Annotated in this window: 96 protein-coding genes, 1 tRNA gene and 1 pseudogene; 11 read left to right on the forward strand and 87 right to left on the reverse strand. The window is 69.6% G+C overall.

Going from position 1 to position 100444, the window contains the following annotated elements:
- Together Q392_RS32830 and Q392_RS14010 are read right to left on the reverse strand one after the other, a co-directional pair.
- Positions 1–125 (reverse strand): annotated as a pseudogene (locus Q392_RS32830) (IS256 family transposase); the annotation flags it as partial.
- Positions 126–298: 173 nt separating this feature from the next.
- Positions 299–1663 carry a cyclic peptide export ABC transporter gene (locus tag Q392_RS14010; protein WP_051953464.1) on the reverse strand — a complete coding sequence of 455 codons (1365 nt, stop codon included), beginning with the start codon at positions 1661–1663 and terminating at the stop codon, positions 299–301.
- A gap of 288 nt (positions 1664–1951) precedes the next feature.
- Here Q392_RS14010 and Q392_RS14015 point away from each other — a divergent pair, with 288 nt between their 5' ends.
- Positions 1952–3064 (forward strand): lipocalin-like domain-containing protein, encoded by a 1113-nt coding sequence (locus Q392_RS14015; protein ID WP_051953466.1) that lies wholly within the window; start codon positions 1952–1954, stop codon positions 3062–3064.
- A 20-nt stretch (positions 3065–3084) separates the two neighbouring features.
- Here the strand turns inward: Q392_RS14015 and Q392_RS14020 are convergent, their stop codons facing one another.
- The 11 genes from Q392_RS14020 to Q392_RS14065 form a co-directional block, all read right to left on the reverse strand.
- Positions 3085–4083, reverse strand: a complete 999-nt coding sequence (locus tag Q392_RS14020; RefSeq protein WP_038208630.1) for a branched-chain amino acid ABC transporter permease — start codon at positions 4081–4083, stop codon at positions 3085–3087.
- Between the two features lie 16 nt (positions 4084–4099).
- Complete coding sequence (locus tag Q392_RS14025) at positions 4100–4975, reverse strand: branched-chain amino acid ABC transporter permease (protein ID WP_038208633.1); 876 nt, start codon at positions 4973–4975, stop codon at positions 4100–4102.
- Positions 4976–5032: 57 nt separating this feature from the next.
- On the reverse strand, positions 5033–6229 hold the full coding sequence (locus tag Q392_RS14030) for an ABC transporter substrate-binding protein (protein ID WP_038208636.1): 1197 nt from the start codon (positions 6227–6229) through the stop codon (positions 5033–5035).
- Between the two features lie 40 nt (positions 6230–6269).
- On the reverse strand, positions 6270–7466 hold the full coding sequence (locus Q392_RS14035) for an ABC transporter substrate-binding protein (RefSeq protein WP_038208639.1): 1197 nt from the start codon (positions 7464–7466) through the stop codon (positions 6270–6272).
- A 76-nt stretch (positions 7467–7542) separates the two neighbouring features.
- The gene (locus Q392_RS14040; protein ID WP_038208642.1) at positions 7543–8253 is read right to left on the reverse strand and encodes an ABC transporter ATP-binding protein; all 711 of its coding nucleotides are present in this window, start codon (positions 8251–8253) and stop codon (positions 7543–7545) included.
- Position 8254: 1 nt separating this feature from the next.
- On the reverse strand, positions 8255–9025 hold the full coding sequence (locus Q392_RS14045; protein WP_038208645.1) for an ABC transporter ATP-binding protein: 771 nt from the start codon (positions 9023–9025) through the stop codon (positions 8255–8257).
- A complete protein-coding gene (locus Q392_RS32835) occupies positions 9022–9243 on the reverse strand; it encodes a hypothetical protein (protein ID WP_157008001.1) in 222 nt (73 codons plus the stop codon). Before Q392_RS32835 ends, Q392_RS14045 begins: the two co-directional genes overlap by 4 nt.
- A 17-nt stretch (positions 9244–9260) precedes the next feature.
- Entirely contained in the window at positions 9261–10823 is a 1563-nt protein-coding gene (locus Q392_RS14050) for a DHA2 family efflux MFS transporter permease subunit (protein WP_038208647.1), read from the reverse strand.
- A gap of 13 nt (positions 10824–10836) precedes the next feature.
- Positions 10837–12159, reverse strand: a complete 1323-nt coding sequence (locus Q392_RS14055; RefSeq protein ID WP_051953486.1) for an HlyD/EmrA/EmrK family protein — start codon at positions 12157–12159, stop codon at positions 10837–10839.
- 38 nt (positions 12160–12197) lie between these two features.
- Positions 12198–13640, reverse strand: a complete 1443-nt coding sequence (locus tag Q392_RS14060) for an efflux transporter outer membrane subunit (RefSeq protein ID WP_038208649.1) — start codon at positions 13638–13640, stop codon at positions 12198–12200.
- A 98-nt stretch (positions 13641–13738) separates the two neighbouring features.
- Positions 13739–14266 carry a MarR family winged helix-turn-helix transcriptional regulator gene (locus Q392_RS14065; protein ID WP_038208661.1) on the reverse strand — a complete coding sequence of 176 codons (528 nt, stop codon included), beginning with the start codon at positions 14264–14266 and terminating at the stop codon, positions 13739–13741.
- Between the two features lie 80 nt (positions 14267–14346).
- On the opposite strand from Q392_RS14065, the gene Q392_RS14070 reads away from it, so the two are divergent.
- Complete coding sequence (locus Q392_RS14070; protein WP_038208664.1) at positions 14347–16122, forward strand: ABC transporter transmembrane domain-containing protein; 1776 nt, start codon at positions 14347–14349, stop codon at positions 16120–16122.
- Positions 16123–16143: 21 nt separating this feature from the next.
- On the opposite strand, the gene Q392_RS14075 is transcribed toward Q392_RS14070, so the two are convergent.
- From Q392_RS14075 to Q392_RS14195, 25 genes are all read right to left on the reverse strand, one after another.
- Positions 16144–16590, reverse strand: a complete 447-nt coding sequence (locus Q392_RS14075) for a DUF1178 family protein (protein WP_038208666.1) — start codon at positions 16588–16590, stop codon at positions 16144–16146.
- Positions 16587–17192 (reverse strand): NUDIX domain-containing protein, encoded by a 606-nt coding sequence (locus Q392_RS14080; RefSeq protein WP_038208668.1) that lies wholly within the window; start codon positions 17190–17192, stop codon positions 16587–16589. Before Q392_RS14080 ends, Q392_RS14075 begins: the two co-directional genes overlap by 4 nt.
- A gap of 4 nt (positions 17193–17196) precedes the next feature.
- Complete coding sequence (locus Q392_RS14085) at positions 17197–17511, reverse strand: DUF2818 family protein (RefSeq protein ID WP_038208850.1); 315 nt, start codon at positions 17509–17511, stop codon at positions 17197–17199.
- Positions 17512–17551: 40 nt separating this feature from the next.
- Complete coding sequence (nuoN, locus tag Q392_RS14090; RefSeq protein ID WP_038208671.1) at positions 17552–19039, reverse strand: NADH-quinone oxidoreductase subunit NuoN; 1488 nt, start codon at positions 19037–19039, stop codon at positions 17552–17554.
- A gap of 31 nt (positions 19040–19070) precedes the next feature.
- Positions 19071–20546, reverse strand: coding sequence for an NADH-quinone oxidoreductase subunit M (locus Q392_RS14095; RefSeq protein WP_038208674.1), 1476 nt, complete (start codon positions 20544–20546; stop codon positions 19071–19073).
- A 25-nt stretch (positions 20547–20571) separates the two neighbouring features.
- Positions 20572–22608, reverse strand: coding sequence for an NADH-quinone oxidoreductase subunit L (gene nuoL / locus Q392_RS14100; protein WP_038208677.1), 2037 nt, complete (start codon positions 22606–22608; stop codon positions 20572–20574).
- Between the two features lie 10 nt (positions 22609–22618).
- Positions 22619–22927 (reverse strand): NADH-quinone oxidoreductase subunit NuoK, encoded by a 309-nt coding sequence (nuoK, locus tag Q392_RS14105; protein WP_038208680.1) that lies wholly within the window; start codon positions 22925–22927, stop codon positions 22619–22621.
- Complete coding sequence (locus tag Q392_RS14110) at positions 22924–23577, reverse strand: NADH-quinone oxidoreductase subunit J (RefSeq protein ID WP_038208683.1); 654 nt, start codon at positions 23575–23577, stop codon at positions 22924–22926. Before Q392_RS14110 ends, nuoK begins: the two co-directional genes overlap by 4 nt.
- A 32-nt stretch (positions 23578–23609) precedes the next feature.
- Positions 23610–24122 carry an NADH-quinone oxidoreductase subunit NuoI gene (gene nuoI, locus Q392_RS14115; RefSeq protein WP_038208686.1) on the reverse strand — a complete coding sequence of 171 codons (513 nt, stop codon included), beginning with the start codon at positions 24120–24122 and terminating at the stop codon, positions 23610–23612.
- 14 nt (positions 24123–24136) lie between these two features.
- Complete coding sequence (gene nuoH / locus Q392_RS14120; protein WP_038208688.1) at positions 24137–25213, reverse strand: NADH-quinone oxidoreductase subunit NuoH; 1077 nt, start codon at positions 25211–25213, stop codon at positions 24137–24139.
- Positions 25210–27378, reverse strand: coding sequence for an NADH-quinone oxidoreductase subunit NuoG (gene nuoG, locus Q392_RS14125; protein ID WP_038208691.1), 2169 nt, complete (start codon positions 27376–27378; stop codon positions 25210–25212). The genes nuoH and nuoG overlap by 4 nt, the downstream gene beginning before the upstream one ends.
- A gap of 12 nt (positions 27379–27390) precedes the next feature.
- On the reverse strand, positions 27391–28734 hold the full coding sequence (nuoF, locus tag Q392_RS14130) for an NADH-quinone oxidoreductase subunit NuoF (RefSeq protein ID WP_038208694.1): 1344 nt from the start codon (positions 28732–28734) through the stop codon (positions 27391–27393).
- Positions 28734–29279: an NADH-quinone oxidoreductase subunit NuoE gene (gene nuoE / locus Q392_RS14135; protein ID WP_051953468.1), complete on the reverse strand. Its 546-nt coding sequence runs from the start codon at positions 29277–29279 to the stop codon at positions 28734–28736. The genes nuoF and nuoE overlap by 1 nt, the downstream gene beginning before the upstream one ends.
- On the reverse strand, positions 29276–30529 hold the full coding sequence (locus tag Q392_RS14140; protein WP_038208697.1) for an NADH-quinone oxidoreductase subunit D: 1254 nt from the start codon (positions 30527–30529) through the stop codon (positions 29276–29278). Before Q392_RS14140 ends, nuoE begins: the two co-directional genes overlap by 4 nt.
- Positions 30530–30558: 29 nt before the next feature.
- On the reverse strand, positions 30559–31167 hold the full coding sequence (locus Q392_RS14145) for an NADH-quinone oxidoreductase subunit C (RefSeq protein ID WP_038208700.1): 609 nt from the start codon (positions 31165–31167) through the stop codon (positions 30559–30561).
- A 23-nt stretch (positions 31168–31190) separates the two neighbouring features.
- Positions 31191–31673, reverse strand: a complete 483-nt coding sequence (locus Q392_RS14150) for a NuoB/complex I 20 kDa subunit family protein (RefSeq protein WP_038208703.1) — start codon at positions 31671–31673, stop codon at positions 31191–31193.
- Positions 31674–31709: 36 nt separating this feature from the next.
- Entirely contained in the window at positions 31710–32069 is a 360-nt protein-coding gene (locus tag Q392_RS14155) for an NADH-quinone oxidoreductase subunit A (RefSeq protein ID WP_038208706.1), read from the reverse strand.
- A gap of 62 nt (positions 32070–32131) precedes the next feature.
- A tRNA-Leu gene (locus Q392_RS14160) sits at positions 32132–32216 on the reverse strand.
- Between the two features lie 136 nt (positions 32217–32352).
- Positions 32353–32745: a preprotein translocase subunit SecG gene (gene secG / locus Q392_RS14165; protein ID WP_038208709.1), complete on the reverse strand. Its 393-nt coding sequence runs from the start codon at positions 32743–32745 to the stop codon at positions 32353–32355.
- 29 nt (positions 32746–32774) lie between these two features.
- Entirely contained in the window at positions 32775–33530 is a 756-nt protein-coding gene (tpiA, locus tag Q392_RS14170; RefSeq protein ID WP_038208711.1) for a triose-phosphate isomerase, read from the reverse strand.
- A gap of 14 nt (positions 33531–33544) precedes the next feature.
- A complete protein-coding gene (locus tag Q392_RS14175) occupies positions 33545–34531 on the reverse strand; it encodes an NAD(P)H-quinone oxidoreductase (RefSeq protein ID WP_038208714.1) in 987 nt (328 codons plus the stop codon).
- 60 nt (positions 34532–34591) lie between these two features.
- A complete protein-coding gene (gene pnp / locus Q392_RS14180) occupies positions 34592–36925 on the reverse strand; it encodes a polyribonucleotide nucleotidyltransferase (RefSeq protein WP_038208717.1) in 2334 nt (777 codons plus the stop codon).
- 195 nt (positions 36926–37120) lie between these two features.
- A complete protein-coding gene (gene rpsO, locus Q392_RS14185) occupies positions 37121–37387 on the reverse strand; it encodes a 30S ribosomal protein S15 (protein ID WP_038208720.1) in 267 nt (88 codons plus the stop codon).
- A 90-nt stretch (positions 37388–37477) separates the two neighbouring features.
- Positions 37478–38644, reverse strand: a complete 1167-nt coding sequence (locus tag Q392_RS14190) for a pyridoxal phosphate-dependent aminotransferase (protein ID WP_038208723.1) — start codon at positions 38642–38644, stop codon at positions 37478–37480.
- A gap of 29 nt (positions 38645–38673) precedes the next feature.
- Positions 38674–39969 carry a branched-chain amino acid ABC transporter substrate-binding protein gene (locus tag Q392_RS14195; protein ID WP_038208726.1) on the reverse strand — a complete coding sequence of 432 codons (1296 nt, stop codon included), beginning with the start codon at positions 39967–39969 and terminating at the stop codon, positions 38674–38676.
- A 120-nt stretch (positions 39970–40089) separates the two neighbouring features.
- On the opposite strand from Q392_RS14195, the gene Q392_RS14200 reads away from it, so the two are divergent.
- Positions 40090–40467, forward strand: a complete 378-nt coding sequence (locus Q392_RS14200) for an Hsp20/alpha crystallin family protein (protein WP_038208728.1) — start codon at positions 40090–40092, stop codon at positions 40465–40467.
- 300 nt (positions 40468–40767) lie between these two features.
- A complete protein-coding gene (locus Q392_RS14205) occupies positions 40768–41454 on the forward strand; it encodes an alpha/beta hydrolase-fold protein (RefSeq protein WP_245610717.1) in 687 nt (228 codons plus the stop codon).
- On the opposite strand, the gene tsaD is transcribed toward Q392_RS14205, so the two are convergent.
- From tsaD to Q392_RS14410, 41 genes are all read right to left on the reverse strand, one after another.
- A complete protein-coding gene (tsaD, locus tag Q392_RS14210; RefSeq protein WP_038208740.1) occupies positions 41414–42451 on the reverse strand; it encodes a tRNA (adenosine(37)-N6)-threonylcarbamoyltransferase complex transferase subunit TsaD in 1038 nt (345 codons plus the stop codon). The two genes, Q392_RS14205 and tsaD, sit on opposite strands and share 41 nt — an antisense overlap.
- 47 nt (positions 42452–42498) lie before the next feature.
- Complete coding sequence (locus Q392_RS14215; RefSeq protein ID WP_051953488.1) at positions 42499–43386, reverse strand: glycosyltransferase family 2 protein; 888 nt, start codon at positions 43384–43386, stop codon at positions 42499–42501.
- 101 nt (positions 43387–43487) lie between these two features.
- Positions 43488–44666 carry a glycosyltransferase family 4 protein gene (locus Q392_RS14220; RefSeq protein ID WP_084217058.1) on the reverse strand — a complete coding sequence of 393 codons (1179 nt, stop codon included), beginning with the start codon at positions 44664–44666 and terminating at the stop codon, positions 43488–43490.
- Between the two features lie 52 nt (positions 44667–44718).
- Positions 44719–46251 carry an oligosaccharide flippase family protein gene (locus tag Q392_RS14225; protein WP_051953469.1) on the reverse strand — a complete coding sequence of 511 codons (1533 nt, stop codon included), beginning with the start codon at positions 46249–46251 and terminating at the stop codon, positions 44719–44721.
- Positions 46241–47689: a hypothetical protein gene (locus Q392_RS14230; RefSeq protein ID WP_038208744.1), complete on the reverse strand. Its 1449-nt coding sequence runs from the start codon at positions 47687–47689 to the stop codon at positions 46241–46243. The genes Q392_RS14225 and Q392_RS14230 overlap by 11 nt, the downstream gene beginning before the upstream one ends.
- A complete protein-coding gene (locus Q392_RS14235) occupies positions 47680–48894 on the reverse strand; it encodes a glycosyltransferase (protein WP_051953471.1) in 1215 nt (404 codons plus the stop codon). The genes Q392_RS14230 and Q392_RS14235 overlap by 10 nt, the downstream gene beginning before the upstream one ends.
- Positions 48884–50305: an undecaprenyl-phosphate glucose phosphotransferase gene (locus Q392_RS14240; RefSeq protein ID WP_084217059.1), complete on the reverse strand. Its 1422-nt coding sequence runs from the start codon at positions 50303–50305 to the stop codon at positions 48884–48886. Before Q392_RS14240 ends, Q392_RS14235 begins: the two co-directional genes overlap by 11 nt.
- Before the next feature lie 294 nt (positions 50306–50599).
- Positions 50600–51379: an imidazole glycerol phosphate synthase subunit HisF gene (gene hisF, locus Q392_RS14245; protein ID WP_038208747.1), complete on the reverse strand. Its 780-nt coding sequence runs from the start codon at positions 51377–51379 to the stop codon at positions 50600–50602.
- A gap of 31 nt (positions 51380–51410) precedes the next feature.
- Positions 51411–52238: a D-hexose-6-phosphate mutarotase gene (locus Q392_RS14250; RefSeq protein WP_038208750.1), complete on the reverse strand. Its 828-nt coding sequence runs from the start codon at positions 52236–52238 to the stop codon at positions 51411–51413.
- A gap of 94 nt (positions 52239–52332) precedes the next feature.
- The gene (hisA, locus tag Q392_RS14255; RefSeq protein WP_038208752.1) at positions 52333–53076 is read right to left on the reverse strand and encodes a 1-(5-phosphoribosyl)-5-[(5-phosphoribosylamino)methylideneamino]imidazole-4-carboxamide isomerase; all 744 of its coding nucleotides are present in this window, start codon (positions 53074–53076) and stop codon (positions 52333–52335) included.
- Positions 53077–53205: 129 nt separating this feature from the next.
- The gene (gene hisH, locus Q392_RS14260; RefSeq protein WP_038208755.1) at positions 53206–53853 is read right to left on the reverse strand and encodes an imidazole glycerol phosphate synthase subunit HisH; all 648 of its coding nucleotides are present in this window, start codon (positions 53851–53853) and stop codon (positions 53206–53208) included.
- Positions 53854–53887: 34 nt separating this feature from the next.
- The gene (gene hisB / locus Q392_RS14265; protein ID WP_038208757.1) at positions 53888–54529 is read right to left on the reverse strand and encodes an imidazoleglycerol-phosphate dehydratase HisB; all 642 of its coding nucleotides are present in this window, start codon (positions 54527–54529) and stop codon (positions 53888–53890) included.
- Positions 54526–55638 carry a histidinol-phosphate transaminase gene (hisC, locus tag Q392_RS14270; protein ID WP_051953475.1) on the reverse strand — a complete coding sequence of 371 codons (1113 nt, stop codon included), beginning with the start codon at positions 55636–55638 and terminating at the stop codon, positions 54526–54528. The genes hisB and hisC overlap by 4 nt, the downstream gene beginning before the upstream one ends.
- Before the next feature lie 12 nt (positions 55639–55650).
- Positions 55651–56007, reverse strand: coding sequence for a hypothetical protein (locus Q392_RS14275; RefSeq protein ID WP_038208760.1), 357 nt, complete (start codon positions 56005–56007; stop codon positions 55651–55653).
- Entirely contained in the window at positions 56004–56840 is an 837-nt protein-coding gene (locus tag Q392_RS14280; RefSeq protein WP_038208874.1) for a hypothetical protein, read from the reverse strand. Before Q392_RS14280 ends, Q392_RS14275 begins: the two co-directional genes overlap by 4 nt.
- 51 nt (positions 56841–56891) lie before the next feature.
- On the reverse strand, positions 56892–58283 hold the full coding sequence (hisD, locus tag Q392_RS14285) for a histidinol dehydrogenase (RefSeq protein ID WP_038208762.1): 1392 nt from the start codon (positions 58281–58283) through the stop codon (positions 56892–56894).
- A gap of 4 nt (positions 58284–58287) precedes the next feature.
- The gene (gene hisG, locus Q392_RS14290; protein WP_038208765.1) at positions 58288–58929 is read right to left on the reverse strand and encodes an ATP phosphoribosyltransferase; all 642 of its coding nucleotides are present in this window, start codon (positions 58927–58929) and stop codon (positions 58288–58290) included.
- Positions 58926–60203: a UDP-N-acetylglucosamine 1-carboxyvinyltransferase gene (gene murA, locus Q392_RS14295; protein WP_038208768.1), complete on the reverse strand. Its 1278-nt coding sequence runs from the start codon at positions 60201–60203 to the stop codon at positions 58926–58928. The genes hisG and murA overlap by 4 nt, the downstream gene beginning before the upstream one ends.
- A gap of 50 nt (positions 60204–60253) precedes the next feature.
- Positions 60254–60496 (reverse strand): BolA family protein, encoded by a 243-nt coding sequence (locus Q392_RS14300; RefSeq protein WP_038208771.1) that lies wholly within the window; start codon positions 60494–60496, stop codon positions 60254–60256.
- Between the two features lie 120 nt (positions 60497–60616).
- Positions 60617–61402 (reverse strand): ABC transporter permease, encoded by a 786-nt coding sequence (locus tag Q392_RS14305; protein WP_051953477.1) that lies wholly within the window; start codon positions 61400–61402, stop codon positions 60617–60619.
- A complete protein-coding gene (locus Q392_RS14310; protein WP_038208774.1) occupies positions 61399–62331 on the reverse strand; it encodes an ABC transporter ATP-binding protein in 933 nt (310 codons plus the stop codon). Before Q392_RS14310 ends, Q392_RS14305 begins: the two co-directional genes overlap by 4 nt.
- A 62-nt stretch (positions 62332–62393) precedes the next feature.
- The gene (locus tag Q392_RS14315) at positions 62394–62666 is read right to left on the reverse strand and encodes an STAS domain-containing protein (protein ID WP_038208880.1); all 273 of its coding nucleotides are present in this window, start codon (positions 62664–62666) and stop codon (positions 62394–62396) included.
- Positions 62667–62694: 28 nt separating this feature from the next.
- Positions 62695–63348 carry an MlaC/ttg2D family ABC transporter substrate-binding protein gene (locus Q392_RS14320; RefSeq protein ID WP_038208883.1) on the reverse strand — a complete coding sequence of 218 codons (654 nt, stop codon included), beginning with the start codon at positions 63346–63348 and terminating at the stop codon, positions 62695–62697.
- A 123-nt stretch (positions 63349–63471) separates the two neighbouring features.
- Positions 63472–64212: an MlaA family lipoprotein gene (locus Q392_RS14325; protein ID WP_038208777.1), complete on the reverse strand. Its 741-nt coding sequence runs from the start codon at positions 64210–64212 to the stop codon at positions 63472–63474.
- Complete coding sequence (mlaD, locus tag Q392_RS14330) at positions 64209–64697, reverse strand: outer membrane lipid asymmetry maintenance protein MlaD (protein ID WP_038208780.1); 489 nt, start codon at positions 64695–64697, stop codon at positions 64209–64211. The genes Q392_RS14325 and mlaD overlap by 4 nt, the downstream gene beginning before the upstream one ends.
- 187 nt (positions 64698–64884) lie before the next feature.
- The gene (gene mlaE, locus Q392_RS14335) at positions 64885–65664 is read right to left on the reverse strand and encodes a lipid asymmetry maintenance ABC transporter permease subunit MlaE (RefSeq protein ID WP_038208781.1); all 780 of its coding nucleotides are present in this window, start codon (positions 65662–65664) and stop codon (positions 64885–64887) included.
- Positions 65661–66467, reverse strand: coding sequence for an ABC transporter ATP-binding protein (locus Q392_RS14340; RefSeq protein ID WP_038208782.1), 807 nt, complete (start codon positions 66465–66467; stop codon positions 65661–65663). The genes mlaE and Q392_RS14340 overlap by 4 nt, the downstream gene beginning before the upstream one ends.
- Positions 66468–66604: 137 nt before the next feature.
- The gene (locus Q392_RS14345) at positions 66605–68083 is read right to left on the reverse strand and encodes a glutamate synthase subunit beta (RefSeq protein ID WP_038208783.1); all 1479 of its coding nucleotides are present in this window, start codon (positions 68081–68083) and stop codon (positions 66605–66607) included.
- Between the two features lie 26 nt (positions 68084–68109).
- The gene (locus Q392_RS14350; protein ID WP_038208784.1) at positions 68110–72855 is read right to left on the reverse strand and encodes a glutamate synthase-related protein; all 4746 of its coding nucleotides are present in this window, start codon (positions 72853–72855) and stop codon (positions 68110–68112) included.
- Between the two features lie 181 nt (positions 72856–73036).
- Positions 73037–73741 carry a transposase gene (locus Q392_RS14355; RefSeq protein WP_038208786.1) on the reverse strand — a complete coding sequence of 235 codons (705 nt, stop codon included), beginning with the start codon at positions 73739–73741 and terminating at the stop codon, positions 73037–73039.
- Between the two features lie 20 nt (positions 73742–73761).
- Complete coding sequence (locus tag Q392_RS14360; RefSeq protein WP_038208788.1) at positions 73762–74634, reverse strand: class I SAM-dependent methyltransferase; 873 nt, start codon at positions 74632–74634, stop codon at positions 73762–73764.
- The gene (locus Q392_RS14365) at positions 74631–75197 is read right to left on the reverse strand and encodes a DUF1415 domain-containing protein (protein ID WP_038208791.1); all 567 of its coding nucleotides are present in this window, start codon (positions 75195–75197) and stop codon (positions 74631–74633) included. The genes Q392_RS14360 and Q392_RS14365 overlap by 4 nt, the downstream gene beginning before the upstream one ends.
- On the reverse strand, positions 75194–76450 hold the full coding sequence (locus Q392_RS14370; protein WP_051953478.1) for an MFS transporter: 1257 nt from the start codon (positions 76448–76450) through the stop codon (positions 75194–75196). The genes Q392_RS14365 and Q392_RS14370 overlap by 4 nt, the downstream gene beginning before the upstream one ends.
- Complete coding sequence (locus Q392_RS14375) at positions 76438–77565, reverse strand: deoxyguanosinetriphosphate triphosphohydrolase (RefSeq protein WP_038208794.1); 1128 nt, start codon at positions 77563–77565, stop codon at positions 76438–76440. Before Q392_RS14375 ends, Q392_RS14370 begins: the two co-directional genes overlap by 13 nt.
- A 37-nt stretch (positions 77566–77602) precedes the next feature.
- Positions 77603–78706 (reverse strand): 3-dehydroquinate synthase, encoded by a 1104-nt coding sequence (aroB, locus tag Q392_RS14380; protein ID WP_038208797.1) that lies wholly within the window; start codon positions 78704–78706, stop codon positions 77603–77605.
- A gap of 58 nt (positions 78707–78764) precedes the next feature.
- On the reverse strand, positions 78765–79337 hold the full coding sequence (locus tag Q392_RS14385; RefSeq protein WP_051953480.1) for a shikimate kinase: 573 nt from the start codon (positions 79335–79337) through the stop codon (positions 78765–78767).
- A gap of 23 nt (positions 79338–79360) precedes the next feature.
- Positions 79361–81508, reverse strand: a complete 2148-nt coding sequence (locus Q392_RS14390; protein WP_038208800.1) for a type IV pilus secretin PilQ — start codon at positions 81506–81508, stop codon at positions 79361–79363.
- Positions 81505–82044 carry a pilus assembly protein PilP gene (locus Q392_RS14395; RefSeq protein WP_038208803.1) on the reverse strand — a complete coding sequence of 180 codons (540 nt, stop codon included), beginning with the start codon at positions 82042–82044 and terminating at the stop codon, positions 81505–81507. Before Q392_RS14395 ends, Q392_RS14390 begins: the two co-directional genes overlap by 4 nt.
- Positions 82041–82727: a type IV pilus inner membrane component PilO gene (locus tag Q392_RS14400; protein ID WP_038208806.1), complete on the reverse strand. Its 687-nt coding sequence runs from the start codon at positions 82725–82727 to the stop codon at positions 82041–82043. Before Q392_RS14400 ends, Q392_RS14395 begins: the two co-directional genes overlap by 4 nt.
- 5 nt (positions 82728–82732) lie before the next feature.
- A complete protein-coding gene (locus tag Q392_RS14405; RefSeq protein WP_038208808.1) occupies positions 82733–83353 on the reverse strand; it encodes a PilN domain-containing protein in 621 nt (206 codons plus the stop codon).
- Complete coding sequence (locus Q392_RS14410; RefSeq protein ID WP_038208810.1) at positions 83350–84429, reverse strand: pilus assembly protein PilM; 1080 nt, start codon at positions 84427–84429, stop codon at positions 83350–83352. Before Q392_RS14410 ends, Q392_RS14405 begins: the two co-directional genes overlap by 4 nt.
- A gap of 250 nt (positions 84430–84679) precedes the next feature.
- Between Q392_RS14410 and Q392_RS14415 the strand changes: the two genes are divergently transcribed.
- Positions 84680–87103, forward strand: coding sequence for a penicillin-binding protein 1A (locus Q392_RS14415; protein ID WP_051953482.1), 2424 nt, complete (start codon positions 84680–84682; stop codon positions 87101–87103).
- Positions 87104–87109: 6 nt separating this feature from the next.
- Here Q392_RS14415 and cyaY read toward each other — a convergent pair whose 3' ends face one another.
- Positions 87110–87442 carry an iron donor protein CyaY gene (cyaY, locus tag Q392_RS14420; protein WP_038208813.1) on the reverse strand — a complete coding sequence of 111 codons (333 nt, stop codon included), beginning with the start codon at positions 87440–87442 and terminating at the stop codon, positions 87110–87112.
- Here cyaY and lptM point away from each other — a divergent pair.
- Both lptM and lysA read left to right on the forward strand, forming a co-directional pair.
- On the forward strand, positions 87423–87743 hold the full coding sequence (lptM, locus tag Q392_RS14425; RefSeq protein WP_342665605.1) for an LPS translocon maturation chaperone LptM: 321 nt from the start codon (positions 87423–87425) through the stop codon (positions 87741–87743). The genes cyaY and lptM overlap by 20 nt on opposite strands.
- The gene (gene lysA / locus Q392_RS14430) at positions 87740–89026 is read left to right on the forward strand and encodes a diaminopimelate decarboxylase (protein WP_038208816.1); all 1287 of its coding nucleotides are present in this window, start codon (positions 87740–87742) and stop codon (positions 89024–89026) included. The genes lptM and lysA overlap by 4 nt, the downstream gene beginning before the upstream one ends.
- On the opposite strand, the gene Q392_RS14435 is transcribed toward lysA, so the two are convergent.
- The 5 genes from Q392_RS14435 to Q392_RS14455 all read right to left on the reverse strand — a co-directional run bounded on the left by Q392_RS14435 (position 89023) and on the right by Q392_RS14455 (position 95163).
- Positions 89023–89664 (reverse strand): protein-methionine-sulfoxide reductase heme-binding subunit MsrQ, encoded by a 642-nt coding sequence (locus tag Q392_RS14435; RefSeq protein WP_038208818.1) that lies wholly within the window; start codon positions 89662–89664, stop codon positions 89023–89025. The two genes, lysA and Q392_RS14435, sit on opposite strands and share 4 nt — an antisense overlap.
- 13 nt (positions 89665–89677) lie before the next feature.
- On the reverse strand, positions 89678–90664 hold the full coding sequence (gene msrP, locus Q392_RS14440; RefSeq protein WP_038208821.1) for a protein-methionine-sulfoxide reductase catalytic subunit MsrP: 987 nt from the start codon (positions 90662–90664) through the stop codon (positions 89678–89680).
- 89 nt (positions 90665–90753) lie between these two features.
- A complete protein-coding gene (ccsB, locus tag Q392_RS14445) occupies positions 90754–92160 on the reverse strand; it encodes a c-type cytochrome biogenesis protein CcsB (RefSeq protein WP_038208824.1) in 1407 nt (468 codons plus the stop codon).
- A complete protein-coding gene (locus Q392_RS14450; protein ID WP_038208826.1) occupies positions 92157–94307 on the reverse strand; it encodes a cytochrome c biogenesis protein ResB in 2151 nt (716 codons plus the stop codon). Before Q392_RS14450 ends, ccsB begins: the two co-directional genes overlap by 4 nt.
- A 184-nt stretch (positions 94308–94491) precedes the next feature.
- Positions 94492–95163: a c-type cytochrome gene (locus tag Q392_RS14455; protein ID WP_038208829.1), complete on the reverse strand. Its 672-nt coding sequence runs from the start codon at positions 95161–95163 to the stop codon at positions 94492–94494.
- Between the two features lie 98 nt (positions 95164–95261).
- On the opposite strand from Q392_RS14455, the gene yihA reads away from it, so the two are divergent.
- Together yihA and Q392_RS14465 are read left to right on the forward strand one after the other, a co-directional pair.
- Positions 95262–95978: a ribosome biogenesis GTP-binding protein YihA/YsxC gene (gene yihA, locus Q392_RS14460; protein WP_038208897.1), complete on the forward strand. Its 717-nt coding sequence runs from the start codon at positions 95262–95264 to the stop codon at positions 95976–95978.
- A gap of 38 nt (positions 95979–96016) precedes the next feature.
- On the forward strand, positions 96017–96937 hold the full coding sequence (locus Q392_RS14465; protein WP_038208832.1) for an alpha/beta fold hydrolase: 921 nt from the start codon (positions 96017–96019) through the stop codon (positions 96935–96937).
- Here Q392_RS14465 and Q392_RS14470 read toward each other — a convergent pair.
- Both Q392_RS14470 and Q392_RS14475 read right to left on the reverse strand, forming a co-directional pair.
- Positions 96931–97806, reverse strand: coding sequence for an LpxL/LpxP family acyltransferase (locus Q392_RS14470; RefSeq protein WP_038208834.1), 876 nt, complete (start codon positions 97804–97806; stop codon positions 96931–96933). The two genes, Q392_RS14465 and Q392_RS14470, sit on opposite strands and share 7 nt — an antisense overlap.
- Positions 97803–98684: a lysophospholipid acyltransferase family protein gene (locus Q392_RS14475; protein WP_038208837.1), complete on the reverse strand. Its 882-nt coding sequence runs from the start codon at positions 98682–98684 to the stop codon at positions 97803–97805. Before Q392_RS14475 ends, Q392_RS14470 begins: the two co-directional genes overlap by 4 nt.
- 210 nt (positions 98685–98894) lie before the next feature.
- On the opposite strand from Q392_RS14475, the gene metK reads away from it, so the two are divergent.
- Positions 98895–100076, forward strand: coding sequence for a methionine adenosyltransferase (metK, locus tag Q392_RS14480; protein WP_038208840.1), 1182 nt, complete (start codon positions 98895–98897; stop codon positions 100074–100076).
- 17 nt (positions 100077–100093) lie between these two features.
- On the forward strand, positions 100094–100309 hold the full coding sequence (locus tag Q392_RS14485) for a hypothetical protein (RefSeq protein ID WP_038208843.1): 216 nt from the start codon (positions 100094–100096) through the stop codon (positions 100307–100309).
- Positions 100310–100444 lie beyond the last annotated feature (135 nt).

Consider the following 100444-nt stretch of genomic DNA (forward strand, 5'->3'; position numbering starts at 1 on the left):
CCGCAGCGGCCCTCGACATCCAGTTCCATCAGGCGCTGGGCCATGAACTGCACCATCTGGCGCAGCACGTCGATGTCGGCTCCCTTCTCGGCAAGCTCGGTCAATGCCATAGTGGCGTTGGTCATCGTGATTTCCTTCGAGGACAGGTTTGGTGGGTCGCACCTCAAACCTTATCCGGACCTCACGATGGCCACCCCGAACAGGAGCGCCGCCGCTGGGCGGCAAGCCGCTTCGGGCTACGCCCTACGCGCCTTGCCGCCCAGCGAGTGAAAGAAGACTTACACCACTTCCTGGGACATCAACCGGCCTCGCGGCCGCACGGCAGGCCGTCCGCGCCGTCGCCCATCAGCTCCTCAAACAGGTAGAAGTCGGCGAACACGGTGCCGAAGAGCTGCCGGTATTCGTCGCGCGTGGCATCGGTCACCACCTGGCCGTCGAGCAGCACCTGGCCGCGCTGCGGCGCATACAGCCCGAGCAGCAGCTTCACCAGCGTGGTCTTGCCCGAGCCGTTCTCGCCCACGATGAAGACGATGCTGCCCTTCTCGATGCGCAGGCTCAGCGGCCCCACCTCGAAGCAGGAGGACGGCGGCGGCCCCGCGCGCCCACCGCCCTCGCCGTCATCCGCGACCTCCTCGTAGCCATAGCCGATGCCGCGCAGCTCGATGCAGTCGTGCAGCTCTGCGCGCGGCGCCGGGCCGCCGGCCGGCGCAACCAGCGGGATCGGCTCGACCGTGGAGAAGCGCGTGGACAGGTCGGCGATGCGCTCCAGCGCCACCCAGGCGCGGCCCATCGCGGGCAGGATGCTCGCGATCTGGTCGAGCGGCCCCTTCAGGTACAGCAGCACCAGCACGAAGCTCCCGAGCACCGCCGGCTCGGGCAGGCGCTGCATCGCCCAGGCCATCACCAGCGAGATCAGCAGGAAGTACAGCGCCGAGCCGAAGGCGTTGGCGGCCACGAAGGCATTGGTGGCGCGGATGTTGACGCGGCTGATCTCCTCGATCGTGCCCTTCACGTCGTTCTCGTACACGTACTGGCGCCGCCGCCGGTGCAGGCGCAGCTCCTTGGCGCCCTCGCCCAGGCTGCGGTAGGCCTTGTGCAGACGCTCCTCGGCCTGGCGCGCCTTCTGGAAGCCCGACAGCCCGCGCCGCTGCGCCAGGCGCTGGACGAGGACGCCGCAGGCCAGCGCCAGCAGCAAGAGGCCGAACATCGGCAGCGACAGCCAGGCCAGGTAGAGCAGGCAGCCGCCGGCCACCGCGCAGGCGATCGCCAGGGCGGCCAGCGCGAACACCGTGCTGCTGATGGTGTCGATGTCGTGCGTGAGCACGGGGATCAGCCGGTGCACGCGGTAGCGCTCCAGCGCGTCGATCGGCGCCGCCAGGATCTTGCGCGCCAGCGCCTGCCGGATCTGCGCCACCACCCCCTGCCCGACCCAGTTGGTGAGCAGCAGCGACACGGCGCGGCCCACCAGCGTCAGCACGCTCAACCCCAGCACCGCCAGCAGCAGGCCACCGGCGATGTGCTCGGGCTCGCGGATCACCTCGGTCAGGCGGGCCAGCAGCGCCACCGTCGCCACCCCGGCCAGGGTGCCGGCCAGCGCCGAGAGCAGCAGCCAGCCGCCGTAGGGCCGCAGCAGTGCGCCCAGTTCCCACAGCGTGGCGGACACGGCGGCGCGTGGAGGGGAAGGATGGACCTTCCGGCGGGAGGAGGAGGAGGAAGAAGCCGGGGAGGCGTTGTCCGCTGCCACGCGATGTCCAGTCTGTGAAGTGTCCAATGGGTCGATGACGCGTCCGCTGGAAAGGCTGGTAGGTGGCGGCGGCTGGATACGTGCGGCTGCCAACGGCATGTCAGATATTGTCAAAAATTATTACATGATGATCGCCCTTTGGGAATGGCTGTCCACATCCTTCCAGCCGTCGAGCCGGAACAGGGCGGAATCGGGGATCATTTCGCCATGTGTTCGACGCATGGCCTTGTCACCTCCGACCGCCCGCTGCCCGGCCGCCGCCGGGTGCTCGGCCTGCTGGCGGCGCTGGCCGGCGGCGCCTGGCGGCCGGCCAGCGCCCTGCCGCCGCGCACGCTGGCCTTCCCGCACGACCACGGCAGCCACCCGGACCTGCGCACCGAATGGTGGTACGTCACCGGCCATGCGCAGGCCGCTCAGGGCGGCCGGCGCTTCGGCTTCCAGATCACCTTCTTCCGCTCGCGCGTCGATGCGGCACAGGGCCTGCGCTCGGCCTTCGCGGCGCGGCAGCTGGTGTTCGCGCATGCGGCGGTGACCGACCTGCAGGGCCGGCGCCTGCTGCACGACCAGCGCATCGCCCGCGCCGGCTTCGGCATCGCGCAGGCCGGCGAGGCCGACACCGACGTGCGGCTGCGCGACTGGTCGCTGGTGCGCAATGCCGCCGACGGCAGCTACCGCGCCGAGGCGCCCGGCGAAGGCTTCGCGCTGTCGCTGCGCTTCGCGCCCACCCAGCCCGTGCTGCTGCAGGGCGATGCGGGGCTCTCGCGCAAGGGCCCGGAGGCCGCGCAGGCCAGCCACTACTACAGCCAGCCGCAGCTCGAGGCAGCGGGCCGCATCGTGATCGAGGGCCAGGGCCGCTTCGAGGTGCGCGGCTGCGCCTGGCTGGACCACGAGTGGAGCGAAGCCCTGATGCACCCCGAGGCCGTGGGCTGGGACTGGATCGGCATGAACCTGGACAACGGCGCGGCGCTCACCGCTTTCCGCCTGCGCCGCGCCGCCGGCAGCGCGCTGTGGGCCGGCGGCTCATGGCGCGCTGCGGGCGAGGCGACGCGCACCTTCTCCGCGGAAGAGGTGCGCTTCGAGCCGATGCGCACCTGGACCAGCCCGCGCTCCTCGGCGCGCTACCCGGTGCAGTGGACGGTCGACACGCCCGCCGGCCGCTTCGCCGTGCAGGCGCTGCTGGACGACCAGGAACTGGACAGCCGCGGCTCGACCGGCGCCATCTACTGGGAAGGGCTGAGCGATCTGCTCGATGCGCAGGGCCGCCGCGTCGGCAGCGGCTACCTGGAGATGACGGGCTACGCCGCGCGCCTCAGGCTCTGAAGGCGGGCACGCCACGAGGATCAGTGGCCGCCGCCCGCCTGAGCGCGCTTGCCGCCGCGCCCGAGCAGCGCGATGGCCTCGCCCATGATGCCGCGGCGGAAGGCCAGCACGCACACCACGAAGATCAGCCCGGTGACGATGGTGACCGACTCGCCCAGGGTGTTGAACCACTCCACCCGCGTGATGCTGGCCAGCAGGTGGCCCAGCTCGCCGATCTTGTTCTCCAGCGCCACCACCACCGCCGCGCCCACCAGCGGGCCCGACAGCGTGCCCAGCCCGCCCAGCAGCGTCATCAGGATCACCGAGCCGGAGGAGGACCAGTGCACGTCGGTGAGCGTGGCGAAGCCCAGCACCAGCGTCTTGAGCGAGCCGGCCAGCCCCGACAGCGCCGCCGAGATGACGAAGGCCAGCAGCTTGAAGCGCCCCACGTCGTAGCCCAGCGAAACGGCGCGCGGCTCGTTCTCCTTGATGCCCTTGAGCACCTGCCCGAAGGGCGAGTGGATGGTGCGCACGATCAGCAGGAAGGCCGCCGCCACGATCACCAGCGCCACGTAGTACATGGTCAGGTCGTCCTTCAGGTCCAGCACGCCGAACAGCTTGCCGCGCGGCACCGCCTGCAGGCCGTCCTCGCCGCCGGTGAAGGGCGCCTGCAGCGCGATGAAGAACACCATCTGCGCCAGCGCCAGCGTGATCATGGCGAAGTAGATGCCCTGGCGCCGGATGGCCAGCACGCCGAACAGCCAGCCCAGCAGCGCGCCGGTGGCGGTGCCCAGGACGAGGCCGATCTCGGGCGTGACGCCCCAGACCTTCATCGCATGCCCGGCCACGTAGGCCGAGCCGCCCAGGAAGGCCGCATGGCCGAAGGACAGCAGCCCGGTGTAGCCCAGCAGCAGGTTGAAGGCGGCGGCGAACAGGGCGAAGCACATCAGCTTCATCATGAACACCGGGTAGGCGCCGACGAAGGGGGCGGCCAGCAGCGCCGCGAACAGCAGGCCGTAGCCGATGAAGGACTTGTTCATGGTGGCGGTCCCGCTCTCACTTTTCCTTGCCGAACAGGCCCGCGGGCCGGATCAGCAGCACGATCACCATGATCACGAACACCACGGTGGAAGACGCCTCGGGGTAGAACACCTTGGTCAGCCCCTCGATCACGCCCAGGCCCAGGCCGGTGAGGATGGCGCCCATGATGGAGCCCATGCCGCCGATCACGACCACGGCGAACACCACGATGATCAGGTTCTGCCCCATCAGCGGCGAGACCTGGATCACCGGCGCGGCCAGCACGCCGGCGAAGGCCGCCAGCGCCACGCCGAAGCCGTAGGTCAGCGTGATCATCAGCGGCACGTTCACGCCGAAGGCCTCCACCAGGCGCGGGTTCTCGGTGCCGGCGCGCAGGTAGGCGCCGATGCGCGTCTTCTCGATCAGGAACCAGGTGACGAAGCACACCACCAGCGAGGCCAACACCACCCAGGCGCGGTACTTGGGCAGGATCATGAAGCCGAGGTTGAAGGCGCCCGAGAGCGCGTCGGGCGTGTCGTAGGCCAGGCCCGAGACGCCGTAGGCGGAGCGGAAGATGCCCTCGATCAGCAGCGTCAGGCCCAACGTCAGCAGCAGTCCGTACAGGTGGTCCAGCTTGTAGATCCAGCGCAGCAGCAGCCGCTCGATCAGGATGCCGAACGCGCCCACCACCACCGGCGCCACCAGCAGCATCACCCAGTAGTTGACGCCCAGGTAGTTCATCGCCATCCACGTGAGCACGGCGCCCATCATGAACAGGGCACCGTGCGCGAAGTTGATGACGTTCAGCAGTCCGAAGATCACCGCCAGCCCCAGGCTGAGCATCGCGTAGAAGGAGCCGTTGACCAGCCCAAGGAGGAGCTGGCTCAGCAGGGCGGGGAGCGAGACGGACATGGATCGGCTGGGCGGCGGACGTTGGGTTGCTCGGTCAGGGCAGCGGCGAGGCGTCGCTCACTTCCACAGGGCGCACTTGGACTCGGCCTTGGTGGTGAACACCTGGTCGCCGGGCAGCTTGGCCACCACCTTGTAGTAGTCCCAGGGCTGCTTGGACTCGGCGGGCGACTTCACCTGCATCAGGTACATGTCGTGCACCATGCGTCCGTCGGCGCGGATGAAGCCCTTGGCGTAGAAGTCGTCGATCTTCATGCTCTTGAGCTGCGCCATCACCTTGTCGGCGTCGGTGGTCTTGGCCGCCTCCACCGCCTTCAGGTAGGTCATGGTGGCCGAGTAGTCGGCCGCCTGCAGGTCGGTGGGCATGCGCTGGGTCTTGTCGAAGAACTTCTTGCCGAAGGCGCGCGTCTTGTCGTCGAGGTTCCAGTCCCAGCTGGTGGTCAGCAGCAGGCCCTCGGTGTTCTTCAGGCCCAGGCTGTGGATGTCCGACACGAAGACCAGCAGCCCGGCGAGCTTCATGGTCTTGTTGATGCCGAATTCCTTGGCCGCCTTGATCGCGTTGATGGTGTCGCCGCCCGCATTGGCCAGGCCCAGGATCTGCGCCTTGGAGTTCTGCGCCTGCAGCAGGAAGGAGGAGAAGTCGGACGCGTTCAGCGGGTGCCGGACGCTGCCCACCACGGTGCCGCCCTTGTCCTTGACGACCTTGCTGGTGTCGGCCTCCAGCGCGTGGCCGAAGGCGTAGTCGGCCGTCAGGAAGTACCAGCTCTTGCCGCCCTGGTCGACCACCGCGCCGCCCGTGCCCTTGGCCAGGGCCACGGTGTCGTAGGCGTAGTGCACGGTGTACGGGCTGCACTGCTCGTTGGTCAGCGCCGAGGTGCCGGCGCCGTTGACGATGAAGACGCGCTTCTTCTCCTGCGCCACCTTGGCCATCGCCAGGCCGGTGCTGGAGGTGGTGCCGCCGAAGAGCATCGTCAGGTTCTGCGTGTCGATCCACTCGCGCGCCTTGGAGGCGGCGATGTCCGCCTTGTTCTGGTGGTCGGCGGTGAGCAGTTCGATCGGCATGCCCAGCACCTTGCCGCCGAAGTCGTCGATGGCCATCTGGATGGCCGTGGCGCCCCCCTTGCCCTCGACGTCGGAGTACAGGCTCGACATGTCGGTGATGAAGCCGATGCGGACCTTGTCCTGCGCCTGCGCGGCGCCGGCCGCCAGGGCCAGCCCGCAGGCCAGCGCGATCGGGGTGATCCAGTGCTTTTTCATGGTGTTCTCCGGAACTCTCGGGACAGGGGGTTTCAGGCGCTCACTTCCAGAGCTTGCAGGTGCTCTCTTCCTTGGTCGTGTAGACCTGGTCGCCGGGCACCTTCTTGACGATCTTCAGCAGGTCCCAGGGGCCCTTCGATTCGGACGGCGCCTTCACCTGCGCCAGCAGCATGTCGTGCACCATCCGGCCGTCGGGGCGGATCACGCCCTTGGCATAGAAGTCGTCGATCGGCGTCTTCTTCATGTACGCCATCACCTTGTCGGCGTCGGTGGTCTTGACCGCCTCCACCGCCTTCAGGTACGCCATGGTGGCCGAGTAGTCGGCCGCCTGGATGTCGGTCGGCTTGTTCTTGGTCTTGGCCTCGTAGCGGGCCGCCCATTTGCGCGATGCGTCGTCGCTGTCCCAGTACCAGCTCGTGGTGTGCAGCAGGCCCTGCGTGGCGGCCAGGCCCAGGCTCTTGACGTCGGTGAGGAACACCAGCAGGCCGGCGACCTTCATCGACTTGTCGATGCCGAATTCCTTGGCGGCCTTCATGGAGTTGACGAAGTCGCCGCCCGCATTGGCCAGCCCCAGCACCTGCGCCTTCGAGTTCTGCGCCTGCAGCAGGAAGGAGGAGAAGTCCGATGCGTTCAGCGGCGCCCTGACGCCACCGACCACCGTGCCGCCCTTGGCCTTGACCACCTTGGCGGTGTCGGCCTCCAGGGCGTGGCCGAAGGCGTAGTCCGCGGTCAGGAAGAACCAGCTCTTGCCGCCGGTGTCGACCACCGCGCCGCCGGTGCTCTTGGCCAGCGCGACGGTGTCGTAGGCGTAGTGGATGGTGTAGGGGCTGCACGCGGCGTTGGTCAGCGCCGAGGTGGCCGCGCCGTTGGTGATGAACACGCGCTTCTTCTCTTCCGCGACCTTGGCCGTGGCCAGCGCGACGCCGGAGTTGGTGCCCGCGAAGATCAGCGTGGCGCCGGCCGTGTCGATCCACTCGCGCGCCTTGGCGGCGGCGATGTCGGGCTTGTTCTGGTGGTCGACCGCCAGGATCTCGACCGGCTGCCCCAGCACCTTGCCGCCCATGTCGTCGATGGCCATCTGGATCGCCGCCTGGCCGCCCTTGCCTTCCAGGTCCGCGTACAGGCCGGAGAGATCGCTGATGTAGCCGATCACCACCTTCTCCTGCGCCACGGCGGCGTGACTCGCCAGACCGGCCACGCCCAGCGCGACCGCCATCAGCTTGAGGTTGGATTTCATGGGTTCTCCTTGGGTTGAAACGGACGTGCGAACGAACAGGGTGATGGCAGCGCGAGACACGAACCCCGGCGCCTGCTCACACGCCCAGCAGCTCGTTGAGGACGGGCATCTTGGCCTGCAGCTCGGCCGCGCCGAAGCGCTCCACGATGCGGCCGTGCTCCATCACGTAGAAGCGGTCGGCCAGCGGCGCGGCGAAACGGAAGTTCTGCTCCACCATCACGATCGTGTAGCCCTTGGCCCGCAGCGTGGTGATCATGCGCGCCAGCGCCTGCACGATCACCGGCGCCAGGCCCTCGGAGATCTCGTCCAGCAGCAGCAGGCGCGCGCCGGTGCGCAGGATGCGCGCCACCGCCAGCATCTGCTGCTCGCCGCCCGACAGCCGCGTGCCCTGGCTGGCGCGACGCTCGGCCAGGTTGGGGAACATCGCGTAGATCTCCTGGACCGACATGCCCGGCTCGCTGCCCTTCAGCGGCGGCGGCAGCAGCAGGTTCTCCTCGGCCGACAGGCTGGCGAAGATGCCGCGCTCCTCCGGGCAGTAGCCGATGCCGTAGTGCGCGATCTTGTAGGTGGGCAGGCCGATGGTCTCGTGGCCGTTGACCCGGATGCTGCCCTTGCGCGTGCCGGTCAGCCCCATGATGGCGCGCAGCGTGGTGGTGCGCCCGGCCCCGTTGCGCCCCAGCAGCGTGACCACCTCGCCCGGCTGCACCACCATGTCCACGCCGTGCAGCACGTGCGATTCGCCGTACCAGGCCTGCAGGTCCTTGATTTCCAGTGCCGGACTTGCCATGTCAGTGGGCCCCCTGGAGCTGGCCGTCGGTCGTGCCCATGTAGGCCTCCATCACCTGCGGGTTCTTCGACACCTCGCCGTACGGCCCCTCGGCCAGCACGGCGCCGCGCTGCAGCACGGTGATCACGTCGGCGATGGTGGAGACCACGCTCATGTTGTGCTCCACCATCAGGATGGTGCGCCCGGCCGACACGCGCTTGATCAGCTCGGCCACGCGGTGCACGTCCTCGTGGCCCATGCCCTGGGTGGGCTCGTCCAGCAGCATCAGCTCGGGCTCCATCGCCAGCGTGGTGGCGATCTCCAGCGCGCGCTTGCGGCCGTAGGGCAGGTTCACGGTCAACTCGTCGGCCAGGTCCTGAAGGCCCACCTCGGCCAGCAGCTCGCGGGCGCGGGTGTTCAGCGGCAGCAGGCTCTTCTCGCTCTTCCAGAAGTGGAAGCTCGTGCCCAGCGCGCGCTGCAGGCCCAGACGCACGTTCTCCAGCACCGTCAGGTGCGGGAACACGGCCGAGATCTGGAAGGAGCGGATGATGCCGCGCCGGGCGATCTGCGCCGGGCGCTCGCCGGTGATGTCCACGCCGTTGAAGAGGATGGTGCCGGAGGTCGGCTCCAGGAACTTCGTCAGCAGGTTGAAGCAGGTGGTCTTGCCCGCGCCGTTCGGGCCGATCAGTGCATGGATGGAGCCGCGCCGCACCTTCAGGTCGACCTGGCTGACCGCGGTGAATCCCTTGAATTCCTTCGTGAGTTGGCGCGTCTCGAGAATGATGTCGCTCATTTCGCTCCGGCGCCCGGGTGCTGGCGGGAAAGGTCGGTCATGCGGTCCGCTGGTGTGCGTTGCTGAATGAAGCGCTTCGGGGTGGTGAAGCGAATCCATTCATTGTTGGCACGTCCCCTGGCATTGCGTACTGGGGCAAATGCGGATGCTGCGGTGCAATGCGCCGGCAGGCGGGAAGCACCAAGAAAAAGGCCCGCATCGCGGGCCTGGAAGAACATGCCGTGCAGCCGTGCCGCTAGTGCGCGCCCGCTGCCGCATCGGCGCCCGCGCCGCCGCGCACCGGCCGCGCCAGCCAGATCACCGGCACCAGCAGCAGGAACAGCAGCGCCGAGCCGTAGAACAGGTCGGCGGTGGCGAGCATGAAGGCCTGCTGGTCCACCAGCCGGTTGATCTGCGCGAGCACCTGCTCGGGGCTGAAGCCGGCGCCGGCCAGTACGCCCATGGTGTGGCTGGCCGCATGGCTGCCCTGGTTCACCGCCTCGGCCAGCTGCACGTGGTGCAGCGTCGCGCGATCCTCCCACAGCGTGGTGGCGATGGAGGTGCCCATCGCGCCGGCGGTGATGCGCGCGAAGTTCGACAGGCCCGAGGCCGCGGGGATGCGGTCGGGCGTGAGGCCCGAGAGCGTGATCGTCACCAGCGGGATGAAGAAGAAGGCCATCGCGACGCCCTGGATCAGCGTCGGGATCATGATGGTGGTGAAGTCGGTCTGCGTGTTGAAGCGCGAGCGCATCCACAGGATCAGCGCGAACACCACGAAGGACAGCGTGGCGTAGCGGCGCGGGTCCACCCTGCCGACCGTCAGGCCCACCATGGGCGAGAGCACGATCGCCAGCAGGCCCACCGGCGCCAGCACCATGCCTGCCTGGGTGGCGGTGTAGCCCATGAACTGCTGCAGCCACAGCGGCAGGATCACCACGTTGCCGAAGAACAGGCCGTAGCCCACCGCCGTGGCCAGCGTGCCCGACCAGAAGTTGCGGCGCCTGAACAGCGACAGGTCCACCACCGGATGCTTCTCGGTCAGCTCCCACACCAGGAAGAAGGCGAAGCCGACCACCGCCACCACGGCCAGCGTGATGATCTGCGCCGAGTGGAACCAGTCCAGCTCCTTGCCCTTGTCGAGCATGAGTTGCAGCGAGCCCACCCACAGCACCAGCAGCGCCAGGCCGATGGTGTCGATGGGCACCTTGCGCGTGGGGCTCTCGCGCTTGCGGTAGATGCCCAGCGTGAGGCCGGCGGCCATCAGCCCGACCGGGATGTTGATGTAGAAGATCCAGGGCCAGGAGATGTTGTCGGTGATCCAGCCGCCCAGCAGCGGCCCCATCACCGGCGCGACGAGCGTGGTCATCGACCACATGGCCATCGCCAGCCCAGCCTTGGCGCGCGGGTAGCTCGACAGCAGCAGCGTCTGCGACAGCGGGATCATCGGCCCGGCGACGAAGCCCTGCAGCGCGCGGAAGGCGATCAGCATCGTCATGTTGGGCGCCAGCCCGCACAGCCAGGAGCTGATGACGAACAGGATGATGCTGGCCATGAACAGGCGCACCTGGCCGATGCGCTGCGTCAGGAAGCCGGTGAGCGGCACGGCGATGGCGTTGGCCACGCCGAAGCTGGTGATGACCCAGGTGCCCTGCGTCGGGCTCACGCCCAGGTCGCCGGAGATGGCGGGCAGCGACACGTTCGCGATCGACGAGTCGAGCACGTTCATGAAGGTCGCGGCCGACAGCGCGAGGGTGCCCCACACCCGCGCCGCGCCTTCGAGCGGCGCCGGCGGGACGTAGGGTGTCGATGGACTGGACATGCAGCAGCGCCGTTCAGGCCGCCTTGCCGCCCAGCGCCAGGTGGGCGCCGCCCGGCACCGGCGCCGGGCCGTGCGGCTCGCGCTTCGCGGCCGGCTGCACCTCGCGGCCCAGGTTGGCCTCGATGATGCGGCGCACCTCGGCCTCGGCGCCCTTGTCGAGCGCGCTGTAGACCTGGGTCTGCGCCACGGGCTCGCGGCGCGGCGCCTCGGCCAGCATGCGGCCGCCGCGCTCGCGCACGTCGACCTCGGCGTCCATCGACAGGCCCACGCGCAGCGGGTTGGCCTTGACCTGCTCGGCGTCCAGCGAGATGCGCACCGGCACGCGCTGCACCACCTTGATCCAGTTGCCGGTGGCGTTCTGCGCCGGCAGCAGCGCGAAGGCGGCGCCGGTGCCGATGCCCAGGCCCTCGACCTTGCCGTCGTAGGCGACCTTCTTGCCGTACAGGTCGGCGGTGAGCTTCACCGGCTGGCCGATGCGGATGTTGCGCAGCTGCACTTCCTTGAAGTTCGCGTCGACCCAGACCTGGCCCAGCGGCACCACCGACATCAGCGGCGTGCCGGGGCTCACGCGCTGGCCGAGCTGCACGGTGCGCCGGGCGACGTAGCCGTCCACCGGCGCCGGCATGGCCACGCGCTGGGTGGCGAGGTACGCCTCGCGCAGCCTGGCGGCGGCGGCCTGCACGCTCGGGTGCTCTTCCACGCGGGTGCCGTCGGTCAGCGAACGGTTGCTCGCCAGGCTCTCGCGGGCGGCCACCACGCCGGCCTGCGCCGCGGCCACCGCGCTGCGGGCATTGGCCACCGCGGTCTCGGCGTGGTTCAGCTCTTCCTTCGATACGGCGCCGTTGCCCGAGAGCGCCTTGCGGCGCTGCAGGTCGTCCTGCGCGCGCGCCAGCTCGCTCCTGGCCTTGACCACGTCGGCCTCGCGCAGTTGCACCTGCGCGGCCAGCGAGCCGTTGTTGGCGTAGAGCGTGCGTGCCTGGCGCACGGCCTGGCCCAGCGCCGCCTCGGCCTGCTCCAGCGCCACGCGGGCGTCGGCCGGGTCGAGCTGCACCAGCGGCTGGCCGGCCTTCACGAAGTCGGTGTCGTCGGCGCCGATGGCCATCACGGTGCCGGCGATCTGCGGCGTGATCTGGATGACGTTGCCCTGCACGTAGGCGTTGTCGGTGCCCTCGTAGTGGCTGGCCACCAGCCATTCGTAGGCGGCCCAGCCGGCGCCAGCCAGCACGACGATCGCCGCCAGGGTGCCCAGCGCGCGGCGGCGCTTGCCGTTGCCGGCCGCTTCGGGGACCGATGGGCCGGCCTGCGCGGCCGGGGTGGAGGTGTTGTTCTCGCTCATGGTGTGGTTCTCGCGCGCGATGCGGCGTTTCTGCTGAGTCAATGAGAGGAGGTGGCGGCGGCGGCCGCCTGCCGGTCGCCGGCTTCGCCCTGCCAGCCGCCGCCCAGCGCGCGCGCCAGCGCGACCTGGGTGTCGAGCGCACGCGCGGCCAGGTCGACCGCCTGGCGGCGCTGGGCCAGCACGGCGGTCTCGGCCGCCAGCACGTTCAGGTAGTTGCCCAGGCCGGCGCCGTAGCGCTGCACGGCGATCTCGTAGGCGCCCTCGGCGGCGGTCTGTGCCTGGCGCTGCTGCACCTGCTGGCGGGCGATGGACCGGATGCTGCTGACCTGGTCCGCCACGTCGCGCACCGCGTCGAACACGGCGGCGTTGTAGCTTTCGATCGCGGCATCGCGGTCGGCGGCCTTGGCGCGCAGGTTGGCGCGCAGGCGGCCGCCTTCGAAGATCGGCAGGCTGACGGCCGGGCCCACGCCCCACTGCGCGCTGCCCGACTTGAGCAGGTTGTCCAGCCCCAGCGACTGCAGGCCGACGAAGGCGGTGAGGTTGACGTTGGGGTAGAACTGCTTGCGCGCGTAGTCGACGTCGTGCGTGGCCGCCTCGGCACGCCAGCGCGCGGCCGCGATGTCGGCGCGGCGGCCCAGCAGGTCGGCCGGCAGCACCGGCTGCAGCGGGATCGGCTGCAGCGCCGCCAGCGCCGGCGCCGTCATCGATTCGGCCAGGGCCGGGCGGGCCGCCAGCGCGTCGATGGCGTGCTGCGCGATGGCGATCTGCTCGTCCAGCGCCTCGATCTGCTGGCGCGCCTCGGGCAGGCCGCCCTCGCTCTGGCGCAGCTCCAGCCGCGTGTCCAGGCCGGCCGAGACGCGGTCGCGCACCAGGCGCAGGGTCTCCTCGCGCTGGGCCAGCGTGCGCTCGGCCACGGCGCGCTGCGCCGCCAGCCGGGCCCATTGCAGGTAGCTGCGCGCCACGTTGCTGGCCAGCAGCACCTGCGCGGCCTCGGCGTCGGCCTGCGCGGCGCGGGCGTTGCCCACAGCGGCCTCGATGGCGGCGCGGTTCTTGCCGAAGAAGTCCAGCTCCCAGCTCGCCCCGAGCTGCAGCAGCCCGGTGTTCTGGATCGAACCGCCGAGCGGGTCGGGATAGATGTAGTTCTCGGAGTACAGCGAGCGGCTGACCTGCAGGTCGCCCTTGACCTGCGGCAGCTCGGCCGCGCGCGTGGCGCTCACCGCGGCCCGGGCCTTCTCCAGTCGCGCACGCGCCACCTGCAGGTTGGGGTTGCCCTGCAGCGCCTGCTCGACCAGGCGGTCGAGTTGCGGGTCGCCGAAGGCGCGCCACCACTGCCGATCGACGGCGGCGACGGGTGCCGCGTCGGCGGCCGGCAGGCCGGCCTCGGTGGCGCCGACGGATGGCGCCGGCGCGTCGACGCGGCCCATGTCGGCGCAGCCGGCGAGCGCTGCAACGACGGCGATGGCAGCCACGGAACAGGCCATGCGGGAACATCCGCGGAACTGGCTTTGCCAGGCCGCAGGATGTGCCCCCTTGAGGGGGTTGGCGAAGCGGAACGAAGTCCGCGAAGACTGGGGGTGACTCATGATTTCCGGGCGGCGCAGGCCGTCGTCGCGTTGTCGAGGATGCGGCGCAGGTAGCTCTTGAGCTGCTGCCACTCCTCCTGGCTGAAGCCGGAGAGGAATTCGTTCTGCACCCGGCACAGCACGTGCGGCACGCGCTGCGCGTGGGCAGCGCCCTCCTCGGTCAGTTCGATGTGCACGACCCGGCGGTCGGCGACGGAGCGCACCCGGCGCACCAGCCCCTTGGCCTCCAGCCGGTCGAGCAGGCGCGTCATGGCACCGGTGTCGAGTTCGCACACGCGCGCCAGCTCGGCCACGGTGGTGGCAGGGCCGGTGTGCATGTGCAGTTTGTGCAGCGGGATCCACTGCGGATAGGTCGGCCCGCCGGGCTCCACCAGTTCGGCCTCCACCGACTGGCTGACGGCGGTGATGATGCGCCGCATCATCAGGCCGATGCTCTCGTCGGCGGAGTAGTTGTCGGGCCGGTAGAAGCAGCCGTCGCCGGACGCGCCGGTGGCCGGGGCAGACGGGCAGTCGTCGGAATCCATGGAACGGAATGATATTTGCCATGGCAGTAATTGTCAAGGCTGAGTTTGAGCAGACAGCGGATCGGTAGAATCCGGCCCCTATGTCCCGCCCCACGCCCGCCAAGGGATCGCCGCGCTCGCTGTCCGGGTTGGCGCCCTTTCTCCGGCCCTACCGCCTCCAGATCGCACTGGCGGGCCTGTTCCTGGTGATGGCGGCGGTGACGACGCTGCTGTTCCCCGTGGCGCTGGGCGGCCTGATCGACAACGGCCTGGTGCCGGCCGACCGCGGCCAGCAGATGCTGGCGCTGCGCCACCACTTCTTCGAGCTGTTCGGCGTGGCGGTGGCGCTGGGCCTGTTCTCGGCCGCGCGCTTCTACACGGTGAGCTGGCTGGGCGAGCGCATCACGGCCGACCTGCGCAACGCCGTCTACGGCCACGTGCTGCGCCAGAGCCCGCAGTTCTTCGAGACCACGCAGACCGGCGAGGTCCTCTCGCGCCTGACGGCCGACACCACGCTGGTGCAGACGGTGGTGGGCTCCTCGTTGAGCATGGGGCTGCGCAACGCCGTGATGGGCGTCGGCGCGCTGGTGATGCTGGTGTGGACCAACCCCTACGTGATGGCGCAGGTGCTGCTGATCCTGGTGCTGGTGGTGGTGCCGAGCATGGTGTTCGGCCGCCGGGTGCGCAAGCTCTCGCGCGCCAGCCAGGACCGCGTGGCCGACGCCAGCGCGATCGCCGCCGAGGTGCTCAACGCGATCCCCGTGGTGCAGAGCTACACCGCCGAGTCGCGCGAGTCGGCCCGCTTCTCGGCCTCGACGCAGGACGCCTTCCGCACCGCCGTGCGGCGCACCAAGGCGCGCTCGGTGCTGGTCGCCTTCATCATCATCGCCACCTCGGCGGCGCTGCTGTGGGGCCTGTACGCCGGCACGCAGGCGGTGCTGCGCGGCGACATCACGGCGGGCCACCTGGGCCAGACCGTGGTGTACGTGATCATCCTGGCCAGCGCCTTCGCGGTGCTGGGCGAGGTCTATGGCGACCTGCTGCGCGCCGCCGGTGCCACCGAGCGGCTGATGGAGCTGCTGCATGCTCGCTCGGCCATCGAGTCGCCAGCCGCCCCCGCCGCGCTGCCGGCGCCCGCGGCCGGCAGCGCCGTGGCCTTCGAGGCGGTGCGCTTCCACTACCCCTCGCGCCCGGCCACGCCGGCGCTGGCCGACTTCAGCCTGGCCGTGGCGCCCGGCGAGACGGTGGCCCTGGTGGGCGAGAGCGGCGCCGGCAAGAGCACCGTGTTCCAGCTGCTGCTGCGCTACTACGACCCGCAGGCCGGACGCATCGCGCTGGACGGCGCCGACCTGCCCTCGGTGGCGCTGGCCGATCTGCGCCACCGCATCGCGCTGGTGCCGCAGGAGCCGGTGATCTTCTCGGCCAGCGCGCTGGAGAACATCCGCTACGGCCGCCCCGACGCCAGCGACGAGGAGGTGCGCGCCGCCGCGCGCGCCGCCCATGCGGACGGCTTCCTCGCGGCGCTGCCCGAAGGCTACGACACCTTCCTGGGCGAGCGCGGCGTGCGCCTGTCGGGCGGGCAGCGCCAGCGCATCGCCATCGCGCGCGCCATGCTCAAGAACGCGCCGCTGCTGCTGCTGGACGAGGCCACCAGCGCGCTGGACGCGGAAAGCGAGCGCATGGTGCAGGCAGCGCTGGAATCGGCCATGCAGGGCCGCACGACGCTGGTGATCGCCCACCGCCTGGCGACGGTGCAGCAGGCCGACCGCATCGTCGTGCTGGAGCACGGGCGCATCGTCGAGCAGGGCACGCACGCCGAGCTGGTGGCGCGCGGCGGGGTGTACGCGAAGCTGGCGGCGCTGCAGTTCACGGCATGAGGCCGCGCCGCAGGCCCGGGTTTACTGCAGGGTGTCCTTGAGCGCCGCCGGGATCGGCAGCGGCATGACGGCGATGCCCTCTTCCAGCAGCGCCTCGGTCTGCTCGCGGGTGGCCTGGCCGCGGATGCCGCGCTCCTCGGCCTCGCCGTAGTGCATGCGGCGCGCTTCCTCGGCGAAGCGCTCGCCCACATCCTCGGTCTTGGCCAGCACCTCGCGCACGGCGCGCATCCAGCGGCCTTCCGGCGTGTCGGCCGCGGGGCCTGCCACCACGGGCTGCGTCTCGGCGCTGCTCTCGCGGCCGGCGCCGAGGTTCAGGCGCGGCGCGCTCAGGCCCTTGGCGATGGCGGTGTCGCCGCACATCGGGCATTCGACGAGGCCCTGCCCCAGCTGCTTCTCGAAATCCTGGTCGGAGCCGAACCAGCCTTCGAAAGCATGGCCGTGGGCGCAGCGCAGGTTCAGGACTTTCATGGCCCCCGATTATCGGCAGCCTCCGGCGGCGGCGCCGGCTGCCAGTCCAGCGGCCACACGCCCGAGAGGACGTTCTGCAGCCAGAGCGCGCAGCTCAGCGTCTTGGCGTCGGTCACGCGGCCGTCCCGGCACCAGGCGAGCAGTTCTTCAGGCCGCGCCGCGAAGACGTCGAGGAACTCGCCCTGGTCGAGCTGGCGCGCGCCCGCCTCCAGGCCGCGGGCGAAGTAGACGTGGATGATCTCGGTCGAGTAGGCCACCGCCAGGTGCATGGCGCCGGCGAGCGCCCATTCGCGTGCGCGGTAGCCCGTTTCCTCGATCAGCTCGCGCTGGCCGCAGATCAGCGGGTCCTCGCCCGGATCGAGCTTGCCGGCCGGGAACTCGATCATCACCTGCTCCACCGGGTAGCGGTACTGGCGCTCGAGCACGACGCGCCCATCGTCCAGCAGCGGGACGACCACCACCGCGCCCGGATGGATGACGTACTCGCGCGTGGCGCTGCGGCCGTCCGGCAGGCGTACGGTGTCGCGCCGCGCGTTCAGGAAGCGCCCTTCGAACAGCAATTCGGAGCCGGTGCGTTCTTCCTTGAGGTGCAGGTCGGTCATGAGGTCAGCTCTTGCGGTGCTTGAGAAGGTAGCGCCAGGTGAAGCCGGGAAAGGCCAGCACCAGGAACAGCGCCGCCGTCACCGCATAGAACTCCCAGCCCTGCGGCGCGATCTGCCCGAGCCGCTGCTCGAACAGCAGGCCGACGCCGCCGACCGCGAAGTACAGCAGCACCAGTTCGGCCAGGCGCACGGCGAGGTTCTTGCGCTTCGTGCCGCCCGGCAGCGGCAGTACGGCGAGCAGGCGCTCGTTGACGAAGGGCAGGTTGGCGGCCAGCAGGGCGACCAGCAGCACCAGCCAGACCGAAGCGCTCTGCGACAGGCCGCCCATCAGCGCGGGGGAGGGCAAGTGCAGGCCGGCATCAGCCGGCCAGGGTGGCCACGATGGCCTGGGCGCACAGCGCCATCAAGCCGCCGGGCAGGATGCCCAGCACCAGGATGAGGGCGCCGTTGAGCGTGAGCACGGCGCGCACGTCGCGCGGCGCGGCGACCGTGGTGGCCGTGAGCGGCTCGTCGAAGTACATGACCTTCACCACGCGCAGGTAGTAGAAGGCGCCGATCAGCGAGGTGATCACCGCGAACACCGCCAGGGCGATGTACAGCGCCTGGCCGGTGGCCACCAGCGCCTGCAGCACGACAAGCTTGGCGTAGAAGCCCACCATCGGCGGGATGCCCGCCAGCGAGAACATCGCGATGGCCATCACGGCGGCGTACAGCGGACTGCGCTGGTTCAGGCCGGCCAGGTCGGCGATCTCGTCGCTCTCGAAGCCGCCGCGCGCCAGCAGCAGGATGATGCCGAAGCTCACCAGCGTGGTCATCACGTAGGTCACGATGTAGAACATCGACGCGCTGTAGGCGAACTGGGCGTTGTAGCTGTTGCCGTTGACCACGCCCGCCACCATGCCCAGCAGCATGAAGCCCGTGTGCGCGATGGTCGAATAGGCCAGCATGCGCTTGAGGTTGGTCTGCGCGATGGCGGCCAGGTTGCCCACCAGCAGCGAGGCGATGGCCAGCAGCGCCAGCATCTGCTGCCAGTCGAAGGCCAGCGGCAGCATGCCTTCCACCAGCAGGCGGATGAGGATGGCGAAGGCCGCCAGCTCGGGCGCCGAGCCGATCAGCAGCGTGACCGCGGTGGGTGCGCCGTGGTAGACGTCGGGCAGCCACATGTGGAAGGGCACCGCCCCCAGCTTGAAAGCCAGGCCGGCGACGATGAACACCAGCCCGAAGACCAGCACCTGGTGGTTCACCTGGCGGCTGGCGATGGCCTTGAACACCTCGTTGACGTCCAGCGAGCCGGTGGCGCCGTACATCATCGACAGGCCGTACAGCAGGAAGCCGCTGGCCATGGCGCCGAGCACGAAGTACTTCATCGCCGCCTCGCTGGCCACCGCGTGGTCGCGCCGCAGCGCCACCAGGGCGTAGCTGGAGAGCGTGAGCAGTTCCAGGCCCAGGTAGATCAGCAGGAAGTTGCTGCCCGAGATCATCACGAACATGCCCAGCAGCGCCAGCATGCTCAGGGTGAACAGTTCGCCGCCGCGCAGCATGTCGCGGTCGCCGGCGTAGGGGCGGCCGTAGACCAGCGCCGCCATCAGCACCACCGAGGAGAAGCACTTGAGCCAGTTGCCCATCGGGTCGCTGACCACCATGCCGCCGAAGCCGTAGATCGTCTGGGCATTGACGGCCTGCATGCCGGCGAGCACCGCCACCACGGCCAGCGTCAGCAGCGTGAGCACGTAGGTCGCCGTGCGGCGCGCGCTGACCACCGACAGGTCGGCCAGCGCGATGATGCAGGCCATCACGAGCAGCACGATCTCGGGGTAGATCGCGATCCAGCTGAGTTTGTCAATCATCTTGTTCTCTTCGACGCGCGTTCACGGGCTATCAAGGCAGCTTGGACTGCGCGACGTGCTTGAGCAGGTCGGCCACGGAGGCGTCCATCACGTCGGTGAAGGGCTTGGGATCCAGGCCCATCCACAGCACGGCCAGGGCCAGCAGCGTGAGCATGAGGAATTCGCGGCCGTTGATGTCCGTCAGTTCCTCCACGTGCCTGTTGCCCGGTGCGCCGAGGTACACGCGCTTGTACATCCAGAGGGTGTAGGCGGCGCCCAGGATCAGCGCGACGGCGGCCAGCAGGCCGATCCAGAAGTTGGCCTTGACGGCGGCCAGGATCACCATCCACTCGCCGACGAAGCCGGCGGTGGCCGGCAGGCCGCAGTTGGCCATGGCGAACAGCAGCGCGAAGGCCGCGAACTTGGGCATGGTGTTGACCACGCCGCCGTAGTCGGCGATCTGGCGCGAGTGCACGCGGTCGTACAGCACGCCGATGCACAGGAACATGGCGCCCGAGACGAAGCCGTGCGCGATCATCTGCACGATGCCGCCGGCCACGCCCAGGTCGTTGAAGATGAAGAAGCCCAGCGTGACGAAGCCCATGTGCGCCACCGACGAGTAGGCCACCAGCTTCTTCATGTCCTTCTGCACGATCGCCACCAGGCCCACGTAGATCACCGCGATCAGCGACAGCGCGATCATCAGCCAGGCCCATTCGCGCGAGGCGTCGGGCACGATGGGCAGCGAGAAGCGCAGGAAGCCGTAGGCGCCGAGCTTCAGCATGATGGCCGCCAGCACCGCCGAACCGCCGGTGGGCGCCTCCACGTGCACGTCCGGCAGCCAGGTGTGGACCGGCCACATCGGCACCTTCACCGCGAAGGCGGCGAAGAAGGCGAAGAACAGCAGCGTCTGCGCCGTGCCCGCCAGCGGCAGCCTGTGCCAGGCGGCGATGTCGAAGCTGCCGCCCGCGGCGTTGTACAGGTAGATGAACGCCACCAGCATCAGCAGCGAGCCGAGCAGCGTGTACAGGAAGAACTTGAAGGCCGCGTAGATCTTGTTGGGGCCGCCCCAGATGCCGATGATCAGGTACATCGGGATCAGCGTGGCCTCGAAGAACACGTAGAACAGCATGCCGTCGAGCGCGCAGAACACGCCGATCATCAGGCCCGAGAGGATCAGGAACGCGCCCATGTACTGGTTCACGCGCTCGGTGATCACCTCCCAGGCCGAGATCACGACGATCACGGTGATGAAGGCCGTCAGCAGCACGAACCACATCGACAGCCCGTCCACGCCCAGGTGGTAGTGGACGTTGAAGCGCTCGATCCAGGGGCTCTTCTCGACGAACTGCATGGCCGAGGTGCCGTTGTCGAAGCGCGTCCAGACCGGCAGCGTCACCAGGAAGCTGACGATCGAACCCGCGAGGGCGATCCAGCGCACGCCCCGTGCCCACGCGTCGCGGCCGAAGGCCAGCAGCACCACGCCCACGGCGATCGGCAGCCAGATGGCAAGGCTCAGCAAACCCATTTTTCTTGTTCTCCAGCGGCGCCGTTCAACGCTTGAACCAGACGAAGTACGTCATCAGGATGAAGATGCCCAGCAGCATCGCGAGGGCGTAGTGGTAGATGTAGCCGGACTGGAACCAGCGGATCACGCCGGCCAGCCGCCCCACCACCTTCCACGAGCCGTTGACCACGGCGCCGTCGATCAGCGCCTGGTCGCCGCCCTTCCACAGGCCGGTGCCCAGCGCGCGCGCGCCGCGGGCCAGCACGTTCTCGTTGAACCAGTCCATGTAGTACTTGTTCTCGAGCAGGCGGTACACCGGGCCGAAGGCGCGCTTGATCGCGGCCGGCAGCGCCGGGTTGACCATGTACATGTACCAGGACAGCACCACGCCGGCCAGCGCCAGGTACAGCGGCAGCGTGTGGATGGAATGCAGTGCCATCGCCACGGGGCCGTGGATCATCTCGCGCAGTTCCCCCATGGCGGGGTGGCGCGCCAGGTCGACGACGATGGAGTCCTTGAAGAAGTCGCCGAACAGCATCGGCATCAGCGTGAAGAAGCCGATGATCACCGACGGGATCATGAGCAGCACCAGCGGCAGCGTCACGACCCAGGGCGACTCGTGCGGCTTGTGGTCGCCCTGGCCATGATGGCCGTGGTCGTCGTGCGCGTGGTGGTCGTCGTGGTGCGCCTCCGGGTTCTGGTCGTAGCGCTCCTGGCCGTGGAAGACCAGGAAGTACAGCCGGAACGAATAGAAGGCCGTGACGAACACGCCCGCCAGCACCGCGAAGGAGGCGAAGCCGGCCGCCGGCAGGTGGCTGGCGTGCACCGCCTCGATGATCGCGTCCTTCGAGTAGAAGCCCGAGAAGAAGGGCGTGCCGATCAGCGCCAGAGAGGCCAGCAGGAAGGTGATCCAGGTGATGGGCATGTACTTGCGCACGTTGCCCATCCAGCGGATGTCCTGGTTGTGGTGCATGCCGATGATCACCGAGCCCGCGCCCAGGAACAGCAGCGCCTTGAAGAAGGCGTGCGTCATCAGGTGGAACACCGCCACCGAGTAGGCCGAGGCGCCCAGCGCGACCGTCATGTAGCCCAGCTGCGAGAGCGTCGAATAGGCCACCACGCGCTTGATGTCGTTCTGGATGATGCCCAGGAAGCCCATGAACAGCGCCGTGATCGCGCCGATGACGAGGATGAAATTCAGCGCCGTGTCCGACAGCTCGAACAGGGGCGACATGCGGCTGACCATGAAGATGCCGGCCGTCACCATCGTCGCCGCGTGGATCAGCGCGGAGATCGGCGTCGGGCCTTCCATCGAGTCGGGCAGCCACACGTGCAGCGGGAACTGCGCGCTCTTGCCCATGGCGCCGATGAAGAGGCAAATGCAGATGACGGTGATCAGCAGCCAGTCGGTGCCCGGGAAGCCGATGGCGCCGAGTTCGTCCGCCTTGGCGAAGACCTCGCCGTAGTTCAGCGTGCCGGCGTAGGCGGCGATCAGGCCGATGCCGAGGATGAAGCCGAAGTCGCCGACCCGGTTGACCAGGAAGGCCTTCATGTTGGCGAAGATGGCCGTCGGCCTGTTGTACCAGAAGCCGATCAGCAGGTAGGACACCAGGCCCACCGCCTCCCAGCCGAAGAACAGCTGCAGCAGGTTGTTGCTCATGACCAGCATGAGCATCGAGAAGGTGAAGAGGGAGATGTACGCGAAGAAGCGGTTGTAGCCCTCGTCCTCCTCCATGTAGCCGATGGTGTAGATGTGCACCATCAGCGACACGAAGGTCACGACGCACATCATCATGGCGGTGAGGCCGTCGATCAGGAAGCCGACTTCCATCTTCAGGCCGCCGACGACCATCCATTCGTAGATCGTCTCGTTGAAGCGCGCGCCGTCGAGGGCGACGCTCCTGAGCGTCATCGCCGAGATCACGAAGGCGATGAACACGCCCAGGATGGTCAGCGAGTGCGAGGCCCTGCGGCCCAGCAGGTTGCCGCCGAGCTTGGTGCCGAAGATGCCGGCCAGCACCGAGCCCGCCAGGGGGGCGAGCGGCACGGCCAGCAGGGTGGATGCGGACAGGGTGGTACTCATGATCGGGCGCTCACCCCTTCAGTTCGTCGAGCTGCTCGACGTCGATGCTGGACTTGTTGCGGAACAGCAGCACGAGCAGCGCCAGGCCGATCGCCGACTCGGCCGCGGCCACGGTGAGGATGAAGAACACGAAGATCTGGCCGTGCATGTCGCCCAGGTAGTGCGAGAAGGCGACGAAGTTCATGTTGACCGCCAGCAGCATCAGCTCGATGCACATCAGCAGCACGATCAGGTTCTTGCGGTTGAGGAAGATGCCGATCACCGCCAGCGCGAACAGGATCGCGCCGAGCGACAGGTAGTGGCCGAGGGTGAGGGTCATGCTTTCTTCTCCGCTTCGGCCGGCTGCTCCGGCGCGGGCGGCGGCGCCGCACGGGTGACGTCCACCTTGACCACCGCCAGGCGGTCCTCGGCGCGCACGCGCACCTGGTCCTTGACGTCGATGAACTTGCTGTCCTTGCGGCGGCGCAGGGTCAGGGCGATGGCGGCGATCATCGCCACCACCAGGATCACGGCCGCCACCTGCACCGGATAGACGTATTCGCTGTAGAGCAGCAGGCCCAGCGCCTTGCTGTTCGAGCCGCCCGCCGCCGCGGCCTGCAGGGCCGGATCGGGCACGATGCCCTGGCCGCGGAAGCCGCCCATCAGCACCCAGGCCATCTCCAGCGCGATCACCGTGCCGACCAGCGCCGCCATCGGGAAGTGCCTCCAGAAGCCCTGGCGCAGGCTGTCGACGTTGAGGTCCAGCATCATCACCACGAACAGGAACAGCACCATCACCGCGCCCAGGTACACCAGCACCAGCACGATGGCGAGGAACTCGGCCTTGAGCAGCAGCCACACGGCCGCCGCCTGCGAGAAAGCCAGCATGAGATAGAGCACGGCGTGCACGGGGTTGCGTGCCGTGACGACCCGGAAGGCCGCGAACAGCAGCACCGCCGAGAAGAGGTAGAAGAAGCCGGTCTGGGCCATGGGATGTTCTTGTCGTGTGCGGGGCCGGCGGATCAGCGATAGGGGGCGTCGGCCGCCTTGCTGGCCGCGATCTCTTTCTCGTAGCGGTCGCCCACCGCGAGCAGCATGTCCTTGGTGAAGTACAGGTCGCCGCGCTTCTCGCCGTGGTATTCGAGGATGTGGGTCTCGACGATCGAGTCGACCGGACAGCTTTCCTCGCAGAAGCCGCAGAAGATGCACTTGGTCAGGTCGATGTCGTAGCGCGTGGTGCGGCGCGAGCCGTCGTCGCGCACGGCCGACTCGATGGTGATGGCCACGGCCGGGCACACCGCCTCGCACAGCTTGCAGGCGATGCAGCGCTCTTCGCCGTTCTCGTAGCGGCGCAGCGCGTGCAGGCCGCGGAAGCGCGGCGACAGCGGCGTCTTCTCTTCCGGGAACTGCACGGTGACCTTGCGGCGCAATGCATAGCGGCCGGTGAGCGCCATGCCCTTGAAGAGCTCCACCAGCATGAAGCTCTTGAAGAAGTCCTTGATCGAAAAGCCGGCGGGGGCAGCCACTGCTGTCATGACGGTTTTCTCCCTTATTTCCAGATGTTCCAGGGCGTCTGCATCCAGCCCCCGACCACCAGCAGCCACACCAGGGTGACCGGGATGAAGATCTTCCAGCCCAGACGCATGATCTGGTCGTAGCGGAAGCGCGGGAAGGTGCCGCGGATCCAGATGAAGAGCGACACCACGAAGCAGGTCTTCAGGCCCAGCCAGATCCAGCCGGGGATGAAGTCCAGGAAGCCCACCGGCGGCAGCCAGCCGCCCAGGAACATGAGCGCGGCCAGGATGGACACCAGCCACATGCTGGCGTACTCGGCCAGGAAGAAGATGGCGAAGCCCATGCCCGAGTACTCGACCATGTGGCCGGCCACGATCTCGGCCTCGCCCTCCACCACGTCGAAGGGGTGGCGGTTGGTCTCGGCCACGCCGGAGATCAGGTAGACCAGGAAGATGGGCAGGAGCGGCAGCCAGTTCCACGAGAGGAAGTCCAGCCCCATGTTCGCGCCCATGCCCCTGCCCTGCGCGGCGACCACCTCGCCCAGCTGCAGGCTGCCCGAGACCATGATGACGACCACGAAGCAGAAGCCCATGGCGATCTCGTAGCTGACCATCTGCGCCGAGGCGCGCAGCGCGCCCAGGAAGGCGTACTTCGAGTTGGAGGCCCAGCCGGCGATGATCACGCCGTACACCTCGATCGAGGTGATCGCCATGATCAGCAGCAGGCCGGCGTTGACGTTGGCGATGACCGCCTCCGGCCCGAAGGGGATGGCGACCCAGGCGGCCAGCGCCGGCATGATGGCCATGATGGGCCCGAGCCGGAACAGCCCCTTGTTGGCGGCGGTGGGGTTGATCAGCTCCTTGGTCAGCAGCTTCAGCGCATCGGCGATGGGCTGCAGCAGGCCGAAGGGGCCGACCCGGTTGGGGCCGTGGCGCACCTGGATCCAGCCGAGGAACTTGCGCTCCCACAGCGTCAGGTAGGCCACTGCGCCCAGCAGGGGCAGCAGCACCGCGACGATCTTGATGAGGGACCAGACCACCGGCCAGCCGGCGCCGGTCCACCAGGCGGCGTCGCTCAGCCCGAGGCCGGCGTTGTACAGCGCGTCGATCATGCCGACACCTCCTCGGCCACGGCGTCGCGCGCCTGGCGGGCGTCGGCCGTCAGTTGCAGCGACGGCGCACGGCGCACCAGGCCGTCGAGCTGGTAGATCGAGGCCACCGCGGGCGCCGCCGTGCCGGCAGCCGCCGGCGGGGTCGACAGGTCCACGCCTTCCACGGCGTTGCTCAGGCGCTCGGCCGGCAGGTGGGTGGCGTCGGCGGGCAGCGCGCCGCGCACCCGGGCCAGCACGTCCTGCGCCGTCTCGTCGTCGAAGCCGCCCAGGCCCAGCATGTTGCCGAGCACGCGCAGCACCTTCCAGGCGGGGCGCGCCTCGCCGCGCGGGCGCACGACGGCATGGAAGCTCTGAATGCGGCCCTCGGCGTTGACGAAGGTGCCGGGCGTCTCGCTGAACGGTGCGATGGGCAGCAGCACGTCGCTGAACTCCAGGTTCGCCTTGAAGGCGTTGAGCGAGACGACCATCTGGGCTTTGCCCAGCGCATCGGCGGCAGCGCGGCCGGCGGCGGAATCGAACACCGGCTCGGTGCCCAGCAGCAGCACGGCCTGCAGGCCGCCGGCGAGCATCTGGCCGGCGTTCAGGCCGCCCTCGCGCGGCTCGGCGCCGACCCACTGCGCGCCCACGGTGTTGGCGGCCTCGGTGAGGTAGCCGACGCTGGCACCGGTCTGTTCGCCGATCCATTGCGCCCAGGCCAGCAGTTGCGGCGCGCGGGCATGGTGCGCGGCGGCGTTGCCCAGCAGCACGGCCTTGCGTTCGCCGCCCAGCAGCGACTTCGCCATGGCGCGGGCGCCGTCGGTGGCTTCACGGGCCTGCGGCGCCGCGATGCCTTTCTCCGCGGCGATGGCCGACGCCAGCACGGCCAGTTCGTCTTCCCAGGCCTCGAAGCCGGCCGTGCGCACATGCGCCAGCGGCATGGCCCAGGCTTCGGGCGAGTGCAGCTCGCGGCCGGACACGACGGCGCTCACCTGCGCGCCCTTGCGCACCGACTGGCGGATGCGCTGCGCGAACAGGGGATGGTCCTTGCGCAGGTTGGAGCCGATCACCAGCATGCGCTGCAGGTCCGACAGCGAGGCGATGGAGGTGCCCAGCCAGCGCACGCCCGGGGCGGCGCCGAACTCGGCACGGCGCAGCCGGTGGTCGATGTTCTCGCTGCCCAGGCCGCGCACCAGGGCGCCGGCCAGGGCCAGTTCCTCCAGCGTGCTGTGCGGGCTGACCAGCGCCCCGATGGACGAGGCGCCGTGCTCGGCCTGGATCTGCTTGAAGCCGCTGGCCACGTACTCCAGCGCGGTCTGCCAGTCCACGGCCTGCCACTGGCCGCCCTGCTTGATCATCGGCTGCGTCAGGCGCTCGTCGCCGTTCAGCGCCTCGTACGAGAAGCGGTCGCGGTCGGCGATCCAGCACTCGTTGACGTCCTCGTTCTCCAGCGGAACGACGCGCATCACCTGGTTGCTCTTGACCTGGACGATCAGGTTGGCACCGGCCGAGTCGTGCGGGCTGACCGACTTGCGGCGCGACAGCTCCCAGGTGCGGGCGCTGTAGCGGAAGGGCTTGCTGGTGAGCGCGCCGACCGGGCAGATGTCGATCATGTTGCCCGACAGCTCCGAGTCGACGGTGTCGCCCACCACGGTGGTGATCTCGGAGTGCTCGCCCCGGTTGACCATGCCCAGCTCCATGATGCCGGCCACTTCCTGGCCGAAGCGCACGCAGCGGGTGCAGTGGATGCAGCGGCTCATCTCCTCCATGGAGATCAGAGGCCCGACGTCCTTGTGGAAGACGACGCGCTTTTCTTCCTCGTAGCGCGAGGCGGAGGCGCCGTAGCCGACGGCCAGGTCCTGCAGCTGGCACTCGCCGCCCTGGTCGCAGATGGGGCAGTCCAGCGGGTGGTTGATCAGCAGGAACTCCATCACCGACTTCTGCGCCTTGACGGCCTTGTCGGAATGGGTGCGCACGATCATGCCCTGCGTGACGGGCGTGGCGCAGGCCGGCATCGGCTTGGGCGCCTTCTCCACGTCCACCAGGCACATGCGGCAGTTGGCGGCGATGGAGAGCTTCTTGTGATAGCAGAAGTGCGGGATGTAGGTGCCTGCCTTGTCGGCCGCATGCATGACCATGCTGCCTTCGGCGACTTCGACCTTCTTGCCGTCGATCTCGATTTCAACCATGTCTCGTCCCGATCAGGCCTTGGCCGCCGCGCCGGTGGCGCTTTGCGCCGGGATCAGCGCCTCGAACTCGTGGCGGAAGTGCTTGATCATGGCGCGCACCGGCATGGCCGCCGCGTCGCCCAGCGCGCAGATGGTGCGCCCCATGATGTTGTTGGCCACCGAATCCAGCAGCTCCATGTCGCTGGGCCGGCCCTGGCCCGCGTGGATGCGGTCCACCAGGCGCCACAGCCAGCCCGTGCCCTCGCGGCAGGGGGTGCACTGGCCACAGGACTCGTGCATGTAGAAGTACGACAGCCGCTTGAGCGACTCGACCATGCTGCGCGAGTCGTCCATCACGATGACGGCGCCCGAGCCCAGCATCGAGCCGGCCTTGGCGATGGCGTCGTAGTCCATCGTGCACTCCATCATGATGGCCGCCGGCAGCACCGGCGCGGACGAGCCGCCCGGGATCACCGCCTTGAGCTGGCGCCCCTTGCGCACGCCGCCCGCCAGCTCCAGCAGCTTGGAAAAAGGCGTGCCGAGCGGGATCTCGTAGTTGCCCGGCTGCTCCACGTCGCCGCTGACCGAGAAGATCTTGGTGCCGCCGTTGTTCGGCTTGCCGCACTCCAGGTAGGCCTGGCCGCCGTTGCGGATGATCCAGGGCACCGCCGCGAAGGTCTCGGTGTTGTTGATGGTGGTCGGCTTGCCGTACAGGCCGAAGCTGGCCGGGAACGGCGGCTTGAAGCGCGGCTGGCCCTTCTTGCCTTCCAGCGACTCGAGCAGCGCGGTTTCCTCGCCGCAGATGTAGGCACCGAAGCCATGGTGCGCATGCAGCTGGAAGCTGTAGCCGCTGCCCAGGATGTTGTCGCCCAGGTAGCCCGCCACCCTCGCCTCTTCCAGGGCCGCCTCGAAGCGCTCGTACACCTCGAAGATCTCGCCGTGGATGTAGTTGTAGCCGACGCTGATGCCCATGGCGAACGCCGCGATCGCCATGCCCTCGATGACGATGTGCGGGTTGTACATGAGGATGTCGCGGTCCTTGCAGGTGCCCGGCTCGCCCTCGTCGGAGTTGCACACCAGGTACTTCTGGCCCGGGAACTGGCGCGGCATGAAGCTCCACTTCAGGCCGGTGGGGAAGCCCGCGCCGCCGCGGCCGCGCAGGCCGGAGGCCTTGACCTCGGCGATCACCTGGTCGGGCGTCAGTCCCTCGGTGAGGATCTTGCGCAGCGCCTGGTAGCCGCCGCGCGCCTCGTAGTCCTTGATCGACCAGTTGGTGCCGTCCAGCCCGGCATAGATCTGGGGCGTGACGTGGCGGCCGTGGAAGCAGGTCTGCACGCCGGTGGCGGCAAACTGCGAGAGGACTTGGTCGGGGGTCATCAGCGCTTCTCCCCTTCCGCGCCGGCGGCGCGCAGGCCATCCACCAGCTGGTCGAGCTTCTCGTCGCTCATGAAGCTGCACATGGTGCGGTCGTTGACCAGCATCACCGGCGAATCGGCACAGGCGCCCAGGCACTCGCTCTGCTGCAGCGTGAACAGGCCGTCGGGCGTGGTCTCGCCCATCTTGATGCCCAGCTTCTTCTCCAGGTGCACCAGGGCGCGCACGCCGTCGCGCAGCTGGCACGGCAGGTTGGTGCAGACGTTGAGCTTGTACCTGCCCACCGGCTGCTGGTTGTACATGTTGTAGAAGGTCGTCACCTCGCGCACGGCGATGTGCGGCATGCCCAGGAAGGCCGCCACGGCGGCCTCGTTCTCGTCGCTGATCCAGCCATGCACCTGCTGCACGATGGCCAGGCAGGCCATCACGGCCGACTGGCGGCCGGCGTCGTTGTCGGGGTACTTGGCGGTCTCGCGCGCGAAGCGGTCGAGCACCTCCTGCGGCAGCGCCGCGGGCGCCACCGGCGGGGTGTTGAGGGAGTCGCTCATCGGTCGATCTCTCCGAAAACGATGTCCAGCGTGCCGATGATGGCGACGGTGTCGGCCAGCATGTGGCCGCGCGCCATCTCGTCGAGCGCGGCCAGGTGCACGAAGCCCGGCGGACGGATCTTCAGGCGGTAGGGCTTGTTGGCGCCGTCGCTCACCAGGTAGATGCCGAACTCGCCCTTCGGGTGCTCGACGGCGGCATACGCCTCGCCCTCGGGCACGCGGAAGCCCTCGGTGAAGAGCTTGAAGTGGTGGATCAGCTCTTCCATGTTGGCCTTCATGGCCTCGCGCCTCGGTGCCGCGACCTTGTGGTTGTCGGTGATCACCGGGCCGGGGTTGGCCTTGAGCCACTTCACGCACTGCTGGATGATGCGGTTGGACTGCGCCATCTCCTCCATGCGCACCAGGTAGCGGTCGTAGCAGTCGCCCGTCTTGCCCACCGGGATGTCGAAGTCGACCTGGTCGTAGACGTCGTAGGGCTGCTTCTTGCGCAGGTCCCAGGCGATGCCGGAGCCGCGCAGCATGGGACCGGTGAGGCCCAGGTTGAGCGCGCGCTCGGGCGTCATCACGCCGATGCCCACCGTGCGCTGCTTCCAGATGCGGTTGTCGGTCAGGAGCGTGTGGTATTCGCCCAGGTAGACCTCGAAGCGCTTCGTGAAGTCCTCCAGGAAGTCCAGCAGCGAACCCTGGCGGTTCTCGTTCATGCGAGCGAGCGCCTTGGCGTTCTTGATCTTGCTGTGCTTGTACTGCGGCATGCTGTCCGGCAGGTCGCGGTAGACGCCGCCCGGACGGAAGTAGGCCGCGTGCATGCGCGCGCCCGAGACGGCCTCGTAGGCGTCGAACAGGTCCTCGCGCTCGCGGAAGGCGTAGATCAGGATGGTCGAGCTGCCGCAGTCGTTGCCGTGCGAGCCCAGCCACATCAGGTGGTTCAGCAGCCGCGTGATCTCCGCGAACATGACGCGGATGTACTGCGCGCGGATCGGCACTTCCAGGCCCAGCAGCTTCTCGATGGCCAGGCAGTACGCATGCTCGTTGCACATCATCGACACGTAGTCGAGACGGTCCATGTACGGCAGCGACTGGATGAAGGTCTTGTGCTCGGCCAGCTTCTCGGTGGCGCGGTGCAGCAGGCCGATGTGCGGGTCGGCGCGCTGCACGACCTCGCCGTCGAGTTCGAGCACCAGGCGCAGCACGCCATGCGCGGCCGGGTGCTGGGGCCCGAAGTTGAGCGTGTAGTTCTTGATTTCAGCCATGTTCGGTCACGAAGGTCGCGCGGCGCGCCTCAGTGCAGGCCTCCGTAGTTGTCCTCGCGGATCACGCGCGGCGTGACCTCGCGCGGCTCGATGGTCACCGGCTGGTAGATCACCCGCTGCAGCGATTCGTCGTAGCGCATCTCGACGTGGCCCGAGAGCGGGAAATCCTTGCGGAACGGATGGCCGATGAAGCCGTAGTCGGTCAGGATGCGGCGCAGGTCGGGGTGCCCCTCGAACACGATGCCGTACAGGTCGAAGGCCTCGCGCTCGAACCAGTTGGCCCCGGCCCACAGGTCGTTGACCGAGGCCAGCACCGGCAGGTCGTCGTCGGGGCAGAACACGCGCACGCGCAGGCGCTGATTGAGGCTCACCGACAGCAGGTGCGAGACGGCCGCGAAGCGCGGGCCTTCCCACACCTCGTCGCGCCAGCTGTGGTAGTCCATGCCGCACAGGTCGATCAGCTGCTCGAACCTGCAGGTGGGCTCGTCGCGCAGGATGCGCATGGCCTCGAGGTAGTGGGCGTGGTGCAGCACCACGGTCACCTCGCCCAGCGCGATGTCGATGGACTTGATCTTGTCGCCCAGGGCCGCCACGACGGCATCCTGGATGGCTTGCGGTTCGACGGCAAACGATGTCATGGATGTTCTTCCGAAGCGCCCGCTCAGGCCCGCGCGATGCTGTGGGTGCGGCGCACCTTCTGCTGCAGCTGGATGATCCCGTAGATCAGCGCCTCGGCCGTGGGCGGGCAGCCGGGCACGTACACATCCACCGGCACGATGCGGTCGCAGCCGCGCACGACGGAGTAGCTGTAGTGGTAGTAGCCGCCGCCGTTGGCGCAGGAGCCCATCGAGAGCACCCAGCGCGGCTCGGCCATCTGGTCGTAGACCTTGCGAAGCGCCGGCGCCATCTTGTTGCACAGCGTGCCGGCCACGATCATCAGATCGGACTGGCGCGGGCTGGCGCGGAACACCTCGGCGCCGAAGCGGCCGATGTCGTAGCGCGCCGCGGCGGCGTGCATCATCTCGACCGCGCAACAGGCGAGGCCGAACGTCATGGGCCACAGCGAGCCCGTCTTCGCCCAGTTCACCACCGCGTCGTAGGACGTGGTGATGAAGCCTTCCTTGAACACACCTTCAATGGCCATGGCCACACCTTCCTGTCGGTTTGAGCCCGAGCAACGTCATTCCCAGTCCAGGGCGCCCTTCTTCCACTCGTAGGCAAAGCCGACCACCAGGATGGCCAGGAACACCACGGCGGCCCAGAAGCCCAGCGGCCCCACGTCCTTGAAGGCCACGGCCCACGGGAAGAGGAAGGCGATTTCCAGGTCGAAGAGGATGAAGAGGATGGCCACCAGGTAGTAGCGGACATCGAACTGCATGCGGGCGTTCTCGAAGGCCTCGAAACCGCACTCGTAGGGGGAGTTCTTGGCCGCGTCGGGCCGGTTGGGGCCCAGGATGAAGCCCAGGACCTGGGGCAGGATCCCTATCGCGATACCGACCAGGATGAACAGCAGGACGGGCAGGTAGGAATCGAGGTTCATCGGGAGCTTTGACCGCTTGCAGCCGCGGCAAGGCGCCAGGCGGGCCTCCCTCGGCTGCAGATTGGTGCCGTCGGCGAGACTCGAACTCGCACAGCTTTCGCCACTACCCCCTCAAGATAGCGTGTCTACCAATTCCACCACGACGGCTAATTACGCGCTGCCTGGATGGCATGAGGAACTTCTCGTGAAGAAGTTGTTGGCTTTCCAGGCAGCCTTGTAGTTTACCCTGAAATCCGATGTGAATCAGGGTATGGAGTGCGCCGGCATGCACGCCGGCGACGCTTCACTTGCCCGGGATCTGCGCCGGGTTCGACGCCGGGGCCTCGGGCGCCGGCGTGGCGGGCGTGCCCGAGGGGATCTGCGAGGCCGGTGCCGGGGCGGCCGGCGCAGGCGCCGTGACCGGCGCGCGCTCCAGCAGGCTGTCGCCGCCGGTCGGGCGGCCGTGGCTGAGGTAGGCCAGCAGCAGCGTGCACACGAAGAACACGACGGCCAGCGCCGCGGTGGTGCGCGAGAGGAAGTTCGCGCTGCCGCTGGCGCCGAACAGGCTGCCGGCGCTGCCGCTGCCGAAGGCGGCGCCCATGTCGGCGCCCTTGCCGTGCTGGATGAGGATGAGGCCGACCATCGCGATCGCGGACAGCATCTGGACGGCCACCAGAATGTTCAGCATGACGTTCATTCGTTCAACTCCTAGAGCGGGGCGCGCCTTCAGGCGGCCGCCGCGATGATCTGCAGGAAATCCGGCGCCTTCAGCGAGGCGCCGCCGATCAGGCCGCCGTCCACGTCGGGCTGGGCGAGCAGGCTCGCCGCATTGGCCGCGTTCATGCTGCCGCCGTACAGGATGCGGATGCGCGCCGCGCCGTCGCCCGCGGCGTGGTGCAGTTGCGCGCGCAGCACGGCGTGCACCGCCTGGGCTTCCTCGGGGGTGGCGGTCTTGCCGGTGCCGATGGCCCACACCGGCTCGTAGGCGACCACGATCTCGGTGATGCAGTGGCCGTTGGCGTGGATGACGGCCGCGAGCTGGCGGCGCACCACCTCCGCGGTGTGGCCCGCCTCGCGCTCGGCCAGCGTCTCGCCCACGCACACGATGGGCGTGATGCCGGCGCCCAGCGCCGCGCCGGCCTTGGCCGCGACGGCGTCGTCGGACTCGCCGTGGTACTGGCGCCGCTCGGAATGGCCAACGATCGCGTAGCGCACGCCGAAGTCCTTGAGCATCGCCGCCGACTGCTCGCCGGTGTAGGCGCCCTGCGCATGCGCCGAGACGTCCTGCGCGCCGAGCGCGATCGGCGAGCCCGCCACCAGCGACTGCACCTGCGCCAGGTAGGGCGACGGCACGCACACGGCCACGTCGCAGCCGGACTGGCCCACGCCGGCGCGCAGCGCCTGCACCAGCGCCTCGTTCGCCGCGAGGCTGCCGTTCATCTTCCAGTTGCCGGCAATGAGTTTCTTCTTGGGAGAGGTCATCTCGGGTCTGTCCGTCACCAGGTCAGCACGATCTTGCCGATGTGCTGGTTGGATTCCATGAGCCGGTGCGCGTCGGCCGCCTGCGCGGCCGGCAGCGTCGAATGGATCACCGGCCGCACCGTGCCGGCCGCCAGCAGCGGCCACACGTGCTCGCGCAGCGAGCGGGCGATGCCGCCCTTGAAGGCGATGGGGCGCGGACGCAGCGTCGAGCCGGTGATCGCGAGGCGCCGGCGCAGCACCAGGCCCGCGTTGAACTCGGCGCGCGTGCCGCCCTGCACCGCGATGATGACCAGCCGGCCGTCCTCGGCCAGGCACTCGACCTCGCGCTTGACGTAGTCGCCGGCCACCATGTCCAGGATCACGTCCACGCCGCGCCCTTCGGTGCGGCGCCTGGCCTCCTCGGCGAAGTCGGCCGTGCGGTAGTTGACCGCATGGTCGGCGCCCAGCTTCAGGCAGGCGGCACATTTCTCTTCGCTGCCGGCGGTGGCGATCACGGTCGCGCCGAAGGCCTTGCCCAGCTGGATGGCGGTGACGCCGATGCCGCTGGTGCCACCCTGCACGAGCAGGACCTCGCCGCGCTGCAGGCGGCCCCGGTCGAAGACGTTGCTCCAGACGGTGAAGAAGGTCTCGGGCAGCGAGGCGGCCTCGACGTCGCTCAGGCCCTGCGGCACCGGCAGGCATTGCGCCACCGGCGCCACGCACAGCTCGGCGTAGCCGCCGCCGGCCACCAGCGCGCAGACGCGGTCGCCCACGCGCAGGCCCGCCTCGGCCAGGGCCTGCTCGTCGCCTGCGACGATCTCGCCCGCCACCTCCAGGCCCGGCAGGTCGGAGGCGCCGGGCGGCACCGGGTAGTTGCCGGTACGCTGCAGCACGTCGGGCCGGTTGACTCCGCTGGCACGCACGCGGATGAGCAGTTCGCCCGCGCCGGGCGCCGGATCGGGACGCTCGGCCAGGCGCAGCACCTCCGGCGCACCATAGGAAGCGATTTCAATGGCTTTCATGGTCTTTTCCGCCTGATGGATGGCCGCCCGCGTCCCGCCGGGACGCGGAGCCGGCCGGGTTCAACCCTGCTGCTCGCCGCCGGCCTCGCCAGCCTGCTGCTGTTGCTGCTGCGCGTCGGCATCCGCCGGCTGCGGCTCCGCCACACGCGGCTGGCGCTCCTCGCGCGGCGGGCGATCGCCACGATCGCCACGGTCGCCGCGGTCACCACGCTCGCCCCGTTCGCGGCGCTCGCCGCGGCCTTCGCGGTCCTCGCGCGGCGGGCGGTCGCCGTACTCGGGCATGCCGGCCGGGCGCTCGGCCAGCGCCTTCATCGACAGCTTGACGCGGCCCTTGTCGTCGGTCTCGAGCACCTTGACCTTCACGATCTGGCCTTCCGACAGGTAGTCGGTGACCTTCTCGACGCGCTCGTGGGCGATCTGGCTGATGTGCAGCAGGCCGTCCTTGCCGGGCAGCAGGTTGATCAGAGCGCCGAAGTCCAGGATCTTGGTGACCGGGCCTTCGTAGACCTTGCCCACCTCCACCTCGGCAGTGATCTCCTCGATGCGGCGTTTGGCCTCGTCGGCCTTGGCGCTGTCGTTCGAGGCGATGGTGATGGTGCCGTCTTCCTCGATGTTGATCTGCGTGCCGGTCTCCTCGGTCAGCGCGCGGATGGTGGCGCCGCCCTTGCCGATCACGTCGCGGATCTTCTCGGGGTTGATCTTCATGGTGAAGAGCTTGGGAGCGAAGCTGGAGATCTCGGTCTTCGCCTCGCCCATCGCCTCCTGCATCTTGCCCAGGATGTGCATGCGCGCTTCCTTGGCCTGTGCCAGGGCGACCTGCATGATCTCCTTGGTGATGCCCTGGATCTTGATGTCCATCTGCAGGGCGGTGATGCCGTTGGTGGTGCCGGCCACCTTGAAGTCCATGTCGCCCAGGTGGTCCTCGTCACCCAGGATGTCGGTCAGCACGGCGAACTTGTTGCCGTCCTTGATCAGGCCCATGGCGATGCCGGCCACGTGCGCCTTCATCGGCACGCCGGCGTCCATCAGCGACAGGCAGCCGCCGCACACGGAGGCCATCGACGAGGAGCCGTTGGACTCGGTGATCTCGCTGACCACGCGGATGGTGTAGGGGAACTCGTCCTTGCTCGGCAGGCAGGCCACCAGGGCGCGCTTGGCCAGGCGGCCGTGGCCGACCTCGCGGCGCTTGGTCGAGCCCATGCGGCCGACTTCGCCGGTGGCGAAGGGAGGCATGTTGTAGTGGAACAGGAAGCGGTCCTCGAACTCGCCGGCCAGCGCGTCGATGCGCTGCGCGTCGCGCTCGGTGCCCAGGGTCGTGACCACCAGCGCCTGCGTCTCGCCGCGGGTGAACAGCGCCGAGCCGTGGGTGCGCGGCAGCACCGAGGTGCGGATCTCGATCGGGCGCACGGTGCGGGTGTCGCGGCCGTCGATGCGCGGCTCGCCGTCCAGGATCTGGCTGCGCACGATGCGCGCCTCGGCCTCGAACAGCAGGTCGCCCAGCTTGGCCTGGTCGACCTCGACGCCCTGGGCCGCCAGTTCCTGCGCCACGGCGGCGCCGGCCTCGCGCAGGGCCTGGGTGCGGGCCTGCTTGCTGCGGATCTGGTAGGCGGCGCGCAGCTTGGGTTCGGCGACGGCGTTCACCTTGGCGATGAAGTCCTCGTCCTTGGCGGCGGGCACCCAGGTGCCGTTCTCGGTCCACAGCGGCTTGCCGGCATCGCGGGTCAGCTCATGGATGGCCTCGATGGCGATCCTGCCCTGCTCGTGGCCGAAGACCACGGCGCCGAGCATCACTTCCTCGGGCAGCTGCAGCGCCTCGGACTCGACCATCAGCACGGCGGCCTCGGTACCGGCGACGACCAGGTCCATCTGCGACTCGGCACGGGCGGAGCGGGCCGGGTTCAGCACGTACTCGCCGTTGATGTAGCCCACGCGGGCGGCGCCGATGGGGCCGTTGAACGGGATGCCCGAGATCGACAGCGCGGCGCTGACGGCGATCATGGCGGCGATGTCGGCGTCGACTTCCGGATTCAGCGAGACGGTGTGGATGACCACGTGCACCTCGTTGAGGAAGCCTTCCGGGAACAGCGGGCGGATCGGGCGGTCGATCAGGCGCGCGGTCAGCGTCTCCAGCTCGCTCGGCTTGGCCTCGCGCTTGAAGAAGCTGCCGGGGATCTTGCCGGCGGCGTAGGTCTTCTCGATGTAGTCCACCGTCAGCGGGAAGAAGTCCTGGCCGGGCTTGGCCGACTTGGACGCAACCACCGTGGCCAGCACCACGGTGCCCTCGATGTCCACCAGCACGGCGCCGGTGGCCTGGCGGGCGATCTCGCCGGTTTCCATGACGACGGTCCTGCCGCCCCACTGGAAGGTCTTGGTGACTTTGTTGAAGAGGCTCATGTTTGCTCCTTGATGAATAGCAGGCCGCGCAGGGCCCGCGGGCGTTGGAGCGCAATCCGGAACACGATGCCATTCCAGCGGAGCCCGTCACGGGCGCCCTTGGAATGACACAGCTTCGATCCGTCTCGCGGGCTCCGAAGTGAAAAACGCCTGAGCTAGCAGGCTAACTCAGGCGTTCTTGCAATGGAATTCGGCTTACTTGCGCAGGCCCAGCTTGGCGATCAGCGCCGTGTAGCGGTCGGCGTCCTTGGCCTTCAGGTAGTCCAGCAGCTTGCGGCGGCGGCTCACCATGCGCAGCAGGCCGCGGCGGCCGTGGTGGTCCTTGGCGTGCGTCTTGAAGTGCGGGGTGAGTTCGTTGATGCGGGCGGTCAGGATGGCGACCTGGACTTCCGGGCTGCCGGTGTCGTTGGCCGCGCGGGCGTTGTCCTTGACGATTTCCGCCTTCTTGTCGGATGCGATCATGTGAAATTTCCCGTTCCAAAGATGTTTGACTTGCGGCGCGCGCTGGAACTGAACGCGCCGTGCGTGTCTGCGAAAAGCAGAGCCCGGGGATTATATGCCGGGTTGCCCGTCCAGCCAGTGGCGCAGCCGCCGCACGCCTTCTGCCAGCCGCCGGGGCTCCTTCGAGGCGAAGCACCAGCGCAACCAGCCCTGCGCCTCCGGCGCGAAGGCGTTGCCGGGCGCCAGGCCCAGGCCGGCTTCGGTCACCAGGCGCTTGGCGACGTCGAGCGAATCGGGAAAACCGTCCAGCTGGAAGAAGGCGTACATGCCGCCGCGCGGCGGCTGCACGCGCACGCCGGGCACCTCGGCCAGCAGGGGCAGCAGGGTGTCGCGGCAGGCCTTCAGGTGGGCGACGACCCGGGGCGTGATCTCGGACGCGTGCGCCAGGGCCGCCAGCCCGGCGCGCTGGGTGAACACGCTGGTGCAGGAGGTGTTGAACTCGATCAGCTTGCCCATGGCGTCGACGCAGTGCGGTGGCAGCACCAGCCAGCCCAGCCGCCAGCCGGTCATCAGGAAGCTCTTGGAGAAGCTGTGCGCGACCACCAGCCGGTCCTGCGGCGTGGCGATGTCGAGGAAGCTCGGCGCGCAGGCCTTCGGCGTCGGCTCGAAGTACAGGCGCTCGTACACCTCGTCGGCCAGGATCCAGGTGCCGGTGGCGCGGCAGTGGTCGAGGATGGCCTGCTGTTCCTCGCGCGCGAGCGTCCAGCCGGTCGGGTTGTTGGGCGCGTTGAGGATCAGCAGGCGCGTGCGCTGCGTCACCGCGGCGCGCAGCGCGTCCAAGTCGAGCGACCAGGCGCCCTGCTCCGCCCGCAGCGGCACGGTGCGCACCGCGGCGCCCAGGATGGCCGGCTGCGCCGTGAGGTTGGGCCACACGGGCGTGACGGCCACCACCTCGTCGCCCGCATCCACCAGCAGTTGCACCGCCAGCATCAGCGCGCTGACGCCGCCGGAGGTGACGGCGATGCGCTCGGCGCCGACCTGCGGGTGCAGCCCCGAAAGGTAGTCCGCGATGGCCTCGCGCAACTCGGGCAGGCCCAGGTTGTGGGCGTAGAAGGTCTCGCCGCGCTCGATGGATTCCACGGCGGCGCGGCGGATCGGCTCGGGCGTGACCTCGTCGCTCTCGCCGAACCAGAAGGCCAGCACGTCATCGCGGCCGAGGCCGGCGTTGGCGACTTCGCGGATCCTGGAGGCTTCGAGCTGTTCGACGGCGTGGCGCATGGGTGGAAGAAAAAAGATGTGATGAATCGTCAGCCCGGCCGCACCATGCGGCAGGTGGTGGGCATCTGCGCCTGTTCCGCTGCGATCTCCTTCACGACGCGGAAGCCGTAGCCCGAGCCCTCGACGTCGAAGGCCACGCCCGGCGCGCCCTGGCGTTCCATCATGCCCACCACCAGCGGCTGCTGGAACTGGTGGTCTTCCGCGCGCATCCAGCCGCTGCGGCCGGCCAGGCTCACGCGGGCATGCTCCATCGCGGCAGCCACCGGCCGCGCCTCGGCCGCACCGGCGCGCTCCAGCGACTGGGCCAGCGCCTCGATCATCAACTGCATGCGCATGTGCACGTAGTCCTCCGCCGGGCTGGGGAAGCGCTGGCGGAAGGCGCGGTAGAAGGCCGCCGACTCGGGCGTTTGCACGTTGGGCAGCCAGTCGGCCACCGCGATCACCTTGCCGACGCCGGCATCGCCCAGCGCGGCGGGCGCGCCCAGGGCGTTGCCGTAGAAGGTGTAGAACTTGCCGTCGAAGCCGACCTCGCGCGCCGCCTTGACCAGCAGCGTCAGGTCGTTGCCCCAGTTGCCGGTGACCACCGCCTGCGCGCCGCTGGCCTTGATCTTCACCGCGTAGGGCGCGAAGTCCTTCACCCGGCCGAGCGGGTGCAGTTCCTCGCCGACGATCTGCACGTCGGGCCGCAGGCGGGCGATCTCCTTGCGGCTTTCACGCAGCACGGCCTGGCCGAAGCTGTAGTCCTGCCCGATCAGGTAGGCGCGCTGCACGCCGCGGTCGTCCTTGAGCACGTCCATCAGCGCCGCCACGCGCATGTCGGCATGGGCGTCGAAGCGGAAGTGCCAGAAGCTGCAGCGCTCGTTGGTGAGCATCGGATCCACCGCCGAGTAGTTGAGGAACAGCACCTGGCGGCGCGCATCGCGCTCGTTGTGCTTGTCCACGCCGTCGAGTAGCGCCGCTGCGGTGGCCGACGAGTTGCCCTGCAGCACCGCCAGCACGCCGTCGTCGATGGCCGAGCGCAGCGCCGACAGCGCCTCCTCGTTCTGGCCCTTGCTGTCGTAGCGGGTGAGCAGCAGCGGCCGGGCGCCGCCGGCCATCGGAACGCCGCCGCGCTGATTGACGCGCTCCACCGCCCACAGCAGGTTGCGGTGGACGGCTTCGCCGGTGTTGGCGAAGGGGCCGCTCAGGCTCTCGACCAGGGCGATGCGGATGGGGTTGCCGTTCGGGCGGGACTGCGCGTGGGAGCCCAGGGCGAACGTCGACGCGCCTAGCGCCGCAGCGCCGTTTTTCAAGAGGGAACGGCGCGAAATAAAGCGGAGGTTCATTGCCTTGAAAGGCTGCGCCGCGCGCCCAGATGGGTGCCATGCGGCGCTCGCTGGATGAAGGGCCGCGCAGTGTAAGGGACGCACCGATCCTGTCCCGCCCATCGCAAGGAGATCCGCATCATGTTCTTCGCCCCCGCTCTTCGCAGCCGTTCCTTCGTGTCCGCCCCGCGTACCTTCGACCGCGGCTTCGAGCGCTTCGTCAACGATGCCTTCGCCGGCTACCACCGTTCGCTGGACGTCCAGCAGGACGACACCCACTGGACGCTGCGGCTCGACCTGCCCGGCATCGGCCGCGAAGACCTGAACGTCTCGGTGGAAGGCGCCGTGGTGCGCATCGAGACGCGCGCCGAGGCCGCGCGCCAGTTCAAGGCCGCCTACGAACTGCCGCAGGACATCGATGCCTCGGCCACCGAAGCCCGCCTGGAAAACGGCGTGCTGACCCTGCGCCTGGGCAAGCTCGCGCCGGCCAGCAAGGCCGTGACGGTTTCGGTCCGGTAAAGCTCGCGCGCCGGCGCGTCTCCGGCCTCTTCCCTCCTCGTCCCGCCCGGGCTGCAAGGCCTCGGCGGGACAACTTTTTTCTTCAGATTCCGTAACACGCTGTTTCCTGCACTTCTGTTTCCTGAACACAAAATCCGTGTGAAATATTTACGCCTTTGGATGCGGTTAACGCTCCAGAGAAGCACGTACGGTGTTCGGAAGCGGTGTTTCCGGGCGCCCCGAGCAAAAGCAATCGTCCTAGTCGGGAAACACATGGAAACACACCTGAAAACCACCCGGAGCGACGGAACGCGCTCCGATGTGCTGCTGATCTTTCTGCCGGGCGCCTTCCTCGCGCCGGATGAGTTCGAGCGCGAAGGCTTCATCAGCGCCATGACGGAGCGCGACGTCGCGGCCGACGTGATGCTGGTGGACGCCAACGTCTCCTACTACTACGACCAGACTTTCACCACCCACCTGCAGCAGGATGTGCTCGATCCGGCGCGCGCGCTGGGCTACCGCTCGATCTGGCTGGTGGGCATTTCCATCGGCGGCTTCGGCGCGCTGATCCACCAGTTGGCGCAGCCGGGCTCGGTGCAGGGCATCGTGGCGCTGGCGCCCTACCTGGGCCGGCGTCCGCTGGCGGCCGAGATCCGCAAGGCCGGCGGCCTGCGCGCCTGGAAGGCGCCCGACGGCCCGCTGCCCGACGAGGAAGTGGACCGGCGCCTGTGGCCCTGGCTGCAGCAGTACGCCGACGAGATGCCGACCAAGGAATTGCCGCCGCTGTACCTGGGCTTCGGCCTGGCGGACCGCTTCGCCGCCAACCATGCGCTGCTGGCCGAGGTGCTGCCCGAGGACCGCGTCTTCACCACCGAGGGCGGCCACGACTGGCCGCAGTGGTCGCGCCTGTGGCGGCGCATGCTGGAGGTGCTGCCGCTGCCCTCGCGGTCGCCGTCCGCGCCGGCGTTCAGGACACCGGCAGCGCGTCCAAGGGCCATCGCGGCCTGACGTCGAAGGCATAGCGCGTGGTCGGCGCTTCCAGCCCGGCCTCCAGGCGCATCGCGGCGGCCATGGCGATCATGGCGCCGTTGTCGGTGCACAGGGCCAGCTCCGGATAGTGAACGCGCACGCCGCGGCGCCGGCAGGCGGCGTCGAGCTGCGCGCGCAGCAGCCGGTTGGCGCCGACGCCGCCGGCGACCACCAGGCGCTTCATGCCGGTCTGGTCCAGCGCGGCAAGCGATTTGCGCAGCAGCACCTCGACGATGGCGGCCTGCGTGGCGGCAGCGAGGTCGGCCTTGCGCGATGCCAGCGCATCGCCCAGCTTCTTGGCCTGCGTCAGCACCGCGGTCTTCAGGCCGGCGAAGGAGAAGTCCAGGTCGCCGCTGTGCAGCAGCGGGCGCGGCAGGCGGAAGGCCTCCGGGTCGCCGCCCTCGGCCAGCTTCGACAGCCACGGCCCGCCGGGGTACGGCAGCCCCATGAGCTTGGCGCTCTTGTCGAAGGCCTCGCCGGCCGCGTCGTCGATGGTCTCGCCGAGGATCTCGTAGCGCCCCACGCCCTCGACGCGCATCAACTGCGTATGGCCGCCCGAGACCAGCAGGGCGACGAAGGGGAACTCTGGCGGATCGGCGCCGAGGAAGGGCGAGAGCAGATGCCCTTCGAGGTGGTGCACGCCCAGCACCGGCCGCCCCAGCGCCGCGCCCAGCGCACAGGCCACGCCGGCGCCCACCAGCAGCGCGCCGGCCAGGCCGGGGCCGCGCGTGTAGGCCACCACGTCGATGGCGTCGCGTTCGACGCCCGCCTCGGCCAGCACCGCCCGCGTGAGCGGGAGCACGCGCCGGATGTGGTCGCGGCTGGCCAGCTCCGGCACCACGCCGCCGTAGGCCTGGTGCATGTCGATCTGGCTGTGTAGCGCATGCGCCAGCAGGCGCGGCACGCCGGCGCCGCGCGCCTCGACCAGCGCCACGCCGGTTTCGTCGCAGGAGGATTCGATGCCCAGGACTCGCATGGGCCGCGAGTCTACGGGGCGCGGCGCGGGCGTGCCGGCGGCGGGGTTCAGGGCAGGTGCAGCACCCGTTCGGGCACGGCGCTTCCCTTCAGCGTGTCCAGCAGCGCCATGGCGTTGCCGGCGAGCCGGCCCCTGCGGTCCACCCAGGGCTCGGGCACCGGGCTGCGCAAGACGTTGGCGAGCAGGTTCCTGCCGACGTGGGCCAGGGCCTTGCCCCAGGCCATGGTGCCCTTGCGGGCCAGGTACAGCGGGTTGGCGACCTGCGAGTAGCCCAGGCGCCGGCCCGAGGTGCGGCCCGCGCGCTTGGTGCCCAGGTGCACACCCCGCAGGCGCGTGGCGCAGACGACGTCGCCATGCAGTGCGAGCTGGCGCGAGAAGTCCACGTCCTCCAGCCAGGCGTACAGCGGCAGGCGCTCGTCGAACCGGATGCGGTGCGCGTGCGCGGGCGCCATCCGCACGGCCATGTTGCATCCATAGCCGTTGTAGGTGGGCGAGATGCGTCCCGGCTCCGTCCCGGGCGGCGATTGCGCGAGGAGCCGGGCCCCCTCGTCGAATTCGATGCCCGGCCCCAGGATGCCGTCGGCCAGCACCTTGCCCGTCGCCACGACGATCCCCGGATGGCACAGGAACAGGCGCTCGGCCTCGGCCAGGTAGTCGTCGGCGGGAAGGAAGTCGTCATCGAAGAAGACCACGATGTCCGCATCGGTGGCATCGAGCAGCGCGTTGCGCTGCGCCGACGAGCCGACCGGCCCGGACACGATCCGTGCGGGGGCCGGGAAGTCCTGCAGGCACGCGGCGTCGAAGTCGCCGGAGCGCGCGGGGCAGATCAGCAGTTCGTCGGGCTGGCGCAACTGGCGCCGGAGATGGCCCACGGTGTCGGCGCTGATCTTGGGGCGACCCGCGGTCGCGATGGCAACGGCAATCTTCAGGCACATGGGGAACAGGAAAGCGATGGCGGGAGCGGTCGTCCCCACAGGGGGCACGCCGCTCCAGGGTCATTGAAACGGGGGGCGAGGATGGGCCGGCGAGACGCCGGCTAGGGTCCGGCGTTCGGTTTGCCGAGCGCGCGGCTGGCGCCGAGCACCGACGGACCCCGCGCGGCAGCGGACCACGAGGGCTGCGCCGCGGCGATCTCGAGCAGCCGGCGTGCCGCCCGCTCCCAGGTGAAGAGCGCGGCGCGGCGCGCACCCCGCTCCCGCAGCGATCCGGCCAGGGCCGGGTCGTCGCGCAGCCGCAGGATCTGCGCCTCCCACGCCTGGGCGTCGTGCGGATCGGCCCACAGCGCCGCCTTGGCGCACACCTCGGGCAGCGCACCGCAGGGCGCCGCGATGACGGGGCAGCCGAGCGCCATCGCCTCCAGCGGTGGCAGGCCGAAGCCTTCGGTCAGCGAGGGGAAGGCCAGCGCCGCGGCCCTGCGCAGCAGGCCGGCGAGCTGCTCGTCGCTGATGCGGCCCAGGAACCTCACGTTCGGCGGAACCTCGTGCCCCTGGCGCTCGAAGTCCTCGCGCGTCGCCGCCCCGAACAGCGCCAGGGTCATGTCGCCCAGCCGGCCGGACCGGAAGGCCTTCAGCAGCAGGCCGATGTTCTTGTGCACCTGGGTGTTCGCCAGCGCGACGACGAAGCGGCCGTCGGCCAGGCCGAAGGCGCGCGCCGCGTCCTCGTCGGGCACCAGCCGCAGGACGTGATCGCAGCCGTTGTGGACCACCAGGCTGCGCGCCGCATCGGCCACGCCGTACTGGTCGAGTTGGGCGCGGGAATACTGCGAGACGGTGAGGATCCCCCGGTTGCGCCGGCCCAGCCGCGGCTGCACCAGCCGGTACCACGCACGGAAGCCGCGCGAGTACGACGCCGGCGAACTGTGGACCTGCGCGTCATGGATCATCGTGAACGCATCGCGGTGCAGCACCGGCCCGAGGTTGCAGAAGTTCAGCAGCGTCGCGCCCCGCGCCTGCCACGGCAGCACCAGTTGCTCCCAGGGGATGCCCTTGAGTGCGGCGCTCCTCCGGCCGACGCTGTGCATGCGGATGTGGGAGAAGGCGATGTCCGGGAGCCAGTCTCCCGGCACCAGCAGGCGGCACGGATGGGCCCGCGCCAGTGCCGCGTCGCGGGCCAGCACGGCGTCCAGGGCCAGGACCAGCTCGTAGGCGACGCGATGGACGCCCGAGCGGCTGGCCGATCGCTGGAGAAACTTGCCGTTGATCACTAACTCGGTCATGGGGCAGAAAAGCAGGCGGTGGTGTTGTGGTGAAAAGGTTGGCGGCGGCGCCTCAGCGCCCCGGTCCGCTGGCCGCGGGCGATTCGCCCGGCGCGGCGCGGTGGCGCCGGTACCGCGCGAGCCAGGCGGCAGCGGTCTCGAAGGCATGCTGCTCGAACCCGGCGGGCCGTCCCGTCCATCGCCAGACGATCCACACGCACAGGCCGTAGACCAGCAGATAAAGCAGGAAGATCGGCAGGCCGAGGGCGACCAGGCCGAACACGTTGGCAGCGCCCGAGACGGCGGGCTGCGTGGCCCACAGGAGCGCGCCGGCCGGCAGCACGGCGATGAAGGGGATGCGCAGCATGCCCAGTTGCGCGCGCACGCTGGCGCCGGACAGGTGGCGGACGATGAGGAACGACACCGCGGTGGTCGCCAGGGAACTCACGGCACTGGCGGCGATGACCCCCGGAATGCCGTGGTGCGCAGCGCCCCACCACACCAGCGGCACCCGGATCAGCAGGTCGATCACGGTGCGCCGCGCCAGCCAGTGGGTGCGGTCCAGCATCTGCGTCAGCGCGCCCATGAGCAGCGCCGGCATGCCGAGCAGCGACGCGGCGCTGATCCACTGCAGCCATTGCGCCGCCGAGAGCCAGTTGGGGCCCAGCGCCACCCGGATCAGCGCCTCGGGCCATAGCACCGGCACCGTCATCGCGGGCACCATGACCACCAGCATGGCGCGCGAAAGCTGCACATAGCGCGCGCCGGCAGTGGGACCGGCGGAGGCGAGCGCCGTCATCGCCGGACGCAGCAGCGGCACCGCCAGCGCCTGGATGGGTATCTCCGAGATCTGCTTGGCGATCGAGTACTGGCCGAACGCCGCGATGGGCGTCAGGCGCGACAGCAGCAGCCGGTCGATCTGCCAGTTCAGCGCCGAACAGAACTGGGCCACGAAGTTCCAGCCGAGGAAGTTCGAGAAGCGATGCCACTCGGACAGGCTCAGGCGGGGCCGGAACGGCGCGACCACGTACGACGCCAGCGTGCCGAGCACGGGCGAGCAGATCGTGGCGGCAGCGATGGCCCAGTAGCTGCCCGTCGCGGCCGCCAGCGCGACGGAGACGACGAAGGCGAGCACCTTGCCGGACAGTTCCACCACCGCGTCGGGCTGGAAATTGAATGCACGCGCGTACTCCACCATGCGCGGGCTGCTCATCCCCCGCGCGGCCGGCGCCAGCGCCAGCACGGACAGCAGCACCGCCAGCCGCGGCTCGTTGTTGAACCACGCGAGCGGCCAGGCCAGCGCCAGCAGCAGCACGCCGATGGCGAAGCCGCGCAGCAGGCCCAGCGTGAACGCCGTGTTCAGCATCGCGCGCGTGACGCTCGGCCCGCGCAGCAGCGCCACCGAAGTCGGCAGATCCAGCAGCGCCTCGACCACGAAGACGACGGCCATCGCCATCGCGACCAGGCCGAAGTCCGCCGGCCCGAGGAAGCGGGCCAGGCAGAACAGCATGGCCAGGTCGATCAGCTTGGCCGACAGCCGCGCGCCCACCGTCCATGCGCCCGCCGCCGCGACGCGACGGGCCAGGTCCTTCTGGTCAGGCGCCATGTGCGTTGCGCGCAGCGGAGAACGGCGACGATGCTGCGCTGACCTGGGCCCGGAAGGAGGATGCAGCACTGGTGGCCGCCATCGCGAAGCCGTAGAGGAACGCGTTGAAGAGGCCGAAATCCGGCGACGTCCCGATCACCAGGCTGGACACGAAGGGGGCCGCATAGGCCCAGCGGATGCCCACCAGCAGCGCCTGGCCCTGCACGTCGAACGGCGCGGCCCGCCGCAACGCGAGGCACTGGACCACGAAGGCGAGGTAGCACAGCGTGGCGAGCACCCCCGCGTTGCTGGCCAGGGCCACGAGCAGGTTGGAGGCGCGCGTTCCCCCGAGGCCCACGCCCAGGCCGTAGGTGGCCGCCACCGCGTCCCACGCCACCTGCGTCCACATGTTGCGCTCCTCGAAGGAGCTGCTGGCCGCCTTCTGCAGGACCCAGGTGTCGATGCGCTCCGTTACGGGCGCGAGCAGTTGCGGGAACGCCACCACCAGCAGCAGCAGGGTGGTCAGCACGCCCAGGCCGATCATGAATTCGCGCAGCAGCCCGCGGTGCAGGTAGGGGTTGCGGCGCGCCCCGACCGCGCGCCATCCCCACTCCGCGACCGCTGCGCAGGCGAACACGCCGAAGCCCAGGTAGGCCGCCGACGACGTCGACAGCCACAGCAGCAGCACCAGCATCACCAGCAGCACGGGCACGATGCGGTCGCGCAGCAGGCCGGCCGGCATGGCGCGGCGCAGGAAGTACAGCGCCACCAGGAAGCTCAGCGTCAGGTAGCCGAAGGTGGACGCCTCCGGCATCAGGCCCACGACGCGCTTGCCGTCCACCACCTCGATGCTGGTGAGCAGCGCGTAGGTGGCGGTGCGGAACGGCTCCAGCAGGCCCTCCAGCGGCAGGAACAGCGTCCCGAAGTCCAGCAGGCCGGTGAACACGGCCATGGCCGCGCCGAGGCACAGCGCCGCCAGCACGTGGCGGCGCATGGCGGTGGTGCGCAGCATCCTCGTGAAGACGAACACCATCGCCACCGAGATGCTGAGGTAGAGCAGCTGCGACAGGTTCTGCAGCGACGGCGCCAGCGGGCCGGCACCGATGTCGTCCTGGCGCAGCGGCACCACGACCACCTCGCCGGCGAACAGGCGGGGCATGAACAGCGTGGTGATGCAGGCGAAAGCCCAGAACAGGAAGAGCCACGCCAGGCGGCTGGGGCGTGTCGCCATCCCGAGGGCGTAGGCGAGTTCGTCCTTGCCGATGAAGTGCCGGACGATCAGCAGCACGGCCACGATCGGGGCCGGCGTGAGCGTGAGGCCGGCCAGCAAGGCAGGGGGCACCACGGCGAAGGAGCCGAAGGACATCGCCCCGAAGAACAGGTACACGAGCCGGTGGCTGCGCCCCACGAAGGCCCAGGCGGCCAGGCACCAGAAGACGGCGATCGGGATCAGGTCCATGCCGACGCCTCCCTGGCCGGTGCAGGATCAGGCCGGGTGCTCAGCCGGCCGATCAGCTCGGCCATCCGCGCCCGGAAGACGGCCGTGTCGAACGAACGGGCGTGCGTCCGGAGCGCCTGGGCGTCGAAGGACGGCTCGGCCGCCTCGAAGCGCCGGATGGCGTCGACCATCGACTCGGTCGTCTGCTCATGGAAGAGCAGCCCCGTGCGGCCGTCCACCACCGTTTCGAGGGCGCCGCCGCGCGCATAGGCGATCACCGGCCGACCGCTGGCCATGACCTCCAGCGGGACGATGCCGAAGTCCTCCACGCCGGGGAACAGCAGCGCCCTGCAGCCGGCGAAGCTGCGCACCATCTCCTCGTCCGTCACCGGCCCGAGGAATTCCACCGTGGGTCCGGCCAGCCGCTTCAGCGCCGCGTTGGCGCCGGAGCCGATGACCCGCAGCCGCCGGCCCAGGCGCGTGCAGGCCTCCACCGCGATCTCGATCTTCTTGTAGGGCGTGATCTGCCCCGCGCACAGGTAGTACTCGCCCGGCGCCGCCGAGGCCGGCGCTGCGAAGCGCGACAGGTCCACGGGGGGATGGACGACCAGCGCATCGCGCCGGTAGTACTTCTCGATGCGGCGCGCCACGTAGGCCGAGTTGGCGATGAAGTGGTCCACGCGGTGCGCGGTGCTCACGTCCCACTGGCGCAGCAGCGGCGCCGCCAGCGACATCATGGTGCGCGTCACGGCGCCCGAGGCGGCGCGGTACTGGGGATACAGGTCCCAGATGTAGCGCATGGGCGAGTGGCAGTAGCAGATGTGCGTGGCGTCGGGCCCCGGCACGATGCCCTTGGCCGGGCCGGCCTCGCTGGAGATGATCAGGTCGTAGCCCGTCAGGTCGAACGACTCCAGCGCGAAGGGCATCAGCGGCAGCATCTTCTGGTAGTGCCGCACACCGCCGATCTTCTGCAGGAAGGAGGTGTGGATGCGATGGCGCCGCAGCCGGGGCGAGATGGCCGCCGGGTCGCACACCAGCGTGAAGATGTCGGCGTCGGGATACAGGTCGCTCAGGACCTCCAGCACCTTCTCGCCGCCGCGCATGCCGACCAGCCAGTAGTGGACCAGCGCCACCCGCATCCGCCGGTTCGCCGCGGCAGCCGTCTGCACGGCGCCGCCGCCGTGGTCGTCGTCGGCATACCGGAGCAGGGCGGCGCTAGTACGCATTCTTGTGGACGAACCCTTTGAACAGGGTCAGGAAGATGATCCAGAGATCGAAGCCCAGCGACCAGTTCTGGATGTAGAAGATGTCGCACTCGATGCGCTTGGCCAGGTCGGTCGAGCCGCGCCAGCCGTTGATCTGGGCCCATCCGGTGATGCCGGCCTTGACCATGTGCTTCTTCATGTAGGCCGGGATCTCGTTCTTGAACTTCTCGACGAACACCGGCCGCTCGGGACGCGGCCCGACGATGGACATGTCGCCCATCAGCACATTGATGAACTGCGGCAGCTCGTCCAGGCTGGTCTTGCGCAGGAAGGCACCCACCCGCGTGGCGCGCTGCTCGCCCGCCTTGGCCCACACGGCGCCGCTGCGCTGCTCCGCATCGACCGGCATGGAGCGGAACTTGAGCATCTGGAAGCGCTGGTTGTTCCAGCTCACGCGCTCCTGCCGGTAGAACACCGGCCCGGGCGAGCTGAGCTTGACGGCGACGGCGATCAGCAGCATCAGCGGCGAGATGAGCAGCAGGATCAGGAAGGCCAGCAGCCGGTCCTCGACCGCCTTGACGATGCGCGAGACGCCCTGCAGCGGCGTCTGCTGCAGCGTGATCACCGGCAGGCCCGCCACCTCCTCGACCGAGTGGTTCAGCAGGTGGATGCCGAAGAGATCGGGCACCAGCCGGATGTCGGCCGTGCAGTGCCGCAACTGGCTGACGGCCGCCGCGATCTGCGCCTGCTCCTGCAGCGGCATCGCCAGCCAGACCTGAGCGATCTGGTGCGACTCCACGTACTCGCCCAGGCGCTCCAGCGACCCGAGCATCGGTGCGCCGGTCAACTGGCTGCGGTCCGCATCGGTCGCGAACCAGCCGCACACCTCGATGCCGGCCCACTTGTTGCGCCGGAGCACGTCGACCAGCCGCTGCGCGTCCGGATTGGCGCCGACCACGACGGCCGAACGCGCGTCCATGCCCTGCGCCCGCACCCAGTTGGCCGCCCCGCGGACCACCGCGCGGAAGACCACCGCGCCGCCCAGGCCCAGCACGAACCACCCGAACCACCACAGGCGCGACAGGTCGTGCCCCACCTTGAACGCCAGCACGTACACCGCCAGCAGGCAGAAGATGATCATCCACATGGCGGCCAGCTGCATGGCCTCGCTGGCGACGCTGTGCCCGCGCCAGCTGCGGTACACCGAGCCGCCGTTGAGCACGATCATGGCCAGCAGCACGCCGTGGCTGATCACCTGCGCGTAGTCGGCTTCCACCGACACATGGCCGAAGCGCAGCGCGAATGCCAGGACGCCCGCCGCGCCGAAGATCATGACGTCGCCGACGCGCAACGCCAGCCCCAGCATGGCATTCATGCTGCCGGCGGCCAGAATGGGTGCTTTGGTCCCGTCGTTGACGGACGCGAACAGCATGGACGTTCCCCTGAGCCGTTACACCTGGATAAGTTATCCAGTAATAAGAAGGTTCAAATATTACACAGCCATCGGGCGCCCGCGCGATAGCACGGACGGCCGCCGAGGCCCTTCCGATCGGCCAATGGAGGCTGTGTGAAGCCGAAGATCGCTCCTCGGCCAGGGGGCAACTGTACTACTTACAGGTTATTTGTACTACTTCCAGTTTAATTTTCTGGACGAAATCAGGAAGTAAATACAAAAGTGCATGCATCGCCGCACGCGGTGCGGGCGCGAGCATGCGGCTGCGACTTGTTACAGCCGGACGGGGATGCCGCGCTCGGCCATGCGGGCTTTGGCCTCGCCCACGGTGTGCTCGCCGTAGTGGAAGATGCTGGCGGCCAGCACCGCATCGGCGCCGCCCTGCTGGACGCCGTCGGCCAGATGGTCGAGGCTGCCGACGCCGCCGGAGGCGATCACCGGCACGCTCACCGCGTCGGCCACGGCGCGGGTGAGCGCGAGGTCGAAGCCGCTCTTCGTGCCGTCGCGGTCCATGCTGGTCAGCAGGATCTCGCCGGCGCCGCGGCGCGCCATCTCCACCGCCCACTGCACGGCGTCCAGGCCGGTGTTGCGGCGCCCGCCGTGGCTGTAGACGTCCCAGCCCGGGCCGCGCACGGCCTCCTCCTCGGGGGTGCGGCGCTTGGCGTCGATGGCGACGACGATGCACTGCGCGCCGTACTTGTCCGAGGCGTCCTGGATGACCTGGGGGTTGGCGATGGCGGCGGAATTGAAGCTGGTCTTGTCGGCCCCGGCGTTGAGCAGGCGGCGCACGTCGTCCACCGTGCGCACCCCGCCGCCCACCGTGAGCGGAATGAACACCTGCGAGGCCACCGCCTCGATCAGGTGCAGGATCAGGTCGCGCTCGTCGCTGGTGGCGGTGATGTCCAGGAAGGTCAGTTCGTCGGCGCCCTGCGCGTTGTAGCGCGCCGCGATCTCGACCGGGTCGCCCGCGTCGCGCAGTTCCACGAAGTTGACGCCCTTGACGACGCGGCCGCCGGTGACGTCGAGGCAGGGGATGATGCGTTTGGCCAGCATGGCGGTCGGATGAAACAGAGGGAAGAAGTAGTCAAGAGAGCGCGGCGAGTTCCTGCCACGCCGTCCAGCGGGCGCCGGGCGCCAGCACGACGGGCGCGTCGATGCAGGCCGCCTCCACGCACAGCATGTGGCGCCAGCCGTCGTCGGGCAGGTCGGCCAGGCGGGCGCCGAGCTCGGGGCCGGGATTCCACACCACCGTCTCGGTGCAGGTCGCGCTCTGCGTGATCGCCAGGCGCGTGCCGCCGCCGGCCAGGTGCAGCGGCCGGGCCGGGGCCGCATAGACGCTGTCGAATTCCTCGCCGAAGCGCAGGGCCGGAGCCGGCTCGGAGAAGCGCCGGTCGCGCACCGCATCCCAGCGGGCGGCGCCCTGCAGGCCTTCGAGGCTGGCCGCGGCCGCGTCGTCCACCCGCAGGTAGGTGTGCAGCGCCGCGGTGAAGGACCAGGGCGTGTCGCCGGTGTTGTGCGCTTCCAGCGTCAGGCGCAGCCGGCCGGGCGCGAGCCCGACCTGCAGCCGCAGCGCGAAGCGCTCGGGCCAGAAGGCCTGCGTCGCCGGCCCGTCATGCAGCGTCAACGCCAGCACGTCGCCTTCTTTCGCCTGCCACGGCAGGTTGCGCGCGAAGCCGTGCTTGGGCAGCGGCCCGCGCTGGTTGAACTGCGGAAAACATACCGGCACGCCGCCGCGGATGGCGCCGTGCCCGTCGAACAGCGCCCGCGGGCTCAGGTACAGGCGCTCGATGCCGTCGGCCGTGCGCCAGGACAGCACGTGGCCTCCATGCAGGGCGACCATCACGCAGTCGCCTTCGGGCAGGGTCTGGCGCAGCGCCGGCTGGCCGTTGAACTCGACGCGTTCGATGCTCATTGGATAACCTTCGCACTTCGTGCTGCGGTGCGAGCCCCCTTCGGAGCGGCCGGGCGGGGGCTCATGCGGCTCGGCAAGCGCGGGGCAGGCGGCCTCAGGCGCCGGCCAGTTCGTCCGCGCGCGCCTGCGCGGCGGCGAAGTCGAGGTCGCCCGAGTAGATGGCACGCCCGCAGATCACGCCCTCGACGCCCTCGCCCTCCACCGCGCACAGCTTCTCGATGTCGGCGATGTTGGACAGCCCGCCCGAGGCGATGACGGGGATGGTGAGGGACTGCGCGAGCTTGACGGTGGCGTCGATGTTGATGCCCGAGAGCATGCCGTCGCGGCCGATGTCGGTGTAGATGATGGACTCGACGCCGTAGTCCTCGAACTTCTTGCCCAGGTCGACCACCTCGTGGCCGGTGAGCTTGCTCCAGCCGTCGGTGGCGACCTTGCCGTCCTTGGCGTCGAGGCCGACGATGATGTGGCCGCCGAAGGCGCTGCAGGCGTCCTTGAGGAAGCCGGGGTTCTTCACCGCCGCGGTGCCGATGATCACGTAGCGCAGGCCGTCGTCGATGTAGCGCTCGATGGTGTCCAGGTCGCGGATGCCGCCGCCGAGCTGCACGGGGATCTCGTCGCCCACGGCGCGCAGGATGGACTTGATGGCCGCATGGTTCTGCGGCTTGCCGGCGAAGGCGCCGTTCAGGTCCACCAGGTGCAGCCGGCGCGCGCCGGCCTCGACCCATTGCAGGGCCATGGCGGCCGGGTCTTCGCTGAACACGGTCGATTGGTCCATGTCGCCCTGCTTGAGGCGAACGCAGTGGCCATCCTTGAGGTCGATCGCGGGAATGAGAAGCATGGTGTCGCGAGGTGCGGCAGGTGGAAGAAACGGCGCGGAGAAAGAAAGAAGGCAGGCGGGCCTGTCAGCCAGGCATCTGGCGCGCGGCGGGAAGGCCCGACGCGCCGGGCACTCGGAGAAGGGTCGGCTTCAGGGATTCCAGTGGAGGAAGTTGCGGTACAGCTGCAACCCGTGGTCCGCACTCTTCTCGGGGTGGAACTGGGTCGCAAAAATGTTATCGCGGGCCACGGCAGCGGTAAAGCGCGCGCCGTACTCGGCCTCTCCCACGCTGTGGGCGCAGTCGCGGGGCCGGGCATAGAAGCTGTGGACGAAATAGAAGTGCGTGCCGTCGGGCACGCCGGCCCACAGCGCGTGCGGGCGGGCCTGCATCACCTGGTTCCAGCCCATCTGGGGCACCTTGTAGAGGCTGCCGTCGGGCTGGCGCTGGCCCTCGAGCCGGAAGCGCAGGACCTCGCCGGGGATCAGGCCCAGCCCCTCGGAAGGGCCCTCCTCGCTGCGCGAGAGCAGCATCTGCATGCCCACGCACACGCCGAACAGCGGCTTGGAGGCGGCCGCCTCCAGCACCGATTCGAGCAGGCCCGACTCGCGCAGCTCGCGCATGCAGTCGGGCATGGCGCCCTGCCCCGGCAGCACCACGCGCGTGGCGCGGCGCACCACGTCGGGGTCGGCGGTGACGAGCACCTCGACCCCGGCCTGGTCGGCCGCATGGCGCACGGCCTGCGAGACGGACCAGAGGTTGCCCATGCCGTAGTCGACGACGGCGACGGAATTCGTCATGGCGGACTGAAAGGGTGGGATCTGTCGGGAAGGGCTACAGCGTGCCCTTGGTCGAGGGGATGACGCCGGCCGAGCGCGGGTCCCGCTCCAGCGCGGCGCGCACGGCGCGGGCGAAGGCCTTGAACACCGTCTCGCACTGGTGGTGCGCGTTCACGCCCTTGAGATTGTCGATATGCAGCGTGACCAGCGCGTGGTTGGCGAAGCCCTGGAAGAATTCGAAGGCCAGTTGGGTGTCGAAGCCACCGATCATGCCGCTGGTGAAGGGCACGTCCATGTGCAGGCCGGGGCGGCCGGAAAAATCGATCACCACGCGCGACAGCGCCTCGTCCAGCGGCACGTAGGCATGGCCGTAGCGGCGGATGCCCTTCTTGTCGCCCACCGCCTTCGCCACCGCCTGGCCGAGCGTGATGCCCACGTCCTCCACCGTGTGGTGGCCGTCGATGTGCAGGTCGCCCTGGCACTCGACGTCCAGGTCGATCAGGCCGTGGCGGGCGATCTGGTCCAGCATGTGGTCGAAGAAGCCGATGCCGGTGGCGAGCGTCGCGCGGCCGGTGCCGTCGAGATCGACGCGCACGCGGATCTTCGTCTCGGCGGTGTCGCGGGTGACTTCCGCCACGCGCGCGGGAGCGTTGCCGCTGGCGGCGACGATGGCGTCGGGGGCCGTGGGGGTATTCATAAGGAGGCTTCCAGCGCGGCGAGCATGCGCGCGTTCTCGTCGGCCGTGCCGACGGTCAGGCGCAGGCAGTTCGCCAGCAACGGGTGCATTCTAGAAACGTTCTTCACCAGCACCCCGTGTGCCTTCATGCCGGCGAAGGTCTTGTCGGCGTCGGCGACGCGCAGCAGCACCATGTTGGCGTCGCTGGGCCAGACCCTCACGCCCGGCAGCCGGCCGAGCGCCTCGACCAACACCGCGCGGTCGCGCCGGATGGCCTCGGCCTGCTGCACGAACACGTCGGCGTGCTCCAGCGCGAAGAGCGCGCATTCGCAGTTCAGCACGCTGATGTTGTAGGGCGGGCGGACCTTGTCGAGTTCGGCCACCAGTGCCTGCGGGCCGATCAGGTAGCCCAGCCGCACGCCGGCCAGGCCGAACTTGCTGAGCGTGCGCATCAGCAGCACGTGGCCGTGCCGCGCCGGTTCGCGGCGGATGGCGTCGAGCCAGGTGCGGCCGGCGAAGGGCTGGTAGGCCTCGTCGACCACCACCAGGCCGCCGTGCGCGCCCTGGGCGTCGATCAGGCGCTGCACCACGGCCGTGTCCCACAGGTTGGCGGTGGGGTTGTTGGGATAGGCCAGGTAGAGGATGACCGGGCGCTCGCGCTCGATGGCGGCGAGCATGGCGGCCTCGTCGAGCGCGAAGTCGGCGGTCAGCGGCACGCCGGTGAACTCCAGGCCCTGCAGCTGCGCGCTGATGGCGTACATGACGAAGCCCGGCAGCGGCGCCAGGATGCCGGCGCCCGGCAGGTCGCAGGCCATGGCGATCAGCGAGATCAGCTCGTCGGAGCCGTTGCCCAGCATGAGCGCGTGGCCCTCGGGCACGCCGGCGTGGGCGGCCAGCGCGCGCTTCAGGTCCTCGCCGCGCTCGCCGGGGTAGCGGTTCAGCGCCAGCGCGCCCAGGCGCTCGCCCAGCGCCTGCTGCAGCTCGGGCGGCAGGCGGTAGGGGTTCTCCATCGCGTCCAGCTTGAGCAGCCCGCGCGCGTCCTGCACGGCATAGGCGTGCATGTCGCGCACGTCGGGGCGCAGGCGCGCCAGGGCGCGGACGGTGAGGTCGGTCGAGGAAGAGGACGGCATGTCGGTTCGGGTTCAGGGGGCGCAGCGGTAGGCGTTCTGCAGCGCGGCGGACATCACCAGCTGCACGGGCATATCGGCTTCGTACTGGTCGGCGTGGCGGGCGAGTTCGCCCTGGTAGAGGGAGCGGGCCATGGCGGGCTCGAGCCGGCGGCCATTGACGCAGAAGAGCGGCCTGCCGCCCGCCCGCTGCGCTGCATCGGATGCCTCGCGCAGCCCTTCGAGCACGCCGACGAGGTAGTAGCTCGCATAGGCGCTGCCGTCCTTCTCGCTGGCCTCCAGGGTGCGCATCTCACGGATGCTCATGGCCTGCGCGGCCGCAGCGGCGCCGAGCGCGAGCACGATGCAGGGCACGCGGCGCAGCCATGTCATCGGGACGGCCCGTAGCGCGGCGGCGGCGCGAAGGACGACGGCTCGTCCGCCGGGAAGGCGCGCGACCTGCCCGCGCCGATGCGCGGCGGGGGCCGCTGCCCCGGCACCTCCAGCTCGAACAGCGCGGTGCCGATGACGCCGATGTTGCGCGCATCGCCGGCCGGCGTGTTGGCCGCGTAGGCGCGGCCCGGCGCGGCGAAGCGGAAGGCGGCGACCTCGTCCCGGCTCTTGCGGAAACCCTCGATGCGCAGCAGCCCCTGCGGCTGGAGCACGTAGCCGGCGCGGCTCAGGCTGCCGGGCTGGCCGCTGAGCACGTCCAGCCCGTCGACGGTGGCGACGACTTCGTAGCTGCGGTCGCTCAGGTTGCGCAGCACCAGCACGTAGCGCGCACCCTCCGTGCCCGCGACCTGCAGCGTGCCGCCGCCGCGCGCCTGCTGCAGCGGCAGCGGGCGGTCGTTCTCGTCGCGGATCGACCATTCGACGTCGCCCTGCGCCAGCGGCACGTTGAGCTGGCGCTGCGGATCGCGCCCCACCGCGGCCCGCACGCCGGATGCGCCGGCATAGCCGACGGTGAGCACGTCGTCCGGGCGTTCCGGATTCAGCCGGCGCGCTTCCACGCTGCGCACGCGCGACTCGCGGCCCTCGCCCCATTGCGTGCCGAGCCGCGCCGCGGCGGGCGCGGGAGCGGCCTCGGCCGCGCGGGCCGACGCGGCGGCCGGCGGCGCCTCGCGGGGCTGCGTGCTGCAGCCGGCCGCGAGCACGGCCAGCGCCACGGCCAGCCAGCCCGCGAGGCGGCCCGGGCCGGACCGAAGCAGTTGCTCAAGCGATGTCATGGTCTTTCTCCCTTTCGTCGTGATCGGGTCGCCGCCGCGCTTGGCGCGCACCTAGGAGGCGGGCCGCTCCTCGCCGCTGCGCGCCAGGCGCATCTCGGCCGCCCGCGCATGCGCCTGCAGGCCTTCGCCGTAGGCCAGTTCGGCGGCGATCGGGCCCAGCGCCTGCGCGCCCTGCTCGCTCACCTCGATCAGGCTGCTGCGCTTCTGGAAGTCGTACACGCCCAGGGGCGAGGAGAAGCGCGCGGTGCCGCTGGTGGGCAGCACGTGGTTGGGGCCGGCGCAGTAGTCGCCCAGCGATTCGCTGGTGAAGGCGCCCAGGAAGATCGCGCCGGCGTGGCGCAGCAGCGGCTCCCACCTGTGCGGCTCGCGGCTGCTCACCTCCAGGTGCTCGGGGGCGATGCGGTTGCTGATGGCGCAGGCCTCCTCCATGTCGCGGGTGTGGATCAGCGCGCCGCGGCCCGTCAGGCTGGCAGCGATGATCTGCGCGCGCGGCATGTCCGGCAGCAGCCGGTCGATCTCGCGCTGCACGGCGTCGATGTAGGCGGCGTCGGGGCTGAGCAGGATGCTCTGCGCCAGCTCGTCGTGCTCGGCCTGGCTGAACAGGTCCATCGCCACCCAGTCGGGCGGCGTGCTGCCGTCGGCCAGCACCAGGATCTCGCTCGGGCCGGCGATCATGTCGATGCCCACGGTGCCGAACACGCGCCGCTTGGCGGCCGCCACGTAGGCGTTGCCGGGGCCGGTGATCTTGTCGACCGCCGGCACGGTGGCGGTGCCGTAGGCCAGCGCCGCCACGGCCTGGGCGCCGCCGATGGTGAAGGCGCGGGTGACGCCGGCGACGTGGGCCGCGGCCAGCACCAGCACGTTGCGCTCGCCCTGCGCGGCGGGCTCGGTACCGCTGCCGCCGGTGGCCACGCTGCCCTTGGCGGGCGTGGGCACGACCATGATGATTTCCTGCACGCCGGCCACGTGGGCGGGGATGGCGTTCATCAGCAGGCTCGACGGATAGGCCGCCTTGCCGCCCGGCACGTAGATGCCGACGCGGTCCAGCGGCGTGACCTTCTGGCCGAGCAGCGTGCCGTCGGCGTCGCGGTACGTCCAGCTCTCGCCGCTGGCCTTCTTCTGCGCCTCGTGGTAGCTGCGCACCCGCTCGGCTGCGCTGCGCAGGGCATCGCGCTGGGCGGCGGGAAGCGACTCGAAGGCCGCCCGGAAGTCGGCCTGCGTCAGTTCGAGCTGCGCCATCGACCCGGCGGCCAGCCCGTCGAAGCGGCGGGTGTACTCCAGCACCGCCGCGTCGCCGCGCCGCTGCACGTCGGCCAGGATGTCCGCGACACGCTGCTCGATGGCCGCGTCCGTGTCGGCCGACCAGTGCAGCCGCGCCTTGAAGTCGGCCTCGAAGCTGGCCGATGCGGTGGACAGGCGGGCGGGAGCGGCTTTCAGGCTCATGGGGCTAAGTTTTCGGGATGGCCGACGCGAAGGCGTCGATGATGCGGCGGATGGGCTCGCGCTTGAGCTTGAGCGCGGCCTGGTTGACGACCAGGCGGGCGCTGATGTCCATGATGCGCTCCACCTCGACGAGGTGGTTGGCCTTGAGCGTGTTGCCGGTGGACACGAGGTCGACGATGGCGTCGGCCAGGCCGGTCAGCGGCGCCAGCTCCATGCTGCCGTAGAGCTTGATCAGGTCCACGTGCACGCCCTTGCGGGCGAAGAACTCGCGCGACAGGCCGACGTACTTGGTCGCCACCGCGAGGCGCGCGCCCTGCTTCACGGCGCTGGCGTAGTCGTAGTCGGCGCGCACCGCCACCGACAGGCGGCAGGCGGCGATGCGCAGGTCCAGCGGCTGGTACAGGCCCTGGTTGCCGTGTTCGAGCAGCACGTCCAGCCCGGTCACGCCGAGGTCGGCGCCGCCGTACTGCACGTAGGTGGGCACGTCGGAGGCGCGCACCAGCACCACGCGCACGTCGGGCCGCGTGGTCGGCAGGATGAGCTTGCGCGACTTCTCCGGGTCTTCGGTGACCTCGATGCCGGCCGCGGCCAGCAGGGGCATCGTCTCCTCGAAGATACGGCCCTTGGACAAGGCGAGGGTGATCACGCGCGGGCTCCCGGAACGCGTTCGATGTCGGCGCCCAGGGCGCGCAGCTTCGCTTCCATGCGGTCGTAGCCGCGGTCCAGGTGGTAGATGCGGTCCACCAGCGTCTCGCCCTCGGCCACCAGGCCGGCGATGACCAGGCTGGCGGAGGCGCGCAGGTCGGTCGCCATCACCGTCGCGCCCGAGAGCTGCGGCACGCCCTCGATCACCGCCACCTTGCCGTCGGTCTGGATGCGCGCGCCCAGGCGCAGCAGCTCGTTGACGTGCATGAAGCGGTTCTCGAAGATCGTCTCGGCGACCGTGGCGGTGCCTTCGGCGATCACGTTCAGCGCCATGAACTGCGCCTGCATGTCGGTCGGGAAGCCCGGGTACTCGGTGGTGCGGAAGCTCTGGGCCTTCAGCCGGCCGGCGGCCTCGATGCGCAGGCCGCCGGGCACCTCGGCCACGGTGGCGCCGGCGTCGCGCAGCTTGTCGGTCACCGCATCCAGGTGCTCGGCCCGGGCGCCCAGCAGCAGCACGCTGCCGCCGGCCGCCGCCACCGCGCACAGGAAGGTGCCGGCCTCGATGCGGTCAGCCACCACCGTGTGCTCGCAGCCGTGCAGGCGCTCCACGCCCTGGATGCGGATGCGGCTGGTGCCGTGGCCTTCGATCTTCGCGCCCATCTTGATGAGCATCTCGGCCAGGTCGGGGATCTCGGGCTCCTGCGCGGCGTTCTCCAGGATCGTCTCGCCCTCGGCCAGCGCCGCGGCCATGAGGAAGTTCTCGGTGCCCGTCACCGTCACCATGTCGGTGGTGATGCGCGCGCCGCGCAGGCGCTTGAGGCCCGGCTGCAGGCCGGCCACCATGTAGCCGTGCTCCACGCGGATCTCGGCGCCCATCGCCGTGAGGCCCTTGATGTGCTGGTCCACCGGCCGCGAACCGATGGCGCAGCCGCCCGGCAGCGAGACCCTGGCGTGGCCGAAGCGCGCCACCAGCGGGCCCAGCGCCAGCACCGAGGCGCGCATGGTCTTCACCAACTCGTAGGGGGCCTCGGGGTTGGTCAGGTCGGCGGCGTCCAGGCGCACGGTGCCGTTGTCGTCGCGCTCGGCCGTGACGCCCATGTTGCGCACCAGCTTGAGCATGGTGGCCACGTCCTGCAGGCGCGGCACGTTGTGCAGCACCACCGGCTCGTCGGTCAGCAGGGCGGCGCACAGCTCGGGCAGGGCTGCGTTCTTGGCGCCGGAAATGCGCACCTCGCCGACCAGCCGGCGGCCGCCGCGGATGAGGAGTTTGTCCATCAGAGAAAAGTCCTTGGGACGGCGGCACCCGCCGTCCGGTCAGGGGAGGTTCAGGCCTGCAGCCGGGCCCACTCGGCGGGCGTGTACGTCTTCATCGACAGCGCATGCACCTCGTCGGTGTGCATTTTCGCACCCAGGGTGGCGTACACCCGCTGGTGCCGCTGGATCGGGCGCTTGCCCTCGAACTCGGGCGAGACAATGGTGGCGAACCAGTGGCGCCCGTCGCCCTCGAGCTGGATGTGCTCGCAGGACAGGCCGGCCTGGATGATGGACTGGAGTTCTTCGGCGGTCATGGTGAGCGAAGCGAACGAATGCGGCCGGGCGCCGGGCCGCCCCAAGCCGGCCGCGCCTCCCCCTCAGGGGGTGGCGACCCACGCCGCGAAGCGGCGGGCGGAGCTGGAGGGCAGATCATCTCATCCGCGGATCTTGTAGCCGATGCGAAGCAGGTGCACGGCCACCGCGCTCACCACCAGCCAGGCGCTGCCGACGATGCCCAGGCTGATCCAGGGCGACACGTCGGAGACGCCGAAGAAGCCGTGGCGGAAGCCGTCGATCATGTAGAAGAACGGGTTCGCGTGGCTCACCTGCTGCCAGAAGGCGGGAAGCGAATGGATGGAATAGAACACGCCCGAGAGGAAGGTCATGGGCATGATCAGGAAGTTCTGGAACACCGCCATCTGGTCGAACTTCTCGGCCCACAGGCCGGCGATCAGGCCCAGCGTGCCCAGCAGGGCCGCACCGAGAAAGGCGAAGACGAGGATCCACAGCGGCTGCGCGAAGGGCGGCACGGCGAAGAACAGCGTGACCAGCAGCACGCCCACCCCCACGATCAGCCCGCGCAGCACCGATGAACCCACGTAGGCGAAGAACCAGCCCCAGTGCGACAGCGGCGTGAGCAGCACGAACACCAGGCTGCCCATGATCTTGCTCTGGATGATCGAGGACGAGCTGTTGGCGAAGGCGTTCTGCAGCACGCTCATCATCACCAGGCCGGGCACCAGGAAGGCGGTGTAGCTGACCGTGCCGTAGACCTTGACGTGGTCCTCCAGCACGTGGCCGAAGACCATCAGGTACAGCACCGCGGTGAGCACCGGCGCGCCGATGGTCTGGGCCGCGACCTTCCAGAAGCGCAGCACCTCCTTGTAGAGCAGCGCGCGCCAGCCCAGGGGAGCGAAGCGTGCGGTCGTCGCGTCGCTCATCGGCTCACCTCCAGCGGCGTCTGCTCGCCGGCCATCAGGTCGATGAACACGTCCTCCAGGTCGGCCTTGCGCATCTCCACGTCCTCGACCGCCACGCCCGCCTCGCGCAACTGGGCCAGCACCTGCTCGACCTCGCGCGCGTCCTGCGCCGGCAACTGCACCACGCGGCCGGTGATGCGCGCGTGCTGCGCCAGCGACCACGGCAGGTTGGCGTCGGTCTTGAAGCGCAGCACGTTGCTGGCCGCCGACCGGAGCAGTTCGCTGGTGCGGTCCAGCGCGATCACCCGGCCCCTCTTGAGCATGGCGATGCGGTTGCACAGCGCCTCGGCCTCCTCCAGGTAGTGGGTGGTCAGCAGCACGGTGCTGCCCTGCTTGTTCAGCCGGGCGACGAACTGCCACAGCGTCTGGCGCAGTTCCACGTCCACGCCGGCGGTGGGCTCGTCCAGCACGATGACGGGCGGCTTGTGCACCAGCGCCTGCGCCACCAGCACACGGCGCTTCATGCCGCCGGAGAGCTGGCGCATGTTGGCCTCGGCCTTGTCGGCCAGGCCCAGGCTCTGCAGCAGCTCGTCGATCCAGTCGTCGTTGCGGGCGATGCCGAAGTAGCCGGACTGGATGCGCAGCGTCTCGCGCACGTTGAAGAAGGGGTCGAACACCAGCTCCTGCGGCACGATGCCGAGCTGGCGGCGGGCGTCGGCGAAGTGCGTCTGCACGTCGAAGCCATGCACGCTCACCTGGCCGGCCGTGGCCCGTGAAAGCCCTGCCAGGATGCTGATCAGCGTGGTCTTGCCCGCGCCGTTGGGGCCGAGCAGGCCGAAGAATTCGCCCTCCTCGATGTCGAAGCTGACATCATCCAGCGCGCGGAACGCACCCTGGTCGTGAGGCAAGGCATAGGTCTTGGAGACCGACTGGAAGCGGATCGCGGGCATGGGGCCGCGATTGTAGGAAAGCCCCTGGCCCCGCGCCGCCCGCGGGGCTTTGGCGAGCCGGCCTAGGGCGCCGCCGGCAGCAGCCCGGCGATGCCGTAGAGCGTGGCCAGTTCGCGCAGCCGCTGCGGCAGGCCCTTGACGGCGAAGCCCCGGCCCAGGGCGCTGGCCTCGCGGCGGCACTCGAGCAGCACCGCCAGCGCCGAGGAGTCGAACTGCGCCAGCGCGCTCGCATCCACGACGGCCGACGAACTGTTCTGGCCCGCCAGGCCCTGCTGCAGCATGCGCATGCACGCAGGCGCCTCCTCCTGCGTCAGACGCACGGGCAGCACCAGCATCAAGGCGTCGGTCTCGGCCATGTCGGGATCAGGACTTGGCGCCCGACTTGTTGCGCTCCGCCAGGGTGGCGATCAGGCCGTCGATGCCCTTGCTGTTGATCTCCTGCGCGAACTGCGTGCGGTAGGTGTCGACCAGCCACACGCCCATCACGTTCAGGTTGTAGACCTTCCAGCCGTAGCCCTGGCCAGGCGTCTTTTCCAGCCGGTAGTCGAGCTGCACCGGCTCGCCGCGGCCGCGCACCTCGGTGCGCACCAGCACTTCCTGGTCGGTGGGCGAGCCGCGGAAGGGCTTGATCACCACCGTCTGGTCGCTCACCTGGTCGAGCGCGCCGGCGTAGGTACGGACCAGCAGTTGCTTGAACTCGTCCTGCAGGCGCTGCTTCTGCTCGGGCGTGGCCTGGCGCCAGGCCGGACCGACGGTGGCGGCCGTCATGCGCTGGAAATTCACGTTCGGCATGATCTTGGAATCGACCAGCTGCATGATCCTGCCGACGTCGCCCGCCTTGATGGAGGCGTCGGCCTTGATGGTGTCCAGCACCTCGGTGGACAGGCGCTTGACCAGCGCGTCGGGCGCCTCGTCGGCCGCCAGCGCCGGCCGCACCAGGCCCGTGGAGGCGCTGAGCGCCAGGGCGGCAGCGGCGGTCCACCGGCCCAGGTCGCGGCGAAGCAGAGCGTTTTTCATCATCCTGTGGTCCTTCCTTGTGGCGTTCTGTCGTTGCGTGCTCGCACCGTGCCTGTGATCCGATGCATCGGCGGGGGTTCCGCCGCCGCCGGCCGGGGATGCAACGAGGTGCAGCCGCGGGCCTTACTCCTCGTCGCCCGGTATCTGGCCGTCGTGCACCTCGCTGAGGCGCCGCTGCAGGTAGGCGTCGCGCATGAAGGCATAGGGATCGAGCGCGGCATCGTCCAGCAGCCGCGTGGCGCGCAGCAGGCCGGCCCGGCGCTCCACCACCCGCAGCGCGCTCAGCGAGTTGCGGGCCGGGATGTCGTGCACGTGCCCCAGGGCATCGCCCTGGAAGTCCACCGGCAGGGCCGCGGTGTCGCGCACCGTCGACGGTCCCAGCAGCGGCAGCATCAGGAAGGGGCCGGAAGGCACGCCCCAGTAGCCCAGCGTCTGGCCGAAGTCCTCATTGTGGCGCTCGATGCCTGCCTCGGAGGCGATGTCCAGCAACCCGCCCAGGCCGAAGACGGTGTTGACGTTCAGGCGCATGAAGGTCTCGGCGCTGCCCTGCAGCTTGAACTGCAGCACGTTGTTGGCCAGGTTCCAGACGTCGCCCAGGTTGTTGAAGAAGTTGGTCACGCCGGTGCGCGCGAACTGCGGCACCACGTCCTGGTAGGCCGTGGCCACCGGACGCAGGACGGCCCGGTCGACGCCGTCGTTGAAGCGGTAGACCCCGCGGTTGAAGGACTCGAGGGGGTCGCGGTTGCGCGGCGACGCCTCGCCGGGCGCCTCGGCCTGGGCGAACGCCAGGCCGGCCGCGAGGCCCAGCGCCACGGCCGCGCCTGCGCGCCGTGCCGTCTGCGTTCTGCGTGCTTTCATCGTCATTTCTTGTTTCCCGCCCCTGGGGTGCTGCTGCCTTCCGCCGCCTTGCTGTAGAGGAACTGGCTGATGAGGTTCTCCAGGACCACGGCGGACTGCGTGTCGGTGACGACGTCGCCTGCCTGGAGGTTCTGCTCGCCGGCGCCCGCCTCGATCCCGATGTACTGGTCGCCCAGCAGGCCACTGGTCAGGATCTTGAACGAACTGTCCTTCGGAAAACTGTAACGACTCTGTAACGACATCAGGACATCGGCCTGGAAAGTCTTGTCATTGAAGGTGATGGATTCCACACGGCCGACCAGCACGCCGGAACTGCGCACGGCGGTCTGGGGCTTCAGGCCGCCGATGTTGTCGAAGCGGGCCGTCACCTGGTAGGTCTTCTGGAAGCTGAGGTTCAGCAGGTTGGCCGACTGCAGTGCCAGGAACAGCAGCGCCGCGGCGCCGAACAGCACGAACAGGCCCACCCACACGTCATTCTTCGATCGTTGCATTTCAATCCCTTTCAGCTTTCCCCTGCGCTGCGCATCGCCTGCAGCGAATACAACGCCGCCGAACAGGAGGCCGCGGAGCAGGTCATGCGGGGACACCCACGGAACCGGCTTGGCCGGGCCGCCGGGTATGCCCCCTTGAGGGGGTTGGCGAAGCGGAACGAAGTCCGCGAAGACTGGGGGTGTCTCATCATGAACTGAACATCATGGCCGTCAGCAGGAAATCCAGGCCGAGCACCGCCAGCGAAGCCACGACCACGGTGCGGGTGGTCGCGCGCGAGACGCCTTCGGGCGTGGCCCGCGCAGCGAAGCCCTCCAGCAGCGCCACGAAGGTCACGGTGATGCCGAACACGATGCTCTTGACGACGCCGTTGCCCAGGTCGCTGAACACGTCGACGCCGCTTTGCATGCGGCCCCAGAAGGTGCCCGCGTCGACGCCCAGCAGCACGCCCACGATGTAGGCACCCACGATGCCCACGGCGCTGAACACCGCCGCCAGCAGCGGCATGGTGATGACGCCGCCCCAGAAGCGCGGCGCCAGCACCCGCTTCACCGGGTCCACCGCCATCATCTCCATCGCGGCGAGCTGCTCGCCGGCCTTCATCAGCCCGATCTCGGCGGTGAGCGAGGTGCCCGCGCGGCCGGCGAACAGCAGCGCCGCCACCACCGGCCCCAGCTCGCGCACCAGCACCAGGGTGACCACCTGGCCCAGGATGTCGGCGGAGCCGAACTGCTGCAGCGTGTAGTACATCTGCAGCCCCAGCACGAAGCCGACGAACAGGCCCGAGACGGCAATGATCGCCAGCGAGTAGTTGCCCAGGAAGTGGACCTGATCGCGCACCAGTCCGAAGCGGCGCAGGCAGGCAGGCGCCAGCCGGAGCAACTGGACGAACAGCCGCGCGCCCACGCCCAGATCGGCGAGCTTGCTGCGCACCGCGAAGCCGACGTCGGCGGGCCGCCACCAGCTCATGCGCGGCCTCCTTGTCCGAAATCCTCCTCCACGGCCGGGCCGGGATGGTGGAAGCGCACCGGCCCGTCGGCCAGGGCGTTGACGAACTGGTGCACCAGCGGGTCGGTGCTCTCGCGCACCTGCCGCGGCGTGCCCTGCGCCGCCACCGTGCCATTGGCCAGGATGACGACGTGATCGGCGATGCGGAAGGTCTCGTCCAGGTCGTGCGAGACGACGATGCTGGTCAGGCCCAGCGCATCGTTGAGCCGGCGGATCAGCCGCGCGGCGGTGCCCAGCGAGATCGGGTCCAGCCCGGCGAAGGGCTCGTCGTACATGACCAGCTCCGGGTCGAGCGCGATGGCCCGCGCCAGCGCCACGCGGCGCGCCATGCCGCCGGAGACTTCGCTGGGCATCAGAGCGCGCGCATTGCGCAGGCCCACCGCCTCCAGCTTCATCAGCACGATGTCGCGCACCAGCGCCTCGGGCAGCGTGGTGTGCTCGCGCAGCGGGAAGGCGACGTTCTCGAACACGCTCATGTCGGTGAAGAGGGCCCCGAACTGGAACAGCATGCCCATCCGGCGCCGCGCGGCGAACAGCTCGGTCTGGCCGAGGCGCCCGATGTCCTGCCCGTCGAACAGCACCTCGCCGCGCTGCGCGCGCTCCTGGCCGCCGATCAGGCGCAGCACCGTGGTCTTGCCGCCGCCGGAGGCGCCCATCAGCGCCGTGACGCTGCCGCGCGGCGCGCTGAACGACACGCCATCGAGGATGGCGCGATCGCTGTAGGCGAAGTGCACGTCACGGAATTCGACCAGCGGCGCAGTCAAGGGCGAAAAGTTCCTTCCAACAGAAAAGCCGGGGCACCTGGTGGCATCCCGGCTTGGGCATTGAGGCAATGATAAGGGAAGCGCCGGCGCCCGCCCTGCCCCTTCAAAGGGAACAGAGCGTTTCTGCGGCGGCAACGTCAGCGCGGCAGGTCGCTGAACCCCATCAGGAACTCGTCCACCGCGCGCGCGGCCTGGCGGCCCTCGCGGATCGCCCAGACGACCAGCGACTGGCCACGGCGCATGTCGCCCGCCGCGAAGACCTTCTCCACGTTGGTCGCGTAGCCGCCGGTGAAGTCCACCGTCGCCTTGGCGTTGCCCCGGGCATCCTTCTCGATGCCGAAGGCGTCCAGCACCGGCGCGACCGGGCTGACGAAGCCCATCGCCAGCAGCACCAGGTCGGCCTTGTAGATCTTCTCGGTGTCGGGCACCTCGACGAACCTGCCGTCCTTGAACTCCACCTGCACCGTCTTCAGGCCCGTGACCTTGCCCTTTTCGCCGATGAACTCCTTGGTGGAGATGGCGAACTCGCGCTCGCAGCCCTCCTCGTGGCTGGAGCTGGTGCGCAGCTTGTAGGGCCAGTAGGGCCACACCAGCGGCTTGTTCTCCTGCTCGGGCGGCATCGGCATCAGCTCGAACTGGGTGACGCTCGCCGCGCCATGGCGGTTGCTGGTGCCCACGCAGTCGGAGCCGGTGTCGCCGCCGCCGATCACGATGACGTGCTTGCCGGAGGCAGACAACTGGCCCTTGACCTTGTCGCCGGCGTTGACGCGGTTCTGCTGCGGCAGGAACTCCATGGCGAAGTGGATGCCGTCCAGTTCGCGGCCCGGCGCCGGCAGGTCGCGCGACTGCTCGGCTCCGCCGGTCAGCAGCACGGCGTCGAACTCCTTCTTGAGCTGCTCGGGCGTGACGGTCTCCTTGGCCAGGTTGGTGACCTTGGAGCCCTTGCCCAGCGGATCCTTGGCGGCGCCGACCACCACGCCGGTGCGGAACACCACGCCTTCGGCCTTCATCTGCTCCACGCGGCGGTCGATGTGCGACTTCTCCATCTTGAAGTCGGGGATGCCGTAGCGCAGCAGGCCGCCGACGCGGTCGTTCTTCTCGAACAGCGTCACATCATGGCCGGCGCGCGCCAGCTGCTGCGCCGCGGCCATGCCGGCCGGGCCGGCGCCGACCACGGCGACCTTCCTGCCCGTCTTGTGGCGGGCCGGGCGCGGCACCACCCAGCCCTCTTCCCAGGCGCGGTCGATGATGGCGTGCTCGATCGACTTGATGCCGATCGGGTCGTTGTTGATGTTCAGCACGCAGGCCGCCTCGCAGGGCGCGGGGCAGATGCGGCCGGTGAACTCCGGGAAGTTGTTGGTGCTGTGCAGCACCTCGATGGCGCTGACCCAGTCCTGCCGGTACACCAGGTCGTTGAAGTCCGGGATGACGTTGTTGACCGGGCAGCCGTTGTTGCAGAACGGCGTGCCGCAGTCCATGCAGCGCGCGCCCTGGATCTTCGCCTGCTCCTGGTCGAGGCCGACGACGAACTCCTTGTAGTGCTTCACGCGCTCGGGGACGGGCTTGTAGCCCTCCTCGATGCGCTCGTATTCCATGAAGCCGGTGATCTTTCCCATCGTGCGTTCCTGTTCTTTCTCGGTGTTCAGACGGCGGCTTCGGCCGGGCGCGTGGCATGCGGCTCCAGGCCGACGTGCGCGTTGTTGCCGCTGCTGGTCAGCTCGACGCGGCGGTCGTGGATCTCCGCCAGGGCGCGCTTGTACTCGTTGGGGAAGACCTTCACGAACCGGGTGCGGGACAGCGCCCAGTCGTCCAGCAGCTCGCGCGCGCGCTTGCTGCCGGTCCAGCGGTGGTGCGACTCCAGCAGGCGCCGCAGCTGTGCCTCGTCGGTCTCGCCGGCGTGCCAGTGCTTGCGGTGCACGGTGGCTGTCTGCTCGGCCGCGGTGAGCACCTTCTCCAGCGTCACCATCGCCATGTTGCAGCGCGAGGCGAACTGGCCGTCCTCGTCGTACACGTAGGCCACGCCGCCGCTCATGCCGGCGGCGAAGTTGCGACCGGTCTTGCCCAGCACGGCGACGGTGCCGCCGGTCATGTACTCGCAGCCGTGGTCGCCGGTGCCCTCCACCACCGCGGTGGCGCCCGACAGCCGCACCGCGAAGCGCTCGCCCGCCACGCCGGCCAGGAAGGCCTCGCCGGTGGTGGCGCCGTACAGCGCCGTGTTGCCGACGATGATGTTCTTCGCCGCCTCGCCGCGGAAGTCCAGGCTGGGGCGCACCACCACGCGGCCGCCCGAGAGGCCCTTGCCGGTGTAGTCGTTGGCCTCGCCGATCAGGTACAGCGTGATGCCGCGCGCCAGGAAGGCGCCGAAGGACTGGCCGCCCGTGCCCTCGAGCTGGATGCGGATGGAGTCGTCGGGCAGCCCTTCCGGGTGCACCTTGGTCAGCGCGCCGGAGAGCATCGCGCCCACCGAGCGGTTGACGTTGCGCACCGTCTCGATGAACTGCACCTTCTCGCCCTTGTCGATGGCCGGGCGCGAGCGCTCGATCAGGCGCTGGTCCAGGCTCTTCTCCAGGCCGTGGTCCTGGTTCTCGACGTGGAAGCGCGGCACGTCGGCCGGCACCTGCGGCTGGGCGAACAGACGCGAGAAGTCCAGCCCGCGCGCCTTCCAGTGCTCGATGCCCTTCTTCATGTCCAGCAGGTCGCAGCGGCCGATCAGGTCATCGAACTTCCGGATGCCCAGCTGCGCCATGAGCTGGCGCACTTCCTCGGCGACGAAGAAGAAGTAGTTGACGACGTGCTCGGGTCGGCCGGCGAACTTCTTGCGCAGCACCGGGTCCTGCGTGGCCACGCCCACCGGGCAGGTGTTGAGGTGGCACTTGCGCATCATGATGCAGCCCTCGACCACCAGCGGCGCGGTGGCGAAGCCGAACTCGTCGGCGCCCAGCAGTGCGCCGATGACGACGTCGCGGCCGGTCTTCATCTGGCCGTCGGCCTGCACGCGGATGCGGCTGCGCAGGCGGTTGAGCACCAGCGTCTGCTGGGTCTCGGCCAGGCCGATCTCCCAGGGGCTGCCGGCGTGCTTGATGGACGACCAGGGGGAGGCGCCGGTGCCGCCGTCGTGGCCGGCGATCACCACGTGGTCGCTCTTGCACTTGGCCACGCCCGCGGCGATGGTGCCCACGCCCACTTCGCTCACCAGCTTGACGCTGATGGAGGCGTGCGGCGCCACGTTCTTCAGGTCGTGGATGAGCTGCGCCAGGTCCTCGATGGAGTAGATGTCATGGTGCGGCGGCGGGCTGATCAGGCCCACGCCGGGCACCGAGTAGCGCTGCTTGCCGATGTACTCGGTGACCTTGCCGCCGGGCAGCTGGCCGCCCTCGCCGGGCTTGGCGCCCTGCGCCATCTTGATCTGCACCTGGTCGGCCGAGGCCAGGTATTCGGCCGTGACGCCGAAGCGGCCCGAGGCCACCTGCTTGATGCGCGAGCGCAGCGAATCGCCCTCGGCGAGCGGCAGGTCCACCTCGACGTTCTCGGCGCCGATCTCGCTCTTGAGCGTGGCCCCTTGCTTGATCGGGATGCCCTTGAGCTCGTTGCGGTAGCGCGCCGGGTCCTCGCCGCCCTCGCCGGTATTGCTCTTGCCGCCGATGCGGTTCATGGCGATGGCCAGCGTGGAGTGCGCCTCGGTGCTGATCGAGCCCAGCGACATGGCGCCGGTGGCGAAGCGCTTGACGATCTCGGCGGCCGGCTCGACCTCCTCGACCGGGATGGCCTGCGCCGGGTCGAACCTGAACTCGAACAGGCCGCGCAGCGTCAGGTGGCGGCGGCTCTGGTCGTTGATGATCTGCGCGTATTCCTTGTAGGTGCCGAAGTTGTTGGCGCGGGTGGAGTGCTGCAGCTTGGCGATCGCGTCGGGCGTCCACATGTGGTCCTCGCCGCGGGTGCGCCAGGCGTATTCGCCGCCGGCGTCCAGCATGTTGGCGAGCACCGGGTCGTCGCCGAAGGCGGCCTTGTGCATGCGGATCGCTTCCTGCGCGATCTCGAACACGCCGATGCCTTCCACGCGGCTGGCCGTGCCGGTGAAGTACTTGGCCACCGTCTCGCTGTTCAGGCCGATGGCCTCGAAGAGCTGGGCGCCGCAGTAGCTCATGTACGTCGACACGCCCATCTTGGACATGATCTTCGACAGGCCCTTGCCGATCGCCTTGACGTAGTTGTAGACGGCCTTGTCGGCCGACAGCGCGCCCGGCAGGTCCTTGTGCATCGCCACCAGGGTTTCCATCGCCAGGTAGGGGTGCACGGCCTCGGCGCCGTAGCCGGCCAGCACGGCGAAGTGGTGCACCTCGCGCGCGGTGCCGGTCTCCACCACCAGGCCCGCCGCGGTGCGCAGGCCCTCGCGCACCAGGTGCTGGTGAATGGCCGACAGCGCCAGCAGCGCCGGGATGGCGACCTGCGTGCTGCTCATCGAGCGGTCGCTGACGATCAGGATGTTCTTGCCGCCCTTGATGGCATCCACCGCCTCGGCGCACAGCGACGCGAGCTTGGCCTCCACCCCCTCGTGGCCCCAGGCCAGCGGGTAGGTGATGTCCAGCGTGTAGCTCTTGAACTTGCCCTGCGTGTGCGCCTCGATCTCGCGCAGCTTGCCCATGTCCTGGAAGTCCAGGATGGGCTGGCTCACCTCCAGGCGCATCGGCGGGTTGACCTGGTTGATGTCCAGCAGGTTGGGCTTGGGGCCGATGAAGGACACCAGCGACATCACGATCGCCTCGCGGATCGGGTCGATCGGCGGATTGGTCACCTGTGCGAACAGCTGCTTGAAGTAGTTGTACAGCGGCTTGTTCTTGCCCGAGAGCACGGCCAGCGGGCTGTCGTTGCCCATCGAGCCGATGCCTTCCTCGCCGTTGGTGGCCATCGGCGCCATCAGGAAGCGGATGTCTTCCTGCGTCATGCCGAAGGCCTGCTGGCGGTCCAGCAGCGTGCCCGGCTCGGATACCGGGATGTCGCTGGCGTTCGGCTCCACGTCGTCCAGGCGGATGCGCAGGTTCTCGATCCACTGCTTGTAGGGCTTGCTGTGGGCCAGCGTCGCCTTGACCTCCTCGTCGTCGATCATGCGGCCCTGGTCGAGGTCGATGAGGAACATCCTGCCCGGCTGCAGGCGCCACTTGCGCACGATCTTGGCCTCGGGCACCGGCAGCACGCCGGACTCGGAGGCCATGATGACCAGGTCGTCGTCGGTCACGCAGTAGCGCGAGGGGCGCAGGCCGTTGCGGTCCAGCGTGGCGCCGATCTGGCGGCCGTCGGTGAAGACGATGGAGGCCGGCCCGTCCCAGGGCTCCAGCATGGCCGCGTGGTATTCGTAGAAAGCGCGGCGGCGCGGGTCCATGGTGGCATGCTGTTCCCAGGGCTCCGGGATCATCATCATCACGGCCTGGCTGATCGGGTAGCCGGCCATGGTCAGCAGCTCGAGGCAGTTGTCGAAGGTGGCGGTGTCGGACTGGCCGGCGAAGCTGATCGGGTAGAGCTTGGCCAGATCGGCGCCGAGCACGGGCGAACTCATCACGCCCTCGCGCGCCTTCATCCAGTTGTAGTTGCCCTTGACGGTGTTGATCTCGCCGTTGTGGGCCACGTAGCGGTACGGGTGGGCCAGCGGCCACTCGGGGAAGGTGTTGGTCGAAAAGCGCTGGTGCACCAGGCCCAGCGCCGAGACGCAGCGCTCGTCCTGCAGGTCCAGGTAGTAGGTACCCACCTGGTCGGCCAGCAGCAGGCCCTTGTAGACCACGGTGCGGCTGGACATGCTGGGCACGTAGTACTCTTTCGAGTACTTGAGCTTGAGCGCCTGGATGTTGGCGCTGGCGGTCTTGCGGATCACGTAGAGCTTGCGCTCCAGCGCGTCCTGCACGATCACGTCGGCCCCGCGGCCGATGAAGACCTGGCGCGCGATCGGCTCGGTCTTGCGCACGGTGGGCGACATGGGCATGTCGCGGTTGACGGGCACGTCGCGCCAGCCCAGCAGCACCTGGCCCTCGGCCTTGATGGCGCGCTCCATTTCCTGCTCGCAGGCCAGGCGCGAGGCGTGCTCCTTGGGCAGGAAGATCATGCCCACGCCGTACTCGCCGGGCGGCGGCAGCGTCACGCCCTGCTTGGCCATCTCCTCGCGGTACAGCGCATCCGGCAACTGGATCAGGATGCCGGCGCCGTCGCCCATCAGCTTGTCGGCCCCCACGGCACCCCGGTGATCGAGGTTCTCCAGGATCTTCAGCGCCTGGGTCACGATGGCATGGCTCTTCTCGCCCTTGATGTGGGCCACGAAGCCGACGCCGCAGGCGTCGTGTTCATCGGCTGCCGAGTACAGGCCGTGTTGCTGAAGGTGGTCGATTTCGGCTGCCGTGGTCATGGCACGTTCTCCTAGGGTTTTCTCGGGGGATTCGGAGCATACGGCGCTGCACAAACAATGCCAAACACTTTAATTGGGGTCAGATTCCATTTAAAAGTCGACAAAATCAATCGAAAATAAATTGGGGACATATTAAAAAGAGGAGCAAAGAACCTACACGAAATGGCCATTCGGAACAGATTCAGACGGGCGCGGAAGGGCCTGGTCTACGCGGCCGGCCGGGCGCGGCCTTCACCAGACGCCGGCCGGTGTGCTGCTGGAGCACGGCAAGAAAGGCCGGATCGCCCAGCACCCAGCCCTGCTCGACGGCGCGGTCGAGGGCCTCCTCCACCGCCGGCGCCACGCCCTGGTGCACGCGCTCGGCGTAGGCCGCTTCCCGCTCGAAGGGCGTGTTGCCCAGGCGCCAATAGAGCGCCGGCGGGGTCAGGATGCGGTCGCTGGCCTGCCCCAGGTAGTGCGCGTGGCTGGACCAGGGGTACAGCCGCGCCTCCTGCACCAGGCCGGCGCGCACCGGGCGCAGGTCCATGGCGGCCATGCACGGCAGCAGGTAGCGCTCGGCCTGCAGGATGGTGGCGCGGTAGCGGCCGTCCCACAGGGTGCCGCTGCGGCCGTGCCGGTCGTTGAAGTGGCGCACGTAGCGGCGCCCCACCGCCTGCATCCACTGCGGCAGCGCGTCGGCGCTGGCCGGCGTGGCCAGCAGCCGGAAGTGGTCGTCCATCAGCACGTAGGCGTGCAGCGCGACGCCGAAGCGCCGCGCGTTCTCGTCCAGCAGCGCCAGCAGCATCTGGCGATCCGCCGAGTCGGCGAAGATCGGCTGGCGGTTGTGCCCGCGCTGCAGCAGGAGGTGGAGCTGGTTCGGCAGCGCCAGGCGGGCGAGGCGGGCCATGTGGTGGTTACGGATGCGCGCTACGGCAGCAGCGCAAAGCGGGTGTCGCCCAGCGCCTGCAGGCCGAAGGTCTCCAGCAGCTCGCGCAGGCGCGCGGCGGCGCTGGCCTTCCGGTGCCCGGTGCGGCGGGCGATGATGAGTTCGTTCTTCAGGCTGTGCTCCCAGCCGACCAGCTCCGTCACCGTGACCTGGTAGCCGCTGGCCTCCAGGTACAGGCAGCGCAGCACGTTGGTGAGCTGGCTGCCGACCTCGCGCGTGTGCAGCGGGTGGCGCCACAGCTCGGCCAGCGGCGTGCGCGCCAGGGCCAGCGCCTTGTTCTGCCGCAGGCAGGACGCCACCTCCGCCTGGCAGCAGGGCACCAGCACCATGAAGCGCGCCTCCTTGGCCAGCCCGAAGGCGATGGCGTCGTCGGTGGCAGTGTCGCAGGCGTGCAGTGCCGTCACCATGTCAATGCGCTGCGGCAGTTCGCCGCTCGTGGTGGAGTCGGCCACCGACAGCGGCAGGAAGCGCATGCGCTCGAAGCCCAGCCGCTGGGCCAGCGCGCGCGAGCGCTCGACCAGCTCGGCGCGGGTCTCGATGCCGTAGACCCAGCCGCCGCGCTCGCGGAAGAACAGGTCGTAGAGGATGAAGCCCAGGTAGGACTTGCCGGCGCCATGGTCCGCCAGCGTGGCCTGCGCGCCGCCGTCCGGCAGCTCGAGCAGCAGTTTCTCGATGAACTGCACCAGGTGCTGCACCTGCTTGAGCTTGCGCCGCGAGTCCTGGTTGATGCGGCCCTCACGGGTGAGGATGTGCAGTTCCTTGAGCAACTCGATGGACTGCCCGGGCCGCAGGCCGAGCGCCTGGGCCGCTTCGGCGGCGGCGTCGGTCGTGCGCTTGGGCACATGGCGGGTCATGGGCTTGTTCCTTCGTCGTGGGGGCCGACGTCCAGCGCCCGCCAGCCGGCGTCGCCCAAGGCCTCCAGGCGCTCGATGTTGCGCTCGAAGATCTCGGCTGCGTCGGGGAAAGCCAGCACGGCGCGCTCGACGCTGTCCTCGCGCAGCAGGTGCAGCGTGGGATGCGGCGAGCGGTTGGTCGCGTTGCCGATGTCGCCCGGCTGCGTGCCCGCGAACTGGAAGCGCGGATGGAAACTGGCCAGTTGCAGCACGCCCTCGTGCCCGGCGCGGCGCAGGCCGCGCTCGGCCCAGCCGACCCAGTCGTTGAACGCCAGGAAGTCGTGCAGCGCATGGGGCACGACCAGCAGCGTGGTGTCGCGCTCGGCCGGGTCGAGGCGCAGCAGGTCGTCGGCCTCGGCGAGCAGTGCTTCCAGCAGGCCGCCCTCGTCATCGGCGGTGTAGACGGCCACGTGCGCCTGCCCCTTGGCGTGCACCGCCTTGGCGAAGGGGCACAGGTTCAGCCCGATCACGGCGCGCTCCATCCAGCGCATCGTGTCGGCGACGGCTTGCGGCGGCGTGGTCATCGCCGCGCTCCCGCGTGCCGCGCCAGCCGCATGGCGATCAGCGCGCCGACGGCCGAGCAGCCGAGCGTGAACACCCAGGTCCACTGCCATCCGCCCACCCGGTGCGCCAGCCAGGCGACGACGGGCGGCGCCGCGAACTGCCCGAAGGACGACACCTGCTGCATGAAGCCCACGGTGGTCGAGACCGTGTCGGGCCGGGGCGCGACCCGCACCGAGAGCATGAACAAGGTGGCCGGCACCGCGCCGCCGCACATGGAGAACAGGCACACCGCCAGGTAGCGCACCGTGGGCGGCAAGCCGTCCGACAGCGCCGGCCCGGCCTGCGCGAAGGCGGCCACGCTGCCGATGCTCATGCAGGCGAAGCCCAGACCCAGCAGCCGCCCCGGCGGCCAGCCCGCCTGCAGCAGGCGGCCGGCACCGATGTTGCCCACCATGTTGAGCGCTGCCGCCAGCGCAGTGAGCAGCGCCGTCGCCAGCGCCGACATGCCGGCCTGCGCATAGACGGTGGGCAGGAAGCCGATGACCGACATCCACTGCGCCGAGTACACGCCGAAGGCCAGCGCCACGCCCCAGGGCCCGCCCGCGCGCAGCGTGGCGGCCAGCCGCGCCTGCCACGACGCGCCCGGGCCCTGCCCCGCCGGCGCCGCGGCGGTGTGCCCCGGCGGATCGGCCGGCACGGCGGCGGCCACCAGCGCGCAGGCCAGCGCCGACAGCCCGGCCACCAGCCACCACCAGCCGCGCCAGCCCGCCAGCCCGATCAGCAGCGGGCCGGCCAGCAGCCCCAGGGCGACGCCGAAGGGCATGTAGGCGCCCCACAGGCCGAGTGCCGTCTTCTCGGCGCCGGCCGGCGCCAGCCGGCGGATCAGGCCCGGCGCCGGCATCACGGCCAGCAGGAAGCCGATGCCCTCCACCGCCCGCCAGCCGAGCAGCCAGCCCACCGGATGCGGAACCCGGTCCGCCAGGCCGCCCGCAGCGCCTGCGAGCGTCAGCAGCGCCAGGCCCAGCAGCATGCTGCGCCGCAGGCCGAGGCTGTCCGCCGCCAGGCCGGCCACCAGCCCCAGGCACATGCCGGCGGCCTGCACCAGCGAGAGCATGAAGCCCGAGGCGACCAGGCCCAGGCCCAGCGCCTGTCCCAGGGCCGGCAGCGCCGGCGGCAGCTTGCCCACGTGCAGCGCGGCGGCCACACCGCCCGCCACCACCACGAGCACAGCGAGCGGCACGCGGTGCCGGGCCGATGCGCTCAGTCCGTCCATCGCACCCCCGTGATGCGCTCGTGCTCGCGCATGGCGAAGCGGTCGGTCATGCCGGCGATGTAGTCCGCCACCGCGCGATGCCGGTCCGGCCGGGCGGCGAAGCTGTCGGGCAGCGCGGCGGTACCGCCCACGTAGGCGACGAACAGCTCGCGCACTGCGTGCTGCGCCCGCCCTGTGGTCTGCATCACCTGCGGATGGCGGTACAGGTTGTCGAACAGGAAGCGCTTGAGCTGCGCCGACTGCGCCTGCATCGCCTCGCCGAAGCGCACCAGCGGCGGCAGCCGCCGCACCGCGTCTTCATCGGCGGGCGCGGCCTGCGCCAGCGCCTCGCGCGCGGCATCGATCACGTCGTAGACCTGCGCGCTGAGCATGCGGCGGATGGCCTCGTACAGCAGGCGCCGGCCCGCCAGGCCCGGATGCTCGCGCAGCGCCTCGCGGCGGTGCCGCTCGAACAGCTCGACTTCCGCCAGCGCCTCCATGCTCAGCAGGCCGGAGCGCACGCCGTCGTCGATGTCGTGGGCGTTGTAGGCGATCTCGTCGGCCAGGTTCGTCAGTTGCGCCTCCAGGCTCGGCTGGGTGCGCTCCAGGAAGCGCCGCCCCACCCCGCCGGGCTCGCGCGCCTCCAGCGCCTGCGCATGGGCGCGCGAGCAGTGCTTGAGGATGCCCTCGCGGGCCTCGAAGCTGAGGTTCAGGCCGTCGAAATCAGGGTAGCGATGCTCCAGCGCGTCCACCACGCGCAGGCTCTGCAGGTTGTGCTCGAAACCGCCGTGGTCGGCCATGCAACCGTCCAGCGCGTCCTGCCCGGCATGGCCGAAGGGCGTGTGGCCGAGGTCGTGTGCCAGCGCGATGGCCTCGACCAGGTCCTCGTTCAGGCCCAGCGGCCGCGCGATGGAGCGCGCCAGTTGCGCCACCTCCAGCGAGTGCGTCAGCCGCGTGCGGAACAGGTCGCCCTCGTGGTTGAGGAAGACCTGCGTCTTGTAGACCAGCCGGCGGAAGGCGGTGGAGTGGACGATGCGGTCGCGGTCGCGCTGGAAGTCGTCGCGCGTGGGCGCCGGCGGCTCCGGATGGCGGCGGCCGCGGCTGCGCGCCGGATGGCTGGCATAGGGTGCGGTCATGGGCCTCAGCGCGCGGCGCCGGCCGCCGGCGCCTTGCTCAGCCGCAGCATTGCGCCAGCACCTCGCGCACCAGGCCGTCCGGCGCGGGGCGGGTCACGGCCGCTCCCGGGCGCTCCAGCACGACGAAGCGGATCTCGCCGGCCTCGGCCTTCTTGTCCACGCGCATCAGGTCCAGGTAGCGGTCGGCGCCCAGTTGCGGACCGCGCACGGGCAGCCCGGCGCGCTCGACCAGGGCGGTGAAGCGGCCCACGAAGGCCTCGTCCACGCCGCCCAGGCGCTGCGACAGATGCGCCGCCATCACCATGCCGCAGCCCACCGCCTCGCCGTGCAGCCATTCGCCATAGCCCAGGCCGGACTCGATGGCATGGCCGAAGGTGTGGCCGAAGTTGAGGATGGCCCGCAGGCCGGCCTCGCGCTCGTCCTGGCCCACCACCGCGGCCTTGATCTCGCAGCTGCGCCGCACGGCGTGCGCCAGCGCGGCGGGCTCGCGCGCGACCAGGGCGTCGATATTGGCCTCGATCCAGTCGAGGAAGGCCATGTCGGCGATCGGGCCGTACTTGATCACTTCCGCCAGGCCGGCGGCAACCTCCCGCTGCGGCAGGGTGCGCAAGGTATCGAGGTCGCACACCACCTGCAGCGGCTGGTAGAAGGCGCCAATCATGTTCTTGCCCAGCGGGTGGTTGATCGCCGTCTTGCCGCCCACCGACGAATCCACCTGCGCCAGCAGCGTGGTCGGCACCTGCACGAAGGGCACGCCTCGCATGTAGCTGGCCGCGGCGAAGCCCGTCATATCGCCCACCACGCCGCCCCCCAGCGCGAACAGCACCGTCTTGCGGTCGCAGCCGTGCCCCAGCAACGCGTCGAAGATGGTGTTGAGCGTGGCCCAGTCCTTGTGCGCCTCGCCGTCCGGCAGCTCGACCACATGCACCTGGCCGAAGCGCGGCGCCAGCGCCGAGCGCAGGGCCTGCGCGTACAGCGACGCGACGGTGGCGTTGGTGACGATCAGGGCCGACGCGGAGGGCGGCAGGCCGGCATAGGTGTCGGCACGCGCCAGCAGGCCGGCACCGATGTCGATGCCATAGCTGCGCTCGCCCAGCGCGATGCGCACGCACTGGGCCTCGGAAGGGACGTGGGAGGGCATCCGGGAAGTGTAGTGGGCCGCCGGAAACGGCGCGCCGCCGTCCGGTGCCTCGGCAGGCTCAACGCCCCGTCCGTGCGGCCAGCGGCTGCGGGGCGGTATCGCCGCCCGCCGGGACCGCCTGCCCTGCTGCCTCCAGCCGCACCAGCACGGCCTGTACGACGGCGCCGAGCGACGGCCGCCCGGTGTCGACCGCGTCGTGGGCCGTCTCGCGGTACAGCGGATCGCGCGCGGCGTGCAGTTCGCGCAGACGGCCCAGCGGATCCGCCACCTGCAGCAGCGGGCGCTTGACGTCGTGGCGCAGGCGCCGGTAGAGGTCTTCCGGCGTCGAGCGCAGGTAGATCACGTGGAAATGTTCGTGCAGTTGCCGCCGGTTGGCCGGCCGCAGCACCGCACCGCCGCCGGTGGCCACCACCGCGCCGCCGGCGTGCGCCAGTTCGGCGATCACTTCCTCCTCGATGTCGCGGAATCGGGTTTCGCCCTCGCGCTCGAAGAATTCGCGGATCGAGCAGCCGATGCGCTGCTCGATGACGGTGTCGCTGTCGAGGAAGGGCAGGTCCAGCCGGCCTGCCACGCGCCGGCCGATCGCCGACTTGCCCGAACCCGGAAGGCCGACGAGGGCGAGCGCCGTCACGGGCAGGGCGGCACGCAGCGCGCTCAGCGCGCCGCGTTGCGGTCTGTGATCATCTTCGGGGTGATGAAGACAAGCATTTCGGTCTTGTTGGCAACGCGCTCGCGATTGCGGAACAGTGCGCCGACCACGGGCACTTCACCCAGCACCGGAATACGCGATTCGTCGTTGGTTTCGGTGAGTTCGAAGATACCACCGATCACCACCGTGCCGCCGTTTTCCACCAGCACCTCGGTCTGCACGTGCTTGGTGTTGATCGCCGGGCCGGCCGTCGTGTTCACACCGCGCGCATCCTTGCTCACGTCCAGCGTCAGGATGATGTTGCCTTCAGGCGTGATCTGCGGCGTGACTTCCAGCTTGAGCACCGCCTTGCGGAAGGAGATCGAGGTGGCGCCGCTGGAGGTGGCCTGCTGGTAGGGGATTTCCTCGCCCTGCTCGATCAGCGCCTTGGTCTGGTCGGCGGTGATCACGCGCGGGCTGGAGATCAGGCGCCCCTTGCCGTCGGCTTCCAGCGCGGAGATCTCCAGGTTGAGCATGCGCGAGAAGCTGGAATTGAACAGCGACAGGGCGAAGGTGCCGGCCGCGTTGCCGGTGCCGCCCGCGTCGCCGGCCGGCAGGTTGATGAAGTTGGAGTTGGTCCACGTGGTGGTCGCATTGCCCGTCCCGTAGCCGATGCCGCCGGTGGAGCCGCTGCCGGACGACGAGGTCACCGGCATGGCGCCGAAGGTGGCATGGCGGTTGGCGAAGCCGCCGCCCAGCTTGACGCCCAGCGACTTGCCGAAGGTGTCGGCGGCCTCGACGATGCGCGCCTCGATCATCACCTGGCGAACCGGGACGTCCAGCTTCTGGATCAGTTCGGCCACCTGGGCCAGCTTGGAGGGCACGTCGGACACGAACAGCTGGTTGGTGCGCGCCTCGGCGATCACGCTGCCGCGCGGGCTCAGGATGCGGGTGGTGGTGCCGCTCCCGCCGCCACCGCCGGCGCTGGCACCCGTGCCGGTCAGGCCCTGCGCGATCACCAGCGCCTTGGTGTAGTTGAGCTGGAAGGACTGGGTGCGCAGCGGCTCCAGGTTCTCGATGGCGGCACGCGCCTCGAACTCGGCCTTCTCCTTGGCGTTGATCTCGTCCTTGGGCGCGATCCACAGCACGGTGCCGTTCTTGCGCATGCCCAGGTTCTTGGCCTGCATGATGATGTCCAGGGCCTGGTCCCAGGGCACGTCCTTCAGGCGCAGCGTGAGCGAGCCGGACACCGAGTCCGAGGTCACGATGTTGAAGTTCGTGAAGTCGGCGATCACCTGCAGCAGCGAGCGCACGTCGATGTTCTGGAAGTTCAGCGACAGCTTCTCGCCGTTGTAGCCCACGCCCTGCGTCAGCTTGGTCGGGTCGATCTTGCGCGGCCGCACCTCGACCACGAACTGGTTGTCGCTCTGGTAGGCGCTGTGCTCCCACTCGCCGCGCGGCTCGATGGTCATGCGCACGCGGTCACCCACCTGCTGGGCGTTGACGAACTGCACGGGCGTGTTGAAGTCGGCCACGTCCAGGCGCCGGCGCAGGCCCTCGGACAGGCTCGACTTGGTGAACTCGACGACCAGGTTGCGGCCCTGCTGGCGCACGTCGACGCCCACCTGGTTGTTCGGCAGGTCGACGATCACGCGGCCGGTGTTGTCCGGGCCGAGGCGGAAGTCGATGTCGCGCAGCGGCAGCGTGTCGCGGTTGCGGTTCTCGGCGAAGGTGGTCTGGGCGGACGCCGCCAGCGCCGGACCCGGCACCGGGTCGAGCACGACCAGCAGCGACTTGCCCTGCAGTTCCGTGCGGTAGGCGGTGGCCTGCTTGAGGTTGAGCACCAGCCGGGTGCGCTCGCCGGCCTGCACCACGTTCACCGAGCGCAGGTTGCCCTGGTTGATCTCGACGGCGGAGCGGCCGATGCCGTTGGTCACGCCCGGGAAGTCCAGCGCGATGCGTGCGGGGCTTTGCACGGCGAAGCCGGTCGGCGCGGCAGCCAGCGGCTGGGCGAGGTCGATGCGCACCACTTCGGCGCCGGACTGGAGCGAGCCGGTGACGGCCTCGATCGCGTTCTGGGCCTGTGCCGCGAGGGCGGCGCCGGCCATCAGCAGGCCCGTGCCGGTGACGCGCAGCCACGCCACCATGCGTCTTGTTCTTTTCTGGGGGTTCATTTCGACCTCTCTTGCAGCTGCAGTGTTGCCGGGCGCTCGATCCATTCACCGGCCGCGTCCTGAACGATCTCCCTGAGCGCCAGCTCCGTCTCGTCGATGCGCGTGACCCGGCCGTAGTTGAGGCCCAGGTGATTGCCCACGCGCACCTGGTAGAGCAGCTTGTCGACCGTGACCAGCGCCACGCGCTGCCCGTTGCGGTTCAAGCTGCCCACCATGGCCATGGCGTCCAGCGGATAGGCCTCCAGGGCCTCCTTGCGGCGGTTGAGCTCCGGCGCGATCAGGTCCGAGCCACCGGTCTGACTGGAATCGCGCCGCAGCGCCTGCGTCAGCCGCACGTTGTTGAAGGGCTCCATGGCCGCACCCTCGGTATAGGCCTGGGGCGTGAACTTCTTTGGCTCGGAAATAGGCGTGATGCGCGGCTTGACCTGCGCGCGCTGGTCACGCATCCAGGCCCGCAGGTCTTCCTGCTGGGAGCCGAAGCAGCCCGACAGCAGCGGGATCAGGGCGATGGCCCCGAGGACGCGGAGCGCTTTCATTTCTTCTTCGCCTTCGTCTTCGCCTTGGCTGCCGCGGCCTTCTGCGCCGCCTGCTCCTCTTCGTCCAGGTAGCGGTAGGTGCGCGCAGTCGTGTTCATGGTGAGGCTGCCGTCCTTCTGCGGCGTGATCGACACGTTGTTCAGCGTGACGATCCGCGACAGGTTGGCGACGTCGGCGACGAAGGCGCCCATGTCGTGGTAGCGGCCGGTGACGCGCACCGCGATCGGCAGCTCGGCGTAGTAGTCGCGCACCACCACCTGGCCGGGACGGAACAGCTCGAACTGCAGGCTGCGGCCAAGGCCGGCCTGGTTGATGTCGGACAGCAGGGCATCCATTTCCGCCTTGCTGGGAAGCTGCTTCTCCAGCAGGGTGACGTATTGCTGCACCTGCTCGCGCTGCTTCTTCAGCAGCTCCAGATTGACCGCCTGGGCCACCTTCTTCTGGTAGTCGGCCCGCAGCGCGACCTCCTTGGAGCGCTCGGCCTCCAGCTCGTCGTTGACGCCGCTGAGCCACACGAACCACAGTGCAACCACCACCACGGCTGCGACCACGATGCACAGCACGTAGCGCGGCCCCGACGGCCAGCCAGCCGGGTCGTTGGTGTTGAGGCCGCGGAACTGGTGGCCGAACCCGCGCAGGCTGGCAGCCAGGTCGAACTTGGAATTCAGACGTCGAGTCGCCATGGTCGTCAGCCCTTCGCAGCGGCCGGCGCCGTGGCATTGGCGGGCGCGTCCTTCTTCTGGTCGTCGGTCGGCCGCTTGATGCCCACGCGCAGCTTGAAGTTGGCCACGCGCCGCTGGTCGCGGGCGCTCAGCGCCACCGTGGAGGCCGTGATCTCGATGAGTTCGGGCTTGAGCAGCCAGGGGCTGTTGTTGCCCAGGTTGCGCAGCAGTTCGGACACGCGCTCGTTGGACTGGGCCATGCCCTGCACCGTGACCGTGCGGTTGTCCTGCGTCATGCTGGTCAGGTAGATGCCGTCGGGCATCTGGCGCACCAGTTCATTGAGCAGGTGCACCGGCATGTTGCGGTCGCCCTGGAGGTCTTCCACCGCCTGCTGGCGGGCGCGCAGCGCGGCGATCTCGGCCTGCAGGGTGGAGATTTCCTTGATCTCGACGTCCAGCTTCTTGATCTCGGCCTGCAACAGGCTGTTCTTGTCCTGCTGGTCGGTGATCTGCGTCTGCAGCCACGCGAAGGCCGCCCCCGCGATGAGCCCGCCGGCCAGCGCCGCGGCGCCCAGAGAGGCATAGAAGTTCTCGCGCCGGCGTTTGCGCGCCGCTTCGCGGTGCGGCAGAAGGTTGATCAGGATCACTGCATGAACCTCCGCATCGCCAGGCCGCACGAGGTCAGGTACGAAGGCGCCTCGCGGCGCACCTTCTTCTCGCGCACGCCCGCGCCGAACTCCATGCCCTCGAAGGGATTGACCAGCGAGCAGGCGAAGGAGGTCTGGCGCGTCACGGCGCTGGTCAGCCCGGGCAGGGAGGCCGAGCCGCCGGCCAGCAGCACGTAGTCGACGCGGTTGTGCGGCGTGCTGGTGAAGAAGAACTGCAGCGCGCGCGCAATTTCCTGCGCGATGCTCGCCACGAAGGGCTTGAGCACGCCGGCGCTGTAATCCGCCGGCAGGTCGCCGCTGCGCTTCTTGGATTCAGCCTCCTCGGGCGAGAAGCCGTACTGCCGGGCGATCAGTTGCGTCAGTTGCGCGCCGCCGAAGGCCTGGTCGCGGTCGTAGAGCACCTCGTCGTTGCGCAGCACCTGCATGCTGGTGGTGAAGGCGCCCACCTCGAACAGCGCCACCACGGCGTCCTGGCCCTGGCCGGGAAGCTGCTCGATCAGGCGGGAGGTGGCCAATCGCGAGGCGAAGGATTCGACGTCGAGGATGGAGGCCTTCAGGCCCGCCGCCTCGGCCAGGCCCTGGCGGTCCTGCACCTTTTCCTTGCGGGAGGCAGCAATCAGCACCTCCACGTCGTCGGCCGAACCTGCGCTGGGCCCGACGACACAGAAGTCCAGACTCACTTCGTCGAGCGAGAAGGGGATGTACTGGTTGGCCTCGGACTCGACCTGAAGCTCCAGTTCCTGTTCGCTCAGGCCGCCGGGCAGGATGATCTTCTTGGTGATCACGGCCGAGGGCGGCAGCGCCAGGGCGGCGTTCTTGGTGCGCGTGCCGCTCTTGCGCACCACGCGCCGGACGGCCTCGGCGACCTCGTCGAACTTCTCGACGTTGCCGTCCGTGATCCAGCCACGCTCCAGCGGCTCGATGGCGCAGCGCTCGAGCACCAGCTTGCCGCCGGCGTCCCGCGCCAATTCCACCAGCTTCACGCTGGACGAACTGACGTCGAGGCCGAGCAGGGGCGCCGGCTGGCGTCGAAACAACGATCCCAAGGCAACCAAGTGCTGCTCCGCCTGTGTTTGTAACCAATCGCAAGATTTGCGTGTGGTTGCATGCTATCAGCAGGCAGCGCACGAATCAAAGCTTCACACGGCACGGATTGCCTACCACGTTGTCAAAACCTGACGGGTTTCCGCTACAAATGCCACTTTGGTCACAAATTGATGCGAACGGATTAATCCGTCGGTGGGCCGTCGGGCGCGCGGGGGCGGCTTTTTATAATCAGCAGTCTTCCCGCCTTCGCGCCCGTTCATGCCCGACCACCGCCGCGCCTCCGGGCCTGACTCCCCCGACCGCCCCCCCTCTGCCCGCAAGGCCGCGCCGCCGAAGCAGCCCCGCTGGCTGCGGTGGCTGCTCAAGGGCCTGGCCTGGCTGTTCGGCCTGGTGGCAGCCGGGGCCCTGTCGATCCTCTTCATTGCCGCCGTGGCGCTGGCGGTGGCCTACCCCAACCTGCCCGACGTCTCGGACCTGGCGGACTACCGCCCCAAGCTGCCGCTGCGGGTGTTCTCGTCCGACGGCGTGCTGATCGGCGAGTTCGGCGAGGAGCGGCGCAACCTCACGCCGATCTCGACCGTGCCCAAGGTCATGAAGGACGCGATCCTGGCCGCGGAGGACGCGCGCTTCTATTCGCACGGCGGCGTGGACTACAAGGGCATGATGCGCGCCGCCCTGGCCAACCTGAACCGCATCAAGAGCCAGGGCGCCTCCACCATCTCCATGCAGGTGGCGCGCAACGTCTACCTGAGCTCCGAGAAGACGCTCACGCGCAAGATCTACGAGATCCTGCTGACCTTCAAGCTGGAGCACCAGCTCAGCAAGGACCAGATCCTGGAGATCTACGTCAACCAGATCTACCTGGGCAACCGGGCCTACGGCTTCGCCGCCGCCGCCGAGGCCTACTTCGGCAAGCCGCTGCAGGACCTGAGCATCGCCCAGGCCGCAATGCTGGCCGGCCTGCCCAAGGCACCGGGCGCCAACAACCCGGTGAACAACCCGGCCCGGGCCCGCGGGCGCCAGCTCTACGTCATCGACCGCATGGTGGAGGCCGGCTTCATCACCGAGCAGCAGGCCGAGGTGGCGCGCAAGGAGCAACTGCACCTGCGCGACGGCCAGGCACCCGACCGCCTGCACGCCGAGTACGTGGCCGAGACGGTGCGCCAGCTGATGTACGCCCAGTACGGCGACAGCACCTACACGCGCGGCCTGAAGGTCTACACCTCCATCGTGGCGGCCGACCAGCAGGCCGCCTACACCGCGCTGCGCAAGGGCATCATGGACTACGAGCGCCGCCAGTACTACCGCGGCCCCGAGAAGTTCATCGACCTGCCGGCCGACCCGAAGGACCTGGACGAGGCGGTGGACGACGTGCTGGCCGAGCATCCGGACAACGGCGACGTGATGTCGGCCGTCGTGCTCTCGGCCAGCCCGAAGGAGATCACGGCGGTGCGCGCCAGCGGCGAGAACGTGCACATCACCGGCGAGGGGCTGAAGCCGGCGCAGTCGGGCCTGTCGCCCAAGGCGCCGCCGAACATCCGCATCCGCCCCGGCGCGGTGATCCGGGTGGCCAGAACGCCCAAGAACACCTGGGAGATCACCCAGCTGCCCGAGGTCGAGGGCGCCTTCGTCGCGATGGACCCGCGCGACGGCGCGATCAAGGCACTGGTGGGCGGCTTCGACTTCGGCCAGAACAAGTTCAACCACGTCACGCAGGCGTGGCGCCAGCCGGGCTCCAGCTTCAAGCCCTTCATCTACTCGGCGTCGCTCGAAAAGGGCTTCATGCCCAGCACGGTGATCAACGACGGTCCGCTGTTCTTCGATGCCGGCACCACCGGCGGCCAGCCCTGGGAGCCGAAGAACTACGACGGCAACTTCGAGGGCCCGATGTCGATGCGCCGGGCGCTGATGCGGTCGAAGAACATGGTGTCGATCCGCATCCTCCAGTCGGTCGGCACGCGCTATGCGCAGGACTGGATCGGCAACTTCGGCTTCGAGCGCGAGAAGCATCCGGCCTACCTGCCGATGGCCCTGGGCGCCGGCTCTGTCACGCCGATGCAGATGGCGGTGGCGTACTCGGTCTTCGCCAACGGCGGCTACCGGGTCAATCCGTACCTCATCACCAAGGTCACCGACCACAAGGACAAGGTGCTGGTGGACGTGCAGCCGCCGCTGCTGAACGAGTCGATGCGCGCCATCCCGCAGCGCAACGCCTTCATCATGGACAGCCTGCTGCAGTCGGTGGCCAGCGGCGGCACCGCCGCCAAGGCCCAGGCCACGCTCAAGCGCACCGACCTGTTCGGCAAGACCGGCACCACCAACGATTCGCTCGACGCCTGGTTCGCGGGCTTCCAGCCGACCCTGGCGGCGGTCGTATGGATGGGCTACGACACGCCGCGCAAGCTGGGCGACCGCGAGACCGGCGGCGGCCTGAGCCTGCCGGTCTGGATCAGCTTCATGCAGACGGCGCTCAAGGGCGTGCCGGTCACCGAGATCCCCGCCCCGCCGGGCGTGGTCAACGTGGGCGGCGAGTGGTACTACGACGACTACACGCCGGGCCGCGCCGTATCGACCCTGGGCGTGGAATCGCAACCGCAGACCAACGAACTCAACGGTGGCGTGCCGCCCGCCGCCGCGGGCAGCGAAGAGCGCAACCGGATACTCGACCTGTTCCGGAATTGAGGGCGGTCAGGACGCGCTGAAGCGCAGCGGCAGCCCGGCCTGCAGCGAGGCCTCCCGCGAGAGGTTCTCGAACAGTTCCTCCCCGGTCTTGGTGTCGCGCCAGGCCGATCCGTCGTGGCGGTAGTGATAGCCGCCGGTGCGCGCGGCCATCCAGATCTCGTGCAGCGGCGGCTGCAGGTTGACCACCAGCTGGCTGCGGTTGGCGAAGGTCAGCGTCACCATGCCGCCGACGCGCTGGTTGTCGACATCCGCGTCGGTCGTCTCGTTGATCCGGTCGCAGTCCTGTTCGATGGCCGACAGTGCCGCCTCCGCGAGGTCCATGTATTCCAGGTCGGTCATTGATTACTACCTACAATTTTTCGAAATGTTGAATCTCCAGCGAATTCTAGGAATCCGGCTTGCCCGCGCCGTGGGCGGGGTCGGCCTGCTGGCCGCCCTGTCGGCCGTGACGGCGTGCGGCCAGCGCGGCCCGCTGTACCTGCCGGCCGAGCCGGCAGCGGCGAACCGGGCCACGCTGCCCCAGGTGCTGATCCCCGCCCTGCCGCGCGGCGAAGCGGCCGGCGGGCAGGAAGACGCGCAACCCGCGGCCCCGCCCCCGACATCCGACGACAACATCGTCCTGCCGGAGACCAGGCGATGAGCCGCGCCGCTGCGACGGCCCTGCCCGGCCATCCGCACATCGCCTACGCCGATGGGTCGCTGCACGTCGAGCAGCGTGCGCTGGACGGACTCGCCCGCGAGCACGGCACGCCGCTGTTCGTGTACTCGGCGCAATGGATGCTCGACGCGCTTGCCGCCTACCAGCGCGGCCTGGCCGGCCGCGACGCGCTGATCTGCTATGCGATGAAGGCCAATTCCTCGCTGGGCGTACTGCGCCTGTTCGCTCAGGCCGGCTGCGGCTTCGACATCGTCTCGGGCGGCGAACTCGCGCGCGTGCTGGCAGCGGGCGCCGAGCCGGCCAGGGTGATCTTCTCCGGCGTGGGCAAGACGCGCGCCGAGATGCGCCAGGCGCTGGATGCCGGCATCGGCTGCTTCAACGTCGAGAGCGAGGCCGAGTTGGAGGTGCTCAACGCCGTGGCGCTGGAGCAGCCCGGCCGGCGCGCACCGGTGAGCGTGCGCATCAACCCCAACGTCGACCCGAAGACGCACCCCTACATCTCCACCGGGCTGAAGGGCAACAAGTTCGGCGTCGCGCACGACCGCGCGGCGGCCGTCTACCGCCACGCGGCCGCGCTGCCGGGGCTGCAGGTGGTGGGCATCGACTGCCACATCGGCTCGCAGATCACCGAGGCGGCGCCGTACCTGGACGCGCTGGAGCGCATGCTGGACCTGGTGCAGGCCATCGAGGCCGAGGGCATCCGCCTGCACCACCTGGACTTCGGCGGCGGCCTGGGCATCGACTACAACGGCGACACCCCGCCCGCGGCCGATGCACTGTGGCGCGAACTGCTGGCGCGGCTGGACGCGCGCGGCTTCGGCGACCGCCGCATCGTCATCGAGCCCGGCCGCTCGCTGGTCGGCAACGCCGGCGTGTGCGTGACGGAAGTGCTCTACACCAAGCCCGGCGAGGAGAAGAACTTCTGCATCGTCGATGCGGCGATGAACGACCTGCCGCGCCCGGCCATGTACCAGGCCTTCCACCGCATCGTGCCGCTGCGCGAGGCAGCCGAGGGCCAGGCGCTGCGCTACGACGTGGTCGGCCCGGTGTGCGAGAGCGGCGACTGGATCGGCCGCGACCGCGACCTGGCGGTGCGCGAGGGCGACCTGCTGGCCGTGCTGTCGGCCGGTGCCTACTGCATGAGCATGGCGAGCAACTACAACACCCGCCCGCGCGCGGCCGAGGTGCTGGTCCACGGCGACCGCACCACGCTGCTGCGCCGGCGCGAGACGATCGAGGACCAGTTGCGCGCCGAGCAGCTTTAGCCCGACAGCGGCAGGCGTCCGTTGCGCGGGCGCTGCAGCCGGGCGCTGCGGGCGGCGTTCCAGACGCGCCAGCCCAGCAGCACGGCGACGATCGCGGCGTACACCGCCACCTCACCGAAATCATTCTTGCCGGCGCGCATCCAGAAGAAATGCAGCAGGCCCAGGCCGGCGATCAAGTACACCAGCCGGTGCAGCATCTGCCAGCGCCGCGGCCCGAGCGCCCGGATGGCGCGGTTGAACGAAGTGGCTGCCAGCGGCGTCAGCAGCACGAAGGCCGTGAAGCCGACGAGGATGAAGGGCCGCTTGCCGATGTCGCGCGCGATCTCCTCCACCTCGAAGCCCATGTCGAACCACGCATAGGCCAGCAGGTGCAGCACGACATAGAAGTACGCGAACAGGCCCAGCATGCGGCGAAAGCGCGCCAACTGCGGCGTGCGGGTGAGCGTGCGCAGTGGCGTGACGGCCAGCACGATGCAGATGAAGCGCAGCGTCCAGTCGCCGGTGGCGCGGACCAGGGCCTCCGCCGGGTTGGCGCCCAGCGCGTCGGCGAAGGCGCCATAGGCCAGCCAGGCGAAGGGCAGCAGGCAGGCCGCGAAGACCAGCGGCTTGGCGGCCGGGTGCAACAGCAGGCGTCTCATCGCGCCACGGCGTTCAGTAGTATTTCTTGAGGTCCATGCCGGCATAGAGCTGGCCGACCTGCGCCTCGTAGCCGTTGAACAGCAGCGTCTTGCGCCGCTTGGCGAACAGGCCGCCGGGCTCGCCGATGCGCCGTTCGGTGGCCTGGCTCCAGCGCGGGTGGTCCACGTCGGGATTCACGTTGGAATAGAAGCCGTACTCGTTGGCTGCCGCCTTGTTCCAGGCGGTGCCCGGCTCCTTCTCGACGAAGCGGATCTTCACGATCGACTTGGCCGACTTGAAGCCGTACTTCCAGGGCACCACCAGGCGCACCGGCGCGCCGTTCTGGTTGGGCAGCGCCTCGCCGTACATGCCGAAGGCCAGCAGCGTCAGCGGGTGCATCGCCTCGTCCATGCGCAGGCCCTCGGTGTACGGCCAGTCGAGGATGCGCGAGCCGACGTAGGGCATGGTCTTCGGGTCGGCCAGGGTGACGAACTCGACGTACTTCGCACTGCCCAGCGGCTCCGCCCGCCGGATGAGCTCCGACAGCGAATAGCCCACCCACGGAATCACCATCGACCAGCCCTCCACGCAGCGCAGGCGGTAGATGCGCTCCTCCTGCGCGGCGAGCCTGAGCAGTTCGTCGATGTCGTATTTGCCCGGCTTCTTCACCAGCCCCTCCACCTCCACGGTCCAGGGTCGGGTCTTCAGCGTGTGGGCGTTCTTCGCCGGGTCGGACTTGTCGGTGCCGAACTCGTAGAAGTTGTTGTAGGTCGTGGCGTCCTTGTAGTCGGTGAGCTTCTCCATCGTCTGCGCGCCGGCGACGGCGGATTTCGCGCCCTTCAGCGGCGCGGACTTGCCCTGCGCCAGCGCCTCGCGGCCCGCCCAGGAGGCCAGCGCCGCTCCGGCCGCGCCGCCGGCCAGCAGGCGCAGCAGGTCGCGGCGGCCCTCGTAGACGGCGCGCGGCGTGATCTCGCTGGCGCGGGGATGGACGAAACCGGGATCGCGGGGACGGATCAGCATGCGCAACCTTTCAGGCGCCGCATCGGGCGGCGCCGGAAACCAAGAGACAACGGGAGACGCCGGTTAGTTCGGCGCCATCGCGTTCCCGGTTACAGCGTACCGTAGCTGTGCAGCCCCGACAGGAACATGTTCACGCCGAGGAAAGCGAAGGTCGTGACCGCCAGCCCGACCAGCGCCCACCACGAGGCGAGGCTGCCGCGCAGCCCCTTGACCAGCCGCATGTGCAGCCAGGCCGCGTAGTTGAGCCAGACGATCAGGGCCCAGGTCTCCTTCGGGTCCCAGCTCCAGTAGCCGCCCCAGGCGTCGGCCGCCCACAGCGCGCCCAGCACGGTGGCGATGGTGAAGAAGGCGAAGCCCACCGCGATGGACTTGTACATCACGTCGTCCAGCACCTCGAAGGCCGGCAGCCGCGCCGCGATGCGCCTGCGGCCCAGCAGGATGCCGGCCGCGATGAGCGCCGAGATGGCGGCATAGCCCACCCAGTAGCTGCCGCCCGCCTCTGCCACGCCGCGCTGACGGAAGGCGATCGGCACGAAGCACAGCGCCACGCCCAGGAGCCAGATCGGCGCCAGGCGCCACCAACGCGTCTCGTCGGCCTGCTGCTTGATGAGGTAGGCGAAGGCGACCATCGCCGCCAGCGAGAAGGTGCCGTAGCCGATGAAGTTGGCCGGCACGTGCAGCTTCATCCACCAGCTCTGCAGCGCCGGCACCAGCGGCTGGATCTCGTGCGCGCCGCGCACCAGCGTGTACCAGAGCAGGAAGCCCACCGCGGCGCTGACCACCAGCATCACGAAGGCGCCCAGTGCGCGGGTGGCATAGCGCTCCTCGAAGTAGAGGTAGAAGGCGGTGGTCAGCCAGCAGAACAGGACGAACACCTCGTAGAGGTTGCTCACCGGGATGTGGCCGATGTCGGGGCCGATCTGGTGGCTCTCGTACCAGCGCACCATGGTGCCGATGAGCGCCATCGTCACGGCCGCCCAGGCGATGCGCGAGCCGATGCGCTCCATCGCATCGGCGAACGTGCCGCCGCCGGGCCGCCCCAAGGCGGCAGGCGCCCCCTCGGGGGGCAGCGAACCACGCGCAGCGGGGAGCGTGGGGGCCGTTTTCTCGCCGCCGAGGAAGCCCAGCCAGTAGAACACCGTGCTCATGAAGAAGAGCACGCTCATCCACAGGATGGCCGACTGGCTGGAGAGGAAGTACTTGAGCCAGAACACCTGCTCGGCACGCGCCAGGTCGCCCTGGTAGGACGCGATGGCCAGCAGCGCGGCCGCGCCCACCACCAGCGCCAGCACCCGCAGCGGCCGCCAGAACCAGCCCAGCCAGACCATCGCCGGGATGGCCGCCAGCAGAATCACCTTCTCGTACACGTCCATCGACGGCTGGTAGCGCGCGAAGGCGAACAGGCCCGCGGTCGTCACGATGGCGGCGAACACCCAGTCGAAGAGGCTTCGGCGGGCATACCAGCTTTCGTGGAGCGTGAGGGTGGTCGTGTTCATGGCTCGTTGTCCTTCGTGGGCTCCGCCCGGCCCAGCAGCCGGCTGCGCAGGTGGGCGAACTCGCGGTCGGTGTCCTGGTTGCGGCGGTTGCTCGACAGCGCCATCACCGCGCTGCTGCCCCCGCCGGCCGCCGGGGCGACCCACACCCACAGGCGCCGTTCGCGCACGTAGAGCATGGCAAAAATGCCGACGATCAGCAACGCGCAGCCCAGATAGACCACGTTCCGGCCGGGCGCCCGGGCCACCTGGAACACGCTGGCCTGCACCTGAGTGAAGTCGGTGAGCATCAGCGCCATCGGGGCCGGGTAGAAGTGCGCGTCCGACAGAGACAGCACCGCCTGCGTCAGCCAGGCCTGGCTCTTGCCGTCCATCGGCAGCGGCGCCTGGCCGGCGCGCTCGCGGCTGAGGTTGAGCAGTTCGAACAGCACCTCGTTGACCACCCGCACCAGCACCTGGCCGGCGCGCTCGCGCTCGGCCTCGGGCACCTGCAGGTCGATGAACTCGGCGATCGCCTGCCAGCCGCCGGCGCTGCGCGGCCGGACGCCGTCGGCGACCGGCTTCATGCGCTCCACGCCGGCGAACAGGCCCAGCGCCCGCGTGGCCGAGGCGCGCAACTGCTCCACCTGCTCCGTGCGCGCCGGGTCGAGCACACGGGCCACGTAGCGGCCCACCGCCTGCCGGCGCAGGCCCTCGTCGGCCAGCGCGTCGCGCAGGTGCAGGTAGCCGTCCATCGCGCCCTGCTCGTCGGCCGGCACGCGCAGGTAGCGGAAGGGCTGGTCGGGCTGCTCGCGCACGCCCAGCAGGAAGACAGGCGGGCCGTCCTCGTCCATGGCCACGGGGACCATGTAGTTCTGGAACTCGCGCGCCTGGCCCGAGGCGTCGCGCAGCTTGTAGCCGATGCTGGGGCCGATGTTGCGCAGTTCCCTGGACTTGCCGGCGGTGGCGGCCGAACCCAGGTGCGACTGCAGGTCCACGCGCCGCACGTCGGCGCCGCTGCCCTGCGTGCCGGCGAAGTTCTCGACGTTGATCACCCGCAGCGCCGTGTACTCCAGCGTGAGCTTGTCCTGGCCGTCGCTCAGCGCGGTGCTGCCGCCGACGTTGCCCTCCAGCTCGAATCGCCGGCCGCCGGCCGTCATGGGCATGGCCTGGAGCTTCACGCGCGAGCCGCCGTCGTCGAAGCTGGACTGGTAGATCTGCACGCCCTTCCAGCTCGCCGGGTGGTTGACCTCGATGCGCGCCTCCTTCGACTCGCCGGTGGCCAGGTCGTGCAGCACCACCTCGCTGGCGAAGAGCTTGGGCATGCCGGTCGAGTAGTAGTCGACGATGAACTTCTTCAGTTCGATGGCGAAGGGCAGCTCCTGCAGCAGCACGCCGCTGCCCTGGTTGAGGATGGCCACCGAGGACTGCCCGCCCTCGGGCACCAGGACGTTGCCGCGGAAAGTGGGGTTGGAGACGGCGAGCCGGTGCTGCGCCGGCACGTCGGCGATGAGGCCGCCGCCGTGGTAGATGCTCTTGCCGTTGAACCAGGTCTGGGCGCGCACGATCAGGTCGCCGTCCAGCAGGCCGCCCAGGCAGATCAGCACGATGGCGCCGTGCGCCGCGATGTAGCCCCACTTGTTGGCGCCGCCGGCGCGGGCGGCCACCATCCAGCCGTTCTCCGGGCCGCCTTCGCGGTGCTGCAGCTTCACCTTCCATCCGCCGCCGGCCAGTTGCCGGCCGATGCGCCGTGCCGCGGCCTCGGGCGCCTCGCCGTCCAGCGGCGCCTCCGCCCGCAGCCCGAAGGCCCTCAGGCCCTGCACGCGGATGTTCTCCTTGAAGCTGCGCAGGTCGGCCAGGATGCGCGGCGTGTTGCGCGCGATGCACAGCGAGGTGCTGACCACCAGGAAGGCCAGGATCAGCAGGAACCACCAGGCGCTGTAGACCGCGTCCAGGCTCGCCGCCAGGAACACCTGCGCCCAGAACGGCCCGAACTGGTTGATGTAGTTGCCCAGCGGCTCGTTCTGCTTGAGCACCGTGCCGATCACCGAGGCGATGCAGATCACCGTCAGCAGCGCGATGGCGAAGCGCATCGACGACAGCAGTTCCACCCCGGCACGCAGCGCGTGCGAGCCGGAACGGAGGCGAAGGCCGTGGGTGGATGCGGTCATGAAAGCGAAAGGGCGGGCGACCCCGGAGGATCGGCCCGCCCTGTTGGGTTTTATTGTCGGCGGTTGGTTCGCTGGTGCTGTTTGACCGGCGTCAAATCAGCGCCGCCCGGCCGCCCGAAGGCGCTGATGCGCCCCCTTGGGGGGCAGCGATACGCGAAGCGATGAGCGTGGGGGCAGATTCATCTCAGCGCAGGCCGGCGATGTAGTCGGCGACGGCCTTGATCTCCCTGTCGTTCATCTTGGCCGCCACGCCGTGCATCTGCGGGCTGTTGCCGCGCACGCCGTCGCGGAAGGCCTTGAGCTGCGCGTCGGTGTAGTCGGCATGCTGGCCGCCCAGGCGCGGGTACTGGGCCGGGATGCCGGCGCCGTTGGGGCTGTGGCAGCCGGCGCAGGCGGGCACCTGGCGGTCGGCGATGCCGCCGCGGTAGATGCGCTCGCCCAGCGTGACGAGGTCCTTCTCCTTGGCGAAGCCGGGCTTGACGGTCTTGCTGCCCACGAACCAGGCGATGTCGCGCATGTCCTGCTCGCTCAGGTGAGCCACCATGGGCTGCATGACGGCGTTCTTGCGCTTGCCGGACTTGAATTCCGCCAGCTGCTTGAGGATGTATTCGGGGTGCTGCTGCGCCAGCTTGGGGTTGGCCGCGATGGCCGAGTTGCCGTCGGCGTTGTGGCAGGAGGCGCAGGACACGCCGTTGGGCGGCGCGGTGTTGAAGAGGGTGTCGCCCTTGGCGGGATCGGGCTTGGCCGGCTTGGCCGCGGCTGCCGGAGCAGCCGCGGGCCCTTCGGCCGCGAGGGCGGTGCCGGCACCGGTGGCGCACAGCAAGGCCGCAAGCAGGACAGGGGCGAACAACTTCATATCGGGGGCGGGTTTATTTGCGCAAAACCTGGCGATTCTACAATGGGCGCTCCATCGTCCCGGCCGCCTCGGCAGGGGCCTGCCAACCCCCTCCCACCATGACCCAGCCGCCCTCCCCGGCCCGTGCCGACGCGGCCACGGCCTCCACCCCCGCATCCCCTCCGGCCGGCACCGCCGCCGAGGCCGCGCAGCGCCGCCACCGGGCGCTGGGCTGGCTGCACACCGCGCACTTCCTGTCGAGCGCGCCGCAACTGGAGCACCTGCCGCCGCTGGGCCTGCCCGAGATCGCCTTCGTCGGCCGCTCCAACGCCGGCAAGTCCACCGCCATCAACACGCTGACCCAGCAGAAGCGCCTGGCCTTCGCCTCGAAGACGCCGGGGCGCACGCAGCACATCAACCTGTTCGGCGTGGGCAAGGGCCAGGTCGATGACACCGTGCTGGCCGACCTGCCCGGCTACGGCTACGCCGCCGTGCCGCGCGAGGCCAAGCTGCGCTGGCAGCGCGTGATGGGCAACTACCTGATGACGCGCCAGGCGCTGGCCGGCGTGGTGCTGATGATCGATCCGCGCCTGGGGATCACCGAGCTGGACGAGGTGCTGCTGGAGGTGATCCGCCCGCGCGTGGAGGAAGGCCTGAACTTCCTGGTGCTGCTGACCAAGGCCGACAAGCTCTCGCGCTCGGAAGCCGCCAAGGCGCTGTCCATTGCGCGACTGCAGGCCGGCGGCGGCGAGGTGAGACTGTTCTCGGCCCTCAAGCGCCAGGGCGTGGACGAGGCGGCCGAGCTGCTCTGGCGCTGGACGCACCCCGAGGGCTGAGGCGAAGACAGCACGACAAGCGACCAGGAGACAGGCACATGACCATCGAGACCTTCGAACGCGCCCTGCCGCACGGCATCACCCTGAGCTGCCGCGCCGCCGGCGAGGCGGGCCGCCCGCTGATGGTGTTCCTGCACGGCTTCCCGGAGGCCGCCTTCATCTGGGACCCGCTGCTCGAATGGTTCGCCGACCCGGCGCACGGCGGCTTCCGCTGCGTGGCGCCCAACCTGCGCGGCTTCGAGCGCTCCTCCTCGCCGAAGGAGGTCGAGGCCTACCGGCCCCACCTGCTGGTGCAGGACGTGGCGGAGCTGGCGAAGTCGGAGACGGCCGGCGGCCGCATCGACACCCTGGTCGCGCACGACTGGGGCGGCGCCTTCGGCTGGGCCTTCGCCAACGCGCTGCCGCAGCAACTGGGCCGGCTGGTCATCATCAACTCGCCGCACCCGGGCACCTTCACCCGCGAGCTGAAGCACAACCCCGCACAGCAGAAGGCCAGCGCCTACATGAACTGGCTGGCCGCGCCGGGCTCGGAGGCGGTGCTGGCCGAGAACGACCATGCGCGCCTGTTCGCCATGTTCACCATGATGAAGGCCGGGCCCGACGGCTTCGGCTGGCTGACCGAGCCGGTGAAGCAGCGCTACCGCGACGTGTGGAGCCAGGGCCTGACCGGCGCCTGCAACCTCTACCGCGTCACGCCGATGAAGCCGCCGGTGCCGGGCAGGACCAGCGCCGACGACATTCCCACCCTGCCCGACGAGCGCCTGCGCGTGCAGGCGCCGACGCTGGTGCTGTGGGCGCTGGACGACGCCGCGCTGCTGCCCGGCCTGCTCGACGGCCTCGAGCAATGGGTGCCGGCTCTGGAGGTGCAGAAGATCCCCGGCGCCACGCACTGGGTGATCCACGAGCAGCCCGAGGGCATCGCCGCGCGCATCGAAGCCTTCCAGAAGAAGGCTCAATAGACTTTCGCCTCGCCTTCCGGCCGCGTCTTGAAGCGCCGGTGCACCCAGTAGTACTGCTCGGGCATGGCGTCGACGTAGCCCTGCAGCCGCAGGTTCATCAGCGCCGTGTCGGCCACCGCGTCCTGCGTCGGGAAGTCGCGCCAGGCCGGCAGTACCTCGATCTCGTAGCCGCCGGGCACGATCTTCGCAATCACCGGCACCACCTTCGCCCGCGCCAGCCGGGCGAAGCGCGACAGCGAGGGCACGGTGGCCGCCGGCACGCCGTAGAAGGGCACGAACACCGACTGCGAGGGGCCGAAGTCCATGTCGGGCAGCAGGTACAGCACGCCGCCCTTGCGCAGGCCGGCGACGATCTCCTTCACGCCGTCCACGCGGTGCAGCACCGTGACGTTGCCGAAGCGCGTGCGGCCCTGGCGCGTCCACTCGTCGACCATCGGGTTGCGCTGCGTGGTGTAGATGGTCGTCGAGGGCTTGGGGTTGTGCTTGGTCAGCGCGGTGGCCGCCGCGTCCAGGCCGTAGAAGTGCGGCGCGAACAGGATGGTCGGATCGTTGCCCTCGTCGATCTCGCCGATGGCGCCGGTGATGCGGATGCGCCGGTCGATCGCCTCGGGCGGCGCGTGCCACAGCCAGCTGCGGTCGAGCCAGGCCTGCGCCACGTACACGAAGGTGCGGCGGGCGATGCGGCGGCGCTCGGCCGCGCTCTTGCCGGGGAAGCACAGGGCCAGGTTCACGTCGACGACGCGCCGGCGCGGACGGGCCAGCACGTACAGCAGGTGCCCGAAGCCCGCCCCCAGGCCGCGCACCAGCGGCAGCGGCAGGTGCGCCAGCGCCTTCATGAAGCCGATGCCCAGGCGGGCCGACAGGCTCACGCGCCGCCCTCCGCCACTTCCATTTCCTCGCGCGGCTCCTTGTGGCGCGCGTAGTCCCACACGTATTGGCCGGGCAGGCTGCGGATCAGGCGCTCGATGCCTTCGTTCATGGCCGCGGCGGCCGCCTCGGGCGTGGCCTTCGGGTCGTCGAGCGCGGTGCCGTCGAAGGGCTCGAAGCGGATCACGTAGCCGCGGCCGCGCGCCAGCCGCTCGCACACGCCGAGGAAGACGCGCGCGCCGGTGGTCTGCGCCAGGCGCGGCAGCAGCGTCATGGTGTAGGCGGGCCGGCCCAGGAAGGGCGCCCACACGCCCTGCCCCTTCGGCGGCACCTGGTCCGGCAGGATGCCGGTGTAGCCGCCCTCCTTGAGCGTGCGCATCAGGCCGCGCACGCCCTTGACGGTGGTGGGCAGCGTGCGCAGGCCGGGCCGGTCGCGCGAGCCGGCCACCAGGTCGGCCATCCATTTCTTGCGCGCCGGCCGGAACAGCGCGGTGAGCGGGCCGTGGTCCTTCAGGAAGCGCTCGCCCACGGCCTGGCCGTACATCTCCCAGCTGCCCAGGTGCGGCACGATCATGATGACGCCGCGGCGCTCGGCCAGCGCCGCCTCGAAGGCCTCCAGGCCCTCCCAGCGCATCACCTTCGGCAGCACGCTCTCGCCCGCCGGGCGGGCCCACAGCCAGGGCAGCTCGGCCGCCATGGCGCCGGCCGCGCCGATGGCCGGGCGCCACTGCGCGGGCGTGAGGCCGGCGGCCTGCGCATTGGCGCGGAAGCGCCGGCGGTAGCCCGGCGCCAGCCACCACACCAGCCAGCCCAGCGCACGGCCCAGGGCGTGCATCAGAGGCAGGGGCACGCGGGCCAGCAGACGGAACAGGGCGATCATCAGCGCAGGAGGAGGAACAACGACACGGGAAGAAGGGGCGGACGCGCGGCCCGGGCCCCAGGCCCCGGCCGGCTTGAATAGAATGCAAATTGTCGCCGAGTTACAGGACTACTTGCAGGGCGACGTTAAACCCAACTGCTAAAGCGTTCGCCAAGACTCCCCCGGACCTGGCAACGCGCCAGGCAACCACCTCGACGGAGTTTTCTCTCAATGGCGAACGATTTCCTCTTCACCTCCGAATCGGTCTCCGAAGGCCACCCGGACAAGGTCGCGGACCAGATCTCCGACGCGATCCTCGACGCGATCTTCGAGCAGGACCCGCGCAGCCGCGTGGCCGCCGAGACGCTGACCAACACCGGCTTGGTCGTGCTGGCCGGCGAGATCACCACCAACGCGCACGTCGACTACATCCAGGTCGCGCGCGACACCATCAAGCGCATCGGCTACGACAACACCGAGTACGGCATCGACTACAAGGGCTGCGCGGTGCTGGTGGCCTACGACAAGCAGAGCAACGACATCGCCCAGGGCGTGGACCACGCCTCGGACGACCACCTGAACACCGGCGCCGGCGACCAGGGCCTGATGTTCGGCTATGCCTGCGACGAGACGCCCGAGCTGATGCCCGCGCCGATCTATTACGCGCACCGCCTGGTCGAGCGCCAGGCCCAGCTGCGCAAGGACGGCCGCCTGCCCTTCCTGCGCCCCGACGCCAAGAGCCAGGTGACGATGCGCTACGTGGACGGCAAGCCGCACAGCATCGACACCGTGGTGCTGTCCACCCAGCACAGCCCCGACCAGAGCGAGACGGCCACCAGGATGAAGCCCAGCTTCGTCGAAGCGGTGATCGAGGAGATCATCAAGCCGGTGCTGCCGAAGGAGTGGCTGCAGGAGACCAAGTACCTGATCAACCCGACCGGCCGCTTCGTCATCGGCGGCCCGCAGGGCGACTGCGGCCTGACCGGCCGCAAGATCATCGTCGACACCTACGGCGGCGCCTGCCCGCACGGCGGCGGCGCCTTCAGCGGCAAGGACCCGACCAAGGTGGACCGCAGCGCCGCCTACGCCGCGCGCTACGTGGCCAAGAACATCGTCGCCGCGGGCCTGGCGCGCCAGTGCCAGATCCAGGTGGCCTACGCCATCGGCGTGGCGCACCCGATGAACATCACGGTCTACACCGAGGGCACCGGCGTCATCCCCGACGACCGCATCGCCGCGCTGGTGCGCGAGCAGTTCGACCTGCGGCCCAAGGGCATCATCCAGATGCTGGACCTGCTGCGCCCGATCTACGGCAAGACCGCGGCCTACGGCCACTTCGGCCGCGAGGAGCCCGAGTTCAGCTGGGAGCGGACGGACAAGGCCCAGGCGCTGCGCGCGGCGGCCGGGCTGTAGACAGCACAATCGCGGCCATGACCCGGCTCCTGACCCTCTGCCTCCTCGCCGCGCCGCTGGCCCTGGCCGCATGCGGCACCCCCTACCAGGTGGTGCGCATGCCCGACGGCAAGCTGCGTACGCCCAACGCCACCGAGACCGGCAACTACTGCGCCGAGCGCGGCGGCCGTCCCCGCCTGCTGGGCATCGCACCGGGCAACACGGAAGTGCTGTTCGAGTGCGTGAAGGACTGACGCCGGCGGCTCAGAACCTGTAGGCGGCGCCGGCGCCCACCGTCCAGCTGCGCCCGGGCGCCGGCTCGAAATAGCGCGCGTTGCCCTCGTTGACGATGACCGAGCCGGCGTAGCGCCGCCCGGCCAGGTTGTCCA

Origin of the sequence: Xenophilus azovorans DSM 13620, assembly GCF_000745855.1 — a bacterium.
GTDB classification, from domain to species: Bacteria; Pseudomonadota; Gammaproteobacteria; order Burkholderiales; family Burkholderiaceae_C; genus Xenophilus; species Xenophilus azovorans.

Bases quoted from the DNA above. Each gene is read 5' to 3' on its own strand.
- Q392_RS14225 (WP_051953469.1), bottom strand. From the start codon at position 46,251: ATGGCGCCTGACCAGAAGGACCTGGCCCGTCGCGTCGCGGCGGCGGGC.
- hisD (WP_038208762.1), bottom strand. From the start codon at position 58,283: ATGAGCCTGAAAGCCGCTCCCGCCCGCCTGTCCACCGCATCGGCCAGC.
- Q392_RS14465 (WP_038208832.1), top strand. From the start codon at position 96,017: ATGACCATCGAGACCTTCGAACGCGCCCTGCCGCACGGCATCACCCTG.
- rpsO (WP_038208720.1), bottom strand. From the start codon at position 37,387: ATGATCGCATCCGACAAGAAGGCGGAAATCGTCAAGGACAACGCCCGC.
- Q392_RS14450 (WP_038208826.1), bottom strand. From the start codon at position 94,307: ATGACCGCATCCACCCACGGCCTTCGCCTCCGTTCCGGCTCGCACGCG.
- aroB (WP_038208797.1), bottom strand. From the start codon at position 78,706: ATGCCCTCCCACGTCCCTTCCGAGGCCCAGTGCGTGCGCATCGCGCTG.
- ccsB (WP_038208824.1), bottom strand. From the start codon at position 92,160: ATGAACACGACCACCCTCACGCTCCACGAAAGCTGGTATGCCCGCCGA.
- Q392_RS14065 (WP_038208661.1), bottom strand. From the start codon at position 14,266: ATGGATTCCGACGACTGCCCGTCTGCCCCGGCCACCGGCGCGTCCGGC.
- Q392_RS14365 (WP_038208791.1), bottom strand. From the start codon at position 75,197: ATGACCACGCCGCCGCAAGCCGTCGCCGACACGATGCGCTGGATGGAG.
- Q392_RS14250 (WP_038208750.1), bottom strand. From the start codon at position 52,238: ATGAGCATCGAACGCGTCGAGTTCAACGGCCAGCCGGCGCTGCGCCAG.
- Q392_RS14360 (WP_038208788.1), bottom strand. From the start codon at position 74,634: ATGACCCGCCATGTGCCCAAGCGCACGACCGACGCCGCCGCCGAAGCG.
- Q392_RS14145 (WP_038208700.1), bottom strand. From the start codon at position 31,167: ATGACATCGTTTGCCGTCGAACCGCAAGCCATCCAGGATGCCGTCGTG.
- Q392_RS14140 (WP_038208697.1), bottom strand. From the start codon at position 30,529: ATGGCTGAAATCAAGAACTACACGCTCAACTTCGGGCCCCAGCACCCG.
- Q392_RS14300 (WP_038208771.1), bottom strand. From the start codon at position 60,496: ATGACCGCCGAAGAACTCCAGTCCATCATCCAGGCCGGCCTGTCCTGC.
- lysA (WP_038208816.1), top strand. From the start codon at position 87,740: ATGAGCCGCGCCGCTGCGACGGCCCTGCCCGGCCATCCGCACATCGCC.
- Q392_RS14200 (WP_038208728.1), top strand. From the start codon at position 40,090: ATGTTCTTCGCCCCCGCTCTTCGCAGCCGTTCCTTCGTGTCCGCCCCG.
- nuoK (WP_038208680.1), bottom strand. From the start codon at position 22,927: ATGACCCTCACCCTCGGCCACTACCTGTCGCTCGGCGCGATCCTGTTC.
- mlaD (WP_038208780.1), bottom strand. From the start codon at position 64,697: ATGCAACGATCGAAGAATGACGTGTGGGTGGGCCTGTTCGTGCTGTTC.
- Q392_RS14220 (WP_084217058.1), bottom strand. From the start codon at position 44,666: ATGACCGAGTTAGTGATCAACGGCAAGTTTCTCCAGCGATCGGCCAGC.
- Q392_RS14305 (WP_051953477.1), bottom strand. From the start codon at position 61,402: ATGAGCGACGCGACGACCGCACGCTTCGCTCCCCTGGGCTGGCGCGCG.
- Q392_RS14415 (WP_051953482.1), top strand. From the start codon at position 84,680: ATGCCCGACCACCGCCGCGCCTCCGGGCCTGACTCCCCCGACCGCCCC.
- Q392_RS14355 (WP_038208786.1), bottom strand. From the start codon at position 73,741: ATGGCCCGCCTCGCCCGCCTGGCGCTGCCGAACCAGCTCCACCTCCTG.
- Q392_RS14050 (WP_038208647.1), bottom strand. From the start codon at position 10,823: ATGTCCAGTCCATCGACACCCTACGTCCCGCCGGCGCCGCTCGAAGGC.
- Q392_RS14435 (WP_038208818.1), bottom strand. From the start codon at position 89,664: ATGAGACGCCTGCTGTTGCACCCGGCCGCCAAGCCGCTGGTCTTCGCG.
- Q392_RS14395 (WP_038208803.1), bottom strand. From the start codon at position 82,044: ATGAAAGCGCTCCGCGTCCTCGGGGCCATCGCCCTGATCCCGCTGCTG.
- Q392_RS14155 (WP_038208706.1), bottom strand. From the start codon at position 32,069: ATGAACCTCGATTCCTACCTGCCCGTCCTGCTGTTCATCCTGGTCGGT.
- nuoL (WP_038208677.1), bottom strand. From the start codon at position 22,608: ATGAGTACCACCCTGTCCGCATCCACCCTGCTGGCCGTGCCGCTCGCC.
- nuoG (WP_038208691.1), bottom strand. From the start codon at position 27,378: ATGGTTGAAATCGAGATCGACGGCAAGAAGGTCGAAGTCGCCGAAGGC.
- mlaE (WP_038208781.1), bottom strand. From the start codon at position 65,664: ATGAGCTGGTGGCGGCCCGCCGACGTCGGCTTCGCGGTGCGCAGCAAG.
- Q392_RS32835 (WP_157008001.1), bottom strand. From the start codon at position 9,243: ATGTTCTTCCAGGCCCGCGATGCGGGCCTTTTTCTTGGTGCTTCCCGC.
- Q392_RS14075 (WP_038208666.1), bottom strand. From the start codon at position 16,590: ATGAAAGTCCTGAACCTGCGCTGCGCCCACGGCCATGCTTTCGAAGGC.
- Q392_RS14040 (WP_038208642.1), bottom strand. From the start codon at position 8,253: ATGGCAAGTCCGGCACTGGAAATCAAGGACCTGCAGGCCTGGTACGGC.
- nuoN (WP_038208671.1), bottom strand. From the start codon at position 19,039: ATGATTGACAAACTCAGCTGGATCGCGATCTACCCCGAGATCGTGCTG.
- secG (WP_038208709.1), bottom strand. From the start codon at position 32,745: ATGAACGTCATGCTGAACATTCTGGTGGCCGTCCAGATGCTGTCCGCG.
- Q392_RS14315 (WP_038208880.1), bottom strand. From the start codon at position 62,666: ATGCTGGTGCTGCCCGTGCGTCTGACGCAGGAGGAGGCGCCTGCGTGC.
- hisB (WP_038208757.1), bottom strand. From the start codon at position 54,529: ATGAATACCCCCACGGCCCCCGACGCCATCGTCGCCGCCAGCGGCAAC.
- Q392_RS14055 (WP_051953486.1), bottom strand. From the start codon at position 12,159: ATGAGCGAGAACAACACCTCCACCCCGGCCGCGCAGGCCGGCCCATCG.
- Q392_RS14400 (WP_038208806.1), bottom strand. From the start codon at position 82,727: ATGGCGACTCGACGTCTGAATTCCAAGTTCGACCTGGCTGCCAGCCTG.
- yihA (WP_038208897.1), top strand. From the start codon at position 95,262: ATGACCCAGCCGCCCTCCCCGGCCCGTGCCGACGCGGCCACGGCCTCC.
- Q392_RS14455 (WP_038208829.1), bottom strand. From the start codon at position 95,163: ATGAAGTTGTTCGCCCCTGTCCTGCTTGCGGCCTTGCTGTGCGCCACC.
- Q392_RS14070 (WP_038208664.1), top strand. From the start codon at position 14,347: ATGTCCCGCCCCACGCCCGCCAAGGGATCGCCGCGCTCGCTGTCCGGG.
- Q392_RS14190 (WP_038208723.1), bottom strand. From the start codon at position 38,644: ATGCGCCACGCCGTCGAACAGCTCGAAGCCTCCAGGATCCGCGAAGTC.
- Q392_RS14345 (WP_038208783.1), bottom strand. From the start codon at position 68,083: ATGGGAAAGATCACCGGCTTCATGGAATACGAGCGCATCGAGGAGGGC.
- tsaD (WP_038208740.1), bottom strand. From the start codon at position 42,451: ATGCGAGTCCTGGGCATCGAATCCTCCTGCGACGAAACCGGCGTGGCG.
- Q392_RS14110 (WP_038208683.1), bottom strand. From the start codon at position 23,577: ATGGCCCAGACCGGCTTCTTCTACCTCTTCTCGGCGGTGCTGCTGTTC.
- nuoF (WP_038208694.1), bottom strand. From the start codon at position 28,734: ATGACCCCCGACCAAGTCCTCTCGCAGTTTGCCGCCACCGGCGTGCAG.
- hisA (WP_038208752.1), bottom strand. From the start codon at position 53,076: ATGCTTCTCATTCCCGCGATCGACCTCAAGGATGGCCACTGCGTTCGC.
- Q392_RS14235 (WP_051953471.1), bottom strand. From the start codon at position 48,894: ATGCGTACTAGCGCCGCCCTGCTCCGGTATGCCGACGACGACCACGGC.
- cyaY (WP_038208813.1), bottom strand. From the start codon at position 87,442: ATGACCGACCTGGAATACATGGACCTCGCGGAGGCGGCACTGTCGGCC.
- metK (WP_038208840.1), top strand. From the start codon at position 98,895: ATGGCGAACGATTTCCTCTTCACCTCCGAATCGGTCTCCGAAGGCCAC.
- lptM (WP_342665605.1), top strand. From the start codon at position 87,423: ATGTATTCCAGGTCGGTCATTGATTACTACCTACAATTTTTCGAAATG.
- Q392_RS14045 (WP_038208645.1), bottom strand. From the start codon at position 9,025: ATGAGCGACATCATTCTCGAGACGCGCCAACTCACGAAGGAATTCAAG.
- pnp (WP_038208717.1), bottom strand. From the start codon at position 36,925: ATGAGCCTCTTCAACAAAGTCACCAAGACCTTCCAGTGGGGCGGCAGG.
- Q392_RS14475 (WP_038208837.1), bottom strand. From the start codon at position 98,684: ATGATCGCCCTGTTCCGTCTGCTGGCCCGCGTGCCCCTGCCTCTGATG.
- Q392_RS14035 (WP_038208639.1), bottom strand. From the start codon at position 7,466: ATGAAATCCAACCTCAAGCTGATGGCGGTCGCGCTGGGCGTGGCCGGT.
- nuoE (WP_051953468.1), bottom strand. From the start codon at position 29,279: ATGAGCGACTCCCTCAACACCCCGCCGGTGGCGCCCGCGGCGCTGCCG.
- murA (WP_038208768.1), bottom strand. From the start codon at position 60,203: ATGGACAAACTCCTCATCCGCGGCGGCCGCCGGCTGGTCGGCGAGGTG.
- nuoH (WP_038208688.1), bottom strand. From the start codon at position 25,213: ATGATCGACGCGCTGTACAACGCCGGCCTCGGGCTGAGCGACGCCGCC.
- Q392_RS14280 (WP_038208874.1), bottom strand. From the start codon at position 56,840: ATGACATCGCTTGAGCAACTGCTTCGGTCCGGCCCGGGCCGCCTCGCG.
- hisF (WP_038208747.1), bottom strand. From the start codon at position 51,379: ATGCTGGCCAAACGCATCATCCCCTGCCTCGACGTCACCGGCGGCCGC.
- Q392_RS14175 (WP_038208714.1), bottom strand. From the start codon at position 34,531: ATGAAAGCCATTGAAATCGCTTCCTATGGTGCGCCGGAGGTGCTGCGC.
- Q392_RS14310 (WP_038208774.1), bottom strand. From the start codon at position 62,331: ATGCCCGCGATCCGCTTCCAGTCGGTCTCCAAGACCTATGCCTTGCCT.
- Q392_RS14095 (WP_038208674.1), bottom strand. From the start codon at position 20,546: ATGGGTTTGCTGAGCCTTGCCATCTGGCTGCCGATCGCCGTGGGCGTG.
- Q392_RS14025 (WP_038208633.1), bottom strand. From the start codon at position 4,975: ATGTCCGTCTCGCTCCCCGCCCTGCTGAGCCAGCTCCTCCTTGGGCTG.
- Q392_RS14485 (WP_038208843.1), top strand. From the start codon at position 100,094: ATGACCCGGCTCCTGACCCTCTGCCTCCTCGCCGCGCCGCTGGCCCTG.
- Q392_RS14325 (WP_038208777.1), bottom strand. From the start codon at position 64,212: ATGACGATGAAAGCACGCAGAACGCAGACGGCACGGCGCGCAGGCGCG.
- Q392_RS14275 (WP_038208760.1), bottom strand. From the start codon at position 56,007: ATGACATGGCTGCGCCGCGTGCCCTGCATCGTGCTCGCGCTCGGCGCC.
- Q392_RS14020 (WP_038208630.1), bottom strand. From the start codon at position 4,083: ATGAACAAGTCCTTCATCGGCTACGGCCTGCTGTTCGCGGCGCTGCTG.
- Q392_RS14320 (WP_038208883.1), bottom strand. From the start codon at position 63,348: ATGAAAAACGCTCTGCTTCGCCGCGACCTGGGCCGGTGGACCGCCGCT.
- tpiA (WP_038208711.1), bottom strand. From the start codon at position 33,530: ATGACCTCTCCCAAGAAGAAACTCATTGCCGGCAACTGGAAGATGAAC.
- Q392_RS14390 (WP_038208800.1), bottom strand. From the start codon at position 81,508: ATGAACCCCCAGAAAAGAACAAGACGCATGGTGGCGTGGCTGCGCGTC.
- Q392_RS14215 (WP_051953488.1), bottom strand. From the start codon at position 43,386: ATGTGCCTGAAGATTGCCGTTGCCATCGCGACCGCGGGTCGCCCCAAG.
- Q392_RS14350 (WP_038208784.1), bottom strand. From the start codon at position 72,855: ATGACCACGGCAGCCGAAATCGACCACCTTCAGCAACACGGCCTGTAC.
- Q392_RS14370 (WP_051953478.1), bottom strand. From the start codon at position 76,450: ATGGACGGACTGAGCGCATCGGCCCGGCACCGCGTGCCGCTCGCTGTG.
- hisH (WP_038208755.1), bottom strand. From the start codon at position 53,853: ATGACGAATTCCGTCGCCGTCGTCGACTACGGCATGGGCAACCTCTGG.
- Q392_RS14080 (WP_038208668.1), bottom strand. From the start codon at position 17,192: ATGACCGACCTGCACCTCAAGGAAGAACGCACCGGCTCCGAATTGCTG.
- Q392_RS14060 (WP_038208649.1), bottom strand. From the start codon at position 13,640: ATGGCCTGTTCCGTGGCTGCCATCGCCGTCGTTGCAGCGCTCGCCGGC.
- msrP (WP_038208821.1), bottom strand. From the start codon at position 90,664: ATGCTGATCCGTCCCCGCGATCCCGGTTTCGTCCATCCCCGCGCCAGC.
- Q392_RS14015 (WP_051953466.1), top strand. From the start codon at position 1,952: ATGTGTTCGACGCATGGCCTTGTCACCTCCGACCGCCCGCTGCCCGGC.
- Q392_RS14150 (WP_038208703.1), bottom strand. From the start codon at position 31,673: ATGGCCATTGAAGGTGTGTTCAAGGAAGGCTTCATCACCACGTCCTAC.
- nuoI (WP_038208686.1), bottom strand. From the start codon at position 24,122: ATGACAGCAGTGGCTGCCCCCGCCGGCTTTTCGATCAAGGACTTCTTC.
- hisC (WP_051953475.1), bottom strand. From the start codon at position 55,638: ATGCCGTCCTCTTCCTCGACCGACCTCACCGTCCGCGCCCTGGCGCGC.
- Q392_RS14375 (WP_038208794.1), bottom strand. From the start codon at position 77,565: ATGACCGCACCCTATGCCAGCCATCCGGCGCGCAGCCGCGGCCGCCGC.
- Q392_RS14240 (WP_084217059.1), bottom strand. From the start codon at position 50,305: ATGCTGTTCGCGTCCGTCAACGACGGGACCAAAGCACCCATTCTGGCC.
- Q392_RS14030 (WP_038208636.1), bottom strand. From the start codon at position 6,229: ATGAAAAAGCACTGGATCACCCCGATCGCGCTGGCCTGCGGGCTGGCC.
- Q392_RS14195 (WP_038208726.1), bottom strand. From the start codon at position 39,969: ATGAACCTCCGCTTTATTTCGCGCCGTTCCCTCTTGAAAAACGGCGCT.
- Q392_RS14230 (WP_038208744.1), bottom strand. From the start codon at position 47,689: ATGGACCTGATCCCGATCGCCGTCTTCTGGTGCCTGGCCGCCTGGGCC.